The organism is Mesorhizobium sp. ES1-3, assembly GCF_020164795.1.
GTDB lineage: Bacteria > Pseudomonadota > Alphaproteobacteria > Rhizobiales > Rhizobiaceae > Mesorhizobium.
The window spans coordinates 1-110,301 of the sequence record NZ_JAIUGW010000008.1; the positions used below are offsets into that span (position 1 = coordinate 1).

The 110,301-nt window shown below is 63.6% G+C and carries 118 protein-coding genes, 1 tRNA gene, 3 pseudogenes and 1 riboswitch (1 of these 123 only partly in view); of the genes and pseudogenes, 46 read left to right on the forward strand and 76 right to left on the reverse strand.

Annotated elements, in window-relative coordinates:
* Positions 1–70 precede the first annotated feature (70 nt).
* From LB536_RS13210 to LB536_RS13240, 7 genes are all read right to left on the reverse strand, one after another.
* Complete coding sequence (locus LB536_RS13210) at positions 71–481, reverse strand: carboxymuconolactone decarboxylase family protein (RefSeq protein WP_224592953.1); 411 nt, start codon at positions 479–481, stop codon at positions 71–73.
* A 384-nt stretch (positions 482–865) separates the two neighbouring features.
* Positions 866–2,362, reverse strand: coding sequence for a sugar ABC transporter ATP-binding protein (locus tag LB536_RS13215; protein ID WP_224592955.1), 1,497 nt, complete (start codon positions 2,360–2,362; stop codon positions 866–868).
* Positions 2,362–3,417, reverse strand: coding sequence for a hypothetical protein (locus tag LB536_RS13220; RefSeq protein WP_224592958.1), 1,056 nt, complete (start codon positions 3,415–3,417; stop codon positions 2,362–2,364). Before LB536_RS13220 ends, LB536_RS13215 begins: the two co-directional genes overlap by 1 nt.
* Positions 3,414–5,537: an ABC transporter permease gene (locus tag LB536_RS13225; protein ID WP_224592961.1), complete on the reverse strand. Its 2,124-nt coding sequence runs from the start codon at positions 5,535–5,537 to the stop codon at positions 3,414–3,416. The genes LB536_RS13220 and LB536_RS13225 overlap by 4 nt, the downstream gene beginning before the upstream one ends.
* Before the next feature lie 241 nt (positions 5,538–5,778).
* Entirely contained in the window at positions 5,779–6,804 is a 1,026-nt protein-coding gene (locus LB536_RS13230) for a sugar ABC transporter substrate-binding protein (protein WP_224592964.1), read from the reverse strand.
* A gap of 87 nt (positions 6,805–6,891) precedes the next feature.
* Positions 6,892–7,878, reverse strand: a complete 987-nt coding sequence (locus tag LB536_RS13235) for an ABC transporter permease (RefSeq protein ID WP_140812012.1) — start codon at positions 7,876–7,878, stop codon at positions 6,892–6,894.
* A 278-nt stretch (positions 7,879–8,156) separates the two neighbouring features.
* Positions 8,157–9,584: a DHA2 family efflux MFS transporter permease subunit gene (locus tag LB536_RS13240; RefSeq protein ID WP_224592967.1), complete on the reverse strand. Its 1,428-nt coding sequence runs from the start codon at positions 9,582–9,584 to the stop codon at positions 8,157–8,159.
* A gap of 115 nt (positions 9,585–9,699) precedes the next feature.
* Between LB536_RS13240 and LB536_RS13245 the strand changes: the two genes are divergently transcribed.
* Both LB536_RS13245 and hutH read left to right on the forward strand, forming a co-directional pair.
* Positions 9,700–10,701: an ornithine cyclodeaminase family protein gene (locus tag LB536_RS13245; RefSeq protein WP_224592970.1), complete on the forward strand. Its 1,002-nt coding sequence runs from the start codon at positions 9,700–9,702 to the stop codon at positions 10,699–10,701.
* On the forward strand, positions 10,698–12,215 hold the full coding sequence (gene hutH / locus LB536_RS13250) for a histidine ammonia-lyase (RefSeq protein ID WP_224592972.1): 1,518 nt from the start codon (positions 10,698–10,700) through the stop codon (positions 12,213–12,215). Before LB536_RS13245 ends, hutH begins: the two co-directional genes overlap by 4 nt.
* Here hutH and LB536_RS13255 read toward each other — a convergent pair.
* The 14 genes from LB536_RS13255 to LB536_RS13320 form a co-directional block, all read right to left on the reverse strand.
* Positions 12,180–12,980 carry a 3-methyl-2-oxobutanoate hydroxymethyltransferase gene (locus LB536_RS13255; RefSeq protein ID WP_224592975.1) on the reverse strand — a complete coding sequence of 267 codons (801 nt, stop codon included), beginning with the start codon at positions 12,978–12,980 and terminating at the stop codon, positions 12,180–12,182. The two genes, hutH and LB536_RS13255, sit on opposite strands and share 36 nt — an antisense overlap.
* Positions 12,981–13,031: 51 nt before the next feature.
* Positions 13,032–13,343 carry a MocE family 2Fe-2S type ferredoxin gene (locus LB536_RS13260; RefSeq protein ID WP_140759152.1) on the reverse strand — a complete coding sequence of 104 codons (312 nt, stop codon included), beginning with the start codon at positions 13,341–13,343 and terminating at the stop codon, positions 13,032–13,034.
* A 28-nt stretch (positions 13,344–13,371) separates the two neighbouring features.
* Positions 13,372–14,454 (reverse strand): fatty acid desaturase family protein, encoded by a 1,083-nt coding sequence (locus LB536_RS13265; RefSeq protein WP_224593498.1) that lies wholly within the window; start codon positions 14,452–14,454, stop codon positions 13,372–13,374.
* A gap of 85 nt (positions 14,455–14,539) precedes the next feature.
* Entirely contained in the window at positions 14,540–15,721 is a 1,182-nt protein-coding gene (locus tag LB536_RS13270) for an aldose 1-epimerase family protein (protein ID WP_224592978.1), read from the reverse strand.
* A 10-nt stretch (positions 15,722–15,731) separates the two neighbouring features.
* Positions 15,732–16,514, reverse strand: a complete 783-nt coding sequence (locus LB536_RS13275; RefSeq protein WP_224592981.1) for an ATP-binding cassette domain-containing protein — start codon at positions 16,512–16,514, stop codon at positions 15,732–15,734.
* 2 nt (positions 16,515–16,516) lie between these two features.
* Complete coding sequence (locus tag LB536_RS13280; RefSeq protein ID WP_224592985.1) at positions 16,517–17,521, reverse strand: ABC transporter permease; 1,005 nt, start codon at positions 17,519–17,521, stop codon at positions 16,517–16,519.
* A gap of 57 nt (positions 17,522–17,578) precedes the next feature.
* Positions 17,579–18,523: a substrate-binding domain-containing protein gene (locus LB536_RS13285; protein WP_140809765.1), complete on the reverse strand. Its 945-nt coding sequence runs from the start codon at positions 18,521–18,523 to the stop codon at positions 17,579–17,581.
* Positions 18,524–18,579: 56 nt separating this feature from the next.
* Positions 18,580–19,494 carry a sugar phosphate isomerase/epimerase family protein gene (locus LB536_RS13290; protein WP_224592988.1) on the reverse strand — a complete coding sequence of 305 codons (915 nt, stop codon included), beginning with the start codon at positions 19,492–19,494 and terminating at the stop codon, positions 18,580–18,582.
* Between the two features lie 35 nt (positions 19,495–19,529).
* On the reverse strand, positions 19,530–20,618 hold the full coding sequence (locus LB536_RS13295; protein WP_224592991.1) for a Gfo/Idh/MocA family protein: 1,089 nt from the start codon (positions 20,616–20,618) through the stop codon (positions 19,530–19,532).
* Positions 20,619–20,653: 35 nt separating this feature from the next.
* Positions 20,654–21,715 carry an ABC transporter ATP-binding protein gene (locus LB536_RS13300; protein ID WP_224592994.1) on the reverse strand — a complete coding sequence of 354 codons (1,062 nt, stop codon included), beginning with the start codon at positions 21,713–21,715 and terminating at the stop codon, positions 20,654–20,656.
* 3 nt (positions 21,716–21,718) lie between these two features.
* A complete protein-coding gene (locus tag LB536_RS13305; protein ID WP_224592998.1) occupies positions 21,719–22,810 on the reverse strand; it encodes an ABC transporter ATP-binding protein in 1,092 nt (363 codons plus the stop codon).
* Positions 22,807–23,763 (reverse strand): carbohydrate ABC transporter permease, encoded by a 957-nt coding sequence (locus tag LB536_RS13310; protein ID WP_140809774.1) that lies wholly within the window; start codon positions 23,761–23,763, stop codon positions 22,807–22,809. Before LB536_RS13310 ends, LB536_RS13305 begins: the two co-directional genes overlap by 4 nt.
* Complete coding sequence (locus LB536_RS13315; RefSeq protein WP_015317068.1) at positions 23,760–24,620, reverse strand: carbohydrate ABC transporter permease; 861 nt, start codon at positions 24,618–24,620, stop codon at positions 23,760–23,762. Before LB536_RS13315 ends, LB536_RS13310 begins: the two co-directional genes overlap by 4 nt.
* An 82-nt stretch (positions 24,621–24,702) precedes the next feature.
* Positions 24,703–26,316 carry an extracellular solute-binding protein gene (locus LB536_RS13320; protein WP_224593001.1) on the reverse strand — a complete coding sequence of 538 codons (1,614 nt, stop codon included), beginning with the start codon at positions 26,314–26,316 and terminating at the stop codon, positions 24,703–24,705.
* Between the two features lie 357 nt (positions 26,317–26,673).
* On the opposite strand from LB536_RS13320, the gene LB536_RS13325 reads away from it, so the two are divergent.
* Positions 26,674–27,702 carry a LacI family DNA-binding transcriptional regulator gene (locus tag LB536_RS13325; protein WP_224593004.1) on the forward strand — a complete coding sequence of 343 codons (1,029 nt, stop codon included), beginning with the start codon at positions 26,674–26,676 and terminating at the stop codon, positions 27,700–27,702.
* An 8-nt stretch (positions 27,703–27,710) separates the two neighbouring features.
* Here the strand turns inward: LB536_RS13325 and LB536_RS13330 are convergent, their stop codons facing one another.
* From LB536_RS13330 to LB536_RS13400, 15 genes are all read right to left on the reverse strand, one after another.
* Positions 27,711–28,151 (reverse strand): aconitase X swivel domain-containing protein, encoded by a 441-nt coding sequence (locus LB536_RS13330; RefSeq protein WP_224593008.1) that lies wholly within the window; start codon positions 28,149–28,151, stop codon positions 27,711–27,713.
* Positions 28,148–29,398 (reverse strand): aconitase X, encoded by a 1,251-nt coding sequence (locus LB536_RS13335; RefSeq protein WP_224593011.1) that lies wholly within the window; start codon positions 29,396–29,398, stop codon positions 28,148–28,150. Before LB536_RS13335 ends, LB536_RS13330 begins: the two co-directional genes overlap by 4 nt.
* Before the next feature lie 73 nt (positions 29,399–29,471).
* Positions 29,472–30,539, reverse strand: coding sequence for an ABC transporter ATP-binding protein (locus LB536_RS13340; RefSeq protein ID WP_224593014.1), 1,068 nt, complete (start codon positions 30,537–30,539; stop codon positions 29,472–29,474).
* Complete coding sequence (locus LB536_RS13345) at positions 30,539–31,327, reverse strand: ABC transporter permease (RefSeq protein WP_140763526.1); 789 nt, start codon at positions 31,325–31,327, stop codon at positions 30,539–30,541. The genes LB536_RS13340 and LB536_RS13345 overlap by 1 nt, the downstream gene beginning before the upstream one ends.
* The gene (locus LB536_RS13350) at positions 31,327–32,190 is read right to left on the reverse strand and encodes an ABC transporter permease (protein ID WP_224593017.1); all 864 of its coding nucleotides are present in this window, start codon (positions 32,188–32,190) and stop codon (positions 31,327–31,329) included. The genes LB536_RS13345 and LB536_RS13350 overlap by 1 nt, the downstream gene beginning before the upstream one ends.
* Before the next feature lie 64 nt (positions 32,191–32,254).
* Positions 32,255–33,316 (reverse strand): ABC transporter substrate-binding protein, encoded by a 1,062-nt coding sequence (locus LB536_RS13355; RefSeq protein ID WP_140809786.1) that lies wholly within the window; start codon positions 33,314–33,316, stop codon positions 32,255–32,257.
* 39 nt (positions 33,317–33,355) lie between these two features.
* Positions 33,356–34,333 (reverse strand): PfkB family carbohydrate kinase, encoded by a 978-nt coding sequence (locus LB536_RS13360; protein WP_224593019.1) that lies wholly within the window; start codon positions 34,331–34,333, stop codon positions 33,356–33,358.
* A complete protein-coding gene (locus tag LB536_RS13365; RefSeq protein WP_411966546.1) occupies positions 34,333–35,361 on the reverse strand; it encodes an ADP-ribosylglycohydrolase family protein in 1,029 nt (342 codons plus the stop codon). Before LB536_RS13365 ends, LB536_RS13360 begins: the two co-directional genes overlap by 1 nt.
* Positions 35,362–35,385: 24 nt before the next feature.
* Positions 35,386–36,111: a GntR family transcriptional regulator gene (locus LB536_RS13370; RefSeq protein WP_224593024.1), complete on the reverse strand. Its 726-nt coding sequence runs from the start codon at positions 36,109–36,111 to the stop codon at positions 35,386–35,388.
* A 365-nt stretch (positions 36,112–36,476) separates the two neighbouring features.
* Positions 36,477–36,641 carry a DUF3309 family protein gene (locus tag LB536_RS13375; protein ID WP_023768317.1) on the reverse strand — a complete coding sequence of 55 codons (165 nt, stop codon included), beginning with the start codon at positions 36,639–36,641 and terminating at the stop codon, positions 36,477–36,479.
* Between the two features lie 380 nt (positions 36,642–37,021).
* A complete protein-coding gene (locus LB536_RS13380) occupies positions 37,022–37,702 on the reverse strand; it encodes a methyltransferase family protein (RefSeq protein ID WP_411908756.1) in 681 nt (226 codons plus the stop codon).
* Positions 37,703–37,904: 202 nt separating this feature from the next.
* Positions 37,905–38,921, reverse strand: a complete 1,017-nt coding sequence (locus tag LB536_RS13385) for an ABC transporter substrate-binding protein (RefSeq protein WP_224593030.1) — start codon at positions 38,919–38,921, stop codon at positions 37,905–37,907.
* On the reverse strand, positions 38,914–39,681 hold the full coding sequence (locus LB536_RS13390; RefSeq protein WP_224593033.1) for an ABC transporter ATP-binding protein: 768 nt from the start codon (positions 39,679–39,681) through the stop codon (positions 38,914–38,916). Before LB536_RS13390 ends, LB536_RS13385 begins: the two co-directional genes overlap by 8 nt.
* Positions 39,678–40,418, reverse strand: coding sequence for an ABC transporter permease (locus LB536_RS13395; protein ID WP_411966548.1), 741 nt, complete (start codon positions 40,416–40,418; stop codon positions 39,678–39,680). The genes LB536_RS13390 and LB536_RS13395 overlap by 4 nt, the downstream gene beginning before the upstream one ends.
* A gap of 106 nt (positions 40,419–40,524) precedes the next feature.
* Positions 40,525–41,133 carry a YkoF family thiamine/hydroxymethylpyrimidine-binding protein gene (locus LB536_RS13400; protein ID WP_140809798.1) on the reverse strand — a complete coding sequence of 203 codons (609 nt, stop codon included), beginning with the start codon at positions 41,131–41,133 and terminating at the stop codon, positions 40,525–40,527.
* Positions 41,124–41,237, reverse strand: a riboswitch (TPP riboswitch). It overlaps the preceding gene by 10 nt.
* Before the next feature lie 285 nt (positions 41,238–41,522).
* On the opposite strand from LB536_RS13400, the gene LB536_RS13405 reads away from it, so the two are divergent.
* A complete protein-coding gene (locus LB536_RS13405) occupies positions 41,523–41,831 on the forward strand; it encodes a hypothetical protein (protein WP_140809800.1) in 309 nt (102 codons plus the stop codon).
* 178 nt (positions 41,832–42,009) lie between these two features.
* On the opposite strand, the gene msrA is transcribed toward LB536_RS13405, so the two are convergent.
* A complete protein-coding gene (msrA, locus tag LB536_RS13410; RefSeq protein ID WP_224593041.1) occupies positions 42,010–42,528 on the reverse strand; it encodes a peptide-methionine (S)-S-oxide reductase MsrA in 519 nt (172 codons plus the stop codon).
* 176 nt (positions 42,529–42,704) lie between these two features.
* A complete protein-coding gene (locus LB536_RS13415; protein WP_224593042.1) occupies positions 42,705–44,273 on the reverse strand; it encodes a glycosyltransferase family 39 protein in 1,569 nt (522 codons plus the stop codon).
* Positions 44,274–44,449: 176 nt separating this feature from the next.
* Here LB536_RS13415 and LB536_RS13420 point away from each other — a divergent pair, with 176 nt between their 5' ends.
* Positions 44,450–45,157 carry a hypothetical protein gene (locus LB536_RS13420; protein ID WP_140809804.1) on the forward strand — a complete coding sequence of 236 codons (708 nt, stop codon included), beginning with the start codon at positions 44,450–44,452 and terminating at the stop codon, positions 45,155–45,157.
* A gap of 201 nt (positions 45,158–45,358) precedes the next feature.
* Here LB536_RS13420 and LB536_RS13425 read toward each other — a convergent pair whose 3' ends face one another.
* Both LB536_RS13425 and LB536_RS13430 read right to left on the reverse strand, forming a co-directional pair.
* Positions 45,359–45,691 carry a hypothetical protein gene (locus LB536_RS13425; RefSeq protein WP_224593044.1) on the reverse strand — a complete coding sequence of 111 codons (333 nt, stop codon included), beginning with the start codon at positions 45,689–45,691 and terminating at the stop codon, positions 45,359–45,361.
* Positions 45,684–46,097 (reverse strand): hypothetical protein, encoded by a 414-nt coding sequence (locus tag LB536_RS13430; RefSeq protein ID WP_224593059.1) that lies wholly within the window; start codon positions 46,095–46,097, stop codon positions 45,684–45,686. The genes LB536_RS13425 and LB536_RS13430 overlap by 8 nt, the downstream gene beginning before the upstream one ends.
* 516 nt (positions 46,098–46,613) lie before the next feature.
* On the opposite strand from LB536_RS13430, the gene LB536_RS13435 reads away from it, so the two are divergent.
* Complete coding sequence (locus tag LB536_RS13435) at positions 46,614–46,883, forward strand: hypothetical protein (protein WP_140809808.1); 270 nt, start codon at positions 46,614–46,616, stop codon at positions 46,881–46,883.
* Positions 46,884–46,962: 79 nt separating this feature from the next.
* A complete protein-coding gene (locus LB536_RS13440) occupies positions 46,963–47,268 on the forward strand; it encodes a hypothetical protein (protein ID WP_140809810.1) in 306 nt (101 codons plus the stop codon).
* A 34-nt stretch (positions 47,269–47,302) separates the two neighbouring features.
* On the opposite strand, the gene LB536_RS13445 is transcribed toward LB536_RS13440, so the two are convergent.
* Entirely contained in the window at positions 47,303–47,728 is a 426-nt protein-coding gene (locus LB536_RS13445; RefSeq protein WP_224593061.1) for a DoxX family protein, read from the reverse strand.
* Positions 47,729–48,353: 625 nt separating this feature from the next.
* Here LB536_RS13445 and LB536_RS13450 point away from each other — a divergent pair.
* From LB536_RS13450 to LB536_RS13465, 4 genes are all read left to right on the forward strand, one after another.
* Positions 48,354–48,533 carry a DUF3606 domain-containing protein gene (locus LB536_RS13450; RefSeq protein ID WP_140763456.1) on the forward strand — a complete coding sequence of 60 codons (180 nt, stop codon included), beginning with the start codon at positions 48,354–48,356 and terminating at the stop codon, positions 48,531–48,533.
* 188 nt (positions 48,534–48,721) lie between these two features.
* On the forward strand, positions 48,722–49,165 hold the full coding sequence (locus tag LB536_RS13455) for a GFA family protein (protein ID WP_224593063.1): 444 nt from the start codon (positions 48,722–48,724) through the stop codon (positions 49,163–49,165).
* Between the two features lie 125 nt (positions 49,166–49,290).
* Entirely contained in the window at positions 49,291–49,527 is a 237-nt protein-coding gene (locus LB536_RS13460; RefSeq protein ID WP_140763463.1) for a DUF982 domain-containing protein, read from the forward strand.
* An 11-nt stretch (positions 49,528–49,538) separates the two neighbouring features.
* Complete coding sequence (locus LB536_RS13465) at positions 49,539–49,790, forward strand: DUF982 domain-containing protein (RefSeq protein ID WP_224593065.1); 252 nt, start codon at positions 49,539–49,541, stop codon at positions 49,788–49,790.
* A 69-nt stretch (positions 49,791–49,859) separates the two neighbouring features.
* On the opposite strand, the gene LB536_RS31085 is transcribed toward LB536_RS13465, so the two are convergent.
* Positions 49,860–49,994: a hypothetical protein gene (locus LB536_RS31085; protein WP_263489072.1), complete on the reverse strand. Its 135-nt coding sequence runs from the start codon at positions 49,992–49,994 to the stop codon at positions 49,860–49,862.
* Between the two features lie 92 nt (positions 49,995–50,086).
* Positions 50,087–50,383 carry a hypothetical protein gene (locus tag LB536_RS13470; RefSeq protein WP_224593501.1) on the reverse strand — a complete coding sequence of 99 codons (297 nt, stop codon included), beginning with the start codon at positions 50,381–50,383 and terminating at the stop codon, positions 50,087–50,089.
* A gap of 369 nt (positions 50,384–50,752) precedes the next feature.
* Between LB536_RS13470 and LB536_RS13475 the strand changes: the two genes are divergently transcribed.
* The 7 genes from LB536_RS13475 to LB536_RS13505 all read left to right on the forward strand — a co-directional run bounded on the left by LB536_RS13475 (position 50,753) and on the right by LB536_RS13505 (position 54,074).
* Complete coding sequence (locus LB536_RS13475; protein WP_224593067.1) at positions 50,753–51,661, forward strand: alpha/beta fold hydrolase; 909 nt, start codon at positions 50,753–50,755, stop codon at positions 51,659–51,661.
* 390 nt (positions 51,662–52,051) lie between these two features.
* Entirely contained in the window at positions 52,052–52,348 is a 297-nt protein-coding gene (locus LB536_RS13480; protein WP_224593069.1) for a hypothetical protein, read from the forward strand.
* A gap of 35 nt (positions 52,349–52,383) precedes the next feature.
* Positions 52,384–52,457 (forward strand) — tRNA-Gln (locus LB536_RS13485).
* Between the two features lie 217 nt (positions 52,458–52,674).
* A complete protein-coding gene (locus tag LB536_RS13490; protein WP_224593071.1) occupies positions 52,675–52,920 on the forward strand; it encodes a hypothetical protein in 246 nt (81 codons plus the stop codon).
* A gap of 148 nt (positions 52,921–53,068) precedes the next feature.
* Positions 53,069–53,359 (forward strand): hypothetical protein, encoded by a 291-nt coding sequence (locus LB536_RS13495; protein ID WP_224593072.1) that lies wholly within the window; start codon positions 53,069–53,071, stop codon positions 53,357–53,359.
* Between the two features lie 154 nt (positions 53,360–53,513).
* Entirely contained in the window at positions 53,514–53,720 is a 207-nt protein-coding gene (locus tag LB536_RS13500) for a hypothetical protein (protein ID WP_140763476.1), read from the forward strand.
* A 108-nt stretch (positions 53,721–53,828) separates the two neighbouring features.
* The gene (locus LB536_RS13505) at positions 53,829–54,074 is read left to right on the forward strand and encodes a DUF982 domain-containing protein (RefSeq protein ID WP_140763479.1); all 246 of its coding nucleotides are present in this window, start codon (positions 53,829–53,831) and stop codon (positions 54,072–54,074) included.
* Positions 54,075–54,135: 61 nt separating this feature from the next.
* Here LB536_RS13505 and LB536_RS13510 read toward each other — a convergent pair whose 3' ends face one another.
* Complete coding sequence (locus tag LB536_RS13510) at positions 54,136–55,212, reverse strand: sensor histidine kinase (protein WP_224593075.1); 1,077 nt, start codon at positions 55,210–55,212, stop codon at positions 54,136–54,138.
* Positions 55,213–55,303: 91 nt separating this feature from the next.
* Positions 55,304–55,543: a hypothetical protein gene (locus LB536_RS13515; RefSeq protein ID WP_140763485.1), complete on the reverse strand. Its 240-nt coding sequence runs from the start codon at positions 55,541–55,543 to the stop codon at positions 55,304–55,306.
* A 264-nt stretch (positions 55,544–55,807) separates the two neighbouring features.
* On the opposite strand from LB536_RS13515, the gene LB536_RS13520 reads away from it, so the two are divergent.
* A complete protein-coding gene (locus LB536_RS13520) occupies positions 55,808–56,116 on the forward strand; it encodes a hypothetical protein (protein ID WP_140763488.1) in 309 nt (102 codons plus the stop codon).
* A 242-nt stretch (positions 56,117–56,358) separates the two neighbouring features.
* Positions 56,359–57,360 (forward strand): aldo/keto reductase, encoded by a 1,002-nt coding sequence (locus tag LB536_RS13525; RefSeq protein ID WP_224593077.1) that lies wholly within the window; start codon positions 56,359–56,361, stop codon positions 57,358–57,360.
* Between the two features lie 65 nt (positions 57,361–57,425).
* Here the strand turns inward: LB536_RS13525 and LB536_RS13530 are convergent, their stop codons facing one another.
* From LB536_RS13530 to LB536_RS13560, 7 genes are all read right to left on the reverse strand, one after another.
* Positions 57,426–58,508 carry a D-alanine--D-alanine ligase family protein gene (locus LB536_RS13530; RefSeq protein WP_224593079.1) on the reverse strand — a complete coding sequence of 361 codons (1,083 nt, stop codon included), beginning with the start codon at positions 58,506–58,508 and terminating at the stop codon, positions 57,426–57,428.
* A 23-nt stretch (positions 58,509–58,531) separates the two neighbouring features.
* Positions 58,532–59,149 carry a C39 family peptidase gene (locus LB536_RS13535; protein ID WP_224593090.1) on the reverse strand — a complete coding sequence of 206 codons (618 nt, stop codon included), beginning with the start codon at positions 59,147–59,149 and terminating at the stop codon, positions 58,532–58,534.
* On the reverse strand, positions 59,146–59,709 hold the full coding sequence (locus tag LB536_RS13540; protein WP_224593093.1) for a GNAT family N-acetyltransferase: 564 nt from the start codon (positions 59,707–59,709) through the stop codon (positions 59,146–59,148). The genes LB536_RS13535 and LB536_RS13540 overlap by 4 nt, the downstream gene beginning before the upstream one ends.
* 97 nt (positions 59,710–59,806) lie before the next feature.
* On the reverse strand, positions 59,807–60,016 hold the full coding sequence (locus tag LB536_RS13545; RefSeq protein WP_224593097.1) for a hypothetical protein: 210 nt from the start codon (positions 60,014–60,016) through the stop codon (positions 59,807–59,809).
* Between the two features lie 330 nt (positions 60,017–60,346).
* Complete coding sequence (locus tag LB536_RS13550; protein WP_224593100.1) at positions 60,347–61,033, reverse strand: outer membrane protein; 687 nt, start codon at positions 61,031–61,033, stop codon at positions 60,347–60,349.
* Between the two features lie 403 nt (positions 61,034–61,436).
* Positions 61,437–62,396, reverse strand: coding sequence for an AraC family transcriptional regulator (locus tag LB536_RS13555; protein ID WP_224593102.1), 960 nt, complete (start codon positions 62,394–62,396; stop codon positions 61,437–61,439).
* Between the two features lie 237 nt (positions 62,397–62,633).
* Positions 62,634–63,062, reverse strand: a complete 429-nt coding sequence (locus LB536_RS13560) for a VOC family protein (protein ID WP_224593105.1) — start codon at positions 63,060–63,062, stop codon at positions 62,634–62,636.
* Positions 63,063–63,218: 156 nt separating this feature from the next.
* Between LB536_RS13560 and LB536_RS13565 the strand changes: the two genes are divergently transcribed.
* Together LB536_RS13565 and LB536_RS13570 are read left to right on the forward strand one after the other, a co-directional pair.
* Complete coding sequence (locus LB536_RS13565; protein ID WP_224593108.1) at positions 63,219–63,473, forward strand: hypothetical protein; 255 nt, start codon at positions 63,219–63,221, stop codon at positions 63,471–63,473.
* A 180-nt stretch (positions 63,474–63,653) separates the two neighbouring features.
* Positions 63,654–64,559: a protein-L-isoaspartate O-methyltransferase family protein gene (locus LB536_RS13570; RefSeq protein WP_224593126.1), complete on the forward strand. Its 906-nt coding sequence runs from the start codon at positions 63,654–63,656 to the stop codon at positions 64,557–64,559.
* A gap of 17 nt (positions 64,560–64,576) precedes the next feature.
* Here the strand turns inward: LB536_RS13570 and LB536_RS13575 are convergent, their stop codons facing one another.
* The 3 genes from LB536_RS13575 to LB536_RS13585 form a co-directional block, all read right to left on the reverse strand.
* A complete protein-coding gene (locus tag LB536_RS13575) occupies positions 64,577–65,776 on the reverse strand; it encodes a PLP-dependent aminotransferase family protein (protein ID WP_224593504.1) in 1,200 nt (399 codons plus the stop codon).
* Positions 65,777–65,929: 153 nt separating this feature from the next.
* Positions 65,930–66,388 (reverse strand): GNAT family N-acetyltransferase, encoded by a 459-nt coding sequence (locus tag LB536_RS13580; RefSeq protein WP_224593128.1) that lies wholly within the window; start codon positions 66,386–66,388, stop codon positions 65,930–65,932.
* Between the two features lie 267 nt (positions 66,389–66,655).
* Entirely contained in the window at positions 66,656–67,147 is a 492-nt protein-coding gene (locus tag LB536_RS13585; RefSeq protein ID WP_224593131.1) for a hypothetical protein, read from the reverse strand.
* 58 nt (positions 67,148–67,205) lie between these two features.
* Between LB536_RS13585 and LB536_RS13590 the strand changes: the two genes are divergently transcribed.
* Complete coding sequence (locus LB536_RS13590; RefSeq protein WP_224593133.1) at positions 67,206–67,844, forward strand: DUF922 domain-containing Zn-dependent protease; 639 nt, start codon at positions 67,206–67,208, stop codon at positions 67,842–67,844.
* Positions 67,845–67,896: 52 nt separating this feature from the next.
* Here LB536_RS13590 and LB536_RS13595 read toward each other — a convergent pair whose 3' ends face one another.
* Positions 67,897–69,432 (reverse strand): acid phosphatase, encoded by a 1,536-nt coding sequence (locus LB536_RS13595; RefSeq protein ID WP_224593136.1) that lies wholly within the window; start codon positions 69,430–69,432, stop codon positions 67,897–67,899.
* A 184-nt stretch (positions 69,433–69,616) separates the two neighbouring features.
* Between LB536_RS13595 and LB536_RS13600 the strand changes: the two genes are divergently transcribed.
* The 3 genes and pseudogenes from LB536_RS13600 to LB536_RS13610 all read left to right on the forward strand — a co-directional run.
* On the forward strand, positions 69,617–70,879 hold the full coding sequence (locus LB536_RS13600) for a cytochrome-c peroxidase (protein WP_224593139.1): 1,263 nt from the start codon (positions 69,617–69,619) through the stop codon (positions 70,877–70,879).
* A gap of 204 nt (positions 70,880–71,083) precedes the next feature.
* A complete protein-coding gene (locus LB536_RS13605) occupies positions 71,084–73,486 on the forward strand; it encodes a putative bifunctional diguanylate cyclase/phosphodiesterase (RefSeq protein WP_224593141.1) in 2,403 nt (800 codons plus the stop codon).
* 25 nt (positions 73,487–73,511) lie between these two features.
* Positions 73,512–73,762 (forward strand): annotated as a pseudogene (locus LB536_RS13610) (cytochrome-c peroxidase); the annotation flags it as partial.
* Positions 73,763–74,007: 245 nt separating this feature from the next.
* Here the strand turns inward: LB536_RS13610 and LB536_RS13615 are convergent.
* Both LB536_RS13615 and LB536_RS13620 read right to left on the reverse strand, forming a co-directional pair.
* Entirely contained in the window at positions 74,008–74,712 is a 705-nt protein-coding gene (locus LB536_RS13615) for an SDR family oxidoreductase (protein WP_224593144.1), read from the reverse strand.
* 125 nt (positions 74,713–74,837) lie between these two features.
* The gene (locus LB536_RS13620) at positions 74,838–75,455 is read right to left on the reverse strand and encodes a helix-turn-helix domain-containing protein (protein ID WP_224593147.1); all 618 of its coding nucleotides are present in this window, start codon (positions 75,453–75,455) and stop codon (positions 74,838–74,840) included.
* Between the two features lie 136 nt (positions 75,456–75,591).
* On the opposite strand from LB536_RS13620, the gene LB536_RS13625 reads away from it, so the two are divergent.
* On the forward strand, positions 75,592–76,725 hold the full coding sequence (locus LB536_RS13625; protein ID WP_224593150.1) for an NAD(P)/FAD-dependent oxidoreductase: 1,134 nt from the start codon (positions 75,592–75,594) through the stop codon (positions 76,723–76,725).
* A 131-nt stretch (positions 76,726–76,856) separates the two neighbouring features.
* On the forward strand, positions 76,857–76,988 hold the full coding sequence (locus LB536_RS31090) for a hypothetical protein (protein WP_263489051.1): 132 nt from the start codon (positions 76,857–76,859) through the stop codon (positions 76,986–76,988).
* A 6-nt stretch (positions 76,989–76,994) separates the two neighbouring features.
* Here the strand turns inward: LB536_RS31090 and LB536_RS13630 are convergent, their stop codons facing one another.
* Positions 76,995–77,558, reverse strand: coding sequence for a cytochrome b (locus LB536_RS13630; RefSeq protein ID WP_224593153.1), 564 nt, complete (start codon positions 77,556–77,558; stop codon positions 76,995–76,997).
* 268 nt (positions 77,559–77,826) lie between these two features.
* Positions 77,827–78,318: a MarR family winged helix-turn-helix transcriptional regulator gene (locus LB536_RS13635; protein WP_224593167.1), complete on the reverse strand. Its 492-nt coding sequence runs from the start codon at positions 78,316–78,318 to the stop codon at positions 77,827–77,829.
* Positions 78,319–78,443: 125 nt separating this feature from the next.
* Between LB536_RS13635 and LB536_RS13640 the strand changes: the two genes are divergently transcribed.
* The 3 genes from LB536_RS13640 (at position 78,444) to LB536_RS13650 (ending at position 81,869) form a co-directional block, all read left to right on the forward strand.
* The gene (locus LB536_RS13640) at positions 78,444–79,259 is read left to right on the forward strand and encodes a p-hydroxycinnamoyl CoA hydratase/lyase (RefSeq protein WP_224593169.1); all 816 of its coding nucleotides are present in this window, start codon (positions 78,444–78,446) and stop codon (positions 79,257–79,259) included.
* A 32-nt stretch (positions 79,260–79,291) separates the two neighbouring features.
* Entirely contained in the window at positions 79,292–80,800 is a 1,509-nt protein-coding gene (locus LB536_RS13645) for an AMP-binding protein (RefSeq protein WP_224593171.1), read from the forward strand.
* Between the two features lie 109 nt (positions 80,801–80,909).
* Positions 80,910–81,869, forward strand: a complete 960-nt coding sequence (locus LB536_RS13650; protein ID WP_224593173.1) for a dimethylarginine dimethylaminohydrolase family protein — start codon at positions 80,910–80,912, stop codon at positions 81,867–81,869.
* A 97-nt stretch (positions 81,870–81,966) separates the two neighbouring features.
* Here LB536_RS13650 and LB536_RS13655 read toward each other — a convergent pair whose 3' ends face one another.
* The gene (locus tag LB536_RS13655) at positions 81,967–83,523 is read right to left on the reverse strand and encodes a phenylacetate--CoA ligase family protein (protein WP_224593175.1); all 1,557 of its coding nucleotides are present in this window, start codon (positions 83,521–83,523) and stop codon (positions 81,967–81,969) included.
* A complete protein-coding gene (locus LB536_RS13660; protein ID WP_140809871.1) occupies positions 83,514–84,557 on the reverse strand; it encodes a hypothetical protein in 1,044 nt (347 codons plus the stop codon). Before LB536_RS13660 ends, LB536_RS13655 begins: the two co-directional genes overlap by 10 nt.
* Before the next feature lie 377 nt (positions 84,558–84,934).
* On the opposite strand from LB536_RS13660, the gene LB536_RS13665 reads away from it, so the two are divergent.
* Positions 84,935–85,129 (forward strand): hypothetical protein, encoded by a 195-nt coding sequence (locus LB536_RS13665; protein WP_181178825.1) that lies wholly within the window; start codon positions 84,935–84,937, stop codon positions 85,127–85,129.
* Positions 85,130–85,223: 94 nt separating this feature from the next.
* Here LB536_RS13665 and LB536_RS13670 read toward each other — a convergent pair whose 3' ends face one another.
* The gene (locus LB536_RS13670) at positions 85,224–87,329 is read right to left on the reverse strand and encodes an EAL domain-containing protein (RefSeq protein WP_224593177.1); all 2,106 of its coding nucleotides are present in this window, start codon (positions 87,327–87,329) and stop codon (positions 85,224–85,226) included.
* A 231-nt stretch (positions 87,330–87,560) separates the two neighbouring features.
* Here LB536_RS13670 and LB536_RS13675 point away from each other — a divergent pair, with 231 nt between their 5' ends.
* Positions 87,561–88,010, forward strand: a complete 450-nt coding sequence (locus LB536_RS13675; protein WP_224593180.1) for an ester cyclase — start codon at positions 87,561–87,563, stop codon at positions 88,008–88,010.
* A gap of 60 nt (positions 88,011–88,070) precedes the next feature.
* On the opposite strand, the gene LB536_RS13680 is transcribed toward LB536_RS13675, so the two are convergent.
* Positions 88,071–88,607, reverse strand: a complete 537-nt coding sequence (locus tag LB536_RS13680; protein WP_224593183.1) for a hypothetical protein — start codon at positions 88,605–88,607, stop codon at positions 88,071–88,073.
* Positions 88,608–88,719: 112 nt separating this feature from the next.
* Positions 88,720–89,046, reverse strand: a complete 327-nt coding sequence (locus LB536_RS13685; RefSeq protein ID WP_140509541.1) for a DUF1330 domain-containing protein — start codon at positions 89,044–89,046, stop codon at positions 88,720–88,722.
* 175 nt (positions 89,047–89,221) lie between these two features.
* Here LB536_RS13685 and LB536_RS13690 point away from each other — a divergent pair, with 175 nt between their 5' ends.
* The gene (locus LB536_RS13690; RefSeq protein WP_224593186.1) at positions 89,222–89,914 is read left to right on the forward strand and encodes a winged helix-turn-helix transcriptional regulator; all 693 of its coding nucleotides are present in this window, start codon (positions 89,222–89,224) and stop codon (positions 89,912–89,914) included.
* A 33-nt stretch (positions 89,915–89,947) separates the two neighbouring features.
* On the opposite strand, the gene LB536_RS13695 is transcribed toward LB536_RS13690, so the two are convergent.
* Complete coding sequence (locus LB536_RS13695; protein ID WP_224593189.1) at positions 89,948–90,346, reverse strand: type II toxin-antitoxin system HigA family antitoxin; 399 nt, start codon at positions 90,344–90,346, stop codon at positions 89,948–89,950.
* Between the two features lie 597 nt (positions 90,347–90,943).
* On the opposite strand from LB536_RS13695, the gene ada reads away from it, so the two are divergent.
* From ada to LB536_RS13715, 4 genes are all read left to right on the forward strand, one after another.
* Complete coding sequence (gene ada / locus LB536_RS13700) at positions 90,944–92,071, forward strand: bifunctional DNA-binding transcriptional regulator/O6-methylguanine-DNA methyltransferase Ada (protein WP_224593191.1); 1,128 nt, start codon at positions 90,944–90,946, stop codon at positions 92,069–92,071.
* A gap of 22 nt (positions 92,072–92,093) precedes the next feature.
* Positions 92,094–92,312: a hypothetical protein gene (locus LB536_RS13705; protein ID WP_224593194.1), complete on the forward strand. Its 219-nt coding sequence runs from the start codon at positions 92,094–92,096 to the stop codon at positions 92,310–92,312.
* Between the two features lie 302 nt (positions 92,313–92,614).
* A complete protein-coding gene (locus tag LB536_RS13710; protein WP_224593197.1) occupies positions 92,615–93,166 on the forward strand; it encodes a methylated-DNA--[protein]-cysteine S-methyltransferase in 552 nt (183 codons plus the stop codon).
* Positions 93,163–93,906 carry a 2OG-Fe(II) oxygenase gene (locus LB536_RS13715; protein ID WP_224593200.1) on the forward strand — a complete coding sequence of 248 codons (744 nt, stop codon included), beginning with the start codon at positions 93,163–93,165 and terminating at the stop codon, positions 93,904–93,906. Before LB536_RS13710 ends, LB536_RS13715 begins: the two co-directional genes overlap by 4 nt.
* Before the next feature lie 34 nt (positions 93,907–93,940).
* Here LB536_RS13715 and LB536_RS13720 read toward each other — a convergent pair whose 3' ends face one another.
* The 6 genes and pseudogenes from LB536_RS13720 to LB536_RS13745 form a co-directional block, all read right to left on the reverse strand.
* A complete protein-coding gene (locus LB536_RS13720; RefSeq protein WP_224593203.1) occupies positions 93,941–94,333 on the reverse strand; it encodes a hypothetical protein in 393 nt (130 codons plus the stop codon).
* 114 nt (positions 94,334–94,447) lie between these two features.
* Entirely contained in the window at positions 94,448–95,380 is a 933-nt protein-coding gene (locus tag LB536_RS13725; RefSeq protein ID WP_224593206.1) for a sigma-70 family RNA polymerase sigma factor, read from the reverse strand.
* Positions 95,377–95,913, reverse strand: coding sequence for a dihydrofolate reductase family protein (locus tag LB536_RS13730; RefSeq protein ID WP_224593210.1), 537 nt, complete (start codon positions 95,911–95,913; stop codon positions 95,377–95,379). Before LB536_RS13730 ends, LB536_RS13725 begins: the two co-directional genes overlap by 4 nt.
* Complete coding sequence (locus tag LB536_RS13735; protein WP_224593213.1) at positions 95,910–96,848, reverse strand: alpha/beta hydrolase; 939 nt, start codon at positions 96,846–96,848, stop codon at positions 95,910–95,912. Before LB536_RS13735 ends, LB536_RS13730 begins: the two co-directional genes overlap by 4 nt.
* A 108-nt stretch (positions 96,849–96,956) precedes the next feature.
* Positions 96,957–97,849: pseudogene (locus LB536_RS13740) on the reverse strand (SDR family oxidoreductase).
* A 107-nt stretch (positions 97,850–97,956) separates the two neighbouring features.
* Entirely contained in the window at positions 97,957–98,544 is a 588-nt protein-coding gene (locus LB536_RS13745; RefSeq protein WP_224593229.1) for a dihydrofolate reductase family protein, read from the reverse strand.
* A gap of 109 nt (positions 98,545–98,653) precedes the next feature.
* Here LB536_RS13745 and LB536_RS13750 point away from each other — a divergent pair, with 109 nt between their 5' ends.
* The 3 genes from LB536_RS13750 (at position 98,654) to LB536_RS13760 (ending at position 101,212) form a co-directional block, all read left to right on the forward strand.
* On the forward strand, positions 98,654–99,070 hold the full coding sequence (locus LB536_RS13750) for a winged helix-turn-helix transcriptional regulator (protein ID WP_140809899.1): 417 nt from the start codon (positions 98,654–98,656) through the stop codon (positions 99,068–99,070).
* A gap of 112 nt (positions 99,071–99,182) precedes the next feature.
* Entirely contained in the window at positions 99,183–100,430 is a 1,248-nt protein-coding gene (dinB, locus tag LB536_RS13755; protein WP_224593238.1) for a DNA polymerase IV, read from the forward strand.
* A 398-nt stretch (positions 100,431–100,828) separates the two neighbouring features.
* Positions 100,829–101,212, forward strand: coding sequence for a YkvA family protein (locus tag LB536_RS13760; RefSeq protein WP_140809902.1), 384 nt, complete (start codon positions 100,829–100,831; stop codon positions 101,210–101,212).
* 62 nt (positions 101,213–101,274) lie between these two features.
* On the opposite strand, the gene LB536_RS13765 is transcribed toward LB536_RS13760, so the two are convergent.
* Positions 101,275–101,808 (reverse strand): sterol desaturase family protein, encoded by a 534-nt coding sequence (locus LB536_RS13765; RefSeq protein ID WP_224593241.1) that lies wholly within the window; start codon positions 101,806–101,808, stop codon positions 101,275–101,277.
* A gap of 182 nt (positions 101,809–101,990) precedes the next feature.
* Between LB536_RS13765 and LB536_RS13770 the strand changes: the two genes are divergently transcribed.
* The 3 genes from LB536_RS13770 to LB536_RS13780 all read left to right on the forward strand — a co-directional run bounded on the left by LB536_RS13770 (position 101,991) and on the right by LB536_RS13780 (position 106,402).
* Positions 101,991–102,455 (forward strand): NUDIX domain-containing protein, encoded by a 465-nt coding sequence (locus LB536_RS13770; RefSeq protein WP_140809903.1) that lies wholly within the window; start codon positions 101,991–101,993, stop codon positions 102,453–102,455.
* A gap of 289 nt (positions 102,456–102,744) precedes the next feature.
* Positions 102,745–103,593 (forward strand): class I SAM-dependent methyltransferase, encoded by an 849-nt coding sequence (locus LB536_RS13775; protein ID WP_224593243.1) that lies wholly within the window; start codon positions 102,745–102,747, stop codon positions 103,591–103,593.
* 184 nt (positions 103,594–103,777) lie between these two features.
* Positions 103,778–106,402 (forward strand): EAL domain-containing protein, encoded by a 2,625-nt coding sequence (locus LB536_RS13780; RefSeq protein WP_224593507.1) that lies wholly within the window; start codon positions 103,778–103,780, stop codon positions 106,400–106,402.
* 134 nt (positions 106,403–106,536) lie between these two features.
* On the opposite strand, the gene LB536_RS13785 is transcribed toward LB536_RS13780, so the two are convergent.
* Positions 106,537–107,496 carry a Gfo/Idh/MocA family protein gene (locus tag LB536_RS13785; RefSeq protein WP_224593249.1) on the reverse strand — a complete coding sequence of 320 codons (960 nt, stop codon included), beginning with the start codon at positions 107,494–107,496 and terminating at the stop codon, positions 106,537–106,539.
* A gap of 10 nt (positions 107,497–107,506) precedes the next feature.
* Here LB536_RS13785 and LB536_RS13790 point away from each other — a divergent pair.
* Both LB536_RS13790 and LB536_RS13795 read left to right on the forward strand, forming a co-directional pair.
* Positions 107,507–107,713: pseudogene (locus LB536_RS13790) on the forward strand (ABC transporter permease); the annotation flags it as partial.
* 215 nt (positions 107,714–107,928) lie between these two features.
* On the forward strand, positions 107,929–108,315 hold the full coding sequence (locus LB536_RS13795; protein WP_140809905.1) for a hypothetical protein: 387 nt from the start codon (positions 107,929–107,931) through the stop codon (positions 108,313–108,315).
* Between the two features lie 79 nt (positions 108,316–108,394).
* Here LB536_RS13795 and LB536_RS13800 read toward each other — a convergent pair whose 3' ends face one another.
* Entirely contained in the window at positions 108,395–108,997 is a 603-nt protein-coding gene (locus tag LB536_RS13800) for a cupin (RefSeq protein ID WP_224593250.1), read from the reverse strand.
* 283 nt (positions 108,998–109,280) lie between these two features.
* Positions 109,281–110,301: the 3' portion of an ATP-binding protein gene (locus LB536_RS13805; protein ID WP_224593253.1), read on the reverse strand. The gene runs 482 nt beyond the window's last position; the window shows 1,021 of its 1,503 coding nt (coding positions 483–1,503); the start codon falls outside the window, past its right edge — the gene reads right to left on this strand; its stop codon occupies positions 109,281–109,283.

Here is a 110,301-nt window from a genome sequence, read left to right on the forward strand (position 1 = left end):
TCCAAAAATCAGCGTTGAATCTGATTTGCGCTTCCTTGGGAATCCCAACCCGTTAAATCGTCACTACGTCCTAGCTCTTCACCTCGAATTGCGGATCGACTGGAATCTGCATGGCCGTGACCAGATGGTTGGTCTGGCCAGCGAGACCGATGATCGACACCAGTTCGCCATGCTGCGCGTCGGTCATGCCCTTGGCCCGCGCCGCCGCCGTGTGCGAATGAACGCAGTAGGAACAGCCATTGGCCGTCGACACCGCGATGTAGATCATTTCCTTGGTCAGCGGGTCGATGGCGCTGTCGGCGACCATCACCACCTTCAACTGCCCCCAGATCCGCTTCAGCGTCACCGGATCATTGGCGAGCCCGCGCCAGAAATTGTTGACGAAATCCGATTTGCGCGTGGCGCGAATATCGTCGAACACCGCCTTCACCGCCGGGATTTTTTCCACCTCGGCATCGCTCAGGAGTCTTGTGGTGGCCATGGTGCGGTCCTTTCGTTTGGAATGGGTGGGTTGGGGATAACGAGTAAAGGCGGCCACTCACGTCGGATGATTCGGTTTTGGCGTGTCTCGGAAACCTTTAAAGGTGCGCCTCGGACCCAAGCTTCGTCATTCTAGGGCGAAGCAGGAGCGAAGCTCCGTCGCGGAGACCCTAGACTCCATGCCGCGACCTTGGCCAATGGGTGCGACGGTGCAAAATTCTCCACTGCTGTGTCGCTCTGACGTCGCGGCATGGATCCTGGGGTCTGCGCCGCGTCGCTTCGCTCCTTGCTTCGCCCCAGGATGACGAAGTGATCGTCGTGTCGGCTAATCTCCGAAGCCTGCAGCAAGGGTTGTCAGACATATCGGGTATTCCTCCAACACACCCTAATGCACCGCCGCATACATGATCTTCTCCTCCGTCGCCTCCGCCGGCGAAAACTCCTCGACGATACGCCCCTGCCGGCACACGAGAATGCGATCCGACAGGTTCATGATCTCCGGCAAATAGGACGAGATGACCACCACAGCCAGGCCCTCGTCGGCCAGCCGGTTGATGATCTGGTGGATCTCGGCGATGGCGCCGACATCGACGCCGCGCGTCGGTTCGTCGAAGATGACGATACGCGGCTGCTGCACCAGCCCCTTGCCGATCACCACCTTCTGCTGGTTGCCGCCGGACAGCTCGACGACGCGGGCATTGTCGTTGATCGCCTTGATATTCAGCGTCTTGGTCCATTCCGCCGAAAGCTGGCGCATCTCCTGCTGGTTGATCACCCAGGCCTGTTCGCGGCCCGCCGCCAGCAGCCCGCCGAACAGGTTTTCGGCAACGCCCATCGTCTCGAAGATGCCTTCGCTCTTGCGATCCTCGGTGACATAGACGATGCCGTCCGCCACCGCTTCGCTCGGCACGAGGTAGCGCACCGGCCTGTCGTCGAGTTCGATCGCCCCACCGCGCAGAAAATCGCGCTTGCAGATACCCGACACGATCTTGAAGGTTTCTGTGCGCCCCGAGCCGATCAGCCCGAACACGCCGGTGATCTGGCCTTCGAAGATCGAGAAGGAATTGTTGCGCACGACATTGCTCATCGAGATATCCTGCACCGACAGCACCTTCTTACCGGGCGTGCGCAGCCTGGCCTCGTCGCGCTGGCGGTAGATCTGTCCCGACAGCGTGCGCCCGACCATGGCGGCGACGATCTTGTCGCGGTCGAAGGCCGACGTGTCGTCGGTGATGACCAGTTCGCCGTCGCGCAGGATGGTGATGCGGTCGGCGATCATCAATGCCTCTTCCAACGCGTGGCTGATGAAGACGATCGAGACACCGTTCGCCTTCAGCCGCCGGATCAGCGCGAAGAAATGCCGCTTCTCCTCCGGCGTCAGCGTCGCTGTCGGTTCGTCGAAGATGATGATCTCGGCATTGTGGTGGACGGCGCGCGCGATCTCGACCATCTGCCGCTTGGCGGCACCCAGCGTCGCCACCATGGCGTTCGGATCGACCGGAAAATTCAACGACTGCAGGAACTGCTGTGCTGAAATATACGTGCCGCGCAGCCGGTTGAGGAATTTTTCGGTACCGAGATAGAGGTTTTGCGCCACCGTCATCGACGGCACCAGGCTGGTTTCCTGGAACACCATGGCGATGCCGGCCTCGAGCGCGGCATGCGGTGAGGCGTAGGCGATCTCCCGGCCCTTATGAAACATCTTGCCCGACGTGGCGTTGACCACCCCGGCAATGATCTTGGTCAGCGTCGACTTGCCGGCGCCATTCTCGCCGAGAAGCGCATGGATTTCGCCCTTGCGTAGCTCGAAGGTGACATTCTTGACCGCTGGCACGCCACGGTAATTCTTGGTGACATTCTCGAGGCGAACGATCGGCTCCATCAGAAGCCTCCCGAGGCGAGGTCGACGGCCAGCACGCAATCGCCGCCCCTGGAAGCGATGAACAGTTCGCCGCCTTCCTCCACCACGCTGCAGATGCCATGGCGCGTGCCGTTGGCGCGGCTGTGCAGGCTGAATTGCGGCTGCATGTCCCGGTCGAGCCGGACCACCAGCCCGTAGGAACGGCTAGGCGACCACGGCTTGTGAATGCCCATGGTGCGGATGCCGCCACATTGCAGCGGCTCGAGGAAACTGCGGTTGGATGCCAGCGCCGGGGCAATCCAGTAGGCCGGCGGTACCTGGTCGATCATGTCCTGGCGATAGTGCGTTTCCTGCAGTACGAATTCGATCAGCCGGTTGCGTGGCGCGAACAGGGTCAGCCACGCCCCGCCATCGCCGACCGGCGACAGCCGCGCGGGATAGCCGGGCAGATGCGTCAACACAGTCGAGCGGCTGCCGGTCGCGGCATCGAAACAGACAAGCTGATGGCGCCAGCTTTCGCTGACCAACACATCCCGGCCAAGGATGTGAAGCCCGTAGGGAAAGGCGATGTCGTCAGCCACTTTGCGGAACTCATGATCCGCGGCGTCTCGTTTCCAAAGCGAACCGGACGCGCCTTTCTTCATCAGATCGGCAGCCCATTGCGACGGCGCGAATTCGGCCGAACCATTGGCCAGCCACAGCGCACCGTCTCCTGCATAGGCGAGCGCGGTGATGCAGTGGATCCCCGCCGCCAAGGACACCTCCCTGCCCGCGATCAACAGCTTGCCGCTTTCCAGCCCCACCGTCAGTTCGCCTGAAGGCGACAGCGCCAGCGCCGTGATGGGAGACGGAAAGATCTCGATCACGACAGGTTCCACGCCAACGGCAATCGCGTAGACGGTGTTGCCGCTGGAGGCCAGCAGCTGGCCATCGGCAACCAGCAGATTGTCCGGCTCGGTCAGCTCGGCGAACGCCGGCGCGTCATCGAGCCGTGTGTTGGGACGGAAGGCACCGTCGAGCGGCGGGATGGTCACCGCCTTGCCGCGAAACATATCCAGGATCGGATCTAGGATCATGGCTGCGCGCCCCAATAGGAATCGGGGCTGGTCCAGTTCGGATCGGCGCCGGCAATTTTGTAGCGGCCGATGCGGTTGTTGAGGATGCCGCCGACGAACAGACATCCCTTGTGTTCGCGCATCGAGGTGACCATCGGATGCGCGCCGCCAGAGAGATCGCCCATTGCCTCGACGATGCCGCCCTTCTCGTTGAATTTCACCACGCCGCCGGTGTTGATGTTGGGGAACAGCCATTCGTCCTGCGGCAGCCGGCGCGTCATGCGCTTGCGCATGTCGGGGTGGCGCAGCGAGAGGTCGAAACTCGGCGTGCGCATGCCGAGCCACGCCATCCAGTAATTACCGTCCGATGCCCGATTGATGTTGTCGGGATAACCCGGCATGTCGCGGATGACGCATTCGGCGGTGCCGGCCTTCGGCCCTTCCAGCCAGTAGCGGTGCACACGGCAGGCCCAGCTTTCGGCGAAAAACAGCGACTTGCCGTCATGCGCCATGCAGACACCATTGGTGTAGCGGTAGCCATCAAGCAGCGTCGTCGTCGAGCCATCCCTGGGGTCGTAGACCAGCAGTCGCCCGGTAGCGCGGTTTTCGATCGAGTCCAGCGCCCAGTCATGCGCGTCATAGCGCTTGGTCGAGTCCGTAAAATAGATGCGGCCGTCCGGCGCGATATCGCAATCATTGGGATCGCGCAGCCGTGCATCGTCGACGATCGACGTCCAGGAGCGCGACGTCTCCGCCGACAGGCGTTTCACCTCCCGATCCGGCGAAACCGAATACAGCCCCATGGCGCCGACACAGCTGATCAGATTGCCCGACTTGTCGAAGGCCAGCCCAAGCGGAAAACCGCCAATATGGGCGAACACTTCCGACCTGAGATGGTCCGGCGCGAAGAAGCGGACGATCTCGCCATGGCGGGTACCGCAATAGAGATTGTCGTCGCGGTCGAGGATGACGTCTTCCGGCCCCTCCAGCTCGCCAAGCCCGATATGGTCCGCCGCCGACAACCGGTTGTCGAGTGCGTAAGGCGTGCCCGAGCCCGGCACCGCGGACTGTGTTTCGCCCATCTTGAGATAGACCGGCGCGACATAGACCTCGTTCAGCACTTTGTGGCGGTTCTTCAGCCAACGGATGTCGATGGTCACCGCCACAGCAAGCATGATGCCGAGCACCATCTGGTTGGTGCCGGTGCCGTAGCCAAGCCGGATCAGCCCATTGGTCATGGTCAGCACGATGATGGCGCCCATCAGGCCCTTGATCACCGAGCCGCGCCCGCCGCCGAGGCTGACGCCGCCGACCACCGCCGCCGTCAGCGCCATGATCTCGAGATTGAGGCCGGTGCCTGGCCCCGCCCCGCTCAAGCGGCAGGCGATGAGAAAGCCGCCGATCGAGGCGCAGAAACCGGAAAAGATATAGGTCATGAACACGGTGCGGCGCACCCGGATGCCGGCATTGTGCGCCGAGCGCCGGGAGCCGCCCACCGCCAGCACATGCCAGCCCGGCCGCGAGCGTGTCAGCGCGATATGGGTGACGATGGCCAGGATGATCGCCAACCACACCGAGACGGACAGGCCCCAGAAAGTGCTGTCGCCGATGAAATCGAGCACGTCGGACGTAGCGGTCGAAAGCTGCACGTCGGCGGCATAGGTGGTGACGAGGATGTCGAACAGCGCCCGCCCAAAAATGAAGGTGACCAGCGTGGTGAGAAAGGCGCGCAGCCGCAGGTACCCGACGAGGTAGCCGTTGATCGCGCCGAAGACGAGGCCGGTGGCGAGCGAGGCGGCAAGCGCCAGCCAGATCGATTGTTCGAGGATGAAGAAGACATAGACCGCGGAAAAGCAGGACAGCGCGAAGATCGAGCCGACCGACAGATCGATGCCGCCGCCCAGCATCACCACGGTCATGCCGGTGACCACCATCGAGAATTCGCCGAGCTGGCGGGTCGATTCCTGCAGCGAGGTCAGCTTGAAGAAGCCCGGAATGATCGAGCCGAACACGCCGAGCGTCGCCACCAAAGCCAGGAAGGGAATGGCGTTGTCGGTCCAGCGCTTGGTCAGGATCTCGCCGACCAGATGGTCGGGCACGAGATTGTAGCGCCAGGACTGCAGGCGTTCGCGAAAAGTCATCAGGTCACTGCTGCAAGAGAAAAAGAAAGATGTGGTCAGCTTCCGAAGGGCAATTATTCAAGGTTTGCGCTGCCCCTCACCCTTACCCTCTCCCCGTGAAGGACGGGGAGAGGGGGTCGCCAACGTTGCGTCTAATCCCTTCTCCCCGTCCCTATACGGGGAGAAGGTGCCGGCAGCCGGATGAGGGGCAGCACCAACGTCGGAAGAAGCGACCGCCATTAGCGCATCGAAAAAGGCCCGCCTACTTCGCCGTCACTTCCGCCTGCAGCGCCTTCAGGTCCCAGCAGCTGTCGGGCTTGAGGTCGGCCTTGGTCGTCGCCTTCTCCAGCGTGTAGATGTAGGTGTGCGAGGTGCCGGCCGGCTGGCCGCTCTGCAGCAGGAATTTGATGATGGCGTTCATGTCGCCCGACTGCCGGGCAAGTTCTGTCATGACGACAGCACCGTAAGTACCGTCCTGCAGCTTGTCGCAATCGGCCGCCTTTTCGCCGCCGCCGGTGGTGACCAAAAACACCTTGCCGTCGAGCTTGGCGTCACGGATCGCGGCGGATGCGCCGGTCGCGTCACCATCCCAGAAATCGATGATCGAACAGATGTCCGGGTTCTGCTGCAGCATGGTCGTCGTCACGTTGCGCGAGGTCGTCGCATCCCAGTTGGAGTCGGGCTTGGCCACGACCTTGAAGTCGGGGTGTTTGTCCAGCACCTTCATGATGCCGGCATACTGGTAGAGGCTGGAAGAGTTGGCCTGGTCGCCCTGCACCAGTCCGATCTTCTTGGACGAGTTCTCGCCGCAGCCCTTGATCGCGGCTTCGGCTTCGAGCTGGCCGAGCCGATCCCAGTCGCTGCCGACAAAGGCGTCGGCCGGGAAGTTGGCCGGGTTGTCGACGAGGATCACATAGGTGCCGGCGGCCTGCGCCTTCTTCATCAGCTTGGAATAGGAATTGAGGTCCGGCGCATGGATGATCAGCACATCGGGTCTGGTGTCGGACGAGATCGCGTCGGTGATCGCCTGCGCGCCGGCATCGACCACCCAGTTCGGATCGCGCGTCTCGAACGTGCCGCCCCAGGCCTCGACTTCCTTCTTCAGATAATGCGCCCAGCCCTGCGCCAGGTCGAAGCCCATCGCCAGCGGCACCAGCATGACGCGCTTGCCTTTCAGCGCTTGTGCATAGGCAGCGGGGCCCGGATCGTCAGCGGCGAAGGTCGGCGCCACGAAGGCGGTAACGGCAAGCGCCGTGGCCGCCGCCATGAGTGTTCTGATCAGTTTCATGTCTCATCCTCTGGTTCGGTTTTCATTGCCGGCGGATCGTCCCGATCGCACCGGGTACCCCGAGCAAGATGGGCTAGCCCATCTGCTCTAAATGTCGCCCTGCTGCGCGGTCTGTTCGTCACGCGGATTGATGATCCCGTCGACGATGATGGCGCCGAGCAGGATCGCCGCCTTGATCAGGTTCTGGTAGAGCAGCGGAATGTCGATGATGGTCATGGCATTGAGCAGGATGCCGATCAGTGCCGCCCCGACCAGCACGTTGCGCACCCCGCCCCGTCCGCCCGACAGGCCGATACCGCCGATCACCGCCACCAGCACGATGTCGTAAAGCAGCGTCGAATTGACGACACGCGTATTGATCGAATGCAGGCTGGCCGCTGTCAGCAGGCCGGCGACCAGTGCCACGAAAGCGGAGAGCACATAGCGCAGCACCAGCATTGGCCGCACCGGAATGCCGATGTTGCGCGCCGCGACCGGATTGTCGCCGGCGAAATAGATATAGCGGCCCCATTTGGTGTAGCGCAGGAACAGGAAGAACAGGAAGGCGAGCCCCGCGAAGACGAACACCTCGATCGGGACGTCGAGGAAGCGCAGGCCGCCTAGCAGTTCCACCCAATGGCCCTGCGGCACCGGCACCGCGTCCTGGGTGATCAATTGCGAACGGACATAGCCGAAGACGAAGGAGCCGGTCGCCAGCGTGACGAAGATCGCCGGCACATCGGCATAGGCGACGAGAAAGCCGTTGAGCAGTCCGATGGCGAGCACGCCGGCCAGCACATAGGCGAAGGCCAGCCCATCCGAGGTCCCGGTGTTGAGCAGTTGCAGGTACCAGGCGACCGACATGGCCATGATCGCCACCGCCGACAGGTCAATGCCGCGGCCGATGATGACGACCGCCATGCCTAGCGCCAGAATACCCAGCACCGAGACCGAGCGGACGATGGCGACGAGATTGTTGGGATCGATGAAGCCAGGCAGGCCAATAGCCGCGGCAACGAACAGCACGACGGCTATGGCAAAGACGATGCCTTCCTGGTTCAGGCTCCTGAAGTTCAGCCAGCCAGCCATGTTCATTGTCTGCATTCACCCCGCTGGCAGCGCAGCCACCCCTTGGAGAGAAAGCTAATCGGCCGAGCGCCGCTTCGTCAAATGAATCCGCGTTCAAAACGCGGGCTGGCGGCGAGATTCGCAAAGTGGACGCATTGATTGCCGAATCTGGCGCAATGCCCGGAAACTCCTGCACTTTTGGCAATTGTTTGCGTCATTGTCCGCGCCTGCGGATACACAGCACCAAGCCGAAAGGCGAAGACGGAATTTAACCCTGCGATCGGCGGGAAAATTCGATTTCAGTTTCAGGCAATATGGCCCGAGACCTCGGCGCCGGCGGTCTTCGGCAACACCAGGAAGCGGAACGACGAAACCAGTCCGATGACGCCGATCACCAGGAAGGCTGCTCGAAAATCGACGAGATCGAGCGCCGGCCGGCCTCTCGCGATCTGCGACAGGTTGAGGATCGCCGCCGCCACCGCGACGCCGAACAGCATCGCGACCTGCTGTAGCATCGAGGACAAGGTCGCCGCTGAGCTGCGCTGCCCGGCGGCGATATCGGCGAAGGCCAGCGTGTTGAGCGCGGTGAACTGCATCGAGCGCGTCAGGCCGGCAATCAGCATCAGCGCCACCACCAGCGCTTGCGGCGTCTGCGGCGAGATCGCCGCGCAAGCCATGATCGATGCGGACGCGATGATGCCTTTGAAGACCATCACCGAGCGAAAGCCGAAACGGCGCAACGTCGGCGTCGTCACCGTCTTCATGCCGAGATTGCCGAGAAAATAGGCCAGGATCATCATACCGGCATCCACGGGGCTGAGCCCGAAGCCGACCTGGAACAGAAGCGGCAACAGGAACGGCGTGGCGTTGATCGCCACCCGGAAGATGGTGCCGGCGGCGAGCGTCGAGATGGCGAAGGTCAGCACCTTGAACGAGGAAAGGTCGAGCAGCGGATGCGGCGCGCGACGGAGATGCCGCACTGCTACCCAGCCGACGACGATCCCCGCCGCGATCAGCCCCACCGTCGGCAAGGCGCCATCCTCCGGATGCGCGATGCGCTCGAGACCATAGAGCAGGCAGGCGAGCCCCAGCGACGTCAGGAAAAAACCCGGCCAGTCGAGCGGCTTGGGATCGGCTTCACGGTCACCCGGGATGAAGCGGGCGACCAGCGCCAGCCCGACAATGCCGAGCGGGATGTTGATGAAGAAATTCCAGTGCCAAGAGAGGTAAGTGGTGATGAAGCCACCAAGCACCGGCCCGACGACAGGCGCGAACAGCGCCGGCCAGGTGATCAGCGCCGTGGCGTTGAGCAATTCGGATTTCGACGCGTTGCGCAGCACCAGGATGCGGCCGACCGGCGTCATCAAAGCGCTGCCCAGGCCTTGCACGGCACGGGCAATGACGAATTCGGTCAGGGTCTGCGAAAAACCGCAGGCGAGCGACGCCAGCGTGAACAGCGCGATCGCGACGAGGAAGATGTTCCGTGCACCGAACCGATCGGCGAGCCAGCCCGACAGCGGCACGAACACCGCCATGGTCAGCATGTAGACGGTAATGCCGATGCTCATCGCCACCGCCGGCACGCCGAACGATTCCCCCATCTGCGGCAGCGAGGTCGAGATGATCGTCGAGTCCAGCAGTTGCATGAAGAAGGCGATGGCGACGATCAGCGCCACACGCCGCGAATTCCTGGCTGGGTCGGCTGAAGCTTCGGTCTCGGAAACGGCAGTCATGACGGACCGCTTTGAACAGCATTTGGCCGACGGCGTCCAGACAAGAGCCAACAAACTTTCGTGTCGCGTCGCGGCCTGTTATGGATGAGCGGGGTGGCCGAGGAACAGCGTGCTCATGAAGCCCATCTATATCGACTATCTCAATGCCCTGGACATCGAAGCCCTTGCCATGACTGATGGTGAAATCATCGGCGCGGTCGAGGCCGGGCTCGTTGCGCAAGGTAAGGGCCAGACCGTGATCGAGCCGCGTGTCCACCTCGAACCCGACCCGTCCTTCCATGGCCATTTCAATGTCTTGCGCGGCTACGTGGCGCCGCTCGACGCGGCCGGCGTGAAGATCGTCGGCGACTATGTCGACAACTATCTGCACGGCCTGCCCTCTGAATTCGGTATCCTCAATCTATTCGATCCGCGCACCGGCACGCCACGCGCCATCCTCGACGCCACCGTCATAACCGACATGCGCACCGGCGCCGTCACCGCCATCGGCGCCAAACACCTGGCGCGCAAGAACTCGAAGGTGCTCGCCCATATCGGCGCGCGCGGCACCGCCTACTGGAACGTGCGCCTGCTCGACCATCTCTTCGATTTCGACGAAATCCGCGTCCATTCGCGCCGACCGGAAAGCCGCGACGGCTTTGCCGCCAAACTCTCCGCCGACCTCGGCAAGCCGGTCAAAGCGGTGGCCGATTGGCAAAGCTGCGTCGAAGGTGCCGACATCGTCGTCGAAGCGTCGCGGCTGCCCGAGCCGCAACCGCTGCTGAAGACAGAATGGATCAAGCCGGCCGCCTTGGTCGTGCCCTATGGCACGATGAGCGCGGTGGAGCTGTCGCTGACCGACATCATGCAGAAGATGGTGGTCGACGATTGGGGCCAGTGCAAGGGCGGCAAGTTCGGCGCGCTGCGTGCGCATGTCGAGACCGGACGGCTGAGCGAAAACACGCTGCATGCCGAACTCGGCCAGATCGCGGCCGGTCTCAAGCCGGGACGGCAGAGTGACGACGAAACAATCCTGTTCTGGCATCGCGGCCTGTCATTGTCCGACATTGCGCTCGGCAAGGCGATGCTGGCCAAGGCACAGGCGCAAAGCATCGGCCAAAGGTTGCGCTTCGCATGAGCGCGCTCCTCCTCACCGGGGCTGGCGTCAGTGTCGGCGATGTCGCCGCCGTCGCCCGCGAAGCGCGTAAGGTGGAAATCGGACCCGATGTCATCGGCAGGCTGGAGAAGGCGCGAAAGGTGCTCGACCAGGCCGCTGCCTCCGGCCAACAGATTTACGGCCTGAACACCGGGCTCGGCGCCAATCTCGGCACATCGGTCGAGGGTGACGCCAGCGCCTTCCAGCGCCGGTTGCTGGAAGGCCGCAGCGGCGCGGTCGGTGAAGCGCTGCCGGTCGAGGCCGTGCGGGCAACCATGCTTGCCCGCCTGACAATGCTGTCGGCCGGCGGGTCCGGCCTTTCGCCGTCAGTCTTTGTCGCTTTGGTCGATACGCTCAATGCCGGGGTCCATCCGGTTATGCCGTCGCTGGGCTCGATCGGCGCCGGCGACCTGGTGCTGATGACCGCGATCGCGCGCCTGCTGATCGGCGAAGGCGAAGCCGAGTATCAGGGAAGGCGCATGCCGGCAGTCAAGGCGCTGATGATGGCCCGCCTCGGCCCTATCGGCCTGGCGCCCAAGGATGGGCTGTCGCTGATCAACGCGTCCGCCGTATCCGCCGGCGGCGGCGCACTTGTGGTCACCGACGCGCTGTCGGCTCTGGCCCAGCAGCAGCAGGCCGGCGCGTTGACCATGGAAGGGATCGGCGCCAACCGCACCGTCCTCGATCCCCGCCTGCACATGGCTAGGTCGGCCGCAGGCCAGCAGGAAGCCGCCAAGGCGCTGCACGATCTTCTCGCCCGCGACGAAGCGCCGGCGCCCACCACCATACAGGACTCGCTGTCGATCCGCTGCATGCCCTCGATTCACGGCGCGCTGATCGAGGCGATCGGTCAGGCAAGACGCGCCGTCGAGATCGAACTCAATGCCGCCGCCGACAACCCGCTGGTTCTGAGCGACGACGAGCTGGTGCTGTCGACCGGTAATTTCCACACGGCGGCGCTGGCGCTTGCCTTCGAGACACTAGGCCTCGCAATCGCGCAATGCGCCGCTGCAAGTGCCGCCCGCTTCATCCAGCTCACCGGCTGGGGCCGCAACGGCTTGCCGAAATATCTGTCGCCAGTCGGAGGCGCTTCGGCCGGTTTCGTGCCGCTACAAAAGACGGTGACGTCGATCCTGGCCGCCATCCGCCATAAGGCCAATCCGGTGATGCTCGATTTTCTCCCGGTTTCGGAAGGCGTCGAGGACCACGCCACGCAGACGCCGCTGGCGATATCGAAATGCGCTGATATGATCGCACTGTGGCGCCGGCTGATCGCTTTCGAACTGATGGCAGCGGCGCAGGCAATCGATCTGCGTGAAGGGTTGACGCTGGCCCCACGCACATCGGCTGTCCACATGGCGATACGCGCGCTCGTTCTGACGCTGAAGGATGACCGGCCGCTCGGCGTCGATGCGGAAGCACTCCACGCCGCACTTGCCGGCAATGCGTGGCAGCCGGCCTTATCTCCGGCCGACCTTGTCAAGGAACAGGCCTAGCTCGGCGGGGTCCATGTGCACGATGTGCCTGTCCTCGGGATAGGCGCCGCTGTTGACGTCGGCGATATATTCGGAGAACGCCGCCACCCGCTCCGCCTGCAGCCGGTCATACTCGGCGGCGAAGTTGCGATAGACCTTGGAGTGGCGGGGCATGTGGCCCCTGTTCTGGCCAAGGATGTCGTCGGCGAACAGATATTGCGCATCGCAGCCCGTGCCCGCGCCCATCGACAGCATGATCAGCGAGGTGCGCTCCGAGATCGCCTTGGCGACCTCGACCGGGACGACCTCGATCTCGGCACCGATGGCGCCGGCCGCCTCCAGTTGCTGCACCGCCTCGAAGACCTGCATCGCCGTGTCGGCGGACTTGCCGACCGCCTTGAAACCGCCGGTCCAGGTCGCGCGGGAAGGAATGAGGCCGACATGGCCGATGACGGGAATGGCATCGTCCGCCATCCGCTTGATGGTTGCGTAGCCCGCGCTGCAATAGACCGCGTCGGCGCTTGCCTTATAGAGCCGGAAGGCCCAGCGGACGAAATCATCCGCGGTGCCGATTTCGAAGAAATTGTCGCCCGGCATGGTGAACAGGCTGGGTGCCGCGTCGCGGTATTGCGGGTTGAGCACCAGTTCGGGAGGCACCGAGACAATGTCGACCCCTGCCCGTTCGGCGGCTTCCGCCTCGTCCAGTGTCAGCACGCGCAGCATGGTCAGCTGCCGCTTGCCCTTCATGGCGCGCAAATCGGCGACGGTCGGTCTCTTTCGGCTCATTGAAACGTCCCTCTGTTGGTTACCATCGCGATGCCGATCGGTTGATCCGCTTCAGATCTGGATCATCACCTTACCGGCCTCGACCTTCACCGGATAGGTCGCGAGGTTGACACAGACCGGTGCGCCCTTGGCCTGGCCAGTCTTGTAGTTGAAGCGGCCATTGTGCTTGGGGCATTCGATGATGTCGTCCATCACCAGCCCATCGGCCAGATGCGCCTTTTCATGCGTGCAAAAACCATCGGTGGCGAAGAATTCGTCGTCCGGGGAGCGATAGATCGCGAAGGTCCGCCCATCATGGTCGAAGCGGATGACATCCTCTTCCTCGACATCGTCCACCGCGCACGCCTCTACCCAATCCGCCATCTCAATCTCCTGCAACCATTCGCGATCGCTATTCGGCCGCCGCCGACATATCGACCTCGTGGAACTCGCCGCGATAGGGCCTGGCCGTCGGCGGCAATTCGCGCTTGAGGTAGTAATCCTCATATTTCAGCTGCCTGAGCAGAACCGGCCAGACCTCGCGGTAGGCATGCCAAATCGACGGGTTCGGCTCGGGCAGATCATGCTTGATCAGTTCATGCAGTCTCGGCAGTGCATGATACGGCACCAACGGGAACATGTGGTGCTCCACATGGTAGTTCATGTTCCAGTAGATGAACCGGCTGATCGGGTTCATGTGGACCGTGCGGGTGTTGAGCCGGTGGTCGACGACATTGTCGGCCAAGCCGATATGCTGCAGCAGGCCGGTCATCACCATGTGCCAGGTGCCGTAAAGGCGCGGCACGCCGATCAGCACCAGCGGTATCCATGACCTCAGCGCGATCGCGAGGGCGATCGTCGCGACGTAGATCGCGACATGCCAGCGGGCGGCGACCACGGCCTTATGCTGTTCCATCTCGGGAATATAGCTCTTCTCCTCGTCCGACAGCGTGCCGAAGGCCTGGCGCAACAGCGTCGGCAGCGAATAGCGGAAATCGAGAATTCCGGTGAAGGCAAGCGCGGCCTTCAACAGGTCCGGCGGACGCATGACGGCGATCTCGGCATCGCGCCCGACGATGATGGTGTCAGTGTGGTGCCGGGCATGGCTCCAGCGCCATTGCACGGGATTGCGCATCAGCATGAACGAGGCGATGTGATAAACGACATCGTTCATCCAGCGCGTGCGGAAGGCCGTGCCATGGCCGCACTCGTGCCAGCGCGAGTCGCTCGACGAGCCGTAGAGCACGCCGTAGACGAACAGGAACGGCACCATCCACCACGAACCCCAGAACCAAACGATACCGGCGGCCGAACCCAGGATCGCGACAATCCAGATGATGGTGTCGCGGATCGCCGGCCCATCGGAACGCTGCATCAGTTCCTTGATCGCCTTGCGCGAGACGTCGGTGTGATACCACTCGGCCGAGGCAAGACCGGTCTCGATCGCCGCCCTGGTGCTTTCGCCGACAAGGCTATAGTCGCGCTTTTTTGCCATCGTCGTCACACTGACCTCCAATCGTCGCGCACCGCTGGCAATCCGGTCCGCCGGCCGGAGGGCTTGCTTTGGATAAGTGTCGCGCTCATGCCCTGCCGGCCAGTCTTGGAAAGTTTCCGGAAGGCTGAGGATAATCCTGCTCGGGCTGTCGGGCGATAGCAGCGATCCTGGCTTCGGCCGCTGCGATCTCACAGGCGCCATCGAGGACCCGGAACACCGCGTCATAGGCCCGGCTTTCGCCATGCTCCAGCCAGATCATCTCGCCGCGCTCGCGCGCGGCGAGATCGCCCAGCACATGGTGGGTCGAAGGCTCTATTCCCAGCGCGTACTGCCCGGCCTGGAAATTCTGCCATTGATAAGCGCAGGGCAACTGGTGCTTGCACGTCACCAGTTCGAAGCCGAGACCGAGCCGGTCGTTGACCACCGCGACCGGCACTTCGCCCTTTCCGTCAGCGTCCATTTCGTGCTGCCAAACCTGCTCGCTGAAACCCATCTGCGGCGCTGGCGCCGTGCGGTAGCCGGCCTTCTGCGCCTCGTAGTGTTCTCCGGCATGACCGGCCCAGACAACGTCGCGGATCGGCGCCAGATAGCGCGAGCCCTCGTCCAGCAGGGGATGGCTGACATTGACGTGGTAGAAATACATATGCGGCGTGCGGTTGAAGCCGTGATTGACGACATGGTCGGAAAGCCGGATCTCGTTGCCACCGACATCGGCCTCGATGCGGCGGATAAGATGCAAATCCTCGCCAAAAACCGCCGACTGCTGGACGATGCCTTCGGCCCACAGCACGCAGCGGTCGCCGTCCCAACGCTCGCCATAGCCGGTCAGCCGCGCCGGGATCGTACCGACACGGCCATGCAGCGAATGGAGCACCGTCTTCCTGCCCGGGTAGTTGTAGTTGTCGGCCGGCACGTCCTCGCGGCCCAGAATATGATCGAGCCCGCAGGTGACGAGCAGGCCGGAGAAAGAGCGCGCCCAGGCCAGCCCCCCTTCCCCTTCATACTCATGCAGGCCGGGGTTGCGAAAACCGCTCGGCGAATGCCAGCCGATCGCCTGCCCCCTATAGTCGCAATCGGCGATGTCGAGCGCCCGGTCGACGAGTGCGGTGAAGCGCAGGCCCGAGCCGGTGCGGAATTCGAGCATGCGGATGCCGCGCTCCACACCGTCGCCGAGCGTCATCAGGCGCACGCCGGCGAATTGCGACAGCTGGCCTGACCGCTCGGCCACTTGCCGGCGCGACAGTGTTTTGCCGTAAAGCTCTACCATCCGACGTCCTTCACTTTGCCCTCGCCTCCTTGAGCAAGGCCGACATGTCGGCGCCGGTGATGATGCTTTCCACGGTCAGCAGATCGGTGTCGGCGACCGTCTGTTCGGCGACGATCTCGCCCCGCCGCATGACGACGATGCGGTCGGCGACTTGGAACACGTGGTGGATATTGTGGGTGATGAGCAGCACGGAATGGCCGGCGTCGCGCACCTCCTTGACGAAGCGAAGCACGCCGTGGGTTTCCTCGACGCCCAGATTGTTGGTCGGCTCGTCGAGGATGATCACCTTGGCGGCGAACTGCATGGCGCGCGAGATGGCGATCGACTGACGTTCGCCGCCCGAAAGTGTGCTCACCAGCGCGTCCGCGTCGAGCTTTTTCGAGATGCCGACGCGCTTGAGCAGTTCGGAAGCGGCCTTGCGCAGCTTCACGAGATCGAGCGGCGCGAACACGCCGAGCCAGCCGAAACTGACCGGCTCGCGGCCGAGGAAAAGATTGCGCGCAATGCTGAGGTCCGGCGCCAGCGAGGTGTCCTGGTGGATGGTCTCGATGCCGAGATCCATCGCATCCCTGGTCGAACGGATCGAGACCTTCTCGCCACGCACATAAATGTCGCCGCGATCGACCGGAAACACACCCGAGATCGCCTTGATCAGCGTCGATTTGCCGGCACCATTATCGCCAAGCAGCGCTACCACCTCGCCTTCCCGCAGTGTCAGTGAGGCATTCTTCAGCGCGCGCACGCTGCCGAAGGACTTTTGCAGGTTCTGCAGCCGAAGTACTTCTTGCATCATCGTCAGCTCCTTGCGGCGTTCTTCTGCAGCAAAGCGTGCAGGATGAGCATGGCGAGGATGATGAGGCCGACAAAGATGTTGTAGGCGAGCCCCGGCACGCCGATCAGCACGATGCCGTTGCGGATCGCACGCAGCATCACCGCGCCGACAATGGTACCGAGGATGGTGCCGCGCCCCCCGGTCAGCGCCGTGCCCCCGACCACCACCATGGCGATCACCTCCAGCTCGTAGCCGGTGCCGGCCACCGGCGAGGCGGCGGAGATGCGGAAGGCGCTGATCATGCCGGCAAGGCCGGCCAGCACCGAGGTCGCGATGAACAGCCAGATCTTGACGGTGTCGGCCGGCACGCCGCGCGCCACTGCCGCGTTGCGATTAGAACCGATCGCACTGATCCAATTGCCGAGCTTGGCGTAGCGCAGGATATAGATGGCAAACAGCGAGAGGCCGATGAACCACCAGAGCGAGGTGTAGAAGCGGAACGAGCCGATGTTGAAGCTGCCGGCGAGCAGCGTCACGAAGAACCCAGGCTGGTCCCAGGATTTCAGCGGAAAGCCTTGCGTGATGTAAAGCGCTGCCCCGCGTACGACGAGCAGCATCGACAGCGTCACCAGGAAGGACGAGATGCCGATCTTGGTGACGATCAGCCCGTTGATCGCGCCGATCGCGATGCAGAGTGCTAGTCCGGCCAGAAGCGCGACACCGATATCCACCCCGCCATTCTGCACCAGCAGCATAACCACCACCGGCGCCAGTCCAAACACCGCGCCGACGGAAAGGTCGAATTCGCCTGCCGTCAAAAGCAATGTCATGCCGAGCGCGATGATGCCGAGTTCGGGCAGGAACGCCATCATGTTCGAGATGTTGAGCGGCGACAGGAAGTTGGCGTCGGCGACAGCGAACACCGCCAGCAAAATGATGAGGATGACGAAGGAGGAGAATTGCGGCGAGCGCATCAGGCGCGATCTGCCTTTCGCCCGCGGCGCGTCGTCTTCTGCGGCAATTGTCATGACGGCTTGGACCATGCTTGAAAAAACGCCCGCCACCTTCGCAGCGGGCGCTGGTTCTCACTTCTTGTCGTAGAGTTTCAGGATCGGCTCGACGCTGGAGGCGTCGTAGAGACCGAAAGTGTGAATGTCGTAGCCGATCGGTTCGCCCGAGGCGGCGAGCCCGAGCAGCGCCACCGGCATGAAGCCCTGCGCCGAAGGGTACTGCCAGGCGGCGGCGTTGACGAAGCCATCCTTGACGGCTTGCGCCGTCTCCTTGGAATTGCCCCAGCCGACGACGGGGATCTTGCCCGCCGGCACACCGGCGCCGTCGAACACGCGCTTGACGCTGGCCGCCACGGAATCGCCGAGCGCAATGATCGCCGGCGGATTGTTGGCGACCATGTAGTCGGTCATCTTGGCGATGATGCCGGCCGGATCGGTGCCGCAATCGACCACGTCATATTTGATCCCCAAAGGATCGAAAACGCTGGCAATGCCCTCGGTCTCGAGCTGCTGGTAGCTGGCGCCGGGAACCTCGACCGGCAGGAAGACCTTGTCGCCCTGCTTCACCATCTTGTGGTCGACAAGGTATTTGGCCCAGATGACGCCGGCTTCCTTGAGGTCGGCCCCGACATAGGCCTGCCGTCCTGTCGCCGGATCGTCGGTGTTGAAGAACACGATCGGGATCCCAGCCGCCTTTGCCGCTTTCACCTCTTCGGTCCACAGGCCGGGCTGCGCCGACGTCGTGGCGATGCCGTCGGGCTTGGCGGCGAGCGCCGAGTTGAAGGCCTCCTTCTGCGCCGCCATGTCGCCGCCGCTGAAGGAGATCTTGCAGGTCACCTTGAGCTGGTCGCAGGCGTTGGTCGCGCCGGCGTTCCAGTCGATCCAGAACGCATCCGACGGGCCGCCATGCGACAAGAGATAGAAGGTCTTCTGGCCGTCCTGCGCCTGCGCAGTCGTGCCAAGGGCGATGCCGGCGAGCAGTGTCGCGGCGGCCGCCAATTTCCAAGCGAATTTCAGCATTCTTTCCTCCCTTTTTTGAAGCCGCGCCGCCAATGCACCGGCAGCGCGGCCGGCAGTCACAGGCCGTTGGCGCGGAACTTCCCATCGAGGAATGTCTTGGCGCGCGGCACGTCGTCCTCCGACAGATGCTCGATGATGACCGGGATGTTCGGATGCTTTTCGGCCAGCCGCTGGAGGTAGAGGTCGTAGTTCAGCGAACCGAGGCCGGGCGCCGGCAGTTCGATTTCGCCAACGCCGCGGAAAGTGTGACTTTCCATCGCGTCGGCATCGCCGATGTCGGCATGCTTCTCCGACTTGTCGTCGCCCGAGCGCTTCACATCCTTGGCGTGCGCGATCTTGATCTTGTCGGTCAGCGTGTCGAACACCTGGTTCAGGATCTGGTCCATCCGGTCGATGTTGTGGGTCTCGAAATAGTTGGTCGGGTCCATCAGCAGGCCGAGACCGGGATGATCGACCTGCGCGAACATCTTCACCGTCTCCTCGACCGAGCCGACGACGTTGTTGACATAGGTTTCGAGCAGGAAGACCGCACCGTGGTCGTAAGCCGTCTGGGCGAGATCGGCGATCACCTTGCGGCACTCCTCGAATCCTTCCTCGGTCTTGTTCTTGGGGTGATGCACCCAGTCGGATTCGGTGTTGTAGGTGCCGGTTTCCGAAATCACGTAAGGCGAGCCGAACGCGCGCGCGTTGCGGATGATCTCCTTGAGATAGCCGACGCGCTTGTCGCGCTCGGTTTTGTCAGGATGGATGATGTTGGTGTAGCCCGACACGCAGCAGACCGGCAGGTTGTGGTCGCGGAAGACGTCGCGCACCTTCTTGGCCTTGTCCTTGGTGATCTGTCCGGCCGACAGGTCGACATCCCTGAAATGCAGGTCGAGCTGCACCGTGTTGAAACCGAGCCCGCGGATCTTCTTCGCCGTCTCTTCGAGGCCGTAGGGGAAATAGCCCGTGAAAATACCTGCCTGCATCATGATGTGAATTCCTCCCTGTAAGCGATTCAGTTGATTCAGTTTGTGGAGATTTCGGAGAGCTTGACCGTGCGGCCGGAAGCAATGGAGCGATAGCCCGCCTCGACCAGCGCCATGGTCTTGACGTTGTCGGCGACGGTGAGCGCCGGCGGCGTGCCGGTCTTCACCGAGTGCTGCAACTGCTCCATGACGCCGATGAAGGCGTGCGGGAACCACATCGTCTCCCAGCTTGGGCTGACCCATTCGCCGCCGGTCGTCTTGGCCGAGGCGTATGTCAGCGTCGAGGCGGCACCCGTCGGCCAGCCGATCGTGCCCTTGGCGACGCCCTTGGTGCCGTCGACGCGCCAGTTGATGTGCTGGTCGTCGCGATAGCCCTCCTGGCGCGGACCCGACCATACGTCCTCCAGCGACACGGCGAGCACGCCTGTGGGGAAACGCAGCGTCGATACCGTGATCCCGTCCGAATGGTCGAATGTCGTGCGCGGATCCTTGCGCGTCAGCGTCGTGATCTCGTCGGGATCGCCGAACAGGAAGCGCAGCACATCGAGGTGATGCACGCTCATATTGGCGAGCGTCAGCCGATCGTAGCACTGAAGGAAGGTCTGCCAGTGCGGGATGGCATGCATGTCGATCTGCGCGAAGACGATGTCGCCCAGCGCGCCGCTGTCGATGATCTGCTTCAACACGCGCATCGACTGGTCGTAGCGCATGTTCTGGTTGACCGAGAGGATCTTGCCGGCCTTCGCCGCCTCGTCGCGCAGCTTGACGGCTTCCTCGACCGACAGCGCCAGAGGCTTCTGCGCCAGGATCGCCTTGATGTGCTTCTGTTTCAGCGCATGGCGGATCAGCGCCGGCTGCTGGTCGGGCGGAAAGGCGAGGTCGATAATCTCGACATTTGCGTCCTCGATCAGCTGTTCCGGCGTGTCGTGGACGGTCGGGATGCTCCAACGGTCGGCGACCTTTTGCGCATTCGCCTTGGTGCGCGAAGCGATCGCCACGACCGGAAATCCGGCTTCCTTGTAGGCGGCCAGATGGCACTCGGCCATGATCATGCCGGCGCCGACGCAACCGATCCTGTATTCCTTCGTGCGGACCTTCACGTCCGGCTCGAAGCCCTTGCCTGTCATGCCTTCCTCCCGAAATTCTGTCCTCGCGGCCGCATTCATCTTGCCAACGCGCCTCCGCCCTGTCCGAAATAATGCACGCGGGCCGGCTCGCAGGATATCGCCACCATCGCGTCGGGCCTGATGTCTGGCTGGCCGCGCAGCAAAGCCTTCAGCCGCGCCTGTCCGGCGGCGAGCGTCACCACGGTGTAGCCGCCAAGCGGCTCGACCTCGAACACCCGCGCCGGGCGGCCCGAGCCGCCATTCACCCACGGCTTGACCTTGATATCTTCCGGCCTGAGTCCGATCTCGACGGCATCGGCGGGAGCCGTCTTGTCGGCGATGCGGATCACGCCTTCGGCCGCCTCGACGCCGCCCTCGCCGCGCGCTGATTTCAGGATGTTCATGACAGGCGACCCGAGCAGCCGCGCCACATAGGTGTTGGCCGGACGGTCATAGATCTCGGCCGGGGCGCCGATCTGCCGGATCCTGCCATTGTCCAGGATGGCGATGCGGTCGGCGATCGACATCGCCTCTTCCTGGTCATGGGTGACATAGATCAGCGTCTTGCCGAGATCGCGCTGGATGCGCTTCAGCTCGACGCGCGTTTCCTCGCGTAGCCGCGCATCGAGCGCCGAGATCGGATCGTCCATTAGATAGGCATTGGGGTCGCGCACCAGCGCCCGCGCGATCGCCACGCGCTGCCGCTCGCCGCCCGAAAGCTGCGCCGGCGGCTTGTGCAGGATATGGCCGATATGCAGCTTGGCCGCGACATCGGCGACGCGCTTCTTGATATCGAGCTCGGCGACCCGGCGCTCGACCAGCGGAAAACGGATATTGTCGAGCGCGCTCATATGCGGGAACAGCGCCAGGTTCTGGAACACCATGGCGACGTTGCGCTCGGCCGGCGACACCGTGTTGACCGGCTTGCCGCCGATGAGGATTTCTCCGGCGTCCGGGGTCTCCAGCCCGAGCACCAGGCGCAGGATCGTCGACTTGCCCGACAGCGGCGGCCCGAAGAAGCAAAAGAACTCGTTGTCGTTGACGGTGAACGAGGCGTCATCCACTGCGAGTGTCGTGCCGTAGCGTTTCGTGACATTGCGGAAGACGATGTCGGCCATGGCTCAACCCGCCCTCATCGCAAGGCCGCTGGCGGCGTCGAAGACCCGCACCGACGCCGCCGTGGGCGCAACGACCGCGGTTTGTCCGATTGACAACCCGACATCATTGTCGAACACCGCTTTCACGGCGCCATCGTCCTGACCGAGATGAACGATGGTGCGCGCGCCGATGCGCTCGACGAAGGTGACCGGCATGGCCAGCCCTCGCCCATCGTGCGCCAAGGCCACCTCTTCCGGCCGGAAGCCGTAGAGCACCTCGCCGCGGGCGCCACGCAAGACGGCCGCCAGCTCATCCGGCAAAGGCTGCGTGATGCCCACCGGCCCGAGGTCGACGACCAACCCGCGATCGCTCTCCGCAGGCCGGCCCTTGAGCAGGTTCATGCCCGGCGCGCCGATGAAGCGAGCGACGAAGACATTGGCCGGATTGTTGTAGACCTCGAGCGGCGTGCCGATCTGCTGCAGCACGCCGTGATCCATGACGGCGATGCGGTCGGCCATGGTCATGGCTTCCAACTGGTCGTGGGTGACGTAGACCATGGTCTGCCTGAACTGGCGCTGCAGTTGTTTCAGCTCTGTGCGCATGACCGCCCGGAAGGCCGCGTCGACATTGGACAGCGGCTCATCGAGCAGGAAGATCGCCGGCTCCATGATCGCGGACCGGCCGATCGCCACGCGCTGCAATATGTTGACCGACAGCCGGTCGGCCTTGCGGTCGAGCAGCGGCGTCAGTTGCAGCAGCTCGGCGATAGCGCCGACGCGGCGGTCGATCTCTACCTTGGCGGCGCCCCGCATCCTCGGCCCGTAGGCCAGGTTCTGGCGCACGGTCAAATGGGTGAAGATGGCATAGTTCTGGAAGACGAAGCCGACGCCGCGCCGGCCCATCGGCACGCCGGCCATGTCGCGTTCGCCGAACAGTATCTTGCCGCTGGTCGGCTCTTCCATGCCGGCGATCATGTTCATCGTCGTCGACTTGCCGCAGCCGGACGGCCCAAGCAGCGCCATGAACTCGCCGTCTGATATGTCGAGGTCCATCGTCTTCAGCGCCGTGAAGTCGCCGAATGTCTTGGTGAGGTTGCGCAGCTGGATCGTGCTCATGCCGGCACCTGTCTTGCCCGCGCCATGCGCTTCATGGCGAAGACGGCGACGATGGAGAGCACCACCAGGATCGCCAGCGCGATCGCGGCCACATAGCCCCAGATCAGATCCTGCGTGGTGACCTTGTAGATGTAGACGGAGATCGTCTCGGTGGCGACGCCGGGGCCGCCGCCGGTCATGATGTAGAGCGTGTCGAAGATCTTGAAGTTCTCGATCACCCGGATCGCCAGCGCGATGACGATGATCGTTTTCATCTTCGGCAGCACGATGGTGGTAAAGCGCTGCCAGGGATTGGCGCCGAGCAGCGTTGCCGCCTTGATCTGGTCCTCCGGCACGCCGACCAGGCCGGCCAGCAGGATCAAAAACATCAGCGGCGTCCACTGCCAGATGTCGGCGATCATCACCGCGATCAGCGCCAGTGTCGGGTCCGACAGCCAGGCGATGGTGACTTGCGTGCCCGTGATTGCCGACAGGATATCGTTCACCGGGCCGCCCGACTGGAACAGCATGAAGAACATGTAGCCGGCCACCGCCGGCACCACCATCATCGGCATCAGCAGGATCGAATAGAAAATGCGCTTGCCGGGAAAATCGTCGGCGAACAGCGTCGCCAGCGCGAGGCCCAGCAGGAATTCCGCCGGCACGCAGACGACCATGACGATAACCGTGCGCTTCAGCGCGCTCCAGAAACGCGCATCGGCCGCGAGATCGGTGTAGTTGGCAAAGCCGTTCCACATCTCCCACGCATTCCACCAGCCGAGGCCCGAGAGCGGCGACCAGTCGGTGACGCTGATGTAGAGCTGCATCAAGAGCGGAAAGGCCGAGATGAACAGCACGAGGATCTGCGCCGGCAAGGTCAGGCGAAAGCCCAGCCGCGTGCCCTCGTCGCGCGGGGCCGGCCTGCCGCGCACGCCCATCCCATCCTCCGAAATCGTTGCCGTCAGAGCGCTCATTGCTTCAGCGCTCCAAAAGTCAGGCCACGCACCAGGTGGCGCTGGATGGCGATGCCCATGATGACCGGCGGCACGGCGGCAATGAGCCCAAGCGCTGCCTTGGCGCCGTAGAGCTGTCCGGTCATCGAGGACGACAGCGAGGCCATGTAGACCGGGATCGTCACCCATTCACGCGTCGTCAGCAGCAACGCGATCAGATAGTCCGACCAGTTGAGGATGAAGACGAAGAGGGCAGCGCTCGCCAGCGGAGCACGCATCATAGGCAGCGTGATGCGGGTGAAGACGCGCAGCCGCGAACAGCCCTCGACCAAGGCGGCTTCCTCGATCTCGCGCGGCATGTCATCGAAGAAAGTCTTCATCAGCCAGAAGGCGAACGGCAGCGTGACGATGCCGTAAATCAGCGCCAGCCCCCACCAACTGTCGGTGAAGTTGAGGAAGGCCCACATGATCATGACGGGGATCATCACAGCCATCGGCGGAAACAGCCGGAGCTGGATCAACGCCAGCGGCAGGTTCTGGCCCGAGCCGAAGCGCGACAAGCCGTAGGCGGCGGCCGTGCCGGCAGACATGGCGATCGCGGTGCCGAACACCGCCGACAGAAGCGACGACAGGATCGGCTTCAGCGCTGTGCGGTCGAGCGCGACGATCAGATTGTTGGTGGATTCGCCGAACACGAACTGGAAATTGCTGAGCGTCGGGTTCTTCGGCCACCATGTCAGGTCCGCACCCGTCGCCGACCATTCTGCGATCGGCTTGAAGGCCATCGAGACCATCCACAGGATCGGCACCAGCGTGACAGCCATCGCCGCGAGGATCGCGGCGTAGCGGAATATCTCGAAGGGGACGGAACGCTTCATCTGGCTGCTTTTGCTGGTGGCGTCGGTTGCGGAGGAGAAGAGCTTTCGCCCCTCCCCTCCGGCTGTGATCCAGGGAGATGGATCAGCTGATCGGATCGAGAACGGTAGGCCAGGCCTCCTTGTTGGTCCTGATGGCTTCGAGCAATTTGTCCTCGCCGATGCGCCGGGCGATCTTCTTCCACTCGGCTTCCGTATCGGCCATCGCCTGCTCCGATGTCTTGGCCTTGGTCAGCGAGGCCATGAGGTTTTCGTCCAGCGCGTTGTGAAAGGCGGTGGCGCCCGGATAGTTGATGGTCGGCACCGTGCGGGCGACCGTCTCGCGCACCACGTCCATGTGGTAGGCATGATAGGTCTGGCGCACCAGCGGATCGGAAAAGTCCGAAAGCCGGAACGGATCGAGATAGCCGCCGGGGTTGGCGCTCATCCAGGCATAGATGCGGGCCGAACCCAGCCATTGCAGAAGGACATAGGCAACCTCCTGGTTCTTCGACTGCGACGAGACCATGCCGGTCAGCGAGAACCAGAGCACGGAGCGGCTGATCAGCTTGCCGTCGATCTCGCGGCCGGGCGGCAGCATCGAGCCGATCTTGCCGGTGACCTTGGAGTCCTTGTTGCCGGCATTATCGAGGAATTTCGGCAGATTGGAAAAGGCGCAGGTCATCGCCGCGCCGCCCTTGGCGAAATTGCCGTACTGCTCCGGCCAACCCCACGAGATCGCATCCGGCGAATGATGGGCAAGCGATTCGACATATTCGTTGGTGGCCGCGATGCCGTGTTCAGAATTGATCAGCGGCTTGCCGTCATCGCCGAACAGGAACTGGTTGGGCGAGGCCATCGAGACATAGCGCTGGTACCAGTTGGTGTAGCCCCAGCCCTGGTTGCGCAGATCGGTGGAGCCGAACAGGCCCTTTTCCGGGCGTTGGAAAAAGGCAGCGATATCGCCGTGCTGCTTCCAGGTTTTCGGCGGCGCCAAATCGTAGCCGTATTTGTCCTTGAAGGCCTTCTTCTCGGCTTCGTCGCCGAACAGGTCGGCGCGGTAGACCCAGGTCTGGAAATCGCCGTCCAGCGACACGCCATAGTTCGAGCCGCGATATTTGTTGAGCAGCGACACACCCTTGGCACCGTCGACATAGCCCGTCTTGGGATCGTCCCATTCGGGCTTGTACTGGGCGACGAAATCGTCGAGCTTGGCGATGCCGCCGGTCTCGGCGAGATCGCCAAGGCGGTTCCACTCGGTCGAATAGATGTCGTAGGCCCCACCCTTGGTGGAGATGTCCTGCATCGTCTTGGTGAATTCCTGACCGTTCGGCAGGCCGACGATCTCGATCGGGATCCCGGTTTCCTTCTCCCAGAGCTCCTTGATCGACGGCGCGCCGGCCGGGAAAGGCTGGGTGAGCTGGCCGATCGAGCCGTCCGACAGGCCAAGCACGATCTTGGCCGGCGCCTTGCCGGCACCCTTCAGCGCCTTGGCGGCCTCGACGGCGCGGCCTTCCGGCGTGTCGGGACCGTATTGATAACGCTCGGCGCCGTCGAAGCCGGTCGGCCCGCCGATCATGCCGGGCGCCAGTGCGTCGGCTGCATAAGCACGGCCGGGACGAATGAATTGTGGCGCGATACCTGTAGCGGCTACGAACACCGCTGCCTTTCCTCCGGACGCCAGCAACCGGCGCCGCGAGATGCGGATCAGATCAGACATTGGAATTCCTCCCTCAGGCCCAATGTTTCCTCCACGAGCCCATGAGGGATATTGACGGCAGGACCGGAAGGCTGTCAACATCATAAATAATCAAAATACATCACAACATCGCAGAGAGGCGGAGAAATGCGTCATTCCGGGGTTCATACACCTCTCCAGATGCCTCGATTTGATGGGAAATATCTCTTCTCGTCTCGTCGCGAACATGCCGGGCGACTTGATTTAGCCTGGCGGCTTGCGCATCGGCCAAGGCCGGATACATCATTTCCCATCAGAATCGCGGATAGCGAGGCGTTGGCACCATCAGGCCGGCAGCCGTCATTGCGTGATCTTGATGCATTGAGGAGATGAAAGACCGTGCGTTCCACCCTGACTGACATAGCCCGGGAAGCCGGCGTCTCCGCCGCCACCGTCGACCGCGTGCTCAACAATCGTCCCGGCGTGCGGGCGCGCACGCGCGAGATCGTGCTCGAAATGGCGCAGCGCCTCGGCTACATCGCCGAGAGCCCAAACGGAGCACCGGCTAGGCCCCTGCCCGGCGAGATCATCCGGCTCGACTTCGCGCTACCGGCGGGCACGAATTCCTTCATCAAGATGCTGCATCGCCACATCGAGGCGCAGGCCCTGGCACGCCCCGATCTCGACGTCCACATCGCCACCATAGAGGGCTTCAATCCCGACCGGCTCGCCCGCCTGCTGCAGGATCTGCGTGGCCAGACGCAAGGCGTCGGCGTCATCGCGCTCGACCATCCGACCGTGCGTGAAGCGATCCGCTCGCTGTCGGCCAACGACGTCAAGGTGGTGACCATCGCTTCCGACATCCTGCATGTGCCCAGGGTCGCCTATATCGGCATCGACAACCGCGCCGCCGGGCGGCTGGCCGGCTATCTGCTCAACCGTTTCATGGGTTCTGGACGCCCCGGCAAGGTGGCGCTCTTCGCCGGCTCGCTTTCCTACCGCGGCCACGAGGAACGCGAGATGGGCTTCCGGCACATATTGACCGAGGAATCACCCAATCTCGAGATTGTCGAGATGCGCGAGATGCTCGACGACCGCGAAAAGGCCTATTCGGAGGCCTCGGCTCTTCTGGAACGGCACCCGGACCTTGCCGCGATCTACAATGTCGGCGCCGGCAACACCGGCATAGCGCGTGCGCTCAAGGAGCGCGGCCGTGCCCAGTCCATGGTTTTCCTCGGCCACGAGGCGACCGACGGCACCAAGGAGCTGCTGCTCGACGGCACGCTCGACGCGGTCATCGACCAGAACCCGCGCGTCGAGGCCCGCGAGGCGCTCAACATCCTGACCCATGCCGTGCGGGGGCTGCCCTACGAATTGCACCAGCCAAGGCTGCAGGTGATCTTCAAGGAGAACATCCCGGAGATTTGAAGCAATCTTCAGATCTTGCGGACGATCGCCCGACCATCCTCGCGAATGCCTATCGCAAGGCGTTCGCCGGAGACGAGACCTGCTATGTCGCATACGACCAGCGGCATGCTGATTCCGTAGAGAAATTCGGCAACGATAGCGCCGACGGCAAGGATCGGGTCCGGCCGCTCCAAGAGAATGCCCGCCGGCGCGGTGCCGCTGCGGATCGCCTCCGCCAAGACCGAGGATGAGGACGACGAGCCGCGCCCGCTCGGCATGACAAGGATCCTGCCGGCCACATTCTGCCCAAGGCCTGGATGCGAATGATCTGTTATGCCACCTGTCTCGGCGTCGATGCCGCCCCAGAAGCTGAGCGGCTGCGAAAACACCAAGGCCTGCCCTTCGGCGGCGCCGGCCTGTTGGAAAGTGCCCAGCCTTTCAGCCGCGTCCGTTTCAATCCGCTGCGTCATGACGCACTCCGCACGACGTGCCCGATCGCGGCGGACCGGATGCAGTCCCTCATATCGGCGAAGGCGACGGTCACGCCGATATTGCCCGGCGCGTAATGCGCCCATTTGCCGGAATTGGTCATCACCACGCCGTCGAGGCGTTCCAGGATCGAGGTGACATAGGTGCAGGTGTCGGCAACCGCGATCAGGCCGAGTGCTTCCATGCCGTCGAGCGCACCCTCCTCCTGCAGCCGCATCAGCGTCGCGCGCCCGGTGTTGACGTAGATCGGGATCCCCTTGCCTGGCGCTGCCTCTCGTAGCAGCGGCAACAGGCGCATCCACTCTTCATGCGAGAAATGCGGCGTACCCAGTGAGACGGCCGAGAGCGGCGCGCCATCGGGCACTCCAGACAGCCTGGAAAGCGCATGATCAATGTCGGCGCGACTGATGCGAAACGTCTCCTCAGGGGCGTGACCGTGGAACGCCTCTGCAAGCGTCCCCGCCTCGGGCGTGATGCCAGCCGCATGGAACAATGCCACCGCGCCTGTCGTTGCCGCCGCCGCGCCCAGCGCCTTAAGCTGGTCCTCGTCACGCGGTTCCGGCAGGCCCGCGATCACCGGAACACGATCGCCACAGGCTTGCCCAATGATCAGTCCGACGCCGACGAACAGACTGTCGCTCGGCTCTGAACCTGCGATGTCCAGTTCGAACAGGATGCGGCCGCGCCGGTTCTCGCTGAGATGCAAGCCCCAGGCCGGTGCGCGCCCGGTCATGGCGCAGCACAGATCGATGAAATCGCCATAGCGGTTGGTGCGCGCGCCGATCACCGAATTGGCGAAAACGATGGCATTGGATTCGCCCCAGGCGATCTGCTGGCCTAATTCAGGCCGGAAGCGTGTCTGATAAGGCGCGCAGGTGAAGGTCGCCTGGCAGCCAAGCTCCAGATGCGCCTTCATCAACCGCCGCGCCGGCACTTCTTCAGCCACCGGCATCTTGACCATGCCGGGATGGATGAGGTCGAACGAGCCGACATTGAGCGTCGTCGGCACACGTACACGGCCACCGCCCTCGACCAGTCTCTCTACGAAATCGAGCCCTGCCTTGCCGTGATAGAGGCAGCCATCGATATGGGCACCGGTGATGTCGAGCAGGCTGCCCGCGCCGATCGCGTTGGAGAAGGCGACGAGGATTTTCATGGCGGCGGCGGCGGCCGGCCCGTGGTCGCCCTGCAACATCGACTGGTCGTCAGCAGTCAATTCCAGCGTCATCAGTGTGCTCCGGACTTGTGGCCGGATATGCTGTTCCTCATCGCCTGCTGTCTGGCAAGAGCCGAAGCAAGGATCAACCCGCCGTGATCAGCACCGTGCTCTCCGGCGACCACCGCAGCACCACATCCTGCCCCTCCGCTAGCCTGTCAGCGCCAGTGTTCTGCACAATGACCTTCAGCGTCTGTCCGGCGCGTTCGACGAAATAGGTGCTGTTGTTGCCGGCGAAGATGCGCTTCGACACCTGCCCCTTGAGCATGTTGGCGTTGGCGGTATCCATGACTCCGGCATCGGTACCAATGTGGATGCGCTCGGGCCGCACGGCGCAGCTTGCCTTAGCGCCGGCGGCAAGCGTTTCGCCTGCCCCCGCTGCGATCGCCGTGCCATCCGCCAGGCGGATGCCATTGCCGGTCGCATCACCGCGAAAGATGTTCGCGTCGCCGAGGAAGGTGGCGGCGAACTCGCTCTTTGGCCGGTCATAGATCTCTTCCGGCGGCCCCTCCTGCACGAGCCTGCCGTCGCGCAATATGCCGATGCGGTCGCTCATCGTCAGCGCTTCTTCCTGGTCGTGGGTGACGAAGATGGTGGTGATGCCGATCTCGCGCTGGATGCGCTTCAATTCGATCTGCATGTCGACGCGCAGCGCCTTGTCGAGCGCGCCGAGCGGCTCATCCAACAAAAGCACGCGCGGCTTGGTGACGATGGCGCGGGCGAGTGCCACGCGCTGGCGCTGGCCGCCGGAGAGCTGGTGCGGACGCCGCCCGCCGAGCTTGCCCAACTGCACGAGGTCGAGCGCACTCTGCACCTCCGTGGCGATCACCGCCTTGCCCTCGCCGCGCACCGACAGGCCGAAGGCGACATTGTCAGCGACGCTCATATTGGGAAACAGCGCATAGTTCTGGAACACCATGCCGATGCGCCGCTTCTCCACTGGCACCCGCTCGACACTCTCGCCGCCGATGGCAATGCGGCCACTGTCGGGAAAGTCGAAGCCGGCGATTTGCCGCAACAGCGTGGTCTTGCCGCTGCCCGACGGCCCAAGCAGCGCATAGAAGCCGCCATCGGCGAAATCGATGGAGACATCGTCCAGCGCCTTGTGCGCGCCAAAGCTGCGCGAGACGTTCGATACCTGCACTCCGGCCATTATTTCTCTCCGCCGAATTTGAAGAACCGCGCCGTCAGCAGCATCAGCGCCATCGACACGACGATGATGATGGTCGAGACCGCATTGATCTCGGGCGTGAAACCCTTGCGGATCGCGGCGTAGATTTCGACCGGCAACGTCGTCTGGCCCGGCGTCGCCAGGAAATAGGAGACGACGAACTGATCGAACGACACGGCAAAGGCGAACAGCCCGCCGGCAATGACGCCAGGCATGATCCAGGGCAGCGTCACGCGATTGGTCATCTGCCACTGGTTGGCGCCGAGCGAACGAGCCGCCTCTTCCAGTTCAGGTGCAAAAGTCTGCAGCCGGGCCGAGACGACGACGATGACATAGGGCAACGCCAGCGCGACATGGCCGAGCAGGATGGCGAACAGGCCGCGCCCGATGCCGACGCCGAAGAAGAAGATCAGCATCGCCGTGCCGGTGATCAGCCACGGAATGGCGATCGGCGGAAACAGCAGCGCCTGCAGGAATTTCTTGCCGCGAAACTCGTAACGAAAGAGCGCCAGCGACGCCGCCGAGCCGAGCACGGTCGAAATAACAGTGGTGATAACCGCGATCTCGATGCTGTTCCAGGTCGCCGCGATCAGCTGGTCGTTCTGCCACAGCGAGGCGTACCACTCGGTCGTCCATTCGAATGGCAATTGGTAGAAGGGCGAAACATTGAACGACATCAGCGCCATGATGATGATTGGCAAATAGAGGAAGGCGAGCAGCAGCCCGACATAGAGGCGACCCAGCCATTCCAGGATGCGTGTCGTCGCCATCATGCCGCCCTCCGCAGCACGGGCGAAGCGACCCCCAGGATGACCAGCACGACGGCGAGCAGGATGAAGGACAGTGCCGCGCCGAGCGGCCAGTTGAATACGGCGACGAACTGGTCCTCGATGATCGTCCCGTAGAAGGTGCCGGTGCGGCCGCCGAGAATGCGCGGCTCCATGAACGAGCCGACCACCGGCACGAAGATGAGCGCCGCGCCCGCCACCAGCCCTGGCAGCGACAGCGGAATGATCACCCGCTTCAGCACCTGCAGCCGAGAAGCGCCGAGCGAGCGCCCGGCCTCGATCAGCGAGTCGTCGATGGCCTGCAGCGTTAGATAGCAGGTCAGCACCATGTAGGGCACGTAGGAGTGCACCAGCCCGATGATGACGGCCGGATAGGAATACATCAGGTCAATGTTGATCTTGAACGGCAGCACCGCGTTGAGCGCGGTGTCGAGAATGCCGCCTTCACGCAGCACCATCGCCCAGGAGAAGATGCGTACCAGCCCGTTCGACCAGAACGGCAGGATGACCAGCAGGAAGATCGCCTCGCGGCTGCGGCCCTTCAGCACCTTGGCCAGCACATAGGCAGCAGGATAGCCGATGACCACGCACCAGAGCGTCACCTCCAGGCCTAGCCGGAGCGAAGCGAGCGGCAGCGTCAGATAGAGGCTTTGCGAAAAGAAGGCCGCATAATTGCCAAGCGTGAAGGCCCATGGCTTTCCCGTCAGCGGCAGGTCGGTCATGAAGGAGAAGAAGACCATGGCCGAGAGCGGCAGGAAGATCGCCACCGTCAGCCAAAGATAGGCCGGCGCCAGCAGCGGCAGCGCCGATCTCAGCCCGCTGCGCGACGCGACCGCACCTGCCATGATACCCACCTCCCCAGGATTGAAGAACCAGCCGGCGCGAACCGCCGGCTGGTCCCGAAGCTCGTTACTTCACGTCGACCTTGAGCTGCTGCCAGAGCGCCAGATAAGCCTTGCGTTGCGCGTCGGTGATCGGCGCCTGGAACTGGATGCGCTTGGCAACCTCGGGATCGCCCATGACCTTGCGGTTGAAGGCATCCTCGGGAAGCGCGTCCACCGCCTTGGTGTTGGCTGACACCGGCGCGCCGACCTTGGTCACCCATTCGACGTAGAATTTCGGGTCGATCATGTAGTTGATGAAAGCCTCCGCACCGGCAACGTTCTTGGAGCCGACGGGAATGGAGAAGGCGTCGAGCCAGGCAACGGCGCCCTCCTGCGGGATGACCAGCGAGACCGGCAGCTTGAAATGCGTCTTGGCGCGGTCGGCCGAACCGCTCCAATAGGTGCCGATGTCGATCTGGTTGGAGGCAACCATCTGGTTCCAGTCGTTCTCCGAGCTCCAGAAGGTCTTGATCTGCGGCATCAGTGAGGTGAGCTTGGTCTTCACCGCATCCATGTTCTTGATGTCGTTGATGTTCTGGCCCGTAGCGATGGCGCCGAACTGAACCGCCTCGACGGCGTCGTCGCGGATGACGACGCGACCCTTATGCGCTGGATTCCACATTTCGGCGATCGAGGTCGGCGGCTTGTCGAAGGATTTTTCGTTGATGGCAAGCGCTGTCAACCCCCACACCCACGGCACGCCATAGACCTTGCCGTCATGGTCAAGCATCGGCGAACTTGCCTTGTCCTTGCTGATATCGGCATAGTTCGGCAGCTTGGAGGTATCGATCGGCTGGATCAGCTTTTCCGCCATCGCCTGATCGTTGAAGGCGGCGTTGATCATGACCACGTCGTAGAGCCCGGGATTGGTCCGGATCTTGGTCAGCATTTCCTGTTCGGAATTGAAGAAGTCGTTGACGACCTTGTTGCCGGTAGCCTTCTCGAAAGCGGCGATGGCCCACGGCTCGTCGGCGCCGTAGCCCTTCCAGTTGAGCACATGCACTTCGTCGGCCTTGGCGGCGAAGGCGAGTGCGGAGGTGAAGACGGCGGTCGCCGTCAAGAGTGCAGTCAAGTCGGGCATGCGCATGGTTCGTTCCTCTCTGTGTTTGCCCGCTTCTCGGGCTTGTCAGGCTGTTTGATGGGCCTTCTGTGTCCGGCCTGGCCCGCCGGTCGCGGCGGCTTGGCTCAGGAAAGTCTGGATTTCCGCGTCGGTCGGTGCCGATGAGCCGCCGTGGCGTGTCACCGAAATGGCCGCCGCCGCGTTGGCATAGGCCGCGGCATCGAAGGGAGGCACGCCGCGCGCCAACGCGCTGACGAAGGCGCCGATATGCGTATCGCCGGCGCCATTGGTATCGACGGCCGCCACCTTGAAGCCGGCTATGGTCCGTGCAGTGCCGTCGGCCAGCCGGACGAGGCATCCGCCTGCGCCAGCTCGGATGACCACGCCATCGGCCTTCGCGCAATGATCCGTCAGAAGCCGCGAGGCGAGAGCCTCGGCGTCGCCGGTGCCGGCAATCTCGGCCGCCTCCGTCGTGTTGCAGCTCAGCCAGGTCGTGCGGGCAAGCACACGATCGAGAATGGCACGTGGGATGTCCGCAATAACCGGCGTCGGATCGAAGACGAAGGGAACAGCTGCCGGCAACGCCTCGATCCATCCGGTCAGCGCATCGCGGCTCCCAGGATAGCTCAGCGTGTAGCCTGACGTGAACACCCAGTCGTCAGACCCGATCGCCACCGGCGCCATCAGGTCGGGGCTGAGAGCGCTCTCGGCGCCTGGCCACGAGACGAAGGTGCGTTCGGCGTCGCTCGATATCATGGCAACGCAATTGCCGCTGTCCATCAGAGGCGACGGCGGCGTCAGCGTCTCGATGCCTTCGGCGGCGAAGGCAGCACGCAGGAAGTCGCCATTCGGACCGCTGCCGAGCTGGCCGCCAAACACCACCTTCATACCGGTGCGGGCCGCTGCGGCCATCATGTTGAAGCCGCCGCCGGCGACCTGCGCATAGCTCGACGCCGTCTTCTCGCTGCCGGGCGCCGGCAAGGCGTCGATGCGGTAGACATAGTCGACCACCGCGCTGCCGATATGGACGAGACGCCCGCTCATCATGCCGCATCCTTGCCGGAACCGGCGTTGCCGACGCGACCGTTCGACATCCGCGCCGCGACAAGATCGGTGGCCAGCGCCCGAACCTGCGCCATGTCGATGCCCTTGAGATCGGCGATCCGATCCTGCGGCAGATACGAAAAGCCGGTGCAGGCGCCGGCCATACCGGCCGCGATGGCGCCGATCGTGTCGGTGTCGCCGCCAAGATTGGCGCTGATGATTGCCGCCTGCCATGGATCGCCGTCGGCGACTTGCAGCACGGCGAAGGCAGCCGGTACCGATTCCTGGCTGGCGACGCCGGTGCCAACCAGATCGACAATCAACCGGGTCGCGTCCCTCTTCACCTTGCCGCGCACCAGATCCTGCGCCCAGGCGATGCGCGCGGCTATGTCGCCACCGGTCACCCAATGGCCTAGCGTCGCGGCTCGCCGCGCCGCCGCGACCGCGCTGTCGGAGGCCGCGCGCCAGTCGCCACCGGCGATGCCGCGGCTGACAGCGGCCGCGACGGCGGCGGCCGACGCAATCGCGATCGACGTGTTATGCGTCGCCCGGCAGGTCTCGGCCACCTTGGCGACGAACGCATCGAGCGGCTCCAGCGACATCATGATGCCGACCGGCGCGATACGCATGGCCGCGCCATTGGTGTCGCCGCTACGCCCCGCCTCTTCCGCCGGCACGCCATTGTTGATGGCATCAATGGCGCGCTTGGTCGATGGCCCCAGGAGATCGTAGCTGCCGCGCGCCTTGACCTCACGCTCCCAGTCGAGCAGCGCGTTGACCCAACGCGCATGGTCGAAGCGATCGCCGGATTCAATGAGGATGCGGCCAAGCAGCAATGCCTGTTCGGTATCGTCGGTGATGCTGCCGGCCAGCAGCCCCTTCGACACCGGATGGTCGGCGAAAGGCGTCACGAAATCCTCGACATGGCCGTAGAGTTCGGCAATACGGACCGGCGACAGAAGCTGCGTCGGCATGCCGAGTGCGTCGCCCAGCGCGCCGCCGACAAGCGCACCCATTGCGCGATTCATCTCAAACTCGTTGTCCGACATCGCTCAGAATCTCATATGCAGCGCGAAATGCGCGGGGTTGAGCAGGCTGGTGACATATTCGATCGGCCTCTCGTCGGCCGCACGCGTCAGCCGGCGGCCGCGCAAGAACGGCGTGCCTTGCGGACAGCCGAGGATGGCGGCGTCATCGGCATTCAGCTTCTCGATGTCGACCCACTCCTCGCCATGGTCCGGTACCAGCCCCGCCCCGCGCAGCGTCTGGTGCAGCGACCCCTCGCGCAGGCCACGCAGCGGCACGTCCTCCAGTTCGGGCGACAGCGGCAGGCGGCTGCGTTCGATGGAGATGGCGTGACCGTCACTGGCATTGGTGCGCACCCGGTCGACGGCGATGAAGAACGGGCTTTCGACGTCCAGCAAGGTCGCCAGTTCGGCGTCCTCGATGACCTCCAGCCGCAGCGTCCGGGTTTCGGCATTGGCGCCCGCATTGGCCAGCGCTCGCGACCAGCCGATGGCGTCATCGACCGGCTTGCCATCAAAAGTGACGAAGGAGCCGATACCGCCCTTGGTGGTGATCAGCCCGCGACTGGAGAGCTCCTCGAGACCCTTGCGGACGGTATTCCGGCTGACGGAGAAGCGCTGGACGAGCTCGTTCTCGCTCTGCAGCCTGTCACCGAAACCAAGAACGCCGGAGCGTATCTCGTGCTCGAGAACGGTCGCGATCTGCTCGGGCTTGCCCGTGCCGGGAGACAGTTGAACCGCGCGCCGCTTCATATACGTACCTGTTCAGTGAACCTGTATAATCCTGTTCAATATCTTGCTATGTGAACTCTGTCAACGATCGGCGCCCACGGACGCTTCACCGCAAGTCGCCCCGCGTCCGCCCGGCGGCGACCCGGCACTTCGAGGCAATCGCTTTGCTAAAAAGAAAGCCCGCTCCGGGGACACCGGGGCGGGCCTTGGAGGAGAATGAAGGGGTGGGACCCTCTCCTCTTGTTTCCACGGGGGGTGTGGACCGCAATCACCATACGCGAGTCCCGCGGAATGCCGGATCACAAGGCGGCTTGCTTGCATCACAATTCGGTGCCCGGCGACGTGAGCGTGGTCACGCGATTGCGATTGCCGCCGTGATCGAACTGCTAAATGCGTCCCAGAACCACAAGGATGATGACGATGAGCAACACAAGTCCGAGACCGCCACCACCATAATAACCGGTTCCATAGAACGGGCCGCCGCCGAGACCGCTGAAGCCGCCTAGCAGCGCGAGGATTAGAATAATGATAAGTATCGTTCCAAGACCCATGGCCTTCCCTGCTCCTGAATGCGCGCTCTCGCGCGGGTTCAACATCGCGCCATTTCGGATGTTGCAAAGGTATGAACGTTTTAGGGAGGTTGGTGTTCCGCCGGACCATCGCGGCTACGGAACGCTCGGGCCGCAACTCGGAAAGCCGCCTGGACGGCCGGCTTTCCAACCGGCCGGAGGCCAGGAGAGTGCGGTCAAAGCCCCACGGCTGGTTCCGCGGCCTGCTTCAGCCTCAGCGGCGTGAAATTTGCGGAATCTCGCTATTGTCTGAATGCAATCCTGTCCGGATTCCCGTTGACCAACCTCAAACCGCGTCAGTGCGATCCGTTGGCCTATCCCAGAAAAATTGGATTGGCGGCAGTGCCTTGGCGATCTTGCTCTCAGAAGACCCGGTAGCACAACCTGTAGCGCACGCGTTCCATGTAGGCGCGATACTCCGGCACGGCGGCCAACAGCGCCTCCTCGCGCAAGATGCGGTAAAGCTGGAGATAGGTGATCACCGCATAGACCGCGAGATTGTGGAAGGAAAAGGCCGACAGGAGGTAGAGCACATGGCCGGCGAGGTAGCCGGCATAGATCGGATGCCGCACCAGCCGATAGGCACCGCCCGTCATCACACCGCGATTGGCGGGCAGGATCGCAAAAGAGCGCCCCAGCGAGATCTTGCCCCAGATAACGAACAACAGTGCGATGACCTGTAACGGCGCGGCGACGTAAAGGGGGACGAGTGCGATGCCTGGTTGGAGGCTGATCAACGCAACGCCAAAACTGGCCGTCACCGAAACGATGACCGTAAGCGGATTCCAATCACGCGTCACCGGACGCCGCGACAGAAGCAGCCAGGTGAAGGTGAGTATCTCGGAAATCGCCACCAGCGCGGCATTGAGCCGAGTCGGATCCTCGACAAGCTGATAGACGCCGCGATAGACGAACAGCCCCGCGCACAGCAGCGCACAGGCGCGAAAGAAGCCTTCGCGCAGGTCGAGCAGAATCTCGTGCTTGCGCGCCGCGGACAAAAGCCTGTTGTCGGCCGCACGCGAAAGTGTGTCACTTTTTGACATGAGCAAGGCAAGCATCCCGATGACCCCTCGGGGCGACCTTCGCACGCAACCATTGCCGGGCCGTTAACCGAGACGATCGGATCGGCATCAAACCGGATCGAAGGTGAAGGCCGTACCTGCGGTTTGTTGGGCTGCGACCTAGCCACATCCTCGCGTCCAGCGTCGGACGATACGACCTTTTTCGCGGTTTCCGCGTCGGTGCCTATCTGAGGCACCCGTTGCTGAAATATCCCGCGAAATCCGGACGTTGCGCGACAATCTTGCCATCGGCGTCGTGCAGGATGCCGGCGGCGAAGAGATAGGAGCCGATCGCTTCCATCTTGGCCGGATTCATGATGCCGATGGCACCGTCTTGTCCGCGCAGATAGTGCCCCTCGATCAGTGTCTTCAACGAGGCATGGATCAACGCCGGATTGGTCAGGGCGTCCTTGTTGGCCGCGATCAGCAGCGTGGCGGCTTCCTCTGGATGATCGACCGCGAACTGATAGCCGCGCCGCGTTGCCTGGATGAAGGACGACGCCAGTTCTGGGTTTGCCTTGAGATACGCTTCGCTCGAAGAGATGAGCGTCGTGTGCTCGTCGGGGACGCCATAGTCGGCGTAGACGAAGCTGCGCTGCTTGACGCCTTTGAGTTCGGCTTCGACGCCCTCCCAGGTCGATACTTCGAGCGTGAAGTCGACCGAACCGTTGGCCAGCGCCTCGTAGGCGGAAGTGCCGAGCGTCACCGTCTCGAAATCGCCCTTGCCGCCATCATGTCGGATGATGGTCGAAATCAGCGCGTTCTCCCAGGCACTGCCAAAGCCGCCATAGGTCAGGCCATCCAGATCCTTCGGGCTTTTGATCGCGCTGCGCGCCGCATTGAACACCAGCCGACCTGTTTCGGACTGCACGACGGCATAGACGGCCTTCAAGTCGGCGCCGGCGGTCTTCTGGGTGAACAGGCTAATGGTGCCGTTGATGCCGAAATCGGCGACGCGGTTGGCAACAAGCGTGCCGGCGCTGGTGTCGCTGTAAGGCACAATATCGACCTCCAGACCGGCCTCGCGATAAAACCCCTTGTCGCGCGCGACGAACAGCCCGATGTGGTTGGTGTTGACCGTCCAGTCGAGGGCGACGGTCACCTTCCGCGTCGCCGCGAAGGAGCGGCTCGATCCGATGATCAGCGGTACGCTGCCGGCAAGTGTGAGCAGCAGAGCTTGCCTGCGCGTCAAGTCAGTCATGATCATGTCCTTTGGATGGCTGGAGGTTGAGCAAAATATCGAGGATCTCGGCCTCGAGTGCCCCGGCCTGCCGTGTGGCAGCGCAGGTTGGATCGCGCGGGCGCGGCAGTGGCACCTTGATCTCGCGCACGACACGGGCCGGCCGCGCGGACAGCACATAGATGCGGTCGGATAGGAACACGGCTTCGCGTACATCATGGGTGATCAGCAACGCCGTCCAGCGATGATGCCGCCACATCTGTTCGAGCCAGCGCTGCATGGCCGCGCGGGTCAGTGCATCGAGCGCGCCGAACGGCTCGTCGAGCAGCAACATGTCGCGTTCCTGCACCACGGTACGCAGCAGCGCCGCGCGCTGGCGCATGCCGCCCGAAAGCTGCGCCGGGAAATGCCGCTCGAAGCCGGCAAGCCCGAACTCGGCAAACAGCGGCGCGACCCGCGTCCGCGCCGCCTTGCGGCTGACGCCTTGCACCTCGAGCCCGAGGGTCGTGTTGTCGAGGATGCGCCGCCACGGCATCAGCGCGTCGCGCTGCGGCATGAAGGCGAAATGCCTGCCATGATCGTCGAGCGGCGCGCCGTCGAAGAACATCCCACCCTCGCCATGCTCGGCACCGGTCAGAAGCTGGAACAGCGTCGACTTGCCGGCACCCGAGGGCCCAAGGATGGAGACGAATTCGCCGGCATCCACGCGCAGCGAAATGTCGGCGAGCACTTCGAGCCCGCCAAAGGCCTTGCGCATGTGCCGCAATTCGAGCCGGCTCATGCTTGCGGGCCTTTTCCAGCGGTTCGTTCCCAGGGCATGGCAAGACGCTGCAGCAGCACCGTCAGCCCGAACAGGACGAGGGTGAGCGCTGCGCTGACGCCAACGGCGGCGAGCACCAGGTCGGGACGGAAATTGTTCTTGGCGTTGAGCATGTAGATGCCCAGCCCCTTGGCCGCGCCCGCATATTCGGCGAAGATGGCGCCGACGACGGCGTAGGTGATGGAAATCCTGAGGCCAGCGAAGAAATAAGGCAGCGCCGAAGGCAACCGTGCCAGCATGAAGACCCGCCAGCGCCCTGCTCCCATGGCGCGCAGCATCTGCCCGATCTCGACCTCGGTAGCCTCGTAGCCCTGCACCAGGGCCACCAGCATCGGGAAGAAGGTGACCAGCGCCACCAGCATGATCTTGGACATCAGCCCGAAACCGAACCACAGCACCACCAATGGCGCGATGGCGACCAGCGGCAAGGTCTGGCTGACGATGAACACGGGAAACAGCGCGCGCCGCAAAGGCTGGAAGAAGTCGACCAGCATCGATAGCGCGAAGGCGGTACTGAGCGAACAGGCAAAACCGATCAGCGTGGCGCGGATGGTGGGAACGGCGTTGTCGAGCAGCGCGTCACGATTGAGCACCGCCTGTTCGAAGACGCGCGAGGGCGGCGGCAGAACCGTCGGCTTGATGCCGGAATGGTTTGCGTAGAGTTCCCACGCCACGAACACCAGACCGATCGATATCACGGCCGGCGCTGCCTGGGCGAAGGAGCCCGCGAGGTGACGCGGGTTGAATGACGATGAAACCACGAGAGAATGACCTTGACGGCGCTCGCGCGTCGGCGCGAGCGGTTCAGACGGCAGCGGGACTGTTGGCCGAAACCGTGACGTCGAGGGTTACGTGACCTGCGCCTGGCCCGAAGCGGCAGAAGGCTTCATCGAGCGCCGAGAAGATCGCTCCGGCATCGCCGCGCAACTTGGTGCAGAAATTCTTGGAGCGATCGTAGACGCCGGACTGCTTCAGGAAATCGATGCAGCCATAAATCTCGTCCATGTGGTCGTCCGTGCCCATCACATACAGCGAGAACTGCGCCGCCGCTGGCTGGCCGGTGGCGGGCGCACCGCGCACGGCGGCAATGGCGGCTTGCTTGCGCGGGCCGAGTGGCCCGGCAGGTCCGCCGAACGTGTCGGAGCGGCAGATCGGATCGTCCGGCTCACCTGGGCAGCCACGCGAAATGGTGGCCGACAGCACGCAATGCTTGCCGCTGCCGGACGCAGCCACGAAAAGGTCGCGCAGCGCCGGGAACAACACCTCGGGGGGGCCGACCAGCAGGGTCGAGATATCGTCGGTCTCGATCCTGAGCCTGTCGCGATACGGATCGAGCGCGCCGAGCGCGCCCAGGATGACGCCGACAAAATCGTCGGCCATGGGATATAGGGAAACCTGTGCGCCTGAAAACATCGCCCGCCTCGCTCCGCTGGTATTACCCAGATCAGCTTCTAGGGTCTGTGGGCTTGCCGCCCCCGTCTCAGCCCCGACCGTACGGAGCACCCCTGTGGATGGCGGCGTTAAAGCACCATTCGATCGGTTGGGAAAGCTATTTTTTCAGCAAGCTGCGACAAAAGCATTGCGCCAGCGCAGAGGCAATCGGGTGCCCGCCGGCCCGGAAATCTGTCTGGAACCTTCGCGAGGCCGAGAGGTTGTCCCACCAGTCGCCAGACGCAATCGCAGGAAAAGTGCGAAGCGGTTTTCCTGCCGGAATGCGTCAAAACAAAAAGATAGAGCGGTCAGTTGCTTCCGTGAAGCCTGTGAACCGCTCCCGCGACGAATTCACAGAATGGAGACAAGCCATGCTCACGAAAATCCTCGCGGCTTCGGCCTTCACCATTGCCCTTGCAACATCCGCCATGGCGCAAAGCAATAGCGCGGCCGGCGCGGATGGGTCGGGCGGCAGCGGCAAGTCGGTCACCGTAGACCCAAGTACCCCGGCTTCGCCCAATACAATCGACCCGGGCGCAACCAACAGCATAACCACCATGCCAGGAGACATGAATTCCAACGCGGATCAGAATTGCCCGACCAATCCGCAGGGCGCGCAGACGGATGCCAATGGCAACGCGACTGCGCCGACCGTGAACGACAAGAACTGCGGTAAGTAGTCTCGCGGCATGGAAAGCGCGGACGCAAGTTCCGCGCTTTCCATGCGCATTGGTTTTAGTATCCGTCACGACCGGCCGGCGGCTCGCGCCGATTCGAACTGTCAACCACCGGACAGCCGCGATTGATATGGTCTTGCGGCAATCGGCGGGCGCTTATACCTGCCAACTGCCAAGAAACTCATGAAACTGCCTTTTCGCGGACCGGCAGCTTCCAGCCTGGCCTGACGAAATGGCAGGTGTAGCCATTGGGATATTTCTCCAGATAATCCTGGTGCTCCGCCTCGGCCTCCCAGAACGCGCCGGCCGGCGCGAGTTCGGTGACGACCTTGCCGGGCCACAGGCCGGAGGCATCGACATCGGCGATGGTGTCCTCCGCCACGCGCTTCTGCTCCTCGCTGGTGTAGTAGATTGCCGAGCGATAGCTCATGCCGACATCGTTGCCCTGGCGGTTGCGCGTCGTCGGATCGTGGATCTGGAAGAAGAATTCCAGAAGCTGGCGGAAGCTGATTTTCGCCGGATCGAACGTGATCTCGATGGCTTCGGCATGCGTGCCATGATTGCGATAGGTGGCATTAGGCACGTCGCCGCCGCTGTAGCCGACACGCGTGGCGAGGACGCCCGGGAAGCGCCGGATCAGATCCTGCATACCCCAGAAGCAGCCACCGGCAAGCACTGCACGTTCGCTCGAAGTCGCCATGTAAGGTCTCCTCAAAAGGCAATCCCGGGGAAACTGTAGCGGCTTTCAATCGGGAATTGCGCGACAACAAATTCGGATATTCCCGTAGATGGGCATTGTCGCCTGCTTCGTCCAGAGCGGCCATTCGGTTGCACCCGTGAAAGACGCATCAAAGGGAATGGGTTGCATGACGCCGCTCAGATGCGCGGATGCCGGGTCCGGCTGCTGGCGGCAACCGGCAGATACCGCTGACCAGGCGGAATGGCGGCAAAACTGATCGCCACCGGCGGCGCCGCGCGCGACCAGTTAAAAAGAACGGTCTTGACCGGGATATTGCCCAACCATGCCCGCAGCCATGACGGCACGCCAGGACCCCGCCAAACCATCAGCATGCCATGGTCGCGCAACCGCTGCCTCGAGATCCAGGGTGCGAACCGCATATCGAGGTCGGTGAAGATCGACGGCTTGTCATAGGCATTGAGGCCCGCCAGCATGGCGAGATTGGTGTCGCCACCGACGATGTCGAGCCGGCCAGGCGCCGCCGCGTGCCAGATTGCCTCTGCCTCGTCCGAGACAGACTGCGCCGGCCAGCAGACGGCGTCCATGCGTCCGCGCACATTGCAGTTCGTCCAGCGGATGGCCGCATAGGCGCCCGACATGGTGACGATGCAGATGAACGCGCAGACCGCCAGCCTTCGCATCTCAAGGGCACTGAGCCGGTGGCCGAGGAAGGCGAGCACCACCACGCCGACAAGATTGTACATCGGCGCGCCCCAGGCTTCGCCGGCGCCGGTGAACAATGAGGCGACCATGATCAGCGTCGCCGGGCCAAGCCCCATCCACGTGAGATAGACCAGCGTACCGCGCTCGACGGGCTCTTGCGGAGCAGGCGTGCGCCGCAGCAGCCCTGATATCGCCAGCACTAGGAGGAAGCCGCAGAACCCGGCCAGTTGGACACCGACATAGTAGAGGCGCGCACGGTGTTCGCTCACCCAGGCGTCGCGGTCGGCGAAATAGGTTAGCGGCAGGAAATCCATGCGGTAGAGTGCGACGGCCAGCGGCGCGGCGACCGCGAGAAAAACGGCCAGGCCAAGCCATGGCCAGGGTGTCGCCAGCCGGCTCCGCGCGCGCGGCTCGTAGAGCAGCCAGAGGCCGCCGAAGGCAAGCAGCAGGCCGGTGGAGAACTTGGCGTAGAGCCCGATGCCCGACACCAGTCCGAGCGCCAGCCACCAGCCTGGCCCACCGCCGCGGCCGGCGCGCCACAACAGCCAGCAGATCGCGGCCCAGAACGGCATCTGCGCATAGTCGTGATTGAATTGCGGGGTTGGCCAGCCGAAGAAATAGATCGATGGCATCAAAAGCACGGCAGCCAGCGCGCGGCGTTGTCCGAGTATGTCGCGGGCCAGCAGATAGACCAGGACGAAGGTGGCCGAGATCGTCAGTTGGGCGAGCAGATATTGCGGCCAGCGGAACGATCCGGTCAGAAGATGGCTGGTCTCGAGCAGCCAGCCGGGGAGCTGCGGATGCTTGTAGGTCAAAAGCACCCACTCGCGGCCCCACATGAAACCTTCCACGACATCGCCGGGCGGCGCGGGATCGATGAGTGCTGGCACCACCGTCCAGAACAGGATCTGCATCAGGCACAAAAGCGCCAGCAGATACCAGGGGTGCCGAAGCAGGGCGGACCAGACCGACGACGAATCCAGTTCCACGGCAGGCAGCCCTGCCGGCACCCAACGATCGATGGAGTCGTCGATTCCCGCCATGCGGCGCTTAGACCACATCGCCTGGTTTGCCGAACAGTCCCAACATCAAAGCTTACCAAAAAGTATACTTGCAGGTCATTGCAAGGCCAAGATTGAGCAGGAACTACGTCCTCTCATTGCCGACACCGGGCAGAACAGCCCGCACACTGATCCCACTTGAACATCCCGGATACTCGATGCGTCACCAGCATGCCGTCATCCACCACCGCGCGCTCGACTTCTGGCTGGCGCGCGCGGCGGTCCTCGTCATCATCTGCCTGCAGCTTCTGGTGATCAACGATCTTTCGTTCGGCCCACGCTGGCTGGCGCCGGGGCTGGAGGCCGCCCTGCTCGTACCCCTGTCCGTGGCCACCGCCTGGACGCAGGCCGCCACCCAGAAAGCGGTCGAGGAGGAGCACTGGTACCTGGTTGGCCGGTTTCGAGTCATGATCCGTAGGACGGCTCTGGTGATGACCGGCGTCGTCAGCGTCATGAACTGCGGCTCCCTGGTGTTCCTGGTGCGTGCCTTGCTGGCCGGCCACGCCGGCTCCAGCGGCCAGACGCTGCTGGTCGACGCGCTCAACATCTGGATAACCAACGTCATCGTCTTCGCCTTGTGGTTCTGGAGCACCGACCGGGGCGGGCCGCCGACCTGCGGCCTCGTCACACGCGCCCATGCCGATTTCCTGTTTCCGCAAATGACCCTGAGCGACCGCGAAATCCGCGACTGGCTGCCGGGCTTCGTCGATTATTTCTTCCTCGCCTTCACCAATGCAACGGCGTTTTCGCCAACCGACACGTTGCCGCTCTCCCAACGCGCCAAGCTGCTCATGATGGGCGAGGCCATGATCTCACTGCTGACGATCGCGCTTGTCGCGGCTCGAGCCGTCAACATTCTGGCCTGAGGCATGTCACGCAAGCCCGCCGGGCACCGGGAGAACGGCAGACATGAAGATGAAGACCTGAGCGCGCGTCGCCTCGATCCATTCAAACGCGCCTTGGGCCACCTCAGAAGCCACAAACGCAAAAAGCCCGCCCCGGCGCGAGCCAAGGCGGGCTTTGGCTCGACCGAGCCGCAGATTCTCAACGCCAGGCAAGGCCCAGAATCATTCCTCCCCAGCTGGCCTGAACTTCCGCACGATCACCTCGAACAATATATCCGAGAGCACGTCCAGTTGGTTGATGGCGACATCGATGTCCTTGGGCAGCACCGAAAGCACGATCTTCAGATACTGGTCCGGCTTGTCTGCCCGCACCTCGGCGAGGACGCCGGCGCCGTGGGCGCGAAAATCGGCGCGCACGGCGGCAAGAAAATCGTCGCCCAGTGTCTTCTTCGTCCGCTTGCGACGAGGCGCGGAAGCCGGCGGCGCGATAGATGGCTTGCGCCTCGCCGGCCTTGTCTTGGCGCGCTTCGGCCCGGCATCGGCTTCGTCAGCCATTGGCCGGCACCATGGCATTTGGCTGGGCGCCGCTGGCGGAAGCCGTCGTGCCGGCTTTCGGCGCCGATTTGGCTTGGTTGGCGCGCTTCTTCGAGCGGGTGACTTTCTTTCTGGCCCGCTTGCCACGCTTCGGCCTTCCGGCAGGTTTTGCAGCGCTTGATGGTTTTGCAGCATTGGCCCGCGCCTTCAGCCTGGCCATGACAAGACCGACAGCGCGACTGTCGATGCCTGCTTGCGGAAGACGGAAACCGCCCGCCGCCTCCCGCACCATGCCGATCAGCACGCCGGCCGCGACTTCCTCGACACGGCCGAGCCGCGCCCGAGGCGCCGCGCCCTCGAATTCGCCGATGGCGCTGACGACCTCGAGGCCGTCATCGCCGGTGATGATGGTGGCATAGCGGGTCATGGGAGTTTCCCTGAGAAACAGTGACGGAAGAAGGGGTGCGGGGGCACCTGCAACGCCGCGTTCCTTCGCGCCCCCTCTGTCCTGCCGGACATCTCCCCCACATGGGGGGAGATCGGCAGCTTTGGCGCCTCGCCACTCCATCAGACGTTGGAAATTGGCGAAAGCCGTTGAGGCATCCAATCTCCCCCCTCGTGGGGGAGATGTCCGGCAGGACAGAGGGGGGCGCTGTCCCGCCGACGTCCAACCCTCAGCAGCGCGCCGCGTCCTCTGGCATGGCGCCAAAAACACAGAACCCGCCTTGGTGGCGGGTCGTTGGCGCAAATCAGCACCATGGACGAATATGTAGCATGGCCGCCCTCACCGGGTCAACGCGTTTCTAGGAAAAAATTCACATTCGACCGAAAGAGCATGACGCCGGCCCTGACATCCACCCGGCTTTTCATCAGCCGGTTCCTGTGAAATCATCAGCGCCAGCTCATGGAATGATTCCCGTCGCACGGCCTTGTGGAGAGGACGATGGACAGACCAGCCATGGCATCCGTCTTCAGGATGCGGCACGCTCCGGCCACGGTTTCCGGTGTGCGCAGCACTGGCCAGGGCCAGGCGGATCCGATCATCCGGGTGCACTCGCTTGGCGAAGCGATCCGCTTCGTCGCCGGCGCTTATCCCAACTACGACATCGGCACCGTTGCCATAGACTGCGGCGATCCTTCGATCCCGCGCCTCGGCAGCCTGGAGGTCAGGGCGCTGTGGCGCGAATATGGCGAGCGCCTGACGCAGGAGTAGACGCTTCCGGCCGACCAGCGTCCTGGGATCGGAAACGCCGCTGACGCGTTTCCACTGCGATCATTGGAGGGAGCAATCCATGAACGTCGCCAACCTGCAACTCGAAGGTCTGCTGATGGCCGTCGCCTCGATCAACCAAGTCCTGGTCAAAAAGGGGGTGCTCACATCGGAGGAGATCGATATCGCCCTGCGCAAGGCCGAGGCCTCGGAAACCGGCGAGGAGCGGTCCGGAGGCATGTCGGCGTCGAGCCGCGACGCCGTCAATTTTCCGATCCGGCTGCTGGAACTCGCCAACCAGTGCCAACCGGAGGCGGACATGCCGTCCTTTTCGAAGCTGGCCCGCATGGTCGGCCAGATGAAGGAGCCCTATAACGATCAGATGTAAGGCCCTCCTTAAATCTCCCTGCCCCGCGCGGGCTTTAGGCCCTGCCTGGCCATCCCAGGTTCAGCGCCAGAATTCTTCCCGGTCCGTGGACCGCCGCGAACAGCAGTCCGGCCAGGAACGAGAAATGGTCGACGAAGAAGCCGAACTCGGCCTGGTTGCCGGTCCAATGGCTGGGTCCGTGGAAGGCAAAGGCCAGGAACAGCACATAGGCGGCGGCGACCAGGGCGGCCTGCGAAAAGCAGGCGCCGCTCAGAAAACACAGCACCAGCGCCACCTCCAGGATCGCCGCGCACCAGGCGAGGAAGAGCGGGAACGGGAAACCGGCGGCCGCGATATAGCCTGCCGTGGCCTCCATGCCCATGAACTTGAAGGTCACCGCCATCAGGAAGACGGCGGCGAAGATCACGCGGGCAACGAGAAGGGCCGCGGTCTGCCACGGCGATTCTGCGATTTGAGACATGGTTGTATTCCTCCAGTTTCATCAGCCCCAAGGACGCGCCGCCGCGCGCGGATCCGACATCTGCCAGTGATTTTTCATGGCCAGCGATTTTTCATGGACCCGCGATTTTCCTCCCGGTTTGCCGGCCGCCGCGACACGCGCCAGGCGTTCACGAACGATTAACGATGCTGAAACTTGTCGGTAACCAGCAACGTGATATCGTTAGCCGGGGCTAATGCACGGCGTGTCCTGTGCAGTAATTTTGGGCGGGTTGAGTTTGGGCGCAAGTATCAGCTTGGGGACGAAGTCCTATCTGGTCAGGTCACCGGTTCTGGAGTGCGATGGCTGCGGCGGCACCGGACAGGCTTTCCAGTGCCCGCGCTGGACGAGTTCCAACGGCCTTTGCTGTCCCGCCGGCACGCATTACCGCGGCTGCACCGGCGCCAGCGCGCCCTGCGCCGAATGCGGCGCGACCGACAGCCACAGCGCCGACCCGGCCCCTCCATCGGCCTGAACCGGGCCGGCGGTAAGCGCTGGCGGTCACCGCCACCCCGCCATGGAACCAGCATGGCCGATCCGTGTTATGTCTGACCGCGACATCTAGGCGTCCGCGCGACCATGCGGCTTACAGAAAGTGAGGCCCGACATGCCCGACGACAAATCGAAGACCAAACAGGACCGCAAGCTGGTCTCGAGCGAGGAGACTTACGAGGTCGCCGACTTCGCGCGCAAATACGGCATTCCGCAGAGCGAGGCCCAGACCATCATCAAGCGCTACGGTCCTTCGCGCAAGAAGCTCGACAACCACATGGCCGCGCGCGGATAGAAAGGGCCGCGAGGCGGCAACCATTTCGCCGGCGTCGCGTTGGGGATGCCGTGGGCCGCGTCAACCGGGCCCGGCGAACAGGATGTCTTTTTCCCGGTTTCTGGCCAACGAAATGGCGGACGAACATCTGTCGGCTCGTGGCATGCCAAACTGACAAAGCCATGCAGGCGAAAACGGAGGGCGCAACCATGTCCGAGATAACACGCAGGACCGGCAGCTGCCTGTGCGGCGGCGTGCAGTTCGTCGTCACCGGCCAGCCGTCGCGGGTTGGTCTTTGCCACTGCAAGGACTGCCGCAAGGCGGGCGGTTCGGTCTATTCGGCCTTTGCCATCTGGCCGCGCGATGCCTTCGAGACATCGGGCGAAGTGGCCAGCTACGGCACACGCAGCTTTTGCCCGACCTGCGGCAGCCGCCTCGCCTGGGTCGACGACAACGAGGCCGAGGTGATGCTCGGCAGCCTCGACGTCGCACCGACGGACCTGGCACCGCAATATGAATTGTGGACCGGCCGGCGCGAACCCTGGCTGCATGCCTTGCCCGACGCCGAGCAGTTCGAGCATGACCGGCCACAGGCTCAGGGCGCGGATTTGCCCGTGCCCAGGCAGTTGTCGGACGCCGTCGCGCGCGACTGAAAGCAGATTGAAAATTGATCGTTCGGGCTTGGAACCCTGCCCTGGCGGCGACGTTATCCGCCGCTTCCTCTGTGCATGGTCCTGCCCGGGTCTTGGCCGACATGCACGATTCATGGAGACGACCGTTGAACGACAAGATGTTTCCCCGACCGATCCGCTTGAAGTTCTTCCACGGGCGGGAGCGCGTGGTGCGCAGCGCCTGGGAGGGGCTGGAATGCCTCGGTGACTGGCCGGCCGGCCGAGGCCGGCGCTACCGGGCGGCACTGCGCAGCTGCCGCGATGCGCTGGATGGCTGGGCGCCGCCGGAAAAGGCGATGCGGGCGATGATCGACGCCGCGCGCGAGGCGCGCATCCTCCAATAGCGGGAAAAACAATGGCCGATTTGATGCTGTCGACACCGCTGCGGGTCAAGCCGCATGGCTCGGACACGATCCGTGAGGTGGCCACGCTTCAAGACGCCAGTGAAATCCTGATCGACTGGCCACACGCCAAGCGCGGCCCTTTCTACCAGGCCGCGCGCGGAAAGGTCGAGTCGGCGCTGGAGAACGATGAAAGCGCGGCGCAGGCGCAGGCGCAGGAGGCCTTCACCGCGCTGTGCGAGCACGCCGGCCTTCTGGTCAGGTAAGTCAAGCAAGCCCACAAAAAGCAGGCGTACTCGCCTGCTTCGCGGAACTGGGTTCGATCCCAGCTTCGATCATTGTGTGGGCAGATCGCCGTCCACGATCGGGTGGGAACTCTCGAAGCCGACGCTCTTCGGCGCCATCAGCATCAGGACGATCACGGCGGCAATAGAGACAAGCAACGTAGCGATCCTGGCAATATCTTTCACATTCTCATCCTTCCCGGATCCGGTTTTGCCATAGAAACGTCTCCTGATCTGCGAGGTTCCGCTGCCGCGATGGCAATGTTGCCTGACAAGCTCTACTGCTTCGGGGGCTGGGGCGGCACTTCGCCCGGCTTGATTATCGGCGTCTTGCCTTCGTCGGGCGCCGGCGCGGCCATGCCCTGATCGCCAGTGGCCGGCGGCTTCAACACGCCGCCGCAATCGTTGAGCTTTTCGCTCAGGCCGCCGCCGCCGGGCTGCTGCTTGCCGCCCTGATCCGTTTGCGCCCGGCATTTGTCGGCCTGCTGGTCCGGCGCCTGCTGAACCGTCTGTGCCACAGCCGGGACCGCCAGGGCCAGCATAATGGCGCATGACGCAATGGCGAGAGGTTTCATCTCGGCCTCCTTCGTTGAACAGCCGCCCGCGGCGGCCTTTCCCTTCATGGGGACAACGCCCGTCGGCCCAAAAGGTTGGCCCCAAGGGTTGGCTCCAAGGGTTGGCTCCAAGGGTTGGCCCCAGGGGTTGGCGAAGAGAGGCCTGTTCGCGGGACCGGCCGTTGGAGCCGGTGCGGCTTTCTTGTCGCCCTCTTCCGAAAGCTCTGCCTGGGTTCGAGCCGGTGCAGAAGCCCTACCACGATCAGCACGATCAGCGTGGCGCCCGGCTCAGCCGGGACCACTTGTCGGCGGCGCAAATAGCCGTCGCTTGCGCAAAAGGCGCTGCAACCAACCCCGTTCTCCAACCGTTGCCTGTGCCGGAGGCCGGCCATGTTCGAGCATTTCCAAGCCATGGACGTCGACATCGGGGACGCCGACATCTTCGTGCGCAGCGCGGGTGGCGGACCGGCGGTGCTTCTGCTGCACGGCTTTCCGCAAACCCATCTGATGTGGCGCGATATTGCGCCGGTGCTCGCCGAGCGTTTCACCGTTATATGCGCCGACCTGCGCGGTTATGGCCGCAGCGCCTGCCCGGCATCGAGCGCCGATCACGCGCCCTACACCAAGCGGGCCATGGCGTCGGACATGGTGGCGATGATGGCGGAACTCGGCTTTACCTCCTTCATGGTCGCCGGCCATGACCGCGGCGGGCGTGTCGCCTACCGCCTGGCGCTCGATCATCCAGATCGTATCGAGAAACTCGCCGTGCTCGACATCGTGCCCACGGCCGACGCCTGGGACCGGGCCGATGCCCGGCTGGCCCTCGGCTACTGGCCGTGGTCGTTGCTGGCGCAGCCCGAGCCCTTGCCGGAAAAGATGCTGGCGGGCGCCGCCGATGCCATCATCGACAATGCGCTGGGCGGCTGGGGTTCGTCGCCCGATGTCTTTCCCGCCGGCATCCGCCAAGCCTATATCGATGCCTTGCGCGATCCCGCCCATATCCACGCGATCTGCGAGGAATACCGGGCGGCGGCAACGCTCGACCGTGAACACGACCGGGCGGACAAAGCCGCCGGCCGACGCATCGCCTGCCCGGTTCTGGCCTTGTGGAGCGGGCAAGGCGCGCTCGCCGAATGGTATGCCGGCGAAGGCGGACCGCTGGCGCTATGGCGGAACTGGGCTGACGACGTGCGTGGCCACGCGATGTCAGGCGGACATTTCTTTCCCGAAGAAGCGCCCGGGCAAACGGCTGCCGCGCTGATCGATTTCTTCGGCAAGGTCAAGGCGGGGGCCGGTTAGCCACCGCCACGGCCACCTCGGATCAGCCGGCTGATTCCTCCGATGTAGACTCGCCGTCGGGTTCACCAGGCCGGAAAGGATCGGCTCTTCGCGGACACTCCTCGAAACCATGGTCTCGGCCGCCGCAGAAGGAACAGCACATCGCCTCACGGCCCTCGTTTCCGGGCCGCCATTGCGGTGTTTCGTAAGGCTTCCTGCCGTCCATGCCCAGCAATGCGCGACGCCCGATTTGGTTGCGCGGCCGCCGGCGCCGCGCCCGAAGGCGCACGCCGCACGGCCTGTCGCGGAACCAACGGACACGATGCGGGTTGTGTGCGACAATGGATGCGGTCATTCCAGCGCTAATCCGGACCGGCCGCGCGCAATCGTGTCAAACCAAAGAGAACCTCCATGTCCGCTCGTATTCCGACCCTGTTGACGGCCATGGGCGTCGTGCTCGCGGCGACCGGTCTGGCCGATGCCCGGCCCGACAGCCGCTCCATGGACTGCGGCGAGATCCGGGCCATGATCCAGAGCCACCGTGCCGTGGTGCTGACCACCGGCGCCAACACCTATGACCGCTATGTCAGGCAGTTCGGCAACGAGTGCGACTGGCCTGAAGTGCCGATGTCGGCCTATGTCCCGTCCCGCGACGGCGACTGCCCGGTCTATCGCTGCGAAGAACCGGTCAACAATTTCCCGAATTGACCGCAAGCTGCCTGGGCGCCATAACGTCCTGCTTCTCCCGCTTCGTCTAATGGTAGGACAGCGCCCTTTGAAGGCGTGAATCGTGGTTCGAGCCCATGAGCGGGAACCAAGCAGATGATCTCAATCAACCTAGCGTGAACGGAATCTGGTCGGGTCGCTCCCGATCCTCTCCCATCAATTCGGACACAATCCGGGACAGGTAAGAACCGGCCGTGATCCTGCCGGGCAGGAGGAAGGTGGCTTCCGCCCAGGACCTCGCTCGCGATTGACGGCAAGTTAACGTTACGTTAACTTTAAATTAGCCGATACTAAAATAGGAGATCCTGATGAAGATCGCCTTTGTTTGCCTGGCGCTCGTCCTCGCCGGGTCGAGTGTCGCTGCGGCGCATGGAAAAAAGGCAAGAGTCACCGCTGACAAGGCATGTGCTCGTCTGTCGATCAAGGCGGCAGTGGCGGCAAAATTGGACTGCAATGCAACGGGAACCGCCACATCAACCCGGACCGACGCAACGCATGCTAAGCCGCGTCTTGGCTACGAAAACGCTTGGACGATATCCTCGTTTGGCCTTTAACGTTCCCAACATTTCTCCCCAAAGGCCCAGAGACCGAAGCGCTGGGCCTTTGTAAAACGTGAGTGGCCATCGCGAGCGCCCGGTCCTGTCACCGGCATGAAACCTCGCGGCCTATTGCGCGTTCATTGTCGGCCAACAGGAGAATTCCATGGATCCGGCAACCGCGGCGGTGATGGTTATGCTTTCATGCAGCGCATCGCTCTGTCGGCCCACGGAGTCGCGCCCCGTCGTCTACCCATCGATGGAGGAATGCCAGGCGGCACTTGAAGTCAGATTGGCACCGTGGCCCAACGGCGAAATGATCGGTCGATGCAAGCAGATCGACCAGACGGCGACCGGCTCGATGCCACCGGAGGGCTACGCCGCGGTTCAAGTCACGCGGGGGATAGGCAGCGATGCGGTCACCACCAACTACTTCGTTCCGAGAGCCGACAACTAGGAAGCCCGGAAGCCGAAGCTGTCGGCCGTTGACAAGTTCGCAGTTGGCGAACCGCTAGACATCGACAGGCTCTCGGGTTTGGTCCGACCCTCCTGAAACCATTTCAGGGACCCGGCGTTAACGGCCGGCATGGCCAGACACAGGAGACATTCCCATGACCGTCAATTGCCGCATATCCATCGACAACCGGCCTGACGCGACCAACGCCACTTTCCAGGCTGTGCCGCGCATTGGCGAGACGGTTTCCCTGTCGGTCGACGGAAGCCCGCAGGATCTCAGGGTCTCGCGTGTCGTGCATGTTCCCAACGGCGGACTGGAAGGCGCCGCGATTATCGTCGAAGTGACGACCAACATCCTCTAGACATTGTTTCGCCGCGAGATGCCCGGAGAGTTCACGCTACAGTGATCGGCGCGATGAAACCTCGCGCGGCCAAATGCGTTCCATGCCTGCAACAGGGTCCAGGTTCCAATGCAAACCGCGTGGTTCTCCAAGCCCGTCGTGGTTTCGGTTGGCGTTACCGGAGCCACCCGCAACCTGTCCAACACGCAACAGGCCATCGAGCTGCTGACGACCCATTGGCGCGATGCCGGCAGCCTGAAACATCAGTCCGCGCTGCGCGCCTGCCGCCGGGCAACGAGCGGCGACGTGCCCCCCGACATCGCCAGGGAGGCTTTTGTCGAGGCCGCGCGCGAGGCGCATATCCTGGTCGAGTAGGTCGAGCCTGATACGATTTTGGGCACGGATTTGGGCGGCGTTCCAGACTGGCAGATTCATCCTAGATGCCGAAACCCGGCGAAACGTCGTCGGCCTCGCTGCCGGCGTGTGGCACCATGATGGATGCCAAGGGCGCGCTCAGCCGCCATTTGAGATGGCCGGGCGACCGCTCCAGAATGGCGGAGCCGCCTAGCGACTGCGGCGCCACACGCTGCAGCACGACGGTGCCGAACCCCTTGCGCGTCGTCTCGTCGCGCCGGTCGCCGGGATGCGGCGTCGACGTCTCCTCCCAGGTCAACTGGAATTCACGCTCGCCCGCGGAGCCGGGGTCTTGCGCCCCGGAGTCGATTGTCCAGTTGATCTCCACCCGGCCGCCTTCGCTACCCAGCGCGCCATATTTGGACGAGTTCGTGCCCAGTTCGTGGAAGGCCATGCCAAGGTTCTGCACCGCATTCGACTGCAGCGTCAGGACCGGGCCGGAGAGCAGGATCTGCTCCTCGCGGCCAAAAGGCTTGAGATGTTCCTGGATCAGGTCGAACAGGCTCGCGCCCGCCCATTCCGAGGTGACGAGCAGATCGTGCGAGCGCGACAGCGCCATGATGCGGGCGCGGATCAGTTCCTCGAACTCGCTTGGATCGCTCGAACGTTTGCTGGTCTCCCGGACCATCGACAGGATGACCGCGAACTGGTTCTTGACGCGATGGTTGACCTCGCGCATCAGCAGCCTGATCCGGCGCTCGCTCTCCTTGGCGGTGGAAATATCGCGGGCGATTTGCGAGGCGCCGACGATCTCGCCATTGCTGTTCTTGATCGGCGAAATCGTCAGCGAGACGGAAATCGGCACGCCATCCTTGCGCCTGCGCGTCGTCTCAAAGCTCGCCACCCGGTCGCCGCTGCGAATCTTGTTGATGATCTCGATCTCCTCGTTCTTGAGGCGATCGGGGATCAGCATCAGGATGGATTGGCCGATCGCCTCCTCGGCGGTGTAGCCGAACATGCGTTCCGCCGCCTGGTTCCAGCTTTGAATGATGCTGTTCAGATCCTTGCTGATGATGGCATCGAAGGAGGAATCGACAATTGCCGCGAGCCGGGCGTCGGCAGTCGCCCCCTGTCTGTCGCTGCCGTCAATGTCGTTCATCGCCATCCGCAATTGCATCTTCTCCCAATCAGATAAGGCGCAAACCGGTCAAGGCAATCGCAGGCGCGAGAATGGACAACTTTATCCCGTTTCACTCCGCCTGTTCCGGCGGCGCCTTGCCGTCGCCACTGGGCATGAGCACGCCGAACTCCTGCGACTTGGCACCCATCTCCGCCGTCAGGAAGCCGTCGGAGGCAAGACCACGGCGCAGCAATTCGCGCACCGCCGCCGAACGGCTGGGCATCCGCTTGTCGAAACGCCAATTTTCCAGCGCTGCCAGTTCATCCTGTGTCAACATGACCTGCAATCGTTCCGGGCGTTCCAGTTCCATGTGCGCCTCCCCGCGCGAGATTTGCTGAGTTAGTAACTATCTCATTCCACTTACAGTTAGGAATTCCCTCATCGTACGTCAAGTGTGGGCAATGAGCGAATGCAGCGTTGTATCAACGATGAGGATCGAGCGCAGGTTGCGTATTCGCATAACTCTACTAACTACCTGATTTTGTTTACGGATTTTTCAATTTTAACTTGCCAGGCCCCGATATCGGGCGCATCTTGCAGACTTGAGGAAACCAACTCGCTTTGGGAGGTTTCGATGCGATACGACTATTCCACCATGCTGCGTGAAGACGTCTATTCGACCGTCTGCACCGCATTCAAGACAGTGGGCATCATCAACGTGTCTGTGGTGGCGGAAAGGATCAGGATCAGGAATCTGGCAGAGAATGTCGCCCTCGAGGACATTGAGCATCTGGTCCTGCAGGCTGCCCAATTGATTGGAGCGGCAATCGAATTCGATGCTTGGTCCAATGGACTAGCTTGGCCTGGAAACGATGGCGTCGAGAATGGCAAGGAGAGTGCCAACCTCCCGCCCGATCTTGGTCGATCGGCCTCGATGCAATAGCCAAAGCCGCCCTCCTCCCGCGACGTCGCTTCAAATATGTGAGCACGGTGCGCTTACCATCAGACTTGGCCGAGCGGTCCCGGCGTGACCGCGACGCCGCCGATGAGCTGATGGCGAAGCCGGCGCGTAAAGCGTCATGCCCGATGCTATCCGTCGAGACCGCGCCGAACACCCTGTGGGAATTGAGCGAGCGCCTTATATGATCCTGGTCATCTCCTTCCTTCCCTCTCGGAGCTCCACCCATGACCCTCAACACACGCAAGCTCGGCAGCCAGGGGCTGCAGGTCTCGGCCATTGGTCTCGGCTGCATGGGCATGAGCCAGTCCTACGGCCCGGCTGACGAGGCCGAATCCATCGCCACGCTGCACCGCGCCATCGAACTTGGCTGCACGTTCCTCGACACCGCCGAGGTCTATGGCCCGTACACCAACGAGGCCCTGCTCGGCCGGGCGTTGAAGGGCAAGCGCGACAAGGTGACCATCGCCACCAAGTTCGGCTTCCTCATCGAAAACGGCAAACAGGTGGGGGTCGATAGCCGGCCCGGGCATATCCGCGAGGTCGTGGAAGCCTCGCTCGGCCGTCTCGCCACCGATCATATCGACCTGCTCTACCAGCACCGCGTCGACCCCGCGGTGCCGCTGGAGGATGTCGCGGGCGCTGTCGGCGAGCTGGTCGCACAAGGCAAGGTGCGGTTCTTCGGCCTGTCGGAGGCAGGTGCCGCCAACATCCGCCGGGCGCATGCCGTGCATCCGGTGTCGGCGTTGCAGAGCGAATATTCGCTGTGGGAGCGCAATCTGGAGCCGGAGATCATCCCGCTGCTCGGGCAACTCGGCATTGGTCTGGTGCCGTTCTCTCCACTCGGCCGCGGTTTTCTCACCGGCGAGGTCAAGCGCGCGGAGGACTACGCCGAGGGCGACTACCGCCGCAACGACCCGCGCTACCAGGGCGAAAACTACGACGCCAACGTCGACGCGGCGGCCAAGGTGCGCGACATCGCCACGGCCCGCGGCGTCAAGCCCGGCCAGGTCGCGCTGGCCTGGCTGCTGGAGAAGGGCAACGGCTTTGGCGTCGACATCGTGCCCATCCCCGGCACCAAGCGGATCAGATATTTGGAGGAAAACGTCGCCGCCGCGTCATTGAAACTCGGCGCCGCCGAAATGGCCGCGCTCGACGATGCCCTGGCGCCGGGAAAAATCTCCGGCCCGCGCTACACCGAGCGCGGCATGGCGATGGTCGATCGGTAGGCGCTCGGAGCGCAAAGATCCGAACACCGGGATCATCCTGGCTTGTATCTCGATCGGCGAAGACTTCAGACTGTGCGCCTCGCATGCCTCGCCAGCGCGTGCTCGATCAGCGCGTCGATGACCTCGCTGTAGCCGATGCCGTTCGCCGCCAGCGCCTTGGCGTACATCGAGATGTCGGTGAAGCCGGGCAGCGTATTGACCTCGTTGATCAGCAGGGAGCCGTCGGCGCGCAGGAAGAAGTCGACGCGCGCCATCGCCTCGCAGCCCAGCGCCTTGAAGGCTTGCCCCGCCATGTCCCGCGCTCTGTCGGCGATCGCGGCGGGGACGTCGGCGGGCACTTTGACCACCGCGCCGTCGGCATCGAGATATTTGGCCTCATAGGTGTAGAAGCCATGCTTGCCGGCCGGGATGATCTCCCCGGGCAGCGAAACCGTCAGCGAGCCATCGGCCCGTTGCAATACCGAGCACTCGATTTCGCGGCCCTCGACGAACTCCTCGATCAGCGCCTTGCCGTCATAGCGGAAAGCCGTTTCGACGGCCTCTGTGAAGCCATCCCTGTCGTCCACCTTGCTCACGCCGAAGGACGAGCCCTGGCGCGCCGGCTTGGCGAAGAAAGGCAGCCCAAGCGCCCCGGCGATTTCCTGGAACGAACCGACATCGCCTCTACGCACGGTGACCGAGCGGGCGACGGCAAGGCCGGCTTCGCGCAGCAGTCGCTTGGCGACGTCCTTGTCCATGGCGGCGGCCGAAGCGAGGATGCCGCAGCCGACATAGGCGACATCGGCAACCTCGGCATAGCCCTGCACCGAGCCGTCCTCGCCGAACGGACCGTGCAGCACGGGAAAGACGACATCGACCGGCGTCAGGTCGGTTGCCTCGTGCGACGCCGAGATCAGCCGGCCCTTGCCGCCGGGCAGCAGGGCGACCTCCACGCCGTCCTCCGACACTGGAGCCCCTGCCCCTTCGCCTGCGGCCTCTGACGTCGGCTGCTGAAGCAGCCATCTGCCGTCCCTGGAAATCGCGATCGGCACCACCTCGTAGCGGCTCCGGTCGATCGCCTTCAGCACATTGGCTGCCGACAGTCGCGACACGTCATGCTCGGCCGAGCGACCGCCGTAGAGGATGGCAACCCTGATCTTTCCGGTCATCGAAATCCCTCAACTGTCGAAAATCAAATGGCGACGGCAATGCCGCGATTGGCGAAGAAACGATCGAAATCGGCTGGCGCCAACACTGCGTTTGCCTGTGTGGCGCTGGTATGGCCGGATGGGTTGTGAAAGCGAAAACCGTCGTGCGACGCCGCCGTGACCAGCACCAGATGACCGCCCTTCGACGGCGGCTCGCGCTCCGGCCAGCGGATCGAACTGCTGACCGAAGCGATGAAGAAGCGCGACCCCGCCAGGATCGCCGGAATGTCGGTTGCCGCGACATTGGTCATCACCTCGGCCTCGATGCCGAATTCCTGCTTCACGAAGGTAACGAAGGGCGCGTAGATCAGGCCCTTGATCGAGCCTTCATTGACGACATAGCCGCCATATCCGGTGCACCGCCTTGCCAGCTCGATCGTCGGCACGATCTGGCCACGCGTCGCCAGGATCATCTTGAGACACGCCATGCCGCAGACATTGGCGGCCCAGACCGCGTATTCGTCGAGCGTGCCGGCACCTGATCCCTGCCACAGCGGATCCCGCCGCAACGCGGCGTCGGCGCCATCGGCGAGCACCGCCAGCGTCATGTCGGGCGTCTCCCACTGACTGAAAAACGGCACGGCTTCAGGCAGTGGACTCATGCGGACTCCTCGGGCAGCCGATCCATCTTCCGCCTTCTTTCGACAGCGAGGAGATTGGTCGGCGCGCCGTGCAGCATCACCTCGCCTTCGAAGCGAAAGCCGCATTTTTCCAGGACGCATCGCGAGGCGGGATTGGCCGTCCGCACCAGTCCTATGACCCGTTCGGCATGCAGGTCATCGAAGGCGAAAGCCAGCGCCGCGCGGACCACCTCGGTGGCATAGCCATGCCCCCAGCTTTCGGGGTGCAGATGATAGGACAGATTGAGCCCCTCGAATTCCTTGGACACCGTGACGCCGCCGAAGCCGACCGGCGCGCCGTCGGTCTCGATCGCCCAGCGCCCAAATCCATGCTCGCGCCAATGGCCGATGTCGCGCAGCAGCCGGTCGGTGCTTTGCCGCGCCGTGTCGGGGCTGGGATCGGGCCGATGCGCGACCAGTTCCGGCCGGGCGAACAGCCGCGTCACGAACGCAAGATCGTCCGCCGCCGGCTGGCGCAGCAGCAGGCGGGCGGTGCGGAGGCTGCCGGTTTGCCGGGCGTCACCGCGATAATTCTCGGGCATGGGCTGTCATCGCTTGTGCTGGCCGGAATGAATTGCCTCCAGTCATGCAGCCAATTGCGATGCGATCATGGCAGCGCCTTCCAGCCGTGCCGCCATCCTACTTCGTGTTGATCACCGAAGCCGGCCAGTAGGTGTCCATGGTCGCCCCGTTGCGGTCCTCGTCGAAGAGGGAGTCGCTGCCGAAGCTGGCGCGCAGGCCGATGACCACCTTGTTGGCCCTGATGTCCTGGGTAGACGTTTCGAACTTTCTGCTTTCGAATTCATAGCGTCCGAACACCGCCCACGGCGTTTCGTCGAATAGGTACATCGCCTGGCGACGCCGATCCGCAGATCATGCGGCGTCGGCGGCCAACGCCATGCCGGTGGGAGCGAAAAGAAAGGCCGTAGCGAGAAGAATCGTTTTCATTTGCTTGTCTGCTGTCCCCGAAATGCTCCGCCACGGCCGACATGTCCCGCGGCGGTCCGTCGAAGTTCCGGTGTGGCATCGATCGCCGGCGGCGTCTTGGGCTGGACAGCACCGGAATTGTCCTGGACTGCACCCCCGCACTCGCCCGGCCGGCGTGGCCGATCGGCATCAGACGCGCGGCACAGGCAAAACCCCGGCGCGGGACGCCAGGGCTTTGTTCAAACCGGCCGATCAGAACTTGTAGCTGAGGCCGACGCGTAAATCGTGCGTCTGCAGATCGACGCTCGTCGCCGTGCCAAGCCCCTCTGCTAGCGAGAGCTCCTTGCTGCCGAAACTGGAGTAGCGATATTCGGCCCGCGCGATCCACCTGTCGGTAAAGGCGTGCTCGATGCCCGCTCCAACCGTCCAGCCAGTATGGGTCTCGTCGTGGACCATTATGTCGCCGCTGGGGGTGGCGGTGATTATGGTCGCTTCATATTTGGCCGCGGCCACGCCTGCCGTGATGAAAGGCAACGTCCGATCGAAAGCATAGCCTGCCCGCAGCCGCGCCGAACCCGACCACTTGATTTCGCTCTTCATCAACGCGCTGCCGCCGAAGTTCGTCAGTCCATCGACATTGTTGTACGCAATGTCGGCCTCGGCGCCGAGCACAAACCGGTTCGCCATTTCCTGATTGAAACCGATGTGGATGCCGCCGATAAATCCATCCGGATCGAGGGACGCGTTGAGGTCGCTGGTCCCGCCGATGCCGCCGCCGGCGATGAAGAGATTGGACTTTCCGGCCACATAACCGACGTCGGCGCCGGCATAAAGGCCGGACCAGTCGTAGCCGGCAGGCGAGGTTTCACTGATGTCGGCGGCGCATGCCATGCCGACCGGCGCAAGCGCGAGGATGGTGGCCAGAAGAATCGTTTTCACTTTTTGCTACCCCAATGATGTTGCTTCCCCCGGCCGTGGAAATGCTCCGCGGCGCCCGGGTGTCGTCGAGGTTTTGCATTGTTCGCGGGCGGCGTCTTGGGCTGACCCGCATTGGAATTGTCGTGGAGTGCGCTGCGGCACTCGGCCGATTAGTGTGGCCGTTCGGCATCAGTCGATCGGCTCGAAGACGACCTGTCCGACGCGCTTCGCGTTCTTGTCCCGGGTGTCGCGCTTCCGTCCGGAATTACGTGAAAACAAGGAGTTAATGCATGTCGCCCGGAAGTGTCCTCGGTTCCGGGATAATGACATGCATAAAATCAAAAGCTTACAGCAGGTCGGGCGAATCCTATTCGTCGCGACCTGCTGTAGAGCGGTCAGCGATTCAATGAAGCGATGAATCGCTCTACCTGGCCCCGCTGGGCGTCGAGCCGAAGCGACGGCGAAAACAGCGGTTGAAATAGGAGACGTCGGAAAAGCCGCTCAACAGCGCGATCTCGCTGACCCGCATGCGGTCGTTGCGCCGGTCGCGCAGCATGCGATGGGCCCTCTGCAGGCGCAGTTCGAGAACGTGCTCGGCGAAACTGGAGCCCGTCTCCTGCAGGAGATCATGGACGTAGCGCGCGGAAAGCCGCAAATGCTGGGCGATGTGCTGGGCCGAGATGGCGGGATCGGCGAAGTTGTCCCGCATCTTCCGCAGGATGGCCTGCAGCCTTGCCGCGCGCAGGCCGCGCACGCCCGCCAGCTCGGCGATCTCGCCCTTGGCGCCCGTCGCCAGCCCGATCAGGTCGACGATCGTCTCGGTGGCGTGGGCGACAAGATCGGGCGAGAGCAATGCCGGTCCCGCTTCCAGGAAGCCGCAATAGCGCTTGAGCATGTCGAGCGCTTCATTGTCGGCGCCGATGGTCAGTGCCAGGCGATCCTCGACATGGGCGAAGGCATTTTCCAGGATTTCGCGAGGCACCACGACATTGGTCCAGACATTGCGGTCGCCACCTGTCATTTCCAGCGCTTCCGAAGCCGAGACCAGCGCGCCTTCGCCCCTGCCTATGCCGTAGTCGCGACCGGCCTGCACACCGCTCAGCCTGGTGTCGCCGTCGTTGACCAGCAACAGATAGCCGTCGCGGCCGTCATCGGCGATGTTGCGTGTCTTGCGGCTGGCATGCCTGATCGTCCCGGCCATCCGCCCGAGCACCAGCGGCCCGATGGCGGTGGCTTCGATATCCGCCTGGAACGGCACGTTTCCGGAGATGGCGTATTCGACCGACCATATCTCCGCGACATGGATGTCCTGCCAGAGCGCGAAGCGCGCGCGGTCGTCGAGATGCGGCGGCAGGTCGACCGATGAGAAGACGTTCTTTTTCAACGAGCAACCGGCCTTTCCCGCGCACGCGTCTTCCCTGAAGCCGCACCGTATGGGACCGATTTGCCTCTTGTCCAGAGACGGCGACATCCATGCCTTGCAGGACAATTTCAGTGCCGCCCAGGTCAAGAATCCGATCGGATTCGCCGGCCCGGCGTTCGAATTTCCAAACCACGCGGAACACGGCATGGGAATCACCCGGCCTCGCCTGGCGCGGTGGCGCCAGCCGGCCGAGTGCACCTAGAATGTGATCTTCACGGAGGCCGCACTCCTGTTGGCCGGACCGTGGTGGACGGCCTCGATGTTGTTGCCGTCCGGGTCGAGCAGGAAGGCGGCATAATAGCCGGGATGATAGGGCCGCTCGCCCGGCGCGCCATTGTCCGTGCCGCCGGCCGCCAATCCGGCTTCGTAGAAGGCATCGACCATGGCGTGATCCCTGGCCTGGAAGGCCAGATGATGCCGGCCGGTCAGCTTTCCCAGTGCCGCCCGGCTGTCGGCGCTGGAGACGAACAATTCGTCGGCCCAGAAATAATCCTCGCCGACGCCGCCGATCGGGACACCAAGCACCTGGAAGAGCGCCTCGTAGAAACGCCGGCTGGCAGGGAGATCCCGGACCACGAGCTGGAGGTGGTCGATGAGCCGGCCGCGATGCAATTCCTGGGTTTCCATGAAAAGCTCCTCCTCGCAAGGCCTCGAATTTAGGCCCGGGCGGCAGGGCGTCAACGCGGGGCGCGTGCATCTGCTGACAACCGGCGACAAATCTTCGGGCCCGATGGAACTTTTCGGCTGACGGCAAGTTTGGTGGCGCGGCGGGAGGAATTGCGATTGGATTGTTTTCAGAAGCTCGAAGCGCTGATCGACAGTGCCGGTGTCGACGATATCGATGAGGCGAACGCTTTGCTGCGCCGGTTCAAGGACAGGTCCGAACAGACCACGCGGGCCATCGACGAGTTCATGCTGGACTTCAAGACATTGGTCTTCGTCGTCGAAACCGGCGAAGAGGGTTTCCAAAAGCCGATCCGCAAGCTCGCCCGCGCCAGGCTTGCGACGCTCGAGCAGCTGGTGAACGTGCCGGCGTAGTGGAACACGCGCAAGCTGTCGCGGCCCGCATCAGCGCAAAGCCGCCCTCACCTTTCGCGCCGTACCTTACCGAAATGTATGAGCCGACCGGTTGTCAAACCGTCGAACCGGGTCGATGCTTGGTTGAGCCTGTAACGATTTTCGGCCGCGCACTCACGGCCATGAAGGATCGAGCGACAGATGCGTTTCGTGATCAAGTCCGGCGACGCATGCTTCGGCCCGGCGCGCCGGCAATTCCTGCTCGGCGCTGCCGGCGTGCTGCTGACCGGCCTTCGGCCGGCCGCCGCCAACGTCCCTGTCGCCCATGACCCCAACGCGATCCCGCCGATGGACAGCCGCGTCGGTTTCATCGACTGGATGAGGAAGAACCGCGGCGAGGATGCCGGCTTCCTCGGCCAGCGCTGGGATCGCTTCCAGGCACTGGTTACGCACAAGGATGTTTGGGACAAGCGCGACATGCGCGCCTATCTGATGACGCCGCGCGAGGAGTTCGTCACCGGACCCAACCGCGGCCGCGCCTATGAATGGCACTATCTCGACATCGGCTACGGCGTCACCATCACAGGCCCGCACAGCGTCGCGCGCATGACCAATTCGCTTGAGATACACCCTGGCGACAAGGTGCTCGAGATCGGCACCGGCTCCGGTTACCAATCTGCCTATCTGTCCAACCTCACCGACAAGGTGTTCTCGATCGAGATCATCAAGCCGCTGGCGGCGAGGACTCGCGCGCTTTACGACAGGCTGATCACGGAAGGTTATTCCGAGTACAAGGCGATCACCACTCGCAATGCCGACGGCTATTATGGCTGGCAGGAAGAGGCGCCGTTCGACAAGATCATCGTCACCTGTGGCATCGATCACATTCCGCCGCCGCTGCTGAAGCAGTTGAAGGCGAATGGAATGATGGTCATCCCGGTCGGTCCACCCGGTGCGCAGCATGTGCTGAAGATAACCAAGCACCAGGAAGCGGACGGCACGTTCAACGTCGTGCGCGCCGACATCTACAATGGCGGAACGCTGTCCTTCGTGCCCTTCACCAAGCTGGAAGGAGGCGCCATAAAAGGCACCCACAACGGCCCTTGAGCGCGGGACAGGGAGGCTTACCCCTTGAGCAGCGCCGCCAGCCTTGGAATGCCCTCGCTCACGGCGCGGCGGTCGGCCAGCGTGAAGGACAGCCGCAACGTGTTGCGTCCGGTGCCGTCGGCATGGAAGGCATTGCCGGGCACGAAGGCGACGCGCGCCTCCTTCACCGACCGCGCCAGGAGTTCCGTGGCATCAGTGCCTTCCGGTAGCGTCACCCAGACGAACATGCCGCCTTCCGGGCGGCTCCAGGTCACGCCCTGCGGCATGTTGGCTTCCAGTGCGCCAAGCAGGCCGTCGCGCCGCCCGCGATAGGCGCCGATGAGTTTTTCCACCTGGCCGTCGAACACGGATTCGGCGGCGCGATGCATCACCATCTGGTTGATCGACGGGCTGTGCAGGTCCGAAGCCTGCTTCATCAGCACCAGTTTTTCGATCACGTGGCGCGGCGCGCAGACCCAGCCGACGCGCATGCCCGGCGACAGAATCTTCGAGAACGAGCCGCAATAAAGCGTGCGCGCCTTGTCGATGCCGCCGGAGCGCGCGCAGTCGAGCGCCAGGATCGGCGGGACGCCCTCGCCGTCGTAGCGGAGCGCCCGATAGGCCGCATCCTCGATGACGGCGATGTCGAGCTCGCCGGCAAGGTCGAGCACGGCCTCGCGCTGCTTTCGGTCCAGCGTGTCGCCGGTCGGGTTGGCGAAATCGGGCACCAGATAGGCGAATTTCACTCGGCCGCCATTCGCTGCGGCAGCGATGTGGTAGGCTGCCGGCGTCATGTTGCCACCGTCGGGCCGCAGCCGGTCGTAGCGCGGCTCGTAGGCGTTGAAGGCCTGCAGCGCACCGAGATAGGTCGGCCATGTCACCAGCGCGGTATCGCCCGGCGACAGGAACAGCTTGCCCAGATAATCCAGCGCCTGCTGCGAGCCGGAGGTGATGAAGATGTTGGCCTCGTCGCAGGCGATGCCGAGCTTGCCCATCTGCCCGGCAAGCCAGCGACGCAGCGGCAGATAACCTTCCGAGACCTGGTATTGCAGTGCCGCCCCCGCCTCCGCGCCGCCGAGCACATCGGCATAGGCCTCGCGGATGGCATCGGCCGGAAAAAGCGACGGATCGGGAATGCCACCTGCGAACGAGATGATGTCAGGCTGGTCGAGCAGCTTCAACAGCTCGCGGATTTCCGACGCCTTCATGCGCGACGAGCGCGAGGCCAGGAGGTTCATAAGGGTCAAGACACGCCTCCCCAGACGTTTTTACAATAGGTCAATCTAGCTGACCTATATCCGCTTTGCCGTGCGATTTGAATAGTGCCTGAAAGGCTTCCGCAATACGCCAGTTGCCGCCAGGCCGGAACCGGCGACAGCGGCGGGCGTCCGTTAAAGGCTCTTCTTGTAACCGATATGGCTGGCGGTGAAGCCCAAGCCTTCATAGAAGCGGTGCGCGTCCGCCCTGCCCTTGTCGGTGGTGAGTTGGACAAGGCCGCAGCCCCGTGCCCGGCATTCCTCGATCGCCCATTCGAACATCTTCTTGCCGATGCCGTCGGAGCGCCTGCCGCTGGCAACGCGAACCGCCTCGATCTGCCCGCGCCAGCCGCCCTTGCGCGAAATGCCGGCAAGGAAGGTGATCTGCAAGGTGCCGATCACCTCCGCGCCGTCCACAGCCACCGCCAGCAGCTGGTTGGGGTCGGCGTCGATGGCGTTGAAGGCATCGAGATAGCCCTGCGCCAACGGCAAGGAGGCATCCTCGCGGGCAGCCCCCAGCGGATCATCGGCGAGCATGGCGACGATGGCCGGCAGGTCGGAGGCTTGCGCCTTGCGGAATTGGATGTTGGCCATGGGCGGATGAGATACGGCCGGCAGTACACCAGGGCAAGCCGCTAATGGAATGGAGATCAATGGGCGGAAGCTTGCGCTGCCCCTCATCCGCCTGCCGGCACCTTCTCCCCGTATAGGGACGGGGAGAAGAATGCTGTGCCATTCCTCGGCGCCTATTCCTCAGCGTCGGCAATTGGCGAAATCGCCGGCGACAGCGTCTTTCTCCCCGTCCCTATACGGGGAGAAATGTCCGGCAGGACAATGAGGGGCAGCGCAACCTCTCGAGGCTCAATCCCCGTCACCTGCCGGCTTGGCCTTGCCGCATTGCGCCAGCACCTTGCCGATGGCGCCGCTCGAGCCCTTCAGCGGAAAACTGATAGCGCCATATTTGGCCGCGCTGACCGACAGATCCCCCTTCGAACGCAGCAGGTCGAGCAGCGGGTCGGCCTTGGTCAGGTCCGCCACGAAATAATTGTACATCTCCTCCAGTTGCAGCGTCTTCGTCACCGTCTTGCCGTCGGCCTTGAAGTCGAACGAGCCGCTGATGCCCGGTTCCAGCTGGGGGCCGCTGGCACCAAGATCAAAGCTCAGCACCGGATTGTCGAAACAGGTCAGCATCAGATACGCGTCGCCTTTCGGCCCGCCGCAGACGGAAGCGGTCAGCACGCTGCCGCCCTCGTCTTCTTCCATCTTCGCGCTCCAGCCGCAGGACGCGGCAAAAACCGGCTGCGCGCCGAGCAAAGCCGCCAAGGCAGCGGCGGCAACGAGACATCTTCTCATGACTTCCCCCTCCGGGCATTTGCGGCACCCGCCGGCAGCATATAGGAAAAGCCGTTGAATGGCATTGCTTGTCCAGCAAGGCCACGCCTTGGAGAGAGCGGTGTTGAGAGTTCGCCTGTGTCTTCTGACAACCGCCCTGGTGGCGTCGCCGCTCGCCGCGCACGCCGAATGGAAGCCGGTCGAGAAGGTCGAGACCTACGCCATTTCAGGCCAGTCCGGGCTCGAGCTCTACCGGTCGATCGGCCAGAACGGACCGAATGTCGGCATTGCCCGCGCCATTGCCTTCACCAATTTCAAGCTGACCTGGGGAGTCAGGGACTACAAGCCCAGGGGCAAGGGCTGCGTGCTAACGGCGGCGAAGCCGAAACTGATCATCACCTACACATTGCCAAGCCCCTCCGCGCCGCTGCCGCCGGCCGTCCAGAAGAGCTGGGAGGTATTCATCGCCGGCGTCAGTGCCCACGAGAAGGTCCACGGCGCCAGTATGATACAAATGGTCCATGACATCGAAGCCGCGACAGACGGCCTGACCGTTGCCGATGATCCCAAATGCAGCAAGACCAGGGCCGAGGTGGTCCGTCGGCTCGACGCAATCTCGAAGGCGCGGGTGCAGGCAAGCCGCGATTTCGACCGCGTCGAACTCGGCCAGGGCGGCAATCTGCAGAAGCTCATTCTTGCGCTTGTCAATGGCGGCTGAGAAGGCCACCGCGCGCTGCGGCGCGACGGCATATCGGCGTTTCGCCCGGTCCCTATCGGCTCAGATCGAGCGCCGCTGAGAGATCGCCCATCGGCGGCTGGTCGTTGTTGCGCAGTGCCTTGTCGCGGGCGACGATGCCGGTCAGCACCGGCAGATCGAAGCGCGCGGTGATGAAGCGCAGGATCGACGTGGTGTCGTATTGCGTGTGGTCGACCGTGCCCATCTTGGCATAGGGCGAGATGATGAAGGCCGGGATGCGGTTGCCCGGGCCCCAGCGGTCGGCCTTGGGCGGCGCGACGTGATCCCAGAAGCCGCCATTCTCGTCATAGGTGACGACGACCAGCATGTGGCCCCATTGCGGGCTTTTCTCCAGATGCGAAACGACGTCGGCCAGATGCTGGTCGCCGCTGGCCACGTCGGCATAGCCGCCATGCTCGTTGAGATTGCCCTGCGGCTTGTAGAAGGCGACTTGCGGCAGCTTGCCGTCATCGATCGCCTTGATGAACTCGGCGCCGTCCAGGCCGCCATCCCTGAGATGCTCGGTGCGCGCGGCAGTGCCGGGCGCGTAAGCCGCGAAATAGTTGAACGGCTGGTGGTGAAACTGGAAGTTCGGCACCGGCGTCGCGTTCTTGCCATCCAGCGTTGCCTGCCAGGCGCCGGCATACCAGGCCCAACTCACCCCCTTCAGCGACAGGAGATCGCCGATGGTGATGTCGTGCTGCGGCGGCAGCGTGGTGGGCGCGGCCGGGTCGGCGAGCGCCTTGTCGCCGCCCTCGGCCGGCTTGTTGTGGCTCGGCTGGTAGGGTGGCTGCATGGTGTTGACGGCGTAGAAGTCGGGCGTGATGGCGCCGTCATTGACGAATTTCGGCGCGCCGCCGAGCGCCGAGGCCGGCGAATTGTCGGCAACCTTCAGTGTCACGCCGTCGGGCTCGACGACGGCGATCTGGTCCTTCACCGGGCTGGTGTCGGCGTTGGGATAGACCGGCGTACAGGCGCAGGCGAGCTGGAAATGGTTGAGGAACGAGCCACCGAAGGCGCCCTGGAAGAAATTGTCGGCCAGCACGTATTTCTTCGCCACCGCCCACATCGGCAGGATCGAACCATCATAATGACCCATGACCAGGCCGCCGGAATCGGCCCACGCGACGAATTTGTCGTTCTTGCCGCCGTCGATCTGCATCTGCTCCTGATAGAAACGGTGCCACAGATCGTGGGTGATGACGTTGGTGCCCTCGTTGAAACCCTTGGGGTCGTCTATGGCGAAGGCGGCGTTGGCGAGATGCGCCGTCTGCGCCTCCGTCACCGCGGGCGTGACACCTTTTCCGGTCAGCCCGCCCCAGGCCGGCGGAAGTTCGGCGAGCGGCTTGCCGTCGCGGTCGAACTGGCGCGCCTGGTCGGCCGAGACATTGGCCAGCCCGTTGGCGCCGGGGAAGCCGCCATAAAGGTTATCGAAGCTGCGGTTTTCGGCATAGATGACGACGACGGTGTCGATCTTGTCGAAGCCGGCAGGGGCAGCATTGGCCGCAGCGAGAGGAATGAGGGCCGAACCGGCCAGACAGAAGGAAGTGAGGAGCTTGAGCCTCGTCATGGAAAGACCTCGTGGCTTGACGGTGGCTGGAGGAACGCAGGGAACCATAGCGGCAGGTAACGTGGATGCCTTGTCACCTTTGTGACATCCGCCGCCTCGGCGAACACGGTTTCGTGAGCACTGGGGCCGGTCATCAATCCGTTGCACTGCATTCCTATTTCCGGGCCAAAGCGGACCATGCCCCATGAAGACGAGACGATGGAAAAGCCTGCTGATCGCGATTGCCGCGATCTCGACCTTTGCCCTTGCCGCGCCCGCGAATACGGCGGACGGCGTCCATCCCGGCCCGCTATCGCGCGCGCAGGCGTTCGCGCGCGCCAAGGCGCTGACCGCCTTGGGGCGAAAAATGTTCTTCGACCCGGCGCTGTCGGCCTCGGGCAAGCAGGCCTGCTCGTCCTGTCATGATCCGCGCCACGCTTTCGGTCCGGCCTCGGCATCTCCGGTCGAGATGGGCGGCCCGAACCTCGACCAGCAGGGCGTGCGCGCCGTGCCGTCGCTGCGCTATCTCCAGGCGGCACCTGCCTTCACCGAGCATTTCCACGATTCCGAGGACGAAGGCGACGAGAGCGTCGACAACGGTCCGACCGGTGGCCTGACCTGGGACGGCCGCGCCGACCACGGCAAGGATCAGGCGAAAATCCCCCTGCTCTCGCCCTTCGAGATGGCCAACAAGGATGAAGCAGCCGTCTCCGCCTCCCTGCGCAAGACCGCCTATGCCGATGACTTCAAGGCCGTGTTCGGGCAGGGTGTCTTCGAGCGCCCGGGCGACGCCTTCACCGCCGCCGCCGAGGCGCTTGGCACGTTCGAGCAGAGTGCCGCCGATTTCTATCCCTATTCCAGCCGCTACGATGCCTTCCTTGCCGGCAAGGCGACGCTGTCGGCGCAGGAACTGCGTGGCCGCGAACTGTTCGAGGACGAGGCGAAAGGCAATTGCGCCTCCTGTCATATCAGTGAACCCGCCAATGACGGCGAGCCGCCGCAATTCACCGATTTCGGCCTGATCGCCATCGCCGTGCCGCGCAATCCGGCCATCCCGGCCAACGCCGACCCCGCCTATGCCGATCTCGGCCTGTGCGGCCCGCTGCGCACCGATTTTCGCGGCCGCACCGATTATTGCGGCCTGTTCAAGACACCGACGCTGCGCAACGTCGCTCTGCGCAAGAGCTTCTTCCACAACGGATATTTCCACACGCTGCGCGACGCCGTCGCCTTCTACGCCAGCCGCGACACCGACCCAGGCCACTGGTATCCCAGGAACGCCGACGGCACGATCAGGCAATATGACGATCTGCCAAAGGCTTACTGGGGAAATCTCAACCAAGAATCGCCCTTCAACGGCAAGAAACCCGGCGACAAGCCGGCGCTGAACGACGCCGAAATCGACGATATCGTGGCGTTTCTGCAGACGCTCACCGATGCAGATCAGCGGACCGAGCCAGCGAATTGAACCCTTGGACCTCGCGCGGGCCGACGTGCCGGATTGGCCGCGCCCGCGAACCAGTTTCTGGCCTTGCCGGATTGCCGCGCGGGCCGGGAGGAACGGTAAAGAAGGACATTCGTCATTAGGGCTTCCTAAACTGCTCTGGGGTATCCCTTGCCAATCGATGGTAGGACGCCGATGAACGCATTCGGGCGAGCAGTCGGATTTGTGGTGATCCTTGTCACCGGCGCAGCAATGCTGGTGGCTTTGCACATCGATGCCCAGCGGGATTACGCGCTTGCCAGGGAACGTTATCTGGAAAACTCCCGGGCGGCATCGCGCGCGACCGCCAAGACCGTCGAAGACGCCTTGCGGTCCGTCTACGAAAATGTCCGGACCCTGACCTATCTGCCAAGCGTCAGGAACCTCGACCGGCACGGCACCAATCTGGGCGACGAAGGCCGTGCGACCATCCAGCAGATCTACAATAACCTCGCTAACAACGTCTCCATTTCCGAGGTCTACTTCCTGCCGCTGGATTTCGACCCGGACCGCTTCGACGCCGTGACCGGCAAGCTCGAGGAGCCGATCCTCCAGTTCGACCAGTTGATCGTGAATGCCAGGGCAAGGTCAGACGCCGCCGCGTACACAAAGCCCGTCAAGCTGGATGACAATTCGCTGATCCGTCCGCCCGAAGAAGTTGAAACCTATGAATACCATGAGCTGGTCAAACAGCTTGCCTGGCTGAAGGCGAACTATCCCAATTCCAGCAACATCGACGGGCTGGATGTGCCGGTCATCGGCACGAAGGAACTCATCACCTGCGACAACACCGATTTCATCCATACCGGCAATGACGCTGATCGCTCCGGCTTCATTCTTTCGGTCCCGGTCTTCGGCCAGGATGGCAGACTGCGCGGCTCCGTCTCGGCGATCATGCTCACCTCGGCGTTGAGGAAACTGTTGCCGAGCAGCGACTATGTCATCGTCAATTCAGGCTACGGGTTCGAATCCGACCAGCACAAGATGTCGACGGCCCTGGCGGCTGATTCCCACGCTTTCACGGCTGCGGACCCCAATCTGATCTATTCCGAAGTCCTCCCGCTCTCGCTCAACGATCCTAGAAGTGCCTGGGGTCTCTGGGCCGGTTTTCCCAACAGCAGATTCGACGACAACATGGACGCCCAGGCCGTGCGGGAATTCGAACTGGCCGGCTACGCGGCGGTCGCGGTCGTCACGCTGCTGGCGCTGGCCTGCTGGTATGCGATCGGGCGCACGATGACGATGCAGGCCGATGCCGCCGAGACCCTGGAGCGGCGGGTCGAGGAACGCACCATCGAGATCCAGCACCTCGCCACGCACGACATCCTTACCGGCCTGCCCAACCGGGGTCTGTTGGCCGGCACGATGGACGAGGCGCTGAGAAGCCTCAGGGAGGGCGAGAAGCTGGCCGTCCATTGCGTCGATCTCGACCGTTTCAAACCGGTCAATGACACGCTCGGCCATCCGATCGGCGACCGGCTCCTCAGTGAAGTGGCGAGGCGCCTGCAGCAGCAGGCCGGTGAGACCGCCATGGTGGCAAGGATCGGCGGCGACGAATTCGTCATCCTCCAGCTCTTGCTCGATGGCAGTGACGAGGCCGGCGTTCTGGCGAGCCGGGTCATTCACGCCCTGGCCGGCGAATTCTTGATCCAGGGCCACAAGATCAACATTGGCAGCAGCATCGGCATCGCCGTCTTCCCGGACGATGGGCAAAGTTCGGAAATCCTCATCCGCAATGCCGACCTTGCCTTGTACAAGGCCAAGATGGAGGGCCGCGGGACCTGCAGGTCTTTCGAGGCAGGAATGGACGCAAGACTGCGGGAGCGGCGCCAGCTCGAGTCCGAGCTTGCTCTCGGCGTCGCGAACGAGCAGTTCGTCCTGCACTATCAACCGCTGCATGACGCACAGACCTCGGAACTGACGGGCTTCGAAGCGCTGGTGCGATGGGAGCATCCGCGCCTCGGCCTGCTCCAACCATCGGAGTTTATCCAGATGGCCGAGGAGACGGGCGTGATCGAGGCGCTTGGCGAGTGGATCTTGAGGCGAGCCTGCATCGACACCGCGAAGTGGCCCGCGACCATCAAGGTCGCGGTCAATCTCTCGCCGGCCCAGTTCAAACAGCAGACGCTGCCGCTTCAGGTTGCCTCGGCGCTCGCGGCCTCGGGCCTGCTGCCGTCACGGCTCGAGCTGGAAATCACCGAGTCGGTGCTGCTTGCGCACAATGAAAACACGATAAGGACGCTCCACAGCCTGCGGGATCTGGGCATCAGCATAGCCATGGACGATTTCGGCACCGGCTACTCCTCGCTGAGCTATCTCAGGTCGTTCCCGTTCAACCGCATCAAGATCGACCGCAGCTTCGTCAGCCTGATGTGCGAGAGCAGCGAAAGCCGGGCGATCGTCAAGGCCGTCGCCGAACTCGGCGCGACGCTCGGCATGACCACGACCGCGGAAGGCGTCGAGACCGAGGACCAGTACAGGCTGGTCAAGGAAAATGGTTGCACGGATGTCCAAGGCTGGTTCTTCGGCCGCCCAATGCCGTGCTCCGAGGTTCATAGACTTTTCGAAAGGCCAAATGCCTTGAGCGCGTAGGCGACGCGGCGCGCCGGAGACACCGACACTGCGCGACGCCGTCGCCTTCTACGCCAGCCGCGACACCGACCCCGGCGCTTGTACCCGAAAAACACCGACGGCACGGTCGACCAATATGACGATTTGCCAAAGGCTTACTGGCCGAACCTGAATCAAGACCCGCCCTTCGACGGCAAGAAACCCGGCGACAAGCCGGCGCTCGACGACGCCGAGATCGATGACATCGTGGCGTTTCTGCAGGCGCTGACGGATGCGGATCAGGTGGGGGGCCACTGAAGCGTCGGGACGAGCATGGCACCCAAAACGAAACGCCGGCGGGCCAGCGCCCCCCTCTGTCCTGCCGGACATCTCCCCCTCGAGGGGGGAGATCGGATGTCACCACGGCTTTCGCCAATTTTCGGTGTTGAAGAAAAGAGCCGGCGCCGAAGCTGCCAATCTCCCCCCTTGAGGGGGAGATGTCCGGCAGGACAGAAGGGGGGCGCTGGCCCGCCGGCTTCTGCAAGGGATCGAGCCAATCCCCCTCACAGCGCCCTGACAACGCCCCCATCCACGCGGATATTCTGCCCCGTAATATATCCCGCCCCTTCGGAAGCCAGGAAAGCAATCGTCGCGGCGATCTCCTCGCTCGTCCCGTAGCGCTGCATCGGCACGTTGTCGCGGCGCTCTTCGGTGGCGGGCAGGCTGTCGATCCAGCCGGGCAGCACATTGTTCATGCGCACATTGTCGGCCGCATAGGTGTTGGCGAAAATCTTGGTGTAGGCGGCAAGGCCGGCGCGGAACACGGCCGAGGTCGGGAACATCGCGTTCGGCTCGGCGACCCAGGCCGTCGAGATGTTGATGATGGCGCCGCCCTTCTGCTTGACCATCTGCGGCGCCACGATGCGCACCGGTCGGATGACGTTCATCAGGTAGACGTCCATGCCGGTATGCCACTGCTCGTCCGTGATCTCCAGGATCGGCGCGCGCGGGCCGTGGCCACCGCTGTTGACCAGCACGTCGATGCGGCCATAGCGCTCCAGTGTCAGGTCGGCGAGACGCTGCAGATCGTCGTTCGACCGGTTGGAGCCGGTGACGCCCAGCCCGCCAAGCTCCTTGGCCAGCGCCTCGCCCTTGCCGGACGAAGACAGGATCGCGACCTTGAACCCATCCGCCGCCAGGCGCTTCGCCGCCGCCGCCCCCATGCCGCTGCCGCCGGCCACGATGACGGCTGTCTTTTCTGAATTCATTGGGATTTCCTCATCGAGTTGGCGGGGCTTGCGGTTTCAGCGGTCCTATAGCCGGTTTCGCCGCGCAGTTCGAACCAGAAAGACTGAATCGAGCTGCAGAAAACTTGCGCGGTGAGCTGCGCCCCCTACCCCTCCACCGTCTCCAGCTCACTCAGCAGCGTGCCTTCCATGTCGGGCTCGTCGCCGGAACAGACGCACAGCATCTCGGCGTCGCCCTCGCCCACCGAGAGATAGGCGTGGCCCATGGTGGAATCGATGTAGACGCTCTCGCCCGCTTTCAGCCGCACCGGCGCGTACTGGTCGGTGTGCAATTCGATCTCGCCCTTGAGCACGATCAGGAATTCCTCGCCGGCGTGCCTCGTCAGCGGGCCGAATTCTTCCGGCGTGCGGGCGCGCGCATAGGCGTGGATCGGCACCATGCGTTTGCGCACGAGGTCGGTGGCGAGATACCGGTAGTCGTAGTTGCGGGTCAGCTGGCGCAGCGTGTTGGATTGCGAGATCACCGAGCGGCGGGTGCGCGCCGCCGGCTGCTTGCGGTCGCCGCTGAGCAGTTCCGTCACATGGATGCCGAGCCCCTCGCAAATCTGCAGGAGCTTGTCGTAGCTCAGCGACATCTGGTCGTTCTCGACCTTTGACAGCGTCGACACCGCGACGCCGGTGAGCGTACTGACCTCCTGCAAGGTCCAGCCTTGTCTCTTTCTCAAGGCACGCAGACAATCACCGAGGTTCGGTTGCTCCGACATTGTCAGCTCCATGGCGCGGCGGTCGGGCCGCTTCTCCACTCTAGGTATTCGAACTCCCCGCCGTCATCAACAACACCAAGAATTTTCTTATACGCTAAATATTGACTGGATACGAAATTATTTTTACGACTGATGGATGCAGTCGAATTCTCCCACGAAGATCGTCGTCATCGGCGGCGGCATTGCCGGCCTCTCGCTTGCCGCCGAGGTGGCGGGCTGGGCCGATGTCATCCTTATCGAGCGTGAGCCGCATCTCGGCTACCACGCCAGCGGCCGCTCCGCCGCTTTGTTCACCGAAACCTATGGCAACCGCCTCGTGCGCGAGCTGACGCTGGCCAGCCGGCAGGCGATCGTCGAGGGTGGCTTCGTCGCCCAACGGCGCGGCGCGCTGCATGTCGGATGGATCGGCGACGATGCCGCCATCGACAAGCTGGCTCGTGAATTGCAGGCGCTGGTGCCGAGCGTGCGCCGCCTGTCGGCGGCCGAACTCCACGCACTGGTTCCCGTCATTGCCAGGGAAAACACCTGCGGCGGCGTCTATGAACCGGACGCGGTGGATGTCGATACGGGCAAGATGCTGGGGTCCAGTGCCTCGGCGCTGAAGGCCGGTGGCGGCAGCATCCGCACCGGCGAGGAGGTCCGCGCCATATCACGCGACGGCAGCGCTTTTCGGATTGAAACGAGCGCCGGCGTCTACTCGGCCGACATCGTCGTCAACGCCGCCGGCGCCTGGGTCGATGTCGTCGCCGGCATGGCAGGGCTGCCAGGCCTCGGCTTCCAGCCCAAACGGCGCACCGCCTTCCTGTTCGACCCGCCCGCCGGCATGGACATTGCCAGTTGGCCGCTGGTGGTCGACCTGCACGAGCAGTTCTACTTCAAGCCCGATGCCGGCAGGCTGATCGGCTCGCTCGCCGACGAGACCGATTCCGAGCCTTGCGACACCTGGCCGCAAGACATCGACGTCGCCATCGCCGTCGACCGCATCGAACAGGCGACGTCGATGCGCATCGGCCGTCCGTCGACGCCATGGGCGGGCCTGCGCACCTTCGCGCCCGACCGCACGCCGGTCGCCGGCTTCGACCCGCGCCTGCCCGGCTTTTTCTGGCTCGGCGGCCAGGGCGGCTACGGCTTCCAGGTGTCGCTGACATTGGCAAGGCTGAGCGCAGCGCTGCTGCGCGGCCAGCCCATCCCCGGGGATGTTGCGGCACTCGGCGTCACCGCGACGGCACTGGCACCCGATCGCTTCCTGGCCCCGGCGTCGGCTCCATGAATTTCACGCCCTTGCCTCAACCCGTAAAATGTCATCAGGAGCGTTTGCGATGAAATCCACCGTTCCAGAGCGCCTATGCCGACCGCGCCTTCTATGGGCACCAGGGCAGCATTCCGGGCTACGTCGCCGTCATGCTGCACGACCCGGAGGCGGACCTCACCATCGCCATGACCAGCAATGTCGGCTCCGGCAATCGCCTCTCCTTCCAGGCCAGCGGCCTGCACCCGGTGGTCGATCAGGCGATCCGGATCATTCTCGACTGACGGCATTCAGCCGCCCTGCCCGGACGATGGATCGGGCAGGCCCGGCAGCATCTGGCTCAGCACCCGGTCGCGAAGGAAGACGTGATGGAAGACGGCAGCGGCCGCGTGCAGGCCGGCGAGCCACATGATGATATCGCCAAGCGTGCCATGGATCTCCGCCAGCGGCGCTCCCCAGGAGCCGGAAAACGGACCGATCGCTCCCAACCCATAGACCGCGACCGGATGCCCGCCAAACCATGCGCCGAGCATGGCGGTCGCCGGGACAGCGAACAGAAGGGCGTAAAGCGCCCAGTGCGTTGCTTTCGAAGCAATCTCCATCCAGCCAGGCATGGCCGGCGAATCGGGAATGCGATCGAAAAGGCGCCAGACCAGGCGAATGACCAGCAAACAGAGAACCGAGAAGCCAAGCGACTCGTGCAGCAGCAATGTCGATGCCCTGGCCGTGGAATAGACGCGTTCGGGCGGCCCTCCGGCGGATACGAGGAAGGCGGCGAGCACCAGCAAAGCCGTCAGCCAATGGAGAGCCTGGGCAACGCGTCCATAACGGGTTGTCGAGCCGGAAAGCGACATGCGAAAACTCCCAAAAAGGTGAGAAAAATCCTGGCGAGGATGAACGTGCAGCTATTTTCCCGGTTCCTCAAGTAACATCAGTTTACCGCCCATGTCGGTTGCGTCGCTGCCGCTGGCGGCGCTGCCTGACGAGACGAAGTCCCTAGAGCGGTTCAGTGTTTGTTGGAATCGCCGAACCGCTCTAACTCTTTGTTTTCACGCAATTTCCTAGGGAAAGCGCTACGTGCTTTTCCCGGGAAAACCGCTACGCACTTTTCCTGGAATTGCTCTAGCCTTCCTCCGTCCAGATCAGGCGCAGCAGGCGAAGCAGCGTTGCCCGCTCCTTGGCTGTCAGCCGGTGCAGGAACCGGTCTTCATGCCGGCGAACCTGTCGCCGCCATCCGGGCATGGCCTTCCTCGCGGCCGGTGTCAGGGTCAGCACCTGCACGCGCTTGTCGTCCGCATGGTCGTCGCGCTCGACCAGCCCCCGCCCTTCGAGCTCGGCAAGCAGCGGCGCCATGTTGGCGCTCTTCATGCCGAGCTGGCGGCAGAGTTCCGCGGCACGGATACCTGGTTGTTCGTCGATCAGCGCCAGCATGCCGTAGGTAACCGGGCGCAGCGCCGCATCGGCGAGCTCTACGGCGAAATCACTCAAGGCCAAAGTCGAGGCACGCCTGAGATTGTAGCCGACCTGCGCGTCGAGCGCGTCTTCGGCCATCGCTCCTGGCACACCGGGATCGGGGTGCGCACTGGGATCGGCGTGAATTTCCGTCTCATCCATACTCGAACCGATCGCCGTGATCAAAGCCCTTGTCAAGCAAAAAAGACTATGCGACATAGCAAACTAGATAGCTATATCACATAGCAATTTTCGCAAACGTCGCGCCGTATGGGAGGACACTGACAATGACCGAAGAGCCCGTTGCCTTCGATGTCGAGAACGGCATCGCCTGGGTGCGTTTCAACCGGCCGGACAAGCGCAATTGCATGAACCCCGCGCTCAACCAGCGGATGATGGAGGTTCTGGGCGAACTCGAATTCCGTGACGATGTCGGCGTGCTGGTGCTGTCGGGCGAAGGCAGCGCCTGGTCGGCGGGCATGGACCTCAAGGAGTATTTCCGCGAGACGGAAGCCAAGGGCCTCGGCGCCGTCCGCAAGGCGCAGTTCGAAGCCTATGGCTGGTGGCGGCGCCTGCGCTGGTACCACAAGCCGACCATCGCCATGGTCAATGGCTGGTGTTTCGGCGGCGGCTATGGCCCGCTCTTTGCCTGCGACCTCGCCTTCGCCGCCGATGAGGCGCGGTTCGCCCTGTCAGAGATCAACTGGGGCATACTGCCCGGCGGCGGCGCCACCAAGGTGGTGGTCGATCTGCTCTCGATGCGCGACGCCATGTACCATGCGCTGACCGGCGAGCTCATCGACGGCAGAAAGGCCGCCGCCTGGAAGCTGGTCAATGAAAGCCTGCCGCTGGCCGACTTGAAGACGCGTGTCACCGAGGTCGCGAACGTCCTTTTGAAGAAGAACCCGATTGCCCTGAAGGCGACCAAGGACGCCATCCGCCGCGTCGCCGAGATGACCTATGACAATGCCGAGGATTATCTCGTGCGTGCGCAGGAAGCGGCCAACTCCCATGACAATGACGGCCGCAAGGAAGGCATCCGCCAGTTCATCGACGAGAAGAGCTACAAGCCGGGTCTTGGCGCCTACGACAAGGCCAGATGACGCGATAAACCATCGACGCAATCTGGGAGGAGATGCGAATGCCGGCCTGGACGACATCGGATCCCGTGGCCTTGCACGCCAAGATGCAGCCGGACCGTCTTGCCTGCGTCGACCTGGCATCCGGCAGGCGCTGGACTTATGCGGCGCTCGACCGGGCCATCCAGCGCGCCGTCGGCGTCCTCGAAACCGCCCGTGGCATCGAAAGGGGGCAACGGGTCGCCACGCTTGTCCGCAACAGCGCCGACCTGCTTGTCCTGCAGCAGGCCGCCATGCGGCTCGGCGCCATTTTCGTGCCGCTCAACTGGCGGCTCGCCGACGCCGAACGGCAGGCGATCCTTGCCGATTGCGGCCCGGTGTTGCTGCTGCATGACGCGGCGCTCGAAATGACGTTGCCGGCGGGCTGCCTATCGATCGAAGTCGCGGCTTTCGCCAAGGCGGTCGAAGCCCAGGCACCGGCGCCGCGCCGTCCCCCGCCGGACGGCGATACACCGTCGATCATCCTCTACACATCGGGTACGTCGGGCCGGCCGAAAGGCGTCATCGTCACGGAGGCCAACGCGTTGGCCACCGCGGTCAATTTCGGCGTGCTGGGCCGCGTCGGCAATGCCAGCGTCTTCCTCTGCGATGCACCGATGTTCCATGTCATCGGTCTCATCACCAGCCTGCGTCCGCCGCTGCTGCAAGGCGGCACGGTGCTGATCTCGCCCGGTTTCGACGCCGGTTTGACCAACCGCCGCCTGGCCGACCCCGCCCTCGGCATCACCCACTATTTCTGCGTGCCGCAGATGGCCAGGATGCTGCGTGAACACCCCGACTTTGCGCCGGCGCGCTGGACGTCCCTCACCGCCATCTTCACCGGCGGCGCGCCGAACCCGGCCATCGACATCGTTTGGTGGCTGGCACAAGGCATCCGCATGGTCGACGGCTTCGGCATGACGGAAGCCGGCACCGTGCTTGGCATGCCGGTCGAGGCCGAGCGGATAGCTCGCAAGGCCGGCTCGGCCGGCCTGCCGGCGCCGACGATCGGCCTGCGTATCGTCGACGACGACGGCCGGGACGTCGCCGTCGGCGAACCGGGCGAGATATGGCTGTCCGGCCCCTCGATCACGCCGGGCTACTGGAACCGGCCGGAAGAGACGGCGCGCGCCTTCACCGCCGATGGCTGGTTCCGTACCGGTGACATCGCGCGGCGCGATGACGAAGGCTTCGTCACCCTCGTCGACCGTCGCAAGGACATGTTCATCTCCGGTGGCGAGAACGTCTATCCCGCCGAAATCGAAATGGTGCTGCTCGACCATCCCGACATCGCCGAAGCCGCCGTGATCGGCATCGCCGACGAGCGCTGGGGCGAAGTCGGCCGCGCCTTCGTCGTGGTCAAATCCGGCCGGGTCCTGGATCCGGCCGCTCTCGCAAGCCATTGCGGCGCCCGCATCGCCCGCTACAAGGTGCCGAAGCAGTTTCTGCTCACCGAGGCGCTGCCGCGCACCGCGTCCGGCAAGATCCAGAAACACATTTTGCGCGGGTGGGCGGCCGGCGGATAGGCCTGACGCCGCGCCACCGTCGCCTGTCGCAAGATCGCCACGGCGTTCGCCTAACCTTTTATGAGGATATCGACGCTAGGGTCGGCGCGACACCAACGGAGGGAGCTCCTTGCTCACCGTCACCGAGGACGATTTCTCCGAATACCATGTGCCGCCCAGACGCATGCTCATGCATCATCCCCGGCACGGCCTGTCATTGGAGAACCTGTCCAGGGAACGGCTGGCGGCGCTCAATTTCCTCGACCTTCCGCATGTCGACGAACTCTACGCCGAATATGACGCCTTCGCCGCGCTGATCGGAAGCCATGTCGACACCCTCTATCTCGATGACGTGCTTGCCGACCATGAGCCGTACCGGCTAGAAGCCGCCGGCAATCCGAACCTGATTTTCATGCGTGACAGCTCGGTGACCTTGCCGTGGTCGCCCTCGACATTCGTTCCGACCCGGCCGGCTCTGCCGAGCCGCGCCCGCGAGGCTGAAATCGTCACCGCCGCCCTGCAAAGACTGGGCATGAAGCCGCTCACCCGTCTCGAGCATGACGAATATCTGGAGGGTGGCGACGTTCTGCCGGTAACCTTCGACGGCCGGCGCGTGTTGCTTGTCGGCTTTGGCGTGCGCACCACCAAGGCGGCCGCGATCAAGCTGGCGCTCGACCTCATCCCCCACCATGTCGACTATATCATCGGCCTCTCGCACGATCCCGAGTTGCTGCATCTCGACACCGGCTTCACCGTGCTGCCCAACAAGGTCATCCTGGCGGCGGCCGGCATGTTCGGCGCTGGCTTCCTCATCGACGAGGATCGCCGGCTGAGCCCGGTGAACCCGCTTGCCTATGCAGAGGCGCTGGGCTGTTCAATCGTTCGCTGCGACAAGGCCGATGCCATCGCCCATGAACGCTGCAACCTGTTGCCGCTGGGCAATCGCAGCTACCTCGCCTTCGACCTCCCGGCCGAACTCAAGGCCACGCTGGAAGCGGCCGCCGGCGTAACAATCCATCTCGTCAAGGGCACCGAGATCGCCAAGGCGACCGGCGGCGTCCATTGCCTGACTAGGCCATTGTACGCCTGACACGGGAAGCCGGCTGGCCGGCCGCTGATCGGCTCGTCGACCCCAAGTGCAGTCAGAGAAGTCACAGTCAGAGAGATCGCGGTCAGAGAGGTCGGCGTCAGAGCTTGTCGTATTTGATGTTCGAGGCGACATACTCGTTCTTCAGCCGTCGCTGGCCGCCTTCGAACGGACCGGTGTTGAAGGCAAACACCTTGAGCTCCGGCATGTTCTCCGGCGTTGCCGTGCGCTTCCAGGCGTTGAGGAAATCGCCGTTCATGGTGGCCAGCCTCTCGAACACCGTCTCCTGCAAGGTTTCGACCGGCAGCGGCAGTGTCGCCCCCTCGACCAGTTCGACAGCCACTTCCATGCGCTTGTTGTGGGCGGCGTCCTCATAAGAGATCAGGCGGAAGGTCGACAGCACCGGCGCCAGCACGTCGAGGCCGAACAGGATCTCGCGCAAACTGTCCGGCGTGACCTTGGCGCCGTAGTATTCGATCGACATGTCGGAGCGGCCGTAGATGAACAACAGCGGCAGATCGAGGATGCGACCGCTGTTTTTCAGCATGTCGCCATGTCCAGTGTCGCGCAGGATGCGCTTCAATTCGCCGAAGCGCAGCACATGGCCGCGATCGTGGATGTTGTAGCGGATCTTGGGCGATATGTTGTAGGGCCGCGAAATCGTCGCCACCAGTTCGCCCTTGGCGTTCTCCTCCAGATAATAGGCCAGCGGATTGTACTGGAAGACCATCGGCGTGACGCCGTAGCCGACACGGATGATGGCCTCGCGCAACCGTTCGTCGCCGAGCAGTGCGCGGCGCAAATTGATGGTGAGTTCGCTCTCGAGCGCAAGATTGACCTCGAGGTCGGAGGCGCCGTAGCTGCCGACGACGCGGCGGAATTTCTTCAGGAGATAGTCGCGCAGGCTTTCCGAGATCCCCTCGCCGCCAAAGGCGGCATCGATGGTGAATTTGGACCAGTCGAGACGCGGATCGTCGACGAGCGTCTTCAGGAACGGCGGGTAGCCCATGACCACATAGCGGAAGCGCGGGCCGAACTCGTGGATCGTATTGACGATCTTGTCAAGGTTCGGGCCCGTCGACTTCAGGATCGTCGTATCAGTCAGGGAGATCGCGACGTTCATGCCGGTCGCCCACGCGCCGAGCGCGAAGGCGTTGAGGATGAACAGGGTCTCGTTCTCGCCAGTGATGCGCAGGAACGTCATCTGCATCATCTGCTTGGTGATCAGCCGTTCGGTCTTGCCCCGCACCCAGCTTGTCGGCATGCCGCTGCTGCCGGAGGATTCATCGACCATCACCCCCATCGACGGCAGCTTGCCACCCAGCAGCCGCTCTTCCTGAGGGTATTTCTTGACGTAGCTGTCCTTGTCCATTTCCGGAATGGACGTCAGGTCCGGCTTGGTGACGTGGTCGAGCATAATTTCGGGCTTGCCGCCCAGCCTGTCGATATAATCGCGATAGGCCGGGACCTTGGCGTAGGCATGATAGAAATTCGCCCAGGCGCGCCAGGCGCCGACGCCCCACCGCAGCCGCTCGAAACCCGGGATGAGCAGGATCTTGTAGGCATGCCGCGACGAGGCGAAGGCGCGCTCGACGACGTTGACGAGCGCGACCAGCGCCAGGAAGAAAGGCCGCACCGCTTGCTTGATCAGCCGCATAGGATGATGTCCTCGAACGGGAGCCGGTAGCTCAGGGGTGGGGTTTGGCTCTTGCCGAGCCGCAGCAGCAGCCAGACCATGTCCGCGCCGCCTTTTTCATCCGGCATGCCGAAATAGCCGATCATGTTGGTGCGCGCCTCGTCCGAGGTGATCACCGAACCGTAAGGCTGCCAGTAGTAGCCATGGCGGGTGACGATCAGCCAGAGACGGAACATGGTGGTGCCGGCGTTGAACCAGTCCTCCATGGTCACGTAGGGACCGCGCAGCCAGCCGATGGTGCCGACGCCCTTCATGCTGCGGCCATAGACGAAACCGACAAGGCTTTTGATGCCGGGCAAGGTCCAGAAGCCGGGGCTGGTGAAGAAGCTTTTGAGCAGCCGGGCGGAGAAACCGAGACAGCGTGCCGACAGGCCGTCGCCGGTAATATCTTCCTCGCGCGTGCCGAAGCGCAGCCAGCGCACCAGCTCGTTGCGGATCGGCGCGTTCATCATGTCGTGAAAGAGTGCCTGGCGGTTGAGCTCGATCACCCAGTCGATGGCCTGGGCATCGCTGCGTGCCTCGAAGCGGTGGCCGGTGCGCCGCGCTTCGGCCTCCATGTCCAAAAGCAGCGCTTCGGGGATCGCCTGCCCGTCATAGGGAAGCCGGGAGGTGTGGCGATCGAGAATCAACTGGCTGTCGAAATCGGCCACGGGAGCCGCCGCCGGCCTCAGCGTCAGGCGTGAGATGATTTGCGGCGTCTCGGTATCGCCGCCGGGATACATCGCGGAGAAATCCGTGCGGCAATCGAGCTCGTAGCCCAGGCCATGCGCGGCGATGGCGCAAACCTGGGCGAAGATGCCCGCGGTCAGCCAGGTAAAGCGGCCATGCGGATCGGCCACCCATAAACCGCGGCGCGGCAGAAAGATGATGTCCGCCTCGCTGTCGCTGCGGATGCGCAGCCGGAAAGGTTGCGTGTTGTGAGGACTGGGGCAACTGACCGCGTAGCGGGCAATTTCCCGCCAAATGGCCGGTATCGTTACATCGCCTTCGGTCAAGGTATCGCCCTCCACGCGCGCCTTAGCAAGTAACAAACAAACAATACTGAAATGTGATTTCAGATGACTAACAAACGCTTATGCAAATGTACGGGATACTGCCGGTGTCAGGGACGTCGGGCACCCGCCTCGACCTTGAAGTCAGCTGAATCGCCGGGCAAAAAACCGCGGCGGCAGCGGCCACGATCTCCGCATTGTCCCTGGCCACCGAACCGCGCAAAGCCGTCGCGCCGTCACTCCTGACACGACGGCGCCGCCGTCAGCCGTGCCTCTTCACGGCATTCGCGGGCATTTGAATAAAAGGCGCCTGTGGATATTTACCCAGCGTTGCGCCAGGCCGGCCAAGATAACATTAGGGCGGGATCATGGAGGGACCATTGACCAGCGATTTTTCAGCCGCCCGTCTCCATCTCGAACGCGCCTACCATTATCTTCGCGGCAATGACGAGACGAGTCGTTCGACATGCGAGGCCCTCGACCTGTTGATCGAGATGGTGGCGGAAGCACAGCACAGGAAGCCGGAACCCGGGCTGCTGGAATTTCCGCGAGCGGCGGCGCGCCGGCACGGTTGAACAAAACGCGCCGTGTTCAACGGATTCAGGCCGCGCGCATCAAGTCTTCGTCTTCTTCACGCATGTCGCTTTGGAGCGACATGCATTTTGTCTGTCAGGACGCTCTGCGTCTCGATGCGTCGTCGGCCATTGGTGCCGCGCGCGCCACGATCCGCTCCAGCGGTTCGGGCCGGTGCAGCAGGAAGCCCTGGCCGAACTCGACGCCGATGTCGCCCAGCATGGCCACCGTGTCCTGCCGTTCGATCTTCTCGGCCACGACGGCGCAGCCGAGGCTGCGGGCGATGCTGGTGATGGCCAGCACGATCTCGCGGTCGAAGCGGCTTTCCGTGATATGCTCGATGAAGGAGCCGTCGATCTTGATGGCATCGACCGGAAAGCGCCTGAGATATTCAAACGAACTCATGCCGGCGCCGAAATCGTCTAGGCTGACCCTGCAGCGCCGCTCGCGCGCCTTGCGCACGAAGGTTTCGGCGGCATCGAAATTGGTGACGGCGGCGGTTTCGGTGATCTCGAAGCCGATGCCCGAATGCGGCGCCCCGGTTTCCTCGATGATGCTGTCGACGAAGTCCCACAGCCCAGGATCGCTCAGCGTCTGTGCCGACAGGTTGAAGCCGAGCGTGATCACGCCGGATTTCATCGCCGCGCTGTGCTGCGACAGCGCGGTGCGGATGATCCAGCGGTCGAGCCGGGCGGCAATGCCGAAGCGCTCCGCCGCCGGTATGAACTCGCCGGGCGGGATCAGCCGGCCGCCCTTTCCGGCAAGCCGCGCCAGCACCTCGACATGGCGGTTCTCTTCCCAGGACCTGCCCAGCCGGTGGATCTCCTGGCCGAACAGTTTCAGCCTGCCGTCATCCATGGCGTCCACGGTGTCGGCGGCGAGCCGTGCCGCGTTGAGGCCGCCCGAACCGGAGACGGCATCGGTCGAAAACAGCGCGAAGCGATCGCGCCCGGCGGCCTTGGCCGCGTAGCAGGCATCGTCGGCGCAGGCCAGCGCGTCGGCAACCGTGGTGACACGGTCGCGGACAATGGCGATGCCGATGCTGGCCGCCAGCCGGCGCGACGTCGCGGCAAGGCCAAGGTCGGCGTCGCGCACGGCCGCCAGGATAGCGCAGGCCAGCCGCTCGGCTTGCACGGTGTCGCAACCGGGCACCATCAGCGCGAACTCGTCGCCGCCGAGCCGCGCCGCATGCGCCGACGGCGGCAGGCAACGGCCAATACCCGCCGCGACGCTCTTCAGCGCCAGATCGCCCGCGGCATGGCCGGCGAAATCGTTGAGCGCCTTGAAGTAGTCGAGGTCGATGTAGAACACCGCAAGCGTCACGCCGGTGGCGATGTGGTCGGCGAGCAGCCTGTCGAAGGCGGCGCGGTTCCACAGTCCGGTTAATGCGTCGTGGCGGGCGGCGAAGGCAAGCTCCTGCTCGCGCAGCTTGTCCTCGGTGATGTCGCGCACCGTGCCGAGGACTTGACCGGAGGCACCGGCGGCGGCGATGAAACGCAGCAGCGATTCGACATGGCGGATCTGGCCGTCGCGCTTGATAATGCGGTACTGCGAGACGATGACGCCGTCGGTTTCCAACGGCACCCTGTGGGCGCGTTCGGCGGCGTCCTTGTCGTCGGGATGCAGGTAGCTGTGCCAGAGATCGGCCGTCACCTCGTCGGTCACCGCCACGAGGCCGAATATCTCCCTTGTGCGCGCGTCCCAATAGCTCTTTCTGGTGGCGATGTCGTAGTGCCAGATGCCGCTGCCGCTGGCGGCGAGCGCCAGGCGAAAGCGGATATTGACCTGTTCGAGCGCGGCTTCGGCGGCCTTCTGCTTCGAGATGTCGGTCTGCACGCCCATCAGCCTGAGCGGCTTGCCGTCGGCGTCGCGCTCGACGATGCCGCCGCGGTCGAGCACCCATATCCAATGGCCCTGCTTGTGCTTGAGCCTGAGTTCGGTCTCGATGGCGTCGGTCAGCCCGGCAATGTGGCGGTCGCCGCTGGCCAGCGCCCGTTCCCGGTCGTCGGGATGGGTCAGTTGCAGCCACAGGTCGCTGGCATTGGCAAGTTCGCCCTCCTCGTAACCCAGCATCCGGGCCCAGGTCGCCGAATAGAAGCAGTCGCCGGTGCTGAGATCCCAATCCCAGACGCCAAGATCGGCGCTCTCCAGGGCCTTGGCCCAGAACGCTCCGTTGCGACTTTTCTTGCCCTGATCCGCCATCGTCCGTTTCGCCTGCCCCACCCCGCCGGCAATCTGCGGCAAAACCAGAGAAGAAACAGTTACCGGGGCAGCGAAGGGGCGGAGTGTCTACTCTCCCGGCGGCAATCGTGACTGCAGCCTTTCGATTGGCGGACAAGAACCGGAGTTTTGCGCGCCTCGAACGATCCTAGGAATGCCCGAGGTCACCAGCCAGTCCGGTGATCCCAACGCAAACGAGAAGAGGATCCTCCCATGACCAAGCAGGAAGACAACAAGGCCGTCGTCGTCAAATGGTTCACCGACTTCTGGGGTGAAACCTGCGATCTCTCCGTTGTCGACGCCATCGCCGCGCCCGACATGCTGCTGAAATATTCGCTGCACGAGCCGCGCCGCGGCCGCGACGACATCAAGGCCTTCATGACCGATTTCCGTGCCGCCTTCCCCGATCTCAACTTCTGGGCGACGGCGGACCTCATTGCCGAGGGCGATTACGTCGTTGGCCAGTGGGAAGGTGGCGGCACGCATACCGGGCTGGCCTTCGGCGATTTCCTCGCCGGCTCGCTGCCCGCCGCCACCGGCCGCACCATGCGCTTCACCGGCACCACGGTGCTGAAGGTGATCGACGGCAGGATCGTCGAGGAAATCGGCCTCGACGACGGCGTCACCGCCCTCACCCAGCTCGGCCTGATCAAGGCCGCCTGAGAAACTTCGCGCAATATCGAGGCTTCGGCCAGGCGGATTGGTGCCGCCTGGCCGTGCCGGTTACTGGGTTGGCGCCATCGCGTGCTCGCATGACACTTTGGGGTTCATGTCGGCGAACGTGCCGGTTGGGTTGCCTTTCCAGGCCCAGACATGCAGCTCGTAGAATTCACCCAGGCCATAGCGGTTGGGCGCGCTGTTGAAGTTGAACAGCTGCCCTTCGAGGGAGGCCGGCCCCTTCGAGGTGATGTACTCGACCGCCACCAGCTTCAGCGTGCCGTCGGCCATCGGCTCGTACATCACCGCTTCGGGACGGGCGATGTCTACCTTGTCGTCCTTCAGATACCCGCCATTGACATAGTGGATGCCCATGGCGCCGCCGGTGATGCCGCTGGCGCAGGGAATAGGCGCATAGCCTTCCGCCGTCGCGGCATTGACGTCGAGAAACCGGCTGTTGGCTGCCCGCACCTTCTCGGCCAGCGGACTGGCATCCGGCGCGCCCGCTGGCGCCTCCTGATGTGCCTGTGCGAAGGTCGTGCAGACGACCAGCATGGCCCCCGCCATGAGAAGCCCGTTGCGAAAGTTCGATTTCATATCCATTCCGTTCCTGTTGAAAAAGCACGGCTGGCCGGCCGCCGACGATACGGCGGCGCGACGGGCAAGCGCCGTGGCTGTTGTTGCGTGGAGATCCCGAAAACCCGGCGAATGCCGGTCATCCCTTCGGCAGATACGGGATCGTTCCGGCCAGATCGGTGTCGTCGATCAGCTGGAAACGGCTGTCGCTGCCGTCCTGGCGGGCCGAAACGAAAGGCGCATAGGCCGGATCGTTGGTGAAGGCGCGCGCCGCGGCTTCCGACGGGAAAGCCATCAGGGCGATCAGCGTCGTGTCGAGCGGCTTGCCTTCGAGCGTCTTCACATTGCCGCTGCGCGACAGATATTTGCCGCCATGCTTGTGGACGAGGTCGTGCACCGAGGCGGCATAGGCCGGGACCCATTTCGGATCCTTCATCTTGATGTCGGCGATAACGTAAGCAGTCATTGTGGTCTCCTGGTTGCGCGCACAGGGGTATCCCGTGCACCGGCCAAAGGGCTCGCATGGCAGGACCCACGCCAGCTAGTCCGCGATCTGTACTGGGCCGGTACAGTTTCTGTACTCGCTGCTTCAATCATGAAGGACTAATGTTGCCCGCAGGTTCGAGGGAGAGGCACAGGTCATGACCCAGCACGGATACAAACAGTTCTGCCCGCTATCGATGGCCGCCGAGGTGCTGTGCACCCGCTGGACGATGGTGCTGATGCGCGAGCTCGTGGCCGGTTCGACCCGCTTCAACGACCTGCGCCGCGGCGTGCCCAAAATGTCGCCGACCCTTCTGTCGCAACGGCTGAAGGAGCTTGAGCTGGCGGGAATCGTCGAGCGCAAGGAGGTCCAGGGAGAAAAAGGGATCTTCGACTACCGGCTGACCGAGGCCGGCTGCGATCTGCGCCCAGTCGTCGAGGCGATGGGGTTCTGGGGCCAGAAATGGGTCGAGTCCCGGCTATCCCTCAAGAACCTCGATCCGTCGCTGCTGATGTGGGACATGCGGCGCAACCTGAACCCCTCGCCGCTGCCGGAAGGACGCACGGTGATACAATTTCTGTATCAGGAACTCCCCGCCTCCAAACGCTCATGGTGGCTGATCGTCGAAAAGCACGGGGAAGTCGACCTGTGCTGGTACGATCCGGGCTTCGACGTCGACCTCTATGTCTCGACCGACCTGCACACGATGACGGCGATCTGGATGGGAGTGCTCACCGTCGAAAAGGCCGGCGCGAAGGTCGCCCTGACGGGCGACCAGGCCATCGGCAGGAAGATGCAGACCTGGCTCGGGCTCAGCCCGTTCGCGGTGGAACCCAAACGCGCGGCGTAGGAACCGGTGCTGTCGTCAAGCCCGTGGAGAAGCTTAGGCGCGCTTGCCGCCCCTTTCATTTGCGAGGTGATAGGGTTGCACGAGAATTTCGGCAGGAATGTTCCATTCCTTGTTCAGTTTGAAGATCATGTCGAGGGTAAGGGCGCGCTTTCTGTTCAGCACCTCGGTCGCCCGAGGCGACGACCCGATCACCTTGGCCAAAGCCTTTCGCGGCAGGTTGAACAATTGCATGTGCGAATGAATGGCTTCCACGGGATCGGGTGCTTGAATCGGGTAGTGCTTATCCTCGTAAGCCTCGATCAGGGTTGCGAGAACGTCGAAGCGATCGCCGTCGGGAGAGCCGATCTCCGGCTCATTCTCGAAGTATTTGGTGATTTCGGCGATCGCCCAATCGTAGTCGGCCTCGGTCTTAATGGGTCGAATGTCTTCCATCACACCTTCTCCGGATCAATCTTGTCATACTTTGCCGGAATTGGGGGGAATTGGCTGTATCGCGGTTTGAAATCAGATCGTTGGCCAAAGCGCCCATTCAAGGCATCTCCTCTAAGGTCGCTATGTAGTGCACCCGGCTACCGCTGGCGTAGACGATGAAACACTTGTTGCCCAAGCGGTCGCTTTTGACAGTGAGCGAGGTGGTGTATCGGGGAGCGTTTCGTGGCAATGGGGTCGTGACGGGTGGCAGATGGCTAGCAGCCAGCCGTCCGAGAAGCAGAACTAATTGCCCTTCCGCCAGGGACTTCTCCGAGATGGAATCCTCCCATCGGTCGGGTGTCCCGTGGCGTACAATCTTCCAAACTCGCGCCATATCTCCCACCCATGCTTTCCGCTAAGCATCCAGCACTTTCGTCTATGCGGGCAAACCGGAATAGACGCCTTAGATATTTCGATTTCAAACTGCGACACTACTGGAAATTGTACAGCATTCCGATCGCCCCGCCTTAACGCCACGAACATCGAACAAGCTTCCCTTCCTGACACTTGTCAGGAAACGGGTGGCGAGGCCCGGCTTTTGGCGGCTTCAATGCGCTTATGTTCATCACCCTGGCCAAACATCTGCAACCCGCGCCGCTGCCGGCGGCCGACGATCCGCGCTGGGCGCGCATCGTCGCGCGCGACAAGTCGGCCGACGGCGCATTCTGGTATTCGGTGGCGACGACCGGCGTCTATTGCCGGCCGTCCTGTCCGTCGCGGCGCGCCAACCCCGCCAATGTCCAGTTGCACGACACTTTACAACAGGCGAAGGCGACCGGCTTTCGCCCATGCCGGCGATGCAATCCGGACGGCCCTTCGCTCGAGGCCGCCAATGCCGCGATGGTCGCCGATGCCTGCCGCAGGATCGAGCAGAGCGAGGTGGAGCCCTCGCTCGCAGAACTGGCTGATTCCGCCGGCCGCAGCCCCGGCTATTTCCATCGCGTTTTCAAGGCGGTCACCGGGCTGACGCCGAAAGATTACGCCGCGGCCCGGCGTGCCGCCCGGGTCCGCCAGGGCCTGCAAGACGGCGTCAGCGTGACATCGGCGATCTACGATGCGGGCTTCAATTCGAGCGGGCGTTTCTACGAAAAATCGACCGGCATGCTCGGCATGACGCCGACGCGCTATCGCGCCGGCGGCGCCAACGAAGAGATCCGCTTCGCGGTCGGCGAAACTTCGCTCGGCACCATCCTGGTCGCCTCGAGCCGCAAGGGCGTGGCCTCGATCCTGCTCGGCCAGGATCCCGACGCGCTGGTGCGCGACCTGCAGGACCGTTTCCCCAAGGCGCGGCTGGTCGGCGGCGACAGCGACTACGAGGCGCTCGTCGCCCGCGTCGTCGGCTTCGTCGAGGCGCCGGCGCTCGGTCTCGACCTGCCGCTCGACGTGCGCGGCACCGCGTTCCAGCAGCGCGTCTGGCAGGCCTTGCGGGACATCCCGGCCGGCCGCACCGTCTCCTATGCCGAGATCGCGCGGCGTATCGGTGCGCCGAAGGCGACCCGCGCCATCGCCGCCGCCTGCGCCGCCAATCCCCTTGCGGTCGCCATCCCCTGCCACCGCGTGATCAGGAAGGACGGCGCCCTGTCGGGCTATGCCTGGGGCGCGGAGCGCAAACGCGCGCTGCTCGACCGCGAAGCCAGCGGGCCGGTGAAGGCACCCGACAATGCCTGCCGGCCCTCGCGGGCTTGACGAGGACCCGGCAATGCGCGCGATGGCCAGGTCTTCCACCACCGGTGCGAACAGCCAGATCGCCAACGGCGCTGCCGTCAACCGCGAGGACGCGAAGACGCTGGTGATGGCTGCCATGGGAGAGCTGGTCGAGGATGGCCAGGCCGAATGGAGCCGCACCGCGACCGGCGAGATCGAACTGCGGTTGATGTCGGGTGAAGTGTTCGTCCTGGGCGAGATGTCCGTCACCCGTGTCGCGTAAGCGTGCGGGCGGAATGGGAACAACCGAAATCAGCACTCTACGGCGCCCCCCTCTGCCGGACATCTCCCCCTCTTGGGGGGAGATTGGCTGTCATCGCTGCCTTCGCCAATTTTCAACATTCTAAGGAGCCGGCGCCAAAAACTGCCAATCTCCCCCCTTGAGGGGGAGATGTCCGGCAGGACAGAGGGGGGCGCCACAGAACTCGGCTATCCACAAGTTGCAATTTGAATTTGAAAGCAAGCACCGGAGTGAGGAACATCCGGCACATGGCTAGGGTTCAGGCACAACAAGGAGTGAAGGCAATGAACCACATGCAAGCCCATATGCCGGCGACAGCCGCCAGCGCCGCCCTCGACACCATCACCTATGCCGTCGGCCAATCCGCCCTTGGAGCCATCCTCGTGGCGCGCAGCCCCATCGGCGTCTGCGCCATCCTGATCGGCTCCGACGCCAATGCGCTGGAACAGGACCTCGCCGACCGCTTGCCCGGCAGGGTGCTGCTCGAAGACGAGGCCGGCTTGCGCGACGATCTCACGGCGATAGCGCGCTTCATCGAAACGCCCGGCGCCGGTCTCGACCTGCCGCTCGACATGCGCCACGGCACGCCCTTCCAGCAGCGCGTATGGGCGGTGCTGCGCACCATCCCGTGCGGCGCCACGGTCACCTACACCGCCCTTGCCCGGCGCCTCGGCATGCCGGACGGCGCCCGCGCCGTGGCGACGGCCTGTGCCGCCAACGCCATCGCGCTCGGCATTCCCTGCCACCGCGTATTGCGCGCCGACGGCTCGCTGTCCGGGTACCGCTGGGGGATCGAACGCAAGCGCGCCTTGCTGGAAAGGGAGGCTGCGATATGAACGCCGACGCCACGGTTGCCGCATCGCTGGTCGAAGCCGCCGAGACACGCATCGCCGCCTATGACTGGCCGGCGCTCACCGCCGAGCTCGACGGCTTCGGCTGCGCGGTGATGGAAAAGCTGCTCTCACCGCAAGAGTGCCGGCAGATCGCCGGCCTCTACCCCCAGGAGCAGCATTTCCGCAGCCACGTCCACATGGCCAGGCACGGCTTCGGCAAGGGCGAATACCGTTATTTCCGCTATCCCTTGCCCGACCTCATCGGCGGCCTGCGCGGCGCGCTGTATCCGAGGCTTGCCGAGGTCGCCAACCGGTGGAACGAGCGCATGGGGATCGCCATGCGCTACCCCGGCACGCATGCCGCGTTTCTCGAACAATGCCATGCCGCCGGCCAGGCCAGGCCGACGCCGCTCTTGCTGCAATATGTGCCTGGCGACTTCAACTGCCTGCACCAGGACCTCTACGGCGACCTCGCCTTCCCGCTGCAGGTGGCGATCCTGCTTTCAGAGCCCGGCGAGGATTTCACCGGCGGCGAATTCGCGCTGACCGAACAGCGGCCGCGCATGCAGAGCCGGGTCGAAGTGGTGCCCTTGCGCCAGGGCGATGCGGTGGCTTTCGCCGTCCACAACCGGCCGGTGCAGGGGACCAAAGGCAATTATCGCGTCAATCTGCGCCACGGCGTCAGCCGCCTGCGCTCGGGCATGCGCCATACCGTCGGCATCATCTTTCATGATGCGAAGTGAGGTGCGAGCAGGAGTCCCCGCCGGCCTCGGCGGGTCATTTCGCCGGAGCGCAATTACCGACATCCCGCGTGTTGGGCTTGCCAGCCTTCAAATCCGAAAGCTGGGGTATGGCATCGTCATGTCCCCCGGCATGGCTTTCGTAGACCTTGCGATTCAGTGGGACCTGCGCGCCTGCGGAGGTAAACCCAATCATCTTGGTGCTGCCCACATAGGCCATCCCCACGTGCATTTTGCAGAAGAACTTCTTCTCGCCACTGGAAACGAACCAGCCCAGACTACCCGAGGCACCTCGCGTCAGCTTGCTGGTCTTGTAGCCCTTGCTTTGCAGGTTGGAGTAAGATTCGGCGTTGGACGGAAAACCCGACCCCAGAAGAAACAAAGCCGCTGAAGCAGCCCCCATCCAATACGGCAATCTCCCGATGGCCATGCGCGCCGCTCCCTGTTTAGTCCGCGTCTATCCTGCTCCGAATACGGCCACGTTGCGCCTTTGGTGTCAAACCTCACATGGATGTTTTCGGAAGGTCTTCGACGCCCAGCTTCCTTATCCGTCGGCAGCCACCATCTCCAGGATCCAGGGACACGCATAATAATCGGCAATGCTCTTGACGACGCCGCCATCGGCACGGATTCGAACCAGATATGCCTGCCGCCAGGCCTCGCCATATTGCCTGTCGACAAGCAGCACCATCTCCCCTTCGAAAACGCCCGGCCGCATGCGCCAGGGCAGCTCGCTGCGCTCATATTCGACGAAGTAGGGCGAAGCCGAGAGCAGGCCCTTGTAGCAATCCGAGACCCGCAGCCTGGCGTCGGCGCTGGTCAGCGCCCGTACGCCGTCCCAGTCCCTGGCGTTGAAGAGCGCGACATAGCGATCCAGCAGCCGCCCCAGTTCAGGATCGTGTGGCGGCGCCGCGACCGGTTGCGCTGGCAGTGCGGCGAGCTTGGCGCGGCCGCGATTGAGCGCCGACTTGACGCCGCCTGGTGTCGAACCGACCAAATCGGCGATCTCCTCAAGCGAATGGTCGAAGACGTCCTTGAGCAGCACGCAGGCGCGCTCCTTCGGTGGCAGATGCACGACCAGGCGCTCGATGGCGCGGCCGGCGCCCGGACCGGCCGGCTCCGCCGGCAGCACGATGTCGTCGCCGGCATAGAAAGCTTCGGCCGCGTGCCGCGTGCGGCGGTTGCGGATGAAATCGATGCACCTGTTATGCGCGATGCGGAAGAGCCACGGCCGCAGCGCCTGCGCATCGTCGAGCAGCTCGATCTTGCGATAGGCCTCGAACAGCGCTTCCTGCATGATGTCCTCGCCATCCAGCGCCGAGCCGGTCATGCGCGCGCAATAGCGATGCAGCCTGGCGCGCAGATGCGAAACCGTCTCCAGGAACGCGGCGTAGCGCAGGTCGAACACACGGTCGGGCTCAGGCCAGGCCCGCATGCCTTGTGTCGTGTCGGGGGATTTGCGTATCTGCTGGTTCATCGCGGCACATAGGTCAGGGTCACCACGCCATTTGCGAAACGATTGATGTCGACCAGTTCGAGATCGACCGGTCCGACATCGTCGAAGGCGTGCTTGCCGTGCCCGACCCATGTCGGCACGATCGACAGATGATACTCGTCCACCAGCCCTGCGGAAAGCAAGGTGCGGTCGAGTTGCGACACGCCATATTTCAGGATGTCGCCGCCCGGCTGGCGCTTCAGTGCCGCGAGCGCCTCGGCGACGTTGCTCTCTATGAGCGAGGCATTCCACGTCACCGTCTCCAGCGTCGTCCAGGCGACCAGCTTCTTCAGGCCGTTGATGCGGTCCATGTACGGCCCCTTGATCTCAGGCCAGCGCGCGAAGAACATCTCGTAGGTGACGCGGCCAAGCAAGAAGAACTCGACGTTCGAAAGCGCCTGCAAGGCACGGTCCACATTCTCTCCGACGAAGAACGGCGAGGCCCATGTCATCGGCCCCGCGACGACGCCATCCAGCGAGACGAAACTCGACACGATCAGCCTCCGCACGCTCACGCCGCCTTTTCGCTGGTCTTCTCACCGGCAGCCGGCAGTCCCATTCTCGGCCGTACCCAGGCGGCGAAGCGGGCAATGGCATCGTCGGCCTCCGGCGCCCGCCCAGCCATCATCTGGAAGGAGTGCAGCATGCCGTCAAAGACATCGAGCCGAGTCTCGACTCCCCCCTGCCTCGCCCGCTCGGCGAACATGAGGCTTTCGTCGACCAGCGTCTCATCGGCTCCAGCCTGCAGGAAGACGGGTGGAAAACCGGAGAGATCGGCGTAAAGGGGGCTGACCTCGGGATCGCGCCGATCGGCATTGCCGATGAAATTGGCCGCCAGCCAGTCGACGGCTTCCTTGGCAAAGGCCGGATCCTTTTCGCGGTTGGTCTCGTAGCTGGCAGCGGTCATCGCCATGTCGAACCAGCCGGAGATGATCAGCGCGGCGACCGGCAGCGGCCGTCCCTGCGCACGCAGCCGCTGCAGGACGCCATAGGTCAGCACCGCGCCGCAGGAGTCGCCGGCGATCACGACACGTCCGGGGTCGAAGCCCTGGTCGGCGAGCCAGTTCCAGGCCGACATCGCCGCCTTGAGCTGGGCCGGGTGCTTGGCCTGATGCGCCAGCGGATAGTCGTAGAGCAGCGCCCGGCAGCCCACGGCCTTGGCGAGATGGCCGACCATCTTGCGGTGGGTGTAGATCGAGCCGCCGATGAAGCCGCCGCCATGCGCATAAAGCAGCACCCGCTGCTCGTCGGCGCCTTTGGGCACGACCCACATCGCCGCCACGCCGCCGGCATCGACCTCGATATAGTCGACGCCGCGCGGCTCGCCGGTCAGCGCCGTCCAGTGGATATCGTTGTGGTCGATGATCGCCTGCGGGCTGGTCAGCTTGCCCGCATTGGCCGCGATCGCGGCGTAATGGTTCCTATTTGCCTCGCTCTCGATGCTCGCCATGATATTCTCCCGGGGTTGCGGGTCGCGGAAGGCGCGACCTTCGAAAGGCAGAGACGTACGGGCAGGCAAAAAGGATACGTGGCGGTGGTCGCTTTTTTGCGGACGCGCTCAGCCTCCGCCAAATATGGCAGCATGCCGCCGGGCGAATTCAACGAACGGCGTCGGCCGCACGCCGAACATCTCATGCGTCGCCAGATGCACGCGCGATTTCGGCCGCCGCAGCCGCTCGGCCAGTTGCTCGTCCAGCGCATCGGCGAAGGTGAGAGAAATGCCGCTGGCCAGCAGATTGCGCCGGCGCTCCCGCGGGCTGATATCGACATAGCGGACCGGCTTGCCGATCGCCTGCGAAATCCGCGCCGCGATGTCGCTCATGGTCAGCGCCTCGGGTCCGGTCATGTCGAGGCTCTCGCCTTCGTGGCCACCGTCGCGCAGCAGCCGGACGCCGACCTTGGCGATGTCCTCGACATCGACCGGCGACAGCTCGGTGTCACCAAGCGCCAGATGGAAGGCGCCTTCGGCGGCAATGGTCGGCGCGTCGCGCAAATAGACCTGCATGAACTGGCTGGGGCGAAGGTGGGTCCACGCCATTCCGGCGGCTTCGAGATAGCGCTCGATGTCCTCATGCATGCGCGTGAAGCGGAACTTCGTCGCGTCATAGCCGATGTTGGATTCGGCACCGGAAAACTTCACCACATGCGCGACGCCGGCCTGCCTGCAGGCGTCGATGAAGCGGCACTGCGTCTCGACCATGTCTTCAGCGGCGGTCGAAATCATCAGCACACGATCGATGCCATTAAGTGCCGCGCCAAGCGTCTCCGCCCGGTTCATATCGCCTCGACCAGTTCGACGCCGGCCAGTCCGCCGAGCCCTACCTCCGATGCCCGGTCCAGATCGCGAACCAGCGCCCTCACTTCATGCTTCTGCCGCGCGAACTCGCGCACGATTGCCTTGCCGTTCAGGCCGGTGGCGCCTGTCACCAGGATCATGGTCTGTCTCTCCATTCAGCGTTGATGCGGCCGCCCTCCGACGACCGCACCTTGAAGACGAAGAGAAGCGGGCAAAGGATTCCGGCCAAACGGCTTTTTATCGGCGCGAGGCTGTGCGCCGATCAGCCTGCCGGCGCGTAGCGGCTGACCACCATGCCGCAGGCATAGGCCTTCGAACCGAGCAGCCGCAGGTTTCGGAACCCGCCCTGGTCAAAGATGCGGCGGCCCGCGCCCAGCACGGCAGGATTGACGAACAGCTGCAACTCGTCGACCAGCCCTGCCGCGATCAGCGCCGAGGCGAAGCCGGCGCCGCCGAAGACGGCCATGTCGCCGCCCTCGCCCGCCTTCAATGCGTTGACCTCGCGCGACAGGTCGCCGCTTACCACCGTCGTACGCTCCCATCGCGAGGCCTCGAGCCTGTCGCTCGGCACCACCTTGCGCGCCTCGACGACACGCCGGGCGAAGGCATAGAACGGATCGGCCGGATATTTCCTCGCCGCATTGCCCCAATGGGTGAGATAGCCCTCCTCGGCCATCTTGCGGCTGAGCAGGATGGTGTCGATGCCGGCGAACACGGCGTTGAAATCGCGCTTCAGTTCGGCGTCCCAGCCATTGTCGTCGCCCCATTCCCAGAGTTGCCATGGGTGGTCAGCATCGGCGCCGACGAAACCGTCGACCGACATCTGCATCTGCAGGATGAGCTTCTTCATCAGGTTGTCCTCGTCAGGTTTGGCCGGAAACGATTTACTTTCGGAACCATTTGACCCGCGGGAAAAATGATGTCAATAGTAAAGTGATTTAAAAATGGAACCATAGGGAATGTCGACGCGCGAAAGATCCGGTTGCCCGATCAACCTGTCGCTGGAACTGCTCGGCGACCGCTGGACGCTGCTCATCATCCGCGACCTGATCTTCGCCGGCAAAAGGCATTTTCGCGAGTTCCTGCAATCCGATGAAGGCATCTCCTCGCGCACATTGGCCGAGCGGCTGCAGACACTGCAGGATGAAGGCATCATCACCCGCAGCGGCGACCCGAGCCACGGGTTGAAGGCAATCTACCGGCTGACCGAGGCCGGCATCGACCTCTTGCCGGTGCTGGCCACGCTCGGCGCCTGGGGCAGCAGGCACCGCAAGGCCGACGGTCAACTTGCCCGCATCGCCAACGAACTGGCGGCCGGCGGCGAGCCGGCGCTGGAACGGATGAAGGTGGCGCTGCGGGCGGAGCATATCGTCTAGGCTCCTCCTCGCCTGTGGACAAGGACGAGCCTCGGTGCTTCGCGTTGACAACGATCCGCATTTGTTCTCTATATGTTCTTATCTATCAGCAATCGCGGATGAGCGGAACAGGATGGAAACGACGGCCACCATCCTGCATGCCGATCTCGACGCCTTCTATGCCTCGGTCGAGCAGTTGCTCGACCCGACATTGCGCGGCAAGCCGATCGCGGTTGGCGGCGGCGTGGTGCTCGCTGCCTCTTATGAGGCCCGTGCCTTCGGCGTGCGCGGCGGCATGCCGGGGCGCAAGGCGCGCGAGCTTTGCCCGCGATTGATCTTCGTCGGCGGCAATTTCAGCCACTACCAGCGGCTGGGCGACGCGGCGATCAAGGTGCTCGACGATTTCACGCCGGTGGTCGAGCGCATCTCCATCGACGAGGCCTTTGCCGATGTCGCCGGCTGCACTCATCTGTTCGGCTCCCCCCGGGAGATCGCGACGGCGATCCGCCGCCGTGTGCGGGCAGAACTCGGCCTGCCGATCTCGATCGGCGTGGCGCGCACCAAGCATCTGGCCAAGATCGCATCGCAGGTCGCCAAGCCCGACGGGCTGGTGGTGGTCGACCCCGGCACCGAGCTTGCCTTCCTGCACGACTTGCCGGTCTCGCTGATGTGGGGCGTCGGGCCGGCGAACAGGGCGCGGCTGGCCGAGATCGGCGTCGAGACCATCGGCGAACTGGCCCGGACGCACAGCGGCGCGCTGACGCGGCTGCTTGGGCCCGCAGCCGGCGAAAAGCTCGCGGCCCTGTCGTGGAACCGCGATCCGCGCAAGCTGGAAACGCAGCGACGGGCGCATTCGGCCGGCGCGCAATCGGCGCTCGGGCAAAAACCGGCCGTGGCGCGGGTGATCGTGCCGACACTGCTGCATCTGGCCGACCGCGTCGCCAGCCGGCTGCGCGCCAGGAACCGCCCCGGCCGCACGGTGACGGTGCGCGTGCGCTTTGCCGATCTCAGCGCCGTTACGCGCTCGATCACGCTGGAGCAGCCGATCTCGGCGACCATCATGCTGGCCGAGATCGCGGGGGATTTGGTGCGCGGCGTGCTCGTCGATCATCCACGGGAGAAGACGATCTCGCTGCTGGCGATCTCGGTCTCGCACCTGGAGGAGAGCGTCGAACTGCAGCTTGACCTGCCGCTCGGCCTTGCCGACGAGAAGCGCCGCCCGGGCAGCCAAAAAGGGCTCGCCCGTTTCGGCGCCGACCGCGCCATCGACAAGATCCGCGAGCGCTTCGGCAAGCAGGCGGTCGGCTACGGCACGGTGGCGCTGGAGGCGGCGCGCTCGGTGCCCGATGAATTCAGGGAGTTGGCGGAAAAGGAACTGTGAGCGGAGGAGCCTCAGCCCCTCGCCGCTACTTTCCGGTTCAACGTCCGGAGCTAACCGGCGCGGCGGTCACGGCGGACAGCAATTCGCGCTTCACCAGCACCGGCTTTTGATAGATTTTCTTCACGGCAATTCCCCAAGCCCGAGCGGCTGGTGCAGTAACATCCAGCAGGCATGGCTTGTCAAGAACGCGAAATTGGGTAGCAGGTCAGTTTGCAGATCGCGGACATCGTTGCAATGATCGAAGCTATGCATGTCGCCCGGAAGTGTTTTCGGTTTCGGGACAACGACATGCATAAAATCAGAAGCTTACAGCAGATCGGGCGAATCCTATCCGCCGCGACATGCTGTAAGGAGCGGAGACGCTGATCGTTAGCGGGTCTTATAAGGAGAGTTGCCGCGTGACTGTCCTTGACAAGGCAAAGCAGTGGGCGAGGGCCATCAAGCGCGATGTGGTGGCCTTGTGGCTGGCCGCCCGCGACCCTCGCGTTCCCTGGTACGCCAAAGTTGCCGCCGGCGCAGTCGCCGCCTACGCGCTCAGTCCTATCGATCTGATACCCGATTTCATTCCCATACTTGGATATTTGGACGATCTGATCATCGTACCACTCGGCATCCTGCTTGCGGTGAAGTTGATCCCCGCCGATCTGATGGCGGAGTTTCGCGCGGAGGCCATTCGCCGATCCAAACCGACCAGCCGCGGCGGTCTCGCATTCATCGTCGGAATCTGGGTTCTGACGGCCGCCGCGCTCATCTGGTTATTCTGGCCAGGGCGCTCGGCCTAGATTTTATCGCTCGACTGCCCGCGGACCGCAAATGATGTTGGTGGCCGGTCGAAAGCCCCACGTCAAAGCCGCCCGGTGCCGAAAACCCGATCCCAGAATATCGACGTCACGCCGAAATTGGCGTTGTCGTCGAGATGGTGGTGCACCGCGTGGCGGCGCTTGAGCGTATAGAGATAGCTCGGATGGGTCGGATGCCAGTGATGGATCATGTGGTGGACGCTGACGTACCAGAGATAGCCCAGCATCAACCCGCAGCTCACCGCGCTGGCGGTCGCGAAATCCGACACCATCCAGACAGGCAGGAACGCCACCAGCGCATGCACGCCCAGGCTGAGCCAGGTGGGCGTGCCCACCGGACTGCGCTCCTCGACATGGTGACGGTCATGCAGGTCCCGGATCCAGGGGACGTGGTGCAGCACGAACCGGTGCAGGACGTATTCGATCAGCGTCCACAGGCCAAGGCACATCAGCGCCGTGCCGATCCAGTCCGGCGCGCTTTCCTCTCCGGCCTCGATCAACCCGGCCACGCCCAATATGGCAATCACCAGGGGATAGACCACGAAGTCGCTGTAGTAGCCGATCAGACCCAGCTGCATTCGGACGCCTCACCTGACTTTCGACGCCGCCCCAAAAACGATGCTATCAGATTGCCGGACTCGCGCATGAGGTGCAATGCAGATGCGACTGACATAGCGTCGCAATTTCCCGGTGCAAGGGCGGAAATGATCGACGCGGGATCGGCCGGCTTCGCACCTCTGCCGCAAACGGACATCCAAACATGGCAAAACGCAGCGCGGGCCTGCTGATCCATCGCCGTAGCGGGGGTGACATCCAGGTGCTGCTGGTGCATCCCGGCGGCCCGTTCTGGGCGAAGAAGGACGATGGCGCCTGGTCGATCCCGAAGGGCCTTGTCGACGAGGGTGAGGACCAACTGGCGGCGGCACGACGCGAGACCGAGGAAGAGCTCGGCGTGAAGGTCGAAGGCCCCTTCGCGCGCCTTGGCGACTACCGGCAACCGGGCGGCAAGACCGTCACCGCATGGTCCGTCGAGGCCGACATCGATGTGGCCGCCATCAGGAGCAACATTTTCACCATGGAATGGCCGCCGCGATCCGGAAGGATGAAGGAATTCCCGGAGGTCGACAGAGCCGGCTGGTTCACATTGGCTGAAGCCGAGGTGAAGATGCTTGCGGGGCAACGCCCGATGGTGGTGGATTTGGCGGAACGGCTGGGGGCGGCATGATGCGGTCGCGATAAAGCTGCCAACCACCCCTAGGAGCGGGGAGATTGGCTGTCGTTCCTCAAAATTCGTCGTCATCCACGCCCCGTCCCAGTGCGCCATCGGCATGCGCGATACGTACCGGCGTAAGTGGCGCCGGGCACCGCATCTGCGATGACCGCGCCAGTTACCCCTGCCAGTTGCGACACATCGCAAGGCCCTGGGATTGACGTGCACGCCCGCTCACTGCAATCTACGTTAACCAGCTGTTTACCATGCCGCGGCTGAGATTGGGGGACAGTTGGAACCGTTCTTGGACACGAACCTCCTGAATTGGGACGATCGGGCCGAACTGCACGCGACCGACAGAACCGGCAGCTATCGTATCGAGAACGTGCTGGCTGGTGGATCCAATCTCTATGAGCTGGAAACGCGCGAGATCGGTGACTTATTCGGCAAGGACATCGTCCATCTGCAGTGCCACATCGGGCTCGACACGATCAGCCTCAGGAATCTTGGCGCCGGCAGTGTGACCGGCCTGGACTTTTCACCAAGGGCGATCACCGCGGCGCGAGTTTTCGCCTCCAAGGCAGGCAGCGACGTTCGCTTCGTCGAAGCACCGCTGTACGAGGCTGTCGAAGCGCTCGACCGGACCTATGACATCGTCTACGTTACCTGGGGATCGGTGAACTGGCTTGACGATGTCTTCCGTTGGGCCCGGGTGGTTGCCGATCTTCTGCGGCCCGGCGGCCGGCTCTATATGGCCGAGGGCCATCCCTTGATGTTCCAGTGCAATCGCAAGGCTGCTGCGCTCGAATTGAAGGACGATTGGCGAACGCCGGTAGCGCGACCTCTCGTCTGGAACGAAGAGCTGACCTACACCGGCGATGAGCGCACCTTGAAGCATCCTCGCTACTATGAATGGATTCATCCGATCAGCGACGTGGTGAACGCCTTGATCGCTGCGGGCCTGACGCTTGATTTCCTCAATGAGCACGACACCGTTTCCTGGCAGCACTTTTCATTCGCGGTAAGGGCCGGCAAGGATATGTACGGCCTGCCGGAAAACGCCCCCAAGATTCCAATGGCCTATTCAATCGGGGCAACCAAGCGCGGCGTCGGAACGTATCGGATCGCCCAGAAGAAAGTCGATAGCCACTAGTTTCGCCATGTGGCGAAATCTGGTGCGGTCCGCGCGCGGTGTCCGAAGGCGCAAAAATTTTAAGGACTGTGAAGGCTAAAATTAAGTTATAGCGAACTAATATTCCCTTGATGAGGCTTCAAAGAGCCTGACTAACACAGGGAATCTTGTTTTATTGGCTGTTTTCGCCGACATGTCCGGCCGCATGAAGGGGGCCGTCTTTTCCCCGGCGAGGATTCCGGTGGCGATCGCGGTTGTGGTCATTGCCGTTTGCGCGGCGTTCGCTGACCATCAAAACAAAGTCGTTGCGGACCAGGCCGCCCGCGCGGATGTCCTCGCCGAAGTCAATGTCGTTCGCGCCAGGCTCGAAGGGAACATCAACGGCAACCTCCAGCTGGCGCGAGGACTGGTCGCGGCAGTCACGACCGAACCCTACATGGGGCAGCAACGTTTCGCTGAGCTTGCCAGCAGATTGTTCAACGAAGAGTCTCAACTTCGCAATATTGCCGGCGCGCCCGACCTGGTCATTTCCTTGATGTACCCGATGGCCGGCAACGAGAAAGCCATTGGTCTCGATTACCGCAAGAACGACCAGCAGCGTGCGCCGGCCTTGCGTGCGCGTGATGAGCGCAAGCTTGTTCTCGCCGGCCCGGTCGATCTGCAGCAGGGAGGACAGGGCTTCATCGGCCGATTTCCGGTATTCGTAAAGAGTGCGGGAAATACCGACCGGTTCTGGGGAATCGTTTCCGCGGTCGTCGACGTTCAGCGCCTCTACCAGGCGAGCGGACTGCTCGACAAGAATCTCGGGATTGAGGTCGCGCTCATCGGCAATGACGCCCCCGGCGCGAAGGGAGTCCGGTTCTTCGGTGACGAACGTGTCGTCAAAGGCGATCCGGTGACGGTCGACATTCTTGTCCCGTCAGGCTCCTGGCGGATCGCGGCGATTCCCAAGGGCGGTTGGCCCGCCACGCCCGCCAACGCCTGGCGGCTCCGGGCGATCATGGCGGCGGCAGCGGCACTGATTTTGTTTCCCTTCCTGGCGGCCGGCCGCCTGATCAATGAAAGGCAGCGAAACTACTGGGAACTAAATCGGCTGTCGCGACGGCTGGAACTTGCCCTGGAGGCCTCGGCCATTGGCGTTTGGGAACACGACCTCGAAACCAACCATCTTGCTTGGGACGACCGCGTCAACGAAATATATGGCAGGGAGGCTGATGGCGGACCGCGCGGATATACCGACTGGGCCGGGGCCATTCATCCCGACGATCTGCCTCAGGCGCTTACAGACTTCGACAATGCCGTGACCGGGCGAGGCACATATTCATCGGAATACCGGGTTGTTCGTCCAGACGGCGAAATTCGCCATGTCCGGTCCAGGGCGATCTTTTACGAGACCGCGAACAATTCGCCCCGAATGGTGGGGGCCGAATGGGACGTGACGTCAGATGTAATGCTGAACACCGATCTGGTTCGCGCAAAACAGCTGGCCGAGTCGAAAAATGCGGAACTCGAAGCTGCCAAAGCGCGCACAGAACATGTCGCCATGCACGATTCGCTGACGGATTTGCCTAATCGGCGCTACCTGGACCAGGTGCTGAATGATTACGCGGCAAAGGCCAGGCTGAACGGCGGCCATGCCGCACTGCTTCACGTCGATTTGGACCGCTTCAAGCACATCAACGATACGCTCGGCCACGCGGCGGGCGACGCGATGCTGGTGCATGCCGCATCCGTTCTCAAGTCCAACGTCGGCGATCGAGGTTTCGTCGCTCGGGTTGGAGGAGACGAATTCGTCGTGCTCTGCACGGTAGGCGGTGAAGATGCCCAGGCGGCCGCGCTTGCGGACCGCATTATCGAAGAGATGCGCAGGCCCGTTTATTACCACGGTCACCAGTGCCGTTTTGGCGTCAGCGTCGGAATTGCAATCGACGATGGTACGGGCGCCGAAACCAGACAGTTGCTGGTAAATGCCGATATCGCCCTTTACCGGGCAAAGAGACGTGGCCGCAACCGGTTTGAATTCTTCACTGGCGAGTTGCAAAGCGAAATCGTCAACACGAAGAGAATTGCCGACGAAATTCTCGCCGGCCTCGAACAAAATCAATTCATCGCGTTCTACCAGCCTCAATTTAGCGCCAGGACGCAGGAGATCGTGGGAGTTGAAGCGCTGGCGCGGTGGAACCACCCTGAGAAGGGTATTCTGACACCCGACGTTTTCCTGAAGACCGCCGAAGAACTGAACGTCGTCTCGATAATAGACCAGAAAATCCTCCAGCAATCGCTTTTGGATTTCGAAGCATGGTCCGCGCAGAAGATTGGCGTTCCGCGCGTGTCAGTCAACGTTTCGGCACGGCGCCTTCACGATGAGCAACTCATAGCGAGTTTGCGAGATCTCGACATCAGGAAGGGAACGTTTTCCTTTGAGCTCGTCGAATCCATCTTCCTCGACGACAACGATGACCTGGTCACGTGGAACCTCGAGCAGATCAAGCAACTCGGCATCGACATCGAGATCGACGATTTCGGCACCGGCTACGCCTCAATCGTCAGTCTGCTCAAATTGCAGCCTCGCCGCCTGAAGATAGACCGCCAGTTGGTCGATCCAATCGTGAATTCACCCCAGCAGAGGCAAGTCGTGTCTTCGATCATCGAAATCGGCAAATCCCTCGGCATCGAGATCGTAGCAGAGGGTGTCGAGACGATGGAGCACGCCCGTCTGCTTAAAGCGCTTGGCTGCGACATTCTGCAAGGCTACGCCTTCGCGCAGCCCTTGGATTCCGACGGGCTGAGCAGATTCGTTCGATCTCGTCGGTTGTCCGTCGCCGGCTGATTCCGTTCGAATTCCCAATGCATGTCGCCCGGAAGTGTCCTCGGTTCCGGGATAACGACATGCATAAAATCAGAAGCTTACAGCAGGTCGGGCGAATCCTATTCGCCGCGACATGCTGTAGGCTTGGCGTGACCTCACCTGAACAGGGCAGCCGTCCACGCTCCACCCGCCGCGTTCGACTCCACCGCCGCGGCGACGAACTTCACGCCGCGCGCGCCGTCGACCACGTCGGGCACCTGCGCCGCGCGGGCTGGATCGACCGCGCCTCCCGAGCGGTGGGCGCGGATGATGTCGGCGGCGTCGCGATAGAAATTGGCGAAGGCCTCGATATAGCCTTCCGGATGTGCCGCCGGCATGCGCGACACGCGGCGGGCTTCAGCCTTCGAGCCATGGCCGCCGCGCACCAGCGTGCGGGTTTCCTCGCCATGGACGGAAAAGCGCAGTTCCTCCGGCCGCGCGCCCGACCATTCGAGCCCGGCTCTGTCGCCATAGATGCGCACGGAGAGATCGTTGTAGTGGCCGGGCGATGTCTGGCTGGCCAGGATCGTACCGCGCGCGCCATCGGTCCAGCGCACCAGCACATGCGCATTGTCATCGAGCCGGCGTCCGGGCACGGCGGTGAACAGGTCGGCCGACACAGCCTCGGCCTCGCGGCCGGAAATGAAGCTTGCCAGGTTGAAGGCGTGCACGCCAATGTCGGCCAGCACCGCCGACTGCCCTGCCCTCGCCGGATCGGTGCGCCACTCCGCCTGCTTCTGGCCGTCGGCGTCGATCGGCTTGGTCAGCCAGTCCTGGATGTAGGCCCCATGCACCGAGACGATCCGGCCGAGCTCGCCCGTCATCACCATTTCGCGCGCCTGGCGCACCATGGCGTAGCCGGTGTTGTTGAGCGTGACGACGAAGCGGCGCTTTTTCGCCTTCGCGAGCGCCACCAGCGCTTCGGCGTCACCGAGCGTCGTCGACAGCGGCTTGTCGCAGATCACGTCGATGCCGGCTTCGAGAAAGGCGGTGGCGATCGGCGCGTGCAGATGGTTGGGCGTGACGATGACGACCGCCTCGATGCCATCCGGCCGCGCGGCTTCGCCCTTTGCCATGGCGCTAGTCGGCATAGCTGCCGCCGTCATCGGCGGCACCTCCATCTTCGGCGGCCGCGGCGGCTACACCGGCACCATCATCGGCGCCCTGATCCTCACCGTGCTGACGACGCTCTTGACCATCCTGCAGATGCCTGAGGGCGCGAGAAGGATCTTGTTCGGGCTGATCGTGCTGTTCGTGACGGCGGCGTATTTGCGGATCGTCGAGGAGCGGTAGAAGCATCTCGAAGTCCAGTGGTTACGACGAAGGATTTTGGGTTAAGCTGGCGCATTCCTGCCCTGCTAGAGAGGCACCCTTATGGTCGCACGTCCGCGTGGAGGATAAAGCAACGGATCTGTCGCAGGCGGTCTTGAGGACGACGATCTCGTCTTGCGTTTATTTATCAGGAGGCGGTGAGAGGTCTCACGCATCAGAAGACCGTTGTCGAGAACATGAACACCCGCGCCGGGAGTCTTATCTTTGCCACCGCATTCGCAAACTCGTTGCTGGGCGGCGCGGCCCTTTCCAACGAACTTGGAGTTTGGGACTGGACCGCGGTGACCCTGCTGTTCAGCATCGGCGGCCTGATCGTCTTCATGCTTTGGCCCTACCATCAGTACACATTCCGCTTCGATCCAGAAGAGCTGCTCCATCAGTATGTCGATGGCGACAAGCCGACGACAATGTCGGCCATGCACCGCGCGCTGGCCCTCCGCATCAAGGCGGACATGGCCAGCAACTGGCGGATTATCCAGCGGCTCCGGGTGGCGTTGCAGTTCGCGCTGCTCTTCCTGTTGCTCGATATCCTGGCTTGGCTTCTGGCGATCGCGGGCGTTTGAGAGCGTTCCACCGACGTGATGACTATTGCGTCGATCTGCTTGGGCGCCAATGAGCTTTGCTCTCCTGGGCTTCGGCGACTCAGTCTTTCTTCCACGCCGCCAGCAGCGGGCCTTTGCTTCCATAGACGGGGTCCTTGCCCGGACGACCTACCCTGGGGATCGTCACCACCGCCTTGGCGTGATCGGCGGCGGTCGTGCATTCGTCATAGGTGCCGGACGGCGGATAGGCGCCAACCACGAGAAAGTCGTGGGAGGCGAAGATGCGCTGGTGCCCGGTGCCGGCCGGAAGAACCGCGACATCGCCGGCCTTCAGCGCCAGCGTTCGTCCCTTCTTGCCGCCGAACCGGACTTTCGCGATACCGCGCGCCACGCCCAGCACCTCGTGGATGCGCGAATGGTAGTGGAGATAGTCGTAGATGCCGTTGCGCCAGCTGTCCCCCCATCCGTTGGCCGAGAAAAGCTCCTCCATGACTGCCGCGGGATCGAACTCCTCCGGCAGCGTGACGGCACCGCGATAAACCACCAGCGGCCAGGACGGATGGTTGGGCACCAGCCCATCGTCCCCAAACCTGAACTCGTTCGATTTTCGTCGCCTGACAAGATCGGCCGCCTGTTGCCTGTCCGGTCTTGCGGCACCGGTCACCTGTTCGGCAGCGTTCTTGATGCTTTGCAGGATGCTCATGACGTCGCCTCGTCTCGGGGAACCCAATGCTGACTTAACCTGCGTGGCCGTCGCTTGGTTCCCCGCAGGCTCAGCGCCCGCGAAGCCGGGAACCGATCGCCGCACATCAGACGGACCGGCTCATCATCATCCCATCGGAACGGCGGGCGGTCGACGGTGTCATCCAGTAAGGGTGGCGTTCTCGCACGGCTGGCCTTCACCGAAATCCGATAAGCAACCGCACCCGACCGGTCTTGCAGGGTGCCCGCCTGATCAGCCCGAGGTTGAACGTTTCATGGCGCCCTCACAGCGCCAGGCTTCCCTGCTCCGCTCCTTCGGCGTTGGGGTCGCCGGGCGCGGTGGCCCAGGCGAGTTCGACCAGCGTCACGGTGCGCCGGCCGGCGCCGTCGAGCTGGCAGACGATGAGACCCTGCTCCTCGATATAGGTCAGCAGACGCCGGGCGCGGCGCATGGAGTGCGAGCCATAGGCGCGGGCGATCGCGGCATCGCTCGGGCACGGCCAGCCCTCCTTCGCCGCGCGCGCGATCATCATGAACACGCCCTGCATGTCCTCCGGCAGCAGCGAGGCGCGCACCGAAACATCCCGCCACGCATCATCCTCGGCCATGTCGGACCCCACCCCGGCGCGGGCGCGTGTCAGCATGCGCCGGAATTCCTGGAGATCTGGCACCACCGAAGCCAGCCCCTCGATGCGGCAGCGCACGACGAACTCCTGGTAGAGAACGCCGATGACGCGAAATCCCGCATCGGGCTCGACCAGGATGGCGCGCAGGATGCGGTCCATCCGCTCGCGCCGTTCGGCCAGATCCTCGGCGCTGATCGGCGGCTCGACCGGTTCGGGGCGGATGTCGCGCGGCGCCGATTTCGCCGCCATCAGTTGCTCCAGCAGGTCCGGCGACGCCACCCGGCGCGGCGTGCGCATCGTTTCCGGCGGCGGGGCGGCCAGGATGATGGCGCGGGCATCCTCAAGCGCCGCCTCCGGCAGCGGCATCAGCCTGGGCGTGCCGTTGCGTGGGCTGGTGTCGGTCGGGCCGATGCGCAGGCCGAGCGGGCGGCGCGACAGCGCCGGCCCCAGCGCCATGAACTGCCCGCGTTCCAGATCGCGAAAGGCTTCCGCCTGCCGTCGTTCCATGCCCAGGAGATCGGCCGCGCGTGCCATGTCGATGTCGAGGAAGGTGCGGCCCATGAGGAAGTTGGAGGCTTCCGCCGCCACGTTCTTGGCGAGCTTGGCCAGCCGCTGCGTGGCGATGATGCCGGCCAGCCCCCGCTTGCGGCCACGGCACATCAGATTGGTCATGGCGCCG

Coding starts and splice junctions, on each gene's coding strand:
- LB536_RS13210 (WP_224592953.1), bottom strand. CDS start 481: ATGGCCACCACAAGACTCCTGAGCGATGCCGAGGTGGAAAAAATCCCG.
- LB536_RS13215 (WP_224592955.1), bottom strand. CDS start 2,362: ATGGAGCCGATCGTTCGCCTCGAGAATGTCACCAAGAATTACCGTGGC.
- LB536_RS13220 (WP_224592958.1), bottom strand. CDS start 3,417: ATGATCCTAGATCCGATCCTGGATATGTTTCGCGGCAAGGCGGTGACC.
- LB536_RS13225 (WP_224592961.1), bottom strand. CDS start 5,537: ATGACTTTTCGCGAACGCCTGCAGTCCTGGCGCTACAATCTCGTGCCC.
- LB536_RS13230 (WP_224592964.1), bottom strand. CDS start 6,804: ATGAAACTGATCAGAACACTCATGGCGGCGGCCACGGCGCTTGCCGTT.
- LB536_RS13235 (WP_140812012.1), bottom strand. CDS start 7,878: ATGAACATGGCTGGCTGGCTGAACTTCAGGAGCCTGAACCAGGAAGGC.
- LB536_RS13240 (WP_224592967.1), bottom strand. CDS start 9,584: ATGACTGCCGTTTCCGAGACCGAAGCTTCAGCCGACCCAGCCAGGAAT.
- LB536_RS13245 (WP_224592970.1), top strand. CDS start 9,700: ATGAAGCCCATCTATATCGACTATCTCAATGCCCTGGACATCGAAGCC.
- hutH (WP_224592972.1), top strand. CDS start 10,698: ATGAGCGCGCTCCTCCTCACCGGGGCTGGCGTCAGTGTCGGCGATGTC.
- LB536_RS13255 (WP_224592975.1), bottom strand. CDS start 12,980: ATGAGCCGAAAGAGACCGACCGTCGCCGATTTGCGCGCCATGAAGGGC.
- LB536_RS13260 (WP_140759152.1), bottom strand. CDS start 13,343: ATGGCGGATTGGGTAGAGGCGTGCGCGGTGGACGATGTCGAGGAAGAG.
- LB536_RS13265 (WP_224593498.1), bottom strand. CDS start 14,454: ATGGCAAAAAAGCGCGACTATAGCCTTGTCGGCGAAAGCACCAGGGCG.
- LB536_RS13270 (WP_224592978.1), bottom strand. CDS start 15,721: ATGGTAGAGCTTTACGGCAAAACACTGTCGCGCCGGCAAGTGGCCGAG.
- LB536_RS13275 (WP_224592981.1), bottom strand. CDS start 16,514: ATGATGCAAGAAGTACTTCGGCTGCAGAACCTGCAAAAGTCCTTCGGC.
- LB536_RS13280 (WP_224592985.1), bottom strand. CDS start 17,521: ATGACAATTGCCGCAGAAGACGACGCGCCGCGGGCGAAAGGCAGATCG.
- LB536_RS13285 (WP_140809765.1), bottom strand. CDS start 18,523: ATGCTGAAATTCGCTTGGAAATTGGCGGCCGCCGCGACACTGCTCGCC.
- LB536_RS13290 (WP_224592988.1), bottom strand. CDS start 19,494: ATGATGCAGGCAGGTATTTTCACGGGCTATTTCCCCTACGGCCTCGAA.
- LB536_RS13295 (WP_224592991.1), bottom strand. CDS start 20,618: ATGACAGGCAAGGGCTTCGAGCCGGACGTGAAGGTCCGCACGAAGGAA.
- LB536_RS13300 (WP_224592994.1), bottom strand. CDS start 21,715: ATGGCCGACATCGTCTTCCGCAATGTCACGAAACGCTACGGCACGACA.
- LB536_RS13305 (WP_224592998.1), bottom strand. CDS start 22,810: ATGAGCACGATCCAGCTGCGCAACCTCACCAAGACATTCGGCGACTTC.
- LB536_RS13310 (WP_140809774.1), bottom strand. CDS start 23,763: ATGAGCGCTCTGACGGCAACGATTTCGGAGGATGGGATGGGCGTGCGC.
- LB536_RS13315 (WP_015317068.1), bottom strand. CDS start 24,620: ATGAAGCGTTCCGTCCCCTTCGAGATATTCCGCTACGCCGCGATCCTC.
- LB536_RS13320 (WP_224593001.1), bottom strand. CDS start 26,316: ATGTCTGATCTGATCCGCATCTCGCGGCGCCGGTTGCTGGCGTCCGGA.
- LB536_RS13330 (WP_224593008.1), bottom strand. CDS start 28,151: ATGACGCAGCGGATTGAAACGGACGCGGCTGAAAGGCTGGGCACTTTC.
- LB536_RS13335 (WP_224593011.1), bottom strand. CDS start 29,398: ATGACGCTGGAATTGACTGCTGACGACCAGTCGATGTTGCAGGGCGAC.
- LB536_RS13340 (WP_224593014.1), bottom strand. CDS start 30,539: ATGGCCGGAGTGCAGGTATCGAACGTCTCGCGCAGCTTTGGCGCGCAC.
- LB536_RS13345 (WP_140763526.1), bottom strand. CDS start 31,327: ATGGCGACGACACGCATCCTGGAATGGCTGGGTCGCCTCTATGTCGGG.
- LB536_RS13350 (WP_224593017.1), bottom strand. CDS start 32,190: ATGGCAGGTGCGGTCGCGTCGCGCAGCGGGCTGAGATCGGCGCTGCCG.
- LB536_RS13355 (WP_140809786.1), bottom strand. CDS start 33,316: ATGCGCATGCCCGACTTGACTGCACTCTTGACGGCGACCGCCGTCTTC.
- LB536_RS13360 (WP_224593019.1), bottom strand. CDS start 34,333: ATGAGCGGGCGTCTCGTCCATATCGGCAGCGCGGTGGTCGACTATGTC.
- LB536_RS13365 (WP_411966546.1), bottom strand. CDS start 35,361: ATGAATCGCGCAATGGGTGCGCTTGTCGGCGGCGCGCTGGGCGACGCA.
- LB536_RS13370 (WP_224593024.1), bottom strand. CDS start 36,111: ATGAAGCGGCGCGCGGTTCAACTGTCTCCCGGCACGGGCAAGCCCGAG.
- LB536_RS13375 (WP_023768317.1), bottom strand. CDS start 36,641: ATGGGTCTTGGAACGATACTTATCATTATTCTAATCCTCGCGCTGCTA.
- LB536_RS13380 (WP_411908756.1), bottom strand. CDS start 37,702: ATGTCAAAAAGTGACACACTTTCGCGTGCGGCCGACAACAGGCTTTTG.
- LB536_RS13385 (WP_224593030.1), bottom strand. CDS start 38,921: ATGACTGACTTGACGCGCAGGCAAGCTCTGCTGCTCACACTTGCCGGC.
- LB536_RS13390 (WP_224593033.1), bottom strand. CDS start 39,681: ATGAGCCGGCTCGAATTGCGGCACATGCGCAAGGCCTTTGGCGGGCTC.
- LB536_RS13400 (WP_140809798.1), bottom strand. CDS start 41,133: ATGTTTTCAGGCGCACAGGTTTCCCTATATCCCATGGCCGACGATTTT.
- LB536_RS13405 (WP_140809800.1), top strand. CDS start 41,523: ATGCTCACGAAAATCCTCGCGGCTTCGGCCTTCACCATTGCCCTTGCA.
- msrA (WP_224593041.1), bottom strand. CDS start 42,528: ATGGCGACTTCGAGCGAACGTGCAGTGCTTGCCGGTGGCTGCTTCTGG.
- LB536_RS13415 (WP_224593042.1), bottom strand. CDS start 44,273: ATGGCGGGAATCGACGACTCCATCGATCGTTGGGTGCCGGCAGGGCTG.
- LB536_RS13420 (WP_140809804.1), top strand. CDS start 44,450: ATGCGTCACCAGCATGCCGTCATCCACCACCGCGCGCTCGACTTCTGG.
- LB536_RS13425 (WP_224593044.1), bottom strand. CDS start 45,691: ATGGCTGACGAAGCCGATGCCGGGCCGAAGCGCGCCAAGACAAGGCCG.
- LB536_RS13430 (WP_224593059.1), bottom strand. CDS start 46,097: ATGACCCGCTATGCCACCATCATCACCGGCGATGACGGCCTCGAGGTC.
- LB536_RS13435 (WP_140809808.1), top strand. CDS start 46,614: ATGGACAGACCAGCCATGGCATCCGTCTTCAGGATGCGGCACGCTCCG.
- LB536_RS13440 (WP_140809810.1), top strand. CDS start 46,963: ATGAACGTCGCCAACCTGCAACTCGAAGGTCTGCTGATGGCCGTCGCC.
- LB536_RS13445 (WP_224593061.1), bottom strand. CDS start 47,728: ATGTCTCAAATCGCAGAATCGCCGTGGCAGACCGCGGCCCTTCTCGTT.
- LB536_RS13450 (WP_140763456.1), top strand. CDS start 48,354: ATGCCCGACGACAAATCGAAGACCAAACAGGACCGCAAGCTGGTCTCG.
- LB536_RS13455 (WP_224593063.1), top strand. CDS start 48,722: ATGTCCGAGATAACACGCAGGACCGGCAGCTGCCTGTGCGGCGGCGTG.
- LB536_RS13465 (WP_224593065.1), top strand. CDS start 49,539: ATGGCCGATTTGATGCTGTCGACACCGCTGCGGGTCAAGCCGCATGGC.
- LB536_RS13470 (WP_224593501.1), bottom strand. CDS start 50,383: ATGAAACCTCTCGCCATTGCGTCATGCGCCATTATGCTGGCCCTGGCG.
- LB536_RS13475 (WP_224593067.1), top strand. CDS start 50,753: ATGTTCGAGCATTTCCAAGCCATGGACGTCGACATCGGGGACGCCGAC.
- LB536_RS13480 (WP_224593069.1), top strand. CDS start 52,052: ATGTCCGCTCGTATTCCGACCCTGTTGACGGCCATGGGCGTCGTGCTC.
- LB536_RS13490 (WP_224593071.1), top strand. CDS start 52,675: ATGAAGATCGCCTTTGTTTGCCTGGCGCTCGTCCTCGCCGGGTCGAGT.
- LB536_RS13495 (WP_224593072.1), top strand. CDS start 53,069: ATGGATCCGGCAACCGCGGCGGTGATGGTTATGCTTTCATGCAGCGCA.
- LB536_RS13500 (WP_140763476.1), top strand. CDS start 53,514: ATGACCGTCAATTGCCGCATATCCATCGACAACCGGCCTGACGCGACC.
- LB536_RS13505 (WP_140763479.1), top strand. CDS start 53,829: ATGCAAACCGCGTGGTTCTCCAAGCCCGTCGTGGTTTCGGTTGGCGTT.
- LB536_RS13510 (WP_224593075.1), bottom strand. CDS start 55,212: ATGAACGACATTGACGGCAGCGACAGACAGGGGGCGACTGCCGACGCC.
- LB536_RS13515 (WP_140763485.1), bottom strand. CDS start 55,543: ATGGAACTGGAACGCCCGGAACGATTGCAGGTCATGTTGACACAGGAT.
- LB536_RS13520 (WP_140763488.1), top strand. CDS start 55,808: ATGCGATACGACTATTCCACCATGCTGCGTGAAGACGTCTATTCGACC.
- LB536_RS13525 (WP_224593077.1), top strand. CDS start 56,359: ATGACCCTCAACACACGCAAGCTCGGCAGCCAGGGGCTGCAGGTCTCG.
- LB536_RS13530 (WP_224593079.1), bottom strand. CDS start 58,508: ATGACCGGAAAGATCAGGGTTGCCATCCTCTACGGCGGTCGCTCGGCC.
- LB536_RS13535 (WP_224593090.1), bottom strand. CDS start 59,149: ATGAGTCCACTGCCTGAAGCCGTGCCGTTTTTCAGTCAGTGGGAGACG.
- LB536_RS13540 (WP_224593093.1), bottom strand. CDS start 59,709: ATGCCCGAGAATTATCGCGGTGACGCCCGGCAAACCGGCAGCCTCCGC.
- LB536_RS13545 (WP_224593097.1), bottom strand. CDS start 60,016: ATGTACCTATTCGACGAAACGCCGTGGGCGGTGTTCGGACGCTATGAA.
- LB536_RS13560 (WP_224593105.1), bottom strand. CDS start 63,062: ATGGAAACCCAGGAATTGCATCGCGGCCGGCTCATCGACCACCTCCAG.
- LB536_RS13570 (WP_224593126.1), top strand. CDS start 63,654: ATGCGTTTCGTGATCAAGTCCGGCGACGCATGCTTCGGCCCGGCGCGC.
- LB536_RS13575 (WP_224593504.1), bottom strand. CDS start 65,776: ATGAACCTCCTGGCCTCGCGCTCGTCGCGCATGAAGGCGTCGGAAATC.
- LB536_RS13580 (WP_224593128.1), bottom strand. CDS start 66,388: ATGGCCAACATCCAATTCCGCAAGGCGCAAGCCTCCGACCTGCCGGCC.
- LB536_RS13585 (WP_224593131.1), bottom strand. CDS start 67,147: ATGAGAAGATGTCTCGTTGCCGCCGCTGCCTTGGCGGCTTTGCTCGGC.
- LB536_RS13590 (WP_224593133.1), top strand. CDS start 67,206: ATGGCATTGCTTGTCCAGCAAGGCCACGCCTTGGAGAGAGCGGTGTTG.
- LB536_RS13595 (WP_224593136.1), bottom strand. CDS start 69,432: ATGACGAGGCTCAAGCTCCTCACTTCCTTCTGTCTGGCCGGTTCGGCC.
- LB536_RS13600 (WP_224593139.1), top strand. CDS start 69,617: ATGAAGACGAGACGATGGAAAAGCCTGCTGATCGCGATTGCCGCGATC.
- LB536_RS13615 (WP_224593144.1), bottom strand. CDS start 74,712: ATGAATTCAGAAAAGACAGCCGTCATCGTGGCCGGCGGCAGCGGCATG.
- LB536_RS13620 (WP_224593147.1), bottom strand. CDS start 75,455: ATGTCGGAGCAACCGAACCTCGGTGATTGTCTGCGTGCCTTGAGAAAG.
- LB536_RS13625 (WP_224593150.1), top strand. CDS start 75,592: ATGCAGTCGAATTCTCCCACGAAGATCGTCGTCATCGGCGGCGGCATT.
- LB536_RS31090 (WP_263489051.1), top strand. CDS start 76,857: ATGCTGCACGACCCGGAGGCGGACCTCACCATCGCCATGACCAGCAAT.
- LB536_RS13630 (WP_224593153.1), bottom strand. CDS start 77,558: ATGTCGCTTTCCGGCTCGACAACCCGTTATGGACGCGTTGCCCAGGCT.
- LB536_RS13635 (WP_224593167.1), bottom strand. CDS start 78,318: ATGGATGAGACGGAAATTCACGCCGATCCCAGTGCGCACCCCGATCCC.
- LB536_RS13640 (WP_224593169.1), top strand. CDS start 78,444: ATGACCGAAGAGCCCGTTGCCTTCGATGTCGAGAACGGCATCGCCTGG.
- LB536_RS13645 (WP_224593171.1), top strand. CDS start 79,292: ATGCGAATGCCGGCCTGGACGACATCGGATCCCGTGGCCTTGCACGCC.
- LB536_RS13655 (WP_224593175.1), bottom strand. CDS start 83,523: ATGCGGCTGATCAAGCAAGCGGTGCGGCCTTTCTTCCTGGCGCTGGTC.
- LB536_RS13670 (WP_224593177.1), bottom strand. CDS start 87,329: ATGGCGGATCAGGGCAAGAAAAGTCGCAACGGAGCGTTCTGGGCCAAG.
- LB536_RS13675 (WP_224593180.1), top strand. CDS start 87,561: ATGACCAAGCAGGAAGACAACAAGGCCGTCGTCGTCAAATGGTTCACC.
- LB536_RS13680 (WP_224593183.1), bottom strand. CDS start 88,607: ATGGATATGAAATCGAACTTTCGCAACGGGCTTCTCATGGCGGGGGCC.
- LB536_RS13685 (WP_140509541.1), bottom strand. CDS start 89,046: ATGACTGCTTACGTTATCGCCGACATCAAGATGAAGGATCCGAAATGG.
- LB536_RS13690 (WP_224593186.1), top strand. CDS start 89,222: ATGACCCAGCACGGATACAAACAGTTCTGCCCGCTATCGATGGCCGCC.
- LB536_RS13695 (WP_224593189.1), bottom strand. CDS start 90,346: ATGGAAGACATTCGACCCATTAAGACCGAGGCCGACTACGATTGGGCG.
- ada (WP_224593191.1), top strand. CDS start 90,944: ATGTTCATCACCCTGGCCAAACATCTGCAACCCGCGCCGCTGCCGGCG.
- LB536_RS13705 (WP_224593194.1), top strand. CDS start 92,094: ATGGCCAGGTCTTCCACCACCGGTGCGAACAGCCAGATCGCCAACGGC.
- LB536_RS13710 (WP_224593197.1), top strand. CDS start 92,615: ATGAACCACATGCAAGCCCATATGCCGGCGACAGCCGCCAGCGCCGCC.
- LB536_RS13715 (WP_224593200.1), top strand. CDS start 93,163: ATGAACGCCGACGCCACGGTTGCCGCATCGCTGGTCGAAGCCGCCGAG.
- LB536_RS13720 (WP_224593203.1), bottom strand. CDS start 94,333: ATGGCCATCGGGAGATTGCCGTATTGGATGGGGGCTGCTTCAGCGGCT.
- LB536_RS13725 (WP_224593206.1), bottom strand. CDS start 95,380: ATGAACCAGCAGATACGCAAATCCCCCGACACGACACAAGGCATGCGG.
- LB536_RS13735 (WP_224593213.1), bottom strand. CDS start 96,848: ATGGCGAGCATCGAGAGCGAGGCAAATAGGAACCATTACGCCGCGATC.
- LB536_RS13745 (WP_224593229.1), bottom strand. CDS start 98,544: ATGAAGAAGCTCATCCTGCAGATGCAGATGTCGGTCGACGGTTTCGTC.
- LB536_RS13750 (WP_140809899.1), top strand. CDS start 98,654: ATGTCGACGCGCGAAAGATCCGGTTGCCCGATCAACCTGTCGCTGGAA.
- dinB (WP_224593238.1), top strand. CDS start 99,183: ATGGAAACGACGGCCACCATCCTGCATGCCGATCTCGACGCCTTCTAT.
- LB536_RS13765 (WP_224593241.1), bottom strand. CDS start 101,808: ATGCAGCTGGGTCTGATCGGCTACTACAGCGACTTCGTGGTCTATCCC.
- LB536_RS13770 (WP_140809903.1), top strand. CDS start 101,991: ATGGCAAAACGCAGCGCGGGCCTGCTGATCCATCGCCGTAGCGGGGGT.
- LB536_RS13780 (WP_224593507.1), top strand. CDS start 103,778: ATGAAGGGGGCCGTCTTTTCCCCGGCGAGGATTCCGGTGGCGATCGCG.
- LB536_RS13785 (WP_224593249.1), bottom strand. CDS start 107,496: ATGGCAAAGGGCGAAGCCGCGCGGCCGGATGGCATCGAGGCGGTCGTC.
- LB536_RS13795 (WP_140809905.1), top strand. CDS start 107,929: ATGAACACCCGCGCCGGGAGTCTTATCTTTGCCACCGCATTCGCAAAC.
- LB536_RS13800 (WP_224593250.1), bottom strand. CDS start 108,997: ATGAGCATCCTGCAAAGCATCAAGAACGCTGCCGAACAGGTGACCGGT.